Source organism: Enterococcus sp. DIV1083b (assembly GCF_051713705.1).
Classification (GTDB): domain Bacteria; phylum Bacillota; class Bacilli; order Lactobacillales; family Enterococcaceae; genus Enterococcus_D; species Enterococcus_D casseliflavus.
This window is the reverse complement of the sequence record NZ_JBIOQJ010000001.1, coordinates 2,718,356-2,833,698: the sequence shown is the minus strand read 5'-3', so window position 1 is coordinate 2,833,698 and position 115,343 is coordinate 2,718,356. Positions and strand designations below refer to the sequence as shown.

General features: G+C 42.6%; 108 protein-coding genes and 1 pseudogene (2 of these 109 running past the window's edge). 87 read left to right on the top strand and 22 right to left on the bottom strand.

Annotated elements, in window-relative coordinates; translation table 11 throughout:
• The 3 genes from IGI69_RS13215 to IGI69_RS13205 form a co-directional block, all read left to right on the top strand.
• Positions 1–1,040, top strand: the 3' portion of a protein-coding gene (locus IGI69_RS13215) for an ABC transporter substrate-binding protein (protein WP_270266642.1). Its footprint begins 286 nt before the window's first position; 1,040 of the gene's 1,326 nt are visible here — the last part of the coding sequence; its start codon lies off the left edge, out of view; its stop codon occupies positions 1,038–1,040.
• Between the two features lie 128 nt (positions 1,041–1,168).
• On the top strand, positions 1,169–2,080 hold the full coding sequence (locus IGI69_RS13210; protein WP_034858631.1) for a carbohydrate ABC transporter permease: 912 nt from the start codon (positions 1,169–1,171) through the stop codon (positions 2,078–2,080).
• Complete coding sequence (locus IGI69_RS13205) at positions 2,081–2,914, top strand: carbohydrate ABC transporter permease (RefSeq protein ID WP_005228444.1); 834 nt, start codon at positions 2,081–2,083, stop codon at positions 2,912–2,914.
• 55 nt (positions 2,915–2,969) lie between these two features.
• Here the strand turns inward: IGI69_RS13205 and IGI69_RS13200 are convergent, their stop codons facing one another.
• The gene (locus tag IGI69_RS13200) at positions 2,970–4,148 is read right to left on the bottom strand and encodes an ROK family transcriptional regulator (protein ID WP_015510297.1); all 1,179 of its coding nucleotides are present in this window, start codon (positions 4,146–4,148) and stop codon (positions 2,970–2,972) included.
• Positions 4,149–4,398: 250 nt separating this feature from the next.
• Here IGI69_RS13200 and xylB point away from each other — a divergent pair, with 250 nt between their 5' ends.
• From xylB to IGI69_RS13150, 10 genes are all read left to right on the top strand, one after another.
• Positions 4,399–5,895 carry a xylulokinase gene (gene xylB / locus IGI69_RS13195; protein WP_060791444.1) on the top strand — a complete coding sequence of 499 codons (1,497 nt, stop codon included), beginning with the start codon at positions 4,399–4,401 and terminating at the stop codon, positions 5,893–5,895.
• A 117-nt stretch (positions 5,896–6,012) separates the two neighbouring features.
• Positions 6,013–7,320 (top strand): xylose isomerase, encoded by a 1,308-nt coding sequence (xylA, locus tag IGI69_RS13190; protein WP_008380597.1) that lies wholly within the window; start codon positions 6,013–6,015, stop codon positions 7,318–7,320.
• 141 nt (positions 7,321–7,461) lie between these two features.
• Positions 7,462–8,928 (top strand): glycoside hydrolase family 1 protein, encoded by a 1,467-nt coding sequence (locus IGI69_RS13185; RefSeq protein ID WP_438741117.1) that lies wholly within the window; start codon positions 7,462–7,464, stop codon positions 8,926–8,928.
• Positions 8,929–8,964: 36 nt separating this feature from the next.
• Positions 8,965–10,371, top strand: a complete 1,407-nt coding sequence (locus IGI69_RS13180; RefSeq protein ID WP_060791442.1) for a response regulator — start codon at positions 8,965–8,967, stop codon at positions 10,369–10,371.
• A 361-nt stretch (positions 10,372–10,732) separates the two neighbouring features.
• Positions 10,733–11,563, top strand: coding sequence for a BglG family transcription antiterminator LicT (gene licT, locus IGI69_RS13175; protein WP_438741115.1), 831 nt, complete (start codon positions 10,733–10,735; stop codon positions 11,561–11,563).
• Positions 11,564–11,674: 111 nt separating this feature from the next.
• Positions 11,675–13,525 carry a beta-glucoside-specific PTS transporter subunit IIABC gene (locus IGI69_RS13170; RefSeq protein ID WP_016608398.1) on the top strand — a complete coding sequence of 617 codons (1,851 nt, stop codon included), beginning with the start codon at positions 11,675–11,677 and terminating at the stop codon, positions 13,523–13,525.
• A 10-nt stretch (positions 13,526–13,535) separates the two neighbouring features.
• Entirely contained in the window at positions 13,536–14,963 is a 1,428-nt protein-coding gene (locus tag IGI69_RS13165) for a 6-phospho-beta-glucosidase (protein WP_438741113.1), read from the top strand.
• Between the two features lie 144 nt (positions 14,964–15,107).
• A complete protein-coding gene (locus IGI69_RS13160; RefSeq protein WP_213336037.1) occupies positions 15,108–16,007 on the top strand; it encodes an ROK family protein in 900 nt (299 codons plus the stop codon).
• Complete coding sequence (gene yicI, locus IGI69_RS13155; RefSeq protein WP_438741111.1) at positions 16,004–18,274, top strand: alpha-xylosidase; 2,271 nt, start codon at positions 16,004–16,006, stop codon at positions 18,272–18,274. Before IGI69_RS13160 ends, yicI begins: the two co-directional genes overlap by 4 nt.
• Complete coding sequence (locus tag IGI69_RS13150) at positions 18,275–19,738, top strand: family 43 glycosylhydrolase (protein ID WP_422704782.1); 1,464 nt, start codon at positions 18,275–18,277, stop codon at positions 19,736–19,738.
• 58 nt (positions 19,739–19,796) lie between these two features.
• Here IGI69_RS13150 and IGI69_RS13145 read toward each other — a convergent pair whose 3' ends face one another.
• Together IGI69_RS13145 and IGI69_RS13140 are read right to left on the bottom strand one after the other, a co-directional pair.
• Positions 19,797–21,593 carry a sensor histidine kinase gene (locus tag IGI69_RS13145; protein WP_422704783.1) on the bottom strand — a complete coding sequence of 599 codons (1,797 nt, stop codon included), beginning with the start codon at positions 21,591–21,593 and terminating at the stop codon, positions 19,797–19,799.
• The gene (locus IGI69_RS13140) at positions 21,590–22,195 is read right to left on the bottom strand and encodes a YesL family protein (protein WP_005234068.1); all 606 of its coding nucleotides are present in this window, start codon (positions 22,193–22,195) and stop codon (positions 21,590–21,592) included. The genes IGI69_RS13145 and IGI69_RS13140 overlap by 4 nt, the downstream gene beginning before the upstream one ends.
• 235 nt (positions 22,196–22,430) lie before the next feature.
• Between IGI69_RS13140 and IGI69_RS13135 the strand changes: the two genes are divergently transcribed.
• The 6 genes from IGI69_RS13135 to IGI69_RS13110 all read left to right on the top strand — a co-directional run bounded on the left by IGI69_RS13135 (position 22,431) and on the right by IGI69_RS13110 (position 29,172).
• Positions 22,431–23,372: an ABC transporter permease gene (locus IGI69_RS13135; RefSeq protein WP_005228459.1), complete on the top strand. Its 942-nt coding sequence runs from the start codon at positions 22,431–22,433 to the stop codon at positions 23,370–23,372.
• Between the two features lie 15 nt (positions 23,373–23,387).
• The gene (locus IGI69_RS13130) at positions 23,388–24,320 is read left to right on the top strand and encodes a carbohydrate ABC transporter permease (RefSeq protein WP_005234069.1); all 933 of its coding nucleotides are present in this window, start codon (positions 23,388–23,390) and stop codon (positions 24,318–24,320) included.
• A gap of 21 nt (positions 24,321–24,341) precedes the next feature.
• Positions 24,342–26,090, top strand: a complete 1,749-nt coding sequence (locus IGI69_RS13125; protein ID WP_422704784.1) for an ABC transporter substrate-binding protein — start codon at positions 24,342–24,344, stop codon at positions 26,088–26,090.
• A 142-nt stretch (positions 26,091–26,232) separates the two neighbouring features.
• Positions 26,233–26,889 carry an SGNH/GDSL hydrolase family protein gene (locus IGI69_RS13120; RefSeq protein WP_010749930.1) on the top strand — a complete coding sequence of 219 codons (657 nt, stop codon included), beginning with the start codon at positions 26,233–26,235 and terminating at the stop codon, positions 26,887–26,889.
• The gene (locus tag IGI69_RS13115; RefSeq protein WP_016608389.1) at positions 26,886–28,352 is read left to right on the top strand and encodes an alpha-L-fucosidase; all 1,467 of its coding nucleotides are present in this window, start codon (positions 26,886–26,888) and stop codon (positions 28,350–28,352) included. The genes IGI69_RS13120 and IGI69_RS13115 overlap by 4 nt, the downstream gene beginning before the upstream one ends.
• Positions 28,353–28,362: 10 nt before the next feature.
• Positions 28,363–29,172, top strand: a complete 810-nt coding sequence (locus IGI69_RS13110) for an alpha/beta hydrolase (protein WP_010749929.1) — start codon at positions 28,363–28,365, stop codon at positions 29,170–29,172.
• Between the two features lie 82 nt (positions 29,173–29,254).
• On the opposite strand, the gene IGI69_RS13105 is transcribed toward IGI69_RS13110, so the two are convergent.
• A complete protein-coding gene (locus IGI69_RS13105) occupies positions 29,255–30,472 on the bottom strand; it encodes an amidohydrolase family protein (RefSeq protein WP_438741107.1) in 1,218 nt (405 codons plus the stop codon).
• 226 nt (positions 30,473–30,698) lie between these two features.
• Here IGI69_RS13105 and IGI69_RS13100 point away from each other — a divergent pair, with 226 nt between their 5' ends.
• From IGI69_RS13100 to IGI69_RS12985, 24 genes are all read left to right on the top strand, one after another.
• The gene (locus IGI69_RS13100; protein ID WP_213356892.1) at positions 30,699–31,112 is read left to right on the top strand and encodes an RDD family protein; all 414 of its coding nucleotides are present in this window, start codon (positions 30,699–30,701) and stop codon (positions 31,110–31,112) included.
• Positions 31,090–31,383: a hypothetical protein gene (locus tag IGI69_RS13095; protein ID WP_118215072.1), complete on the top strand. Its 294-nt coding sequence runs from the start codon at positions 31,090–31,092 to the stop codon at positions 31,381–31,383. The genes IGI69_RS13100 and IGI69_RS13095 overlap by 23 nt, the downstream gene beginning before the upstream one ends.
• 51 nt (positions 31,384–31,434) lie before the next feature.
• Positions 31,435–33,762, top strand: coding sequence for a glycoside hydrolase family 65 protein (locus IGI69_RS13090; protein ID WP_438741105.1), 2,328 nt, complete (start codon positions 31,435–31,437; stop codon positions 33,760–33,762).
• Between the two features lie 11 nt (positions 33,763–33,773).
• A complete protein-coding gene (locus IGI69_RS13085; protein ID WP_422704787.1) occupies positions 33,774–35,051 on the top strand; it encodes a sugar ABC transporter substrate-binding protein in 1,278 nt (425 codons plus the stop codon).
• Positions 35,052–35,112: 61 nt separating this feature from the next.
• Positions 35,113–36,021, top strand: coding sequence for a carbohydrate ABC transporter permease (locus IGI69_RS13080; protein WP_005228471.1), 909 nt, complete (start codon positions 35,113–35,115; stop codon positions 36,019–36,021).
• 5 nt (positions 36,022–36,026) lie between these two features.
• Positions 36,027–36,863, top strand: a complete 837-nt coding sequence (locus IGI69_RS13075) for a carbohydrate ABC transporter permease (protein WP_005228472.1) — start codon at positions 36,027–36,029, stop codon at positions 36,861–36,863.
• Positions 36,850–38,976, top strand: a complete 2,127-nt coding sequence (locus IGI69_RS13070; RefSeq protein ID WP_422704788.1) for a glycoside hydrolase family 65 protein — start codon at positions 36,850–36,852, stop codon at positions 38,974–38,976. Before IGI69_RS13075 ends, IGI69_RS13070 begins: the two co-directional genes overlap by 14 nt.
• Before the next feature lie 3 nt (positions 38,977–38,979).
• Positions 38,980–40,005 (top strand): LacI family DNA-binding transcriptional regulator, encoded by a 1,026-nt coding sequence (locus IGI69_RS13065; protein ID WP_005234088.1) that lies wholly within the window; start codon positions 38,980–38,982, stop codon positions 40,003–40,005.
• Between the two features lie 82 nt (positions 40,006–40,087).
• Positions 40,088–40,780, top strand: coding sequence for a transposase (locus IGI69_RS13060; protein ID WP_438739694.1), 693 nt, complete (start codon positions 40,088–40,090; stop codon positions 40,778–40,780).
• A gap of 26 nt (positions 40,781–40,806) precedes the next feature.
• Entirely contained in the window at positions 40,807–41,673 is an 867-nt protein-coding gene (locus IGI69_RS13055) for an IS3 family transposase (protein ID WP_311776546.1), read from the top strand.
• Positions 41,674–42,077: 404 nt separating this feature from the next.
• The gene (locus IGI69_RS13050; RefSeq protein ID WP_015510271.1) at positions 42,078–43,958 is read left to right on the top strand and encodes a BglG family transcription antiterminator; all 1,881 of its coding nucleotides are present in this window, start codon (positions 42,078–42,080) and stop codon (positions 43,956–43,958) included.
• 3 nt (positions 43,959–43,961) lie between these two features.
• The gene (locus tag IGI69_RS13045) at positions 43,962–44,747 is read left to right on the top strand and encodes a tyrosine-protein phosphatase (protein ID WP_422704789.1); all 786 of its coding nucleotides are present in this window, start codon (positions 43,962–43,964) and stop codon (positions 44,745–44,747) included.
• Between the two features lie 15 nt (positions 44,748–44,762).
• Positions 44,763–46,028, top strand: coding sequence for a PTS sugar transporter subunit IIC (locus IGI69_RS13040; protein ID WP_438741100.1), 1,266 nt, complete (start codon positions 44,763–44,765; stop codon positions 46,026–46,028).
• A gap of 28 nt (positions 46,029–46,056) precedes the next feature.
• Positions 46,057–46,356, top strand: a complete 300-nt coding sequence (locus tag IGI69_RS13035) for a PTS sugar transporter subunit IIB (protein WP_010749922.1) — start codon at positions 46,057–46,059, stop codon at positions 46,354–46,356.
• 1 nt (position 46,357) lies between these two features.
• Positions 46,358–46,699 (top strand): PTS lactose/cellobiose transporter subunit IIA, encoded by a 342-nt coding sequence (locus IGI69_RS13030; RefSeq protein ID WP_010749921.1) that lies wholly within the window; start codon positions 46,358–46,360, stop codon positions 46,697–46,699.
• 156 nt (positions 46,700–46,855) lie between these two features.
• The gene (locus tag IGI69_RS13025; protein WP_438741098.1) at positions 46,856–48,190 is read left to right on the top strand and encodes a hypothetical protein; all 1,335 of its coding nucleotides are present in this window, start codon (positions 46,856–46,858) and stop codon (positions 48,188–48,190) included.
• Between the two features lie 169 nt (positions 48,191–48,359).
• Positions 48,360–48,728: a type II toxin-antitoxin system RelE/ParE family toxin gene (locus IGI69_RS13020; RefSeq protein ID WP_005228476.1), complete on the top strand. Its 369-nt coding sequence runs from the start codon at positions 48,360–48,362 to the stop codon at positions 48,726–48,728.
• On the top strand, positions 48,715–48,990 hold the full coding sequence (locus tag IGI69_RS13015; RefSeq protein WP_005228477.1) for a helix-turn-helix domain-containing protein: 276 nt from the start codon (positions 48,715–48,717) through the stop codon (positions 48,988–48,990). The genes IGI69_RS13020 and IGI69_RS13015 overlap by 14 nt, the downstream gene beginning before the upstream one ends.
• A gap of 254 nt (positions 48,991–49,244) precedes the next feature.
• Positions 49,245–50,609, top strand: a complete 1,365-nt coding sequence (gene guaD, locus IGI69_RS13010; protein WP_438741095.1) for a guanine deaminase — start codon at positions 49,245–49,247, stop codon at positions 50,607–50,609.
• Between the two features lie 40 nt (positions 50,610–50,649).
• Positions 50,650–51,933 carry a uracil-xanthine permease family protein gene (locus IGI69_RS13005; RefSeq protein ID WP_016612741.1) on the top strand — a complete coding sequence of 428 codons (1,284 nt, stop codon included), beginning with the start codon at positions 50,650–50,652 and terminating at the stop codon, positions 51,931–51,933.
• A gap of 328 nt (positions 51,934–52,261) precedes the next feature.
• Positions 52,262–52,879 (top strand): LysM peptidoglycan-binding domain-containing protein, encoded by a 618-nt coding sequence (locus IGI69_RS13000; protein ID WP_008380639.1) that lies wholly within the window; start codon positions 52,262–52,264, stop codon positions 52,877–52,879.
• Positions 52,880–53,168: 289 nt separating this feature from the next.
• Entirely contained in the window at positions 53,169–53,570 is a 402-nt protein-coding gene (locus tag IGI69_RS12995; protein WP_060791578.1) for an MmcQ/YjbR family DNA-binding protein, read from the top strand.
• Between the two features lie 229 nt (positions 53,571–53,799).
• A complete protein-coding gene (locus IGI69_RS12990; RefSeq protein ID WP_060791424.1) occupies positions 53,800–55,509 on the top strand; it encodes an ABC transporter ATP-binding protein in 1,710 nt (569 codons plus the stop codon).
• A gap of 2 nt (positions 55,510–55,511) precedes the next feature.
• A complete protein-coding gene (locus IGI69_RS12985) occupies positions 55,512–57,281 on the top strand; it encodes an ABC transporter ATP-binding protein (RefSeq protein WP_438741091.1) in 1,770 nt (589 codons plus the stop codon).
• A 206-nt stretch (positions 57,282–57,487) separates the two neighbouring features.
• Here IGI69_RS12985 and IGI69_RS12980 read toward each other — a convergent pair whose 3' ends face one another.
• On the bottom strand, positions 57,488–57,805 hold the full coding sequence (locus IGI69_RS12980) for an RNHCP domain-containing protein (RefSeq protein ID WP_010749914.1): 318 nt from the start codon (positions 57,803–57,805) through the stop codon (positions 57,488–57,490).
• A 517-nt stretch (positions 57,806–58,322) separates the two neighbouring features.
• Here IGI69_RS12980 and IGI69_RS12975 point away from each other — a divergent pair.
• The 3 genes from IGI69_RS12975 to nfsA all read left to right on the top strand — a co-directional run bounded on the left by IGI69_RS12975 (position 58,323) and on the right by nfsA (position 60,235).
• On the top strand, positions 58,323–58,649 hold the full coding sequence (locus IGI69_RS12975; protein ID WP_060791422.1) for a hypothetical protein: 327 nt from the start codon (positions 58,323–58,325) through the stop codon (positions 58,647–58,649).
• 136 nt (positions 58,650–58,785) lie between these two features.
• Positions 58,786–59,367, top strand: coding sequence for a TetR/AcrR family transcriptional regulator (locus tag IGI69_RS12970; protein ID WP_015510260.1), 582 nt, complete (start codon positions 58,786–58,788; stop codon positions 59,365–59,367).
• A 127-nt stretch (positions 59,368–59,494) separates the two neighbouring features.
• Complete coding sequence (nfsA, locus tag IGI69_RS12965; RefSeq protein WP_438741089.1) at positions 59,495–60,235, top strand: oxygen-insensitive NADPH nitroreductase; 741 nt, start codon at positions 59,495–59,497, stop codon at positions 60,233–60,235.
• A gap of 206 nt (positions 60,236–60,441) precedes the next feature.
• On the opposite strand, the gene IGI69_RS12960 is transcribed toward nfsA, so the two are convergent.
• Positions 60,442–61,233, bottom strand: coding sequence for an L-threonylcarbamoyladenylate synthase (locus IGI69_RS12960; protein ID WP_438741086.1), 792 nt, complete (start codon positions 61,231–61,233; stop codon positions 60,442–60,444).
• A gap of 322 nt (positions 61,234–61,555) precedes the next feature.
• Here IGI69_RS12960 and IGI69_RS12955 point away from each other — a divergent pair, with 322 nt between their 5' ends.
• Positions 61,556–62,476: a cation transporter gene (locus IGI69_RS12955; RefSeq protein ID WP_438741084.1), complete on the top strand. Its 921-nt coding sequence runs from the start codon at positions 61,556–61,558 to the stop codon at positions 62,474–62,476.
• Between the two features lie 58 nt (positions 62,477–62,534).
• Entirely contained in the window at positions 62,535–63,371 is an 837-nt protein-coding gene (locus IGI69_RS12950) for a YitT family protein (protein WP_005234105.1), read from the top strand.
• A 97-nt stretch (positions 63,372–63,468) separates the two neighbouring features.
• Here IGI69_RS12950 and IGI69_RS12945 read toward each other — a convergent pair whose 3' ends face one another.
• Positions 63,469–64,137, bottom strand: a complete 669-nt coding sequence (locus IGI69_RS12945; RefSeq protein ID WP_015510256.1) for a GntR family transcriptional regulator — start codon at positions 64,135–64,137, stop codon at positions 63,469–63,471.
• 188 nt (positions 64,138–64,325) lie between these two features.
• Between IGI69_RS12945 and IGI69_RS12940 the strand changes: the two genes are divergently transcribed.
• From IGI69_RS12940 to IGI69_RS12920, 5 genes and pseudogenes are all read left to right on the top strand, one after another.
• Complete coding sequence (locus IGI69_RS12940) at positions 64,326–65,921, top strand: mannitol dehydrogenase family protein (protein ID WP_438741080.1); 1,596 nt, start codon at positions 64,326–64,328, stop codon at positions 65,919–65,921.
• A gap of 3 nt (positions 65,922–65,924) precedes the next feature.
• Positions 65,925–67,001: a mannonate dehydratase gene (gene uxuA / locus IGI69_RS12935; RefSeq protein ID WP_010749907.1), complete on the top strand. Its 1,077-nt coding sequence runs from the start codon at positions 65,925–65,927 to the stop codon at positions 66,999–67,001.
• Positions 67,002–67,017: 16 nt separating this feature from the next.
• Entirely contained in the window at positions 67,018–68,406 is a 1,389-nt protein-coding gene (gene uxaC / locus IGI69_RS12930) for a glucuronate isomerase (protein WP_373192568.1), read from the top strand.
• A 139-nt stretch (positions 68,407–68,545) separates the two neighbouring features.
• Entirely contained in the window at positions 68,546–68,872 is a 327-nt protein-coding gene (locus IGI69_RS12925) for an MGMT family protein (protein WP_074933265.1), read from the top strand.
• Positions 68,869–69,576: pseudogene (locus IGI69_RS12920) on the top strand (GntR family transcriptional regulator). Before IGI69_RS12925 ends, IGI69_RS12920 begins: the two are co-directional and overlap by 4 nt.
• 95 nt (positions 69,577–69,671) lie before the next feature.
• Here the strand turns inward: IGI69_RS12920 and IGI69_RS12915 are convergent.
• A complete protein-coding gene (locus IGI69_RS12915) occupies positions 69,672–70,871 on the bottom strand; it encodes an enolase C-terminal domain-like protein (RefSeq protein WP_413156819.1) in 1,200 nt (399 codons plus the stop codon).
• Between the two features lie 290 nt (positions 70,872–71,161).
• Between IGI69_RS12915 and IGI69_RS12910 the strand changes: the two genes are divergently transcribed.
• Entirely contained in the window at positions 71,162–72,991 is a 1,830-nt protein-coding gene (locus IGI69_RS12910; RefSeq protein WP_438741077.1) for a glucose PTS transporter subunit IIA, read from the top strand.
• 53 nt (positions 72,992–73,044) lie between these two features.
• Here IGI69_RS12910 and IGI69_RS12905 read toward each other — a convergent pair whose 3' ends face one another.
• The 3 genes from IGI69_RS12905 to IGI69_RS12895 all read right to left on the bottom strand — a co-directional run bounded on the left by IGI69_RS12905 (position 73,045) and on the right by IGI69_RS12895 (position 75,168).
• Complete coding sequence (locus tag IGI69_RS12905; RefSeq protein WP_005228499.1) at positions 73,045–73,815, bottom strand: ABC transporter permease; 771 nt, start codon at positions 73,813–73,815, stop codon at positions 73,045–73,047.
• Positions 73,808–74,743 (bottom strand): ABC transporter ATP-binding protein, encoded by a 936-nt coding sequence (locus tag IGI69_RS12900; protein WP_005228500.1) that lies wholly within the window; start codon positions 74,741–74,743, stop codon positions 73,808–73,810. The genes IGI69_RS12905 and IGI69_RS12900 overlap by 8 nt, the downstream gene beginning before the upstream one ends.
• A gap of 176 nt (positions 74,744–74,919) precedes the next feature.
• On the bottom strand, positions 74,920–75,168 hold the full coding sequence (locus IGI69_RS12895) for a helix-turn-helix domain-containing protein (protein ID WP_005234115.1): 249 nt from the start codon (positions 75,166–75,168) through the stop codon (positions 74,920–74,922).
• Positions 75,169–75,361: 193 nt separating this feature from the next.
• On the opposite strand from IGI69_RS12895, the gene IGI69_RS12890 reads away from it, so the two are divergent.
• The gene (locus IGI69_RS12890; RefSeq protein ID WP_005228502.1) at positions 75,362–75,625 is read left to right on the top strand and encodes a hypothetical protein; all 264 of its coding nucleotides are present in this window, start codon (positions 75,362–75,364) and stop codon (positions 75,623–75,625) included.
• A 13-nt stretch (positions 75,626–75,638) separates the two neighbouring features.
• The gene (locus IGI69_RS12885; protein WP_016608890.1) at positions 75,639–76,556 is read left to right on the top strand and encodes a LacI family DNA-binding transcriptional regulator; all 918 of its coding nucleotides are present in this window, start codon (positions 75,639–75,641) and stop codon (positions 76,554–76,556) included.
• A gap of 61 nt (positions 76,557–76,617) precedes the next feature.
• On the opposite strand, the gene IGI69_RS12880 is transcribed toward IGI69_RS12885, so the two are convergent.
• Positions 76,618–77,391, bottom strand: a complete 774-nt coding sequence (locus IGI69_RS12880) for a MerR family transcriptional regulator (protein ID WP_438741075.1) — start codon at positions 77,389–77,391, stop codon at positions 76,618–76,620.
• Positions 77,392–77,505: 114 nt separating this feature from the next.
• Here IGI69_RS12880 and IGI69_RS12875 point away from each other — a divergent pair, with 114 nt between their 5' ends.
• The 5 genes from IGI69_RS12875 (at position 77,506) to IGI69_RS12855 (ending at position 83,341) form a co-directional block, all read left to right on the top strand.
• Positions 77,506–78,387, top strand: a complete 882-nt coding sequence (locus IGI69_RS12875) for an HAD-IIB family hydrolase (RefSeq protein WP_086291835.1) — start codon at positions 77,506–77,508, stop codon at positions 78,385–78,387.
• Positions 78,374–78,727 (top strand): DUF1827 family protein, encoded by a 354-nt coding sequence (locus IGI69_RS12870; protein WP_010749898.1) that lies wholly within the window; start codon positions 78,374–78,376, stop codon positions 78,725–78,727. The genes IGI69_RS12875 and IGI69_RS12870 overlap by 14 nt, the downstream gene beginning before the upstream one ends.
• A 248-nt stretch (positions 78,728–78,975) precedes the next feature.
• On the top strand, positions 78,976–80,442 hold the full coding sequence (locus IGI69_RS12865; RefSeq protein ID WP_005228507.1) for a nicotinate phosphoribosyltransferase: 1,467 nt from the start codon (positions 78,976–78,978) through the stop codon (positions 80,440–80,442).
• Positions 80,443–80,504: 62 nt separating this feature from the next.
• The gene (gene nadE / locus IGI69_RS12860) at positions 80,505–81,329 is read left to right on the top strand and encodes an ammonia-dependent NAD(+) synthetase (protein ID WP_144771352.1); all 825 of its coding nucleotides are present in this window, start codon (positions 80,505–80,507) and stop codon (positions 81,327–81,329) included.
• Positions 81,330–81,520: 191 nt separating this feature from the next.
• Complete coding sequence (locus IGI69_RS12855) at positions 81,521–83,341, top strand: LTA synthase family protein (protein WP_270277024.1); 1,821 nt, start codon at positions 81,521–81,523, stop codon at positions 83,339–83,341.
• 67 nt (positions 83,342–83,408) lie between these two features.
• Here the strand turns inward: IGI69_RS12855 and IGI69_RS12850 are convergent, their stop codons facing one another.
• Both IGI69_RS12850 and nrdI read right to left on the bottom strand, forming a co-directional pair.
• A complete protein-coding gene (locus tag IGI69_RS12850) occupies positions 83,409–85,058 on the bottom strand; it encodes a MutS-related protein (protein ID WP_086337938.1) in 1,650 nt (549 codons plus the stop codon).
• Between the two features lie 41 nt (positions 85,059–85,099).
• Positions 85,100–85,549: a class Ib ribonucleoside-diphosphate reductase assembly flavoprotein NrdI gene (gene nrdI / locus IGI69_RS12845; RefSeq protein ID WP_005228511.1), complete on the bottom strand. Its 450-nt coding sequence runs from the start codon at positions 85,547–85,549 to the stop codon at positions 85,100–85,102.
• Between the two features lie 136 nt (positions 85,550–85,685).
• On the opposite strand from nrdI, the gene gloA2 reads away from it, so the two are divergent.
• Together gloA2 and IGI69_RS12835 are read left to right on the top strand one after the other, a co-directional pair.
• Positions 85,686–86,063, top strand: a complete 378-nt coding sequence (gene gloA2, locus IGI69_RS12840) for an SMU1112c/YaeR family gloxylase I-like metalloprotein (RefSeq protein WP_074535474.1) — start codon at positions 85,686–85,688, stop codon at positions 86,061–86,063.
• Positions 86,064–86,156: 93 nt separating this feature from the next.
• On the top strand, positions 86,157–86,723 hold the full coding sequence (locus IGI69_RS12835; protein WP_005228513.1) for a GNAT family N-acetyltransferase: 567 nt from the start codon (positions 86,157–86,159) through the stop codon (positions 86,721–86,723).
• Between the two features lie 4 nt (positions 86,724–86,727).
• Here the strand turns inward: IGI69_RS12835 and IGI69_RS12830 are convergent, their stop codons facing one another.
• Together IGI69_RS12830 and IGI69_RS12825 are read right to left on the bottom strand one after the other, a co-directional pair.
• Positions 86,728–87,249 carry an LURP-one-related/scramblase family protein gene (locus IGI69_RS12830; RefSeq protein ID WP_005228514.1) on the bottom strand — a complete coding sequence of 174 codons (522 nt, stop codon included), beginning with the start codon at positions 87,247–87,249 and terminating at the stop codon, positions 86,728–86,730.
• Positions 87,250–87,288: 39 nt separating this feature from the next.
• Positions 87,289–88,158, bottom strand: coding sequence for a Cof-type HAD-IIB family hydrolase (locus IGI69_RS12825; protein ID WP_010749892.1), 870 nt, complete (start codon positions 88,156–88,158; stop codon positions 87,289–87,291).
• Positions 88,159–88,290: 132 nt separating this feature from the next.
• On the opposite strand from IGI69_RS12825, the gene IGI69_RS12820 reads away from it, so the two are divergent.
• The 5 genes from IGI69_RS12820 to IGI69_RS12800 all read left to right on the top strand — a co-directional run bounded on the left by IGI69_RS12820 (position 88,291) and on the right by IGI69_RS12800 (position 91,842).
• On the top strand, positions 88,291–88,980 hold the full coding sequence (locus tag IGI69_RS12820) for a uracil-DNA glycosylase (RefSeq protein ID WP_016608882.1): 690 nt from the start codon (positions 88,291–88,293) through the stop codon (positions 88,978–88,980).
• Between the two features lie 141 nt (positions 88,981–89,121).
• Positions 89,122–90,105, top strand: coding sequence for a phosphate acetyltransferase (gene pta / locus IGI69_RS12815; RefSeq protein ID WP_008380699.1), 984 nt, complete (start codon positions 89,122–89,124; stop codon positions 90,103–90,105).
• Positions 90,106–90,319: 214 nt separating this feature from the next.
• On the top strand, positions 90,320–90,793 hold the full coding sequence (gene tsaE, locus IGI69_RS12810) for a tRNA (adenosine(37)-N6)-threonylcarbamoyltransferase complex ATPase subunit type 1 TsaE (protein ID WP_438741068.1): 474 nt from the start codon (positions 90,320–90,322) through the stop codon (positions 90,791–90,793).
• Positions 90,786–91,310 carry a GNAT family N-acetyltransferase gene (locus IGI69_RS12805; protein WP_010749888.1) on the top strand — a complete coding sequence of 175 codons (525 nt, stop codon included), beginning with the start codon at positions 90,786–90,788 and terminating at the stop codon, positions 91,308–91,310. Before tsaE ends, IGI69_RS12805 begins: the two co-directional genes overlap by 8 nt.
• A 16-nt stretch (positions 91,311–91,326) precedes the next feature.
• On the top strand, positions 91,327–91,842 hold the full coding sequence (locus IGI69_RS12800; protein ID WP_438741065.1) for a GNAT family N-acetyltransferase: 516 nt from the start codon (positions 91,327–91,329) through the stop codon (positions 91,840–91,842).
• 75 nt (positions 91,843–91,917) lie between these two features.
• Here IGI69_RS12800 and IGI69_RS12795 read toward each other — a convergent pair whose 3' ends face one another.
• The gene (locus IGI69_RS12795) at positions 91,918–92,451 is read right to left on the bottom strand and encodes a 3'-5' exonuclease (protein WP_438741063.1); all 534 of its coding nucleotides are present in this window, start codon (positions 92,449–92,451) and stop codon (positions 91,918–91,920) included.
• A gap of 84 nt (positions 92,452–92,535) precedes the next feature.
• Positions 92,536–93,288: an exodeoxyribonuclease III gene (locus IGI69_RS12790; protein ID WP_005234144.1), complete on the bottom strand. Its 753-nt coding sequence runs from the start codon at positions 93,286–93,288 to the stop codon at positions 92,536–92,538.
• Between the two features lie 213 nt (positions 93,289–93,501).
• On the opposite strand from IGI69_RS12790, the gene IGI69_RS12785 reads away from it, so the two are divergent.
• The 4 genes from IGI69_RS12785 to IGI69_RS12770 all read left to right on the top strand — a co-directional run bounded on the left by IGI69_RS12785 (position 93,502) and on the right by IGI69_RS12770 (position 96,499).
• Positions 93,502–93,627 carry an AbrB/MazE/SpoVT family DNA-binding domain-containing protein gene (locus IGI69_RS12785; RefSeq protein WP_438741060.1) on the top strand — a complete coding sequence of 42 codons (126 nt, stop codon included), beginning with the start codon at positions 93,502–93,504 and terminating at the stop codon, positions 93,625–93,627.
• 222 nt (positions 93,628–93,849) lie between these two features.
• The gene (locus tag IGI69_RS12780) at positions 93,850–93,981 is read left to right on the top strand and encodes a hypothetical protein (protein ID WP_005228524.1); all 132 of its coding nucleotides are present in this window, start codon (positions 93,850–93,852) and stop codon (positions 93,979–93,981) included.
• Positions 93,982–94,282: 301 nt separating this feature from the next.
• Positions 94,283–95,167: a UDP-N-acetylmuramate dehydrogenase gene (gene murB, locus IGI69_RS12775; protein ID WP_438741537.1), complete on the top strand. Its 885-nt coding sequence runs from the start codon at positions 94,283–94,285 to the stop codon at positions 95,165–95,167.
• Between the two features lie 117 nt (positions 95,168–95,284).
• Entirely contained in the window at positions 95,285–96,499 is a 1,215-nt protein-coding gene (locus IGI69_RS12770) for a hypothetical protein (RefSeq protein ID WP_438741058.1), read from the top strand.
• 81 nt (positions 96,500–96,580) lie between these two features.
• Here the strand turns inward: IGI69_RS12770 and IGI69_RS12765 are convergent, their stop codons facing one another.
• The 4 genes from IGI69_RS12765 to IGI69_RS12750 are packed head-to-tail and all read right to left on the bottom strand — an operon-like array spanning position 96,581 to position 99,553.
• On the bottom strand, positions 96,581–97,225 hold the full coding sequence (locus IGI69_RS12765; RefSeq protein WP_005228527.1) for an ECF transporter S component: 645 nt from the start codon (positions 97,223–97,225) through the stop codon (positions 96,581–96,583).
• A gap of 2 nt (positions 97,226–97,227) precedes the next feature.
• A complete protein-coding gene (coaC, locus tag IGI69_RS12760; protein ID WP_005228528.1) occupies positions 97,228–97,785 on the bottom strand; it encodes a phosphopantothenoylcysteine decarboxylase in 558 nt (185 codons plus the stop codon).
• 32 nt (positions 97,786–97,817) lie between these two features.
• Positions 97,818–98,567, bottom strand: a complete 750-nt coding sequence (gene coaB / locus IGI69_RS12755) for a phosphopantothenate--cysteine ligase (RefSeq protein ID WP_438741056.1) — start codon at positions 98,565–98,567, stop codon at positions 97,818–97,820.
• Positions 98,564–99,553, bottom strand: a complete 990-nt coding sequence (locus tag IGI69_RS12750; RefSeq protein ID WP_074535481.1) for an acrylyl-CoA reductase family protein — start codon at positions 99,551–99,553, stop codon at positions 98,564–98,566. The genes coaB and IGI69_RS12750 overlap by 4 nt, the downstream gene beginning before the upstream one ends.
• Positions 99,554–99,938: 385 nt before the next feature.
• On the opposite strand from IGI69_RS12750, the gene IGI69_RS12745 reads away from it, so the two are divergent.
• From IGI69_RS12745 to IGI69_RS12675, 15 genes are all read left to right on the top strand, one after another.
• Positions 99,939–100,481, top strand: coding sequence for a helix-turn-helix domain-containing protein (locus tag IGI69_RS12745; RefSeq protein WP_015510239.1), 543 nt, complete (start codon positions 99,939–99,941; stop codon positions 100,479–100,481).
• Positions 100,482–100,497: 16 nt separating this feature from the next.
• A complete protein-coding gene (locus IGI69_RS12740) occupies positions 100,498–101,586 on the top strand; it encodes an ABC transporter ATP-binding protein (protein ID WP_438741052.1) in 1,089 nt (362 codons plus the stop codon).
• Between the two features lie 12 nt (positions 101,587–101,598).
• The gene (locus tag IGI69_RS12735) at positions 101,599–102,408 is read left to right on the top strand and encodes an ABC transporter permease (protein WP_010749878.1); all 810 of its coding nucleotides are present in this window, start codon (positions 101,599–101,601) and stop codon (positions 102,406–102,408) included.
• Positions 102,405–103,241 (top strand): ABC transporter permease, encoded by an 837-nt coding sequence (locus IGI69_RS12730; RefSeq protein ID WP_005228535.1) that lies wholly within the window; start codon positions 102,405–102,407, stop codon positions 103,239–103,241. Before IGI69_RS12735 ends, IGI69_RS12730 begins: the two co-directional genes overlap by 4 nt.
• A complete protein-coding gene (locus IGI69_RS12725) occupies positions 103,238–104,311 on the top strand; it encodes an ABC transporter substrate-binding protein (protein WP_074933293.1) in 1,074 nt (357 codons plus the stop codon). Before IGI69_RS12730 ends, IGI69_RS12725 begins: the two co-directional genes overlap by 4 nt.
• Positions 104,312–104,716: 405 nt before the next feature.
• On the top strand, positions 104,717–106,105 hold the full coding sequence (locus IGI69_RS12720; RefSeq protein ID WP_438741050.1) for an MFS transporter: 1,389 nt from the start codon (positions 104,717–104,719) through the stop codon (positions 106,103–106,105).
• 41 nt (positions 106,106–106,146) lie between these two features.
• Positions 106,147–107,229: a zinc-binding dehydrogenase gene (locus IGI69_RS12715; protein ID WP_074933305.1), complete on the top strand. Its 1,083-nt coding sequence runs from the start codon at positions 106,147–106,149 to the stop codon at positions 107,227–107,229.
• An 18-nt stretch (positions 107,230–107,247) separates the two neighbouring features.
• Complete coding sequence (locus IGI69_RS12710; protein WP_074933307.1) at positions 107,248–108,087, top strand: class II fructose-bisphosphate aldolase; 840 nt, start codon at positions 107,248–107,250, stop codon at positions 108,085–108,087.
• Positions 108,088–108,227: 140 nt separating this feature from the next.
• On the top strand, positions 108,228–108,986 hold the full coding sequence (locus IGI69_RS12705) for a DeoR/GlpR family DNA-binding transcription regulator (RefSeq protein WP_074933310.1): 759 nt from the start codon (positions 108,228–108,230) through the stop codon (positions 108,984–108,986).
• A gap of 210 nt (positions 108,987–109,196) precedes the next feature.
• A complete protein-coding gene (locus IGI69_RS12700; RefSeq protein WP_074933313.1) occupies positions 109,197–110,618 on the top strand; it encodes an MFS transporter in 1,422 nt (473 codons plus the stop codon).
• Positions 110,615–111,664 (top strand): NAD(P)-dependent alcohol dehydrogenase, encoded by a 1,050-nt coding sequence (locus IGI69_RS12695; protein WP_074933315.1) that lies wholly within the window; start codon positions 110,615–110,617, stop codon positions 111,662–111,664. The genes IGI69_RS12700 and IGI69_RS12695 overlap by 4 nt, the downstream gene beginning before the upstream one ends.
• Positions 111,665–111,678: 14 nt before the next feature.
• Positions 111,679–112,635: a carbohydrate kinase family protein gene (locus IGI69_RS12690; protein WP_074933317.1), complete on the top strand. Its 957-nt coding sequence runs from the start codon at positions 111,679–111,681 to the stop codon at positions 112,633–112,635.
• The gene (locus IGI69_RS12685; protein WP_276526151.1) at positions 112,613–113,635 is read left to right on the top strand and encodes an aldo/keto reductase; all 1,023 of its coding nucleotides are present in this window, start codon (positions 112,613–112,615) and stop codon (positions 113,633–113,635) included. The genes IGI69_RS12690 and IGI69_RS12685 overlap by 23 nt, the downstream gene beginning before the upstream one ends.
• A 355-nt stretch (positions 113,636–113,990) precedes the next feature.
• Entirely contained in the window at positions 113,991–114,179 is a 189-nt protein-coding gene (locus tag IGI69_RS12680; protein ID WP_074933320.1) for a hypothetical protein, read from the top strand.
• 386 nt (positions 114,180–114,565) lie between these two features.
• A protein-coding gene (locus IGI69_RS12675; protein ID WP_438741045.1) for a 1-deoxy-D-xylulose-5-phosphate synthase crosses the window boundary here: on the top strand, positions 114,566–115,343 show its 5' end (the start). The gene runs 980 nt beyond the window's last position; only the first 778 of its 1,758 coding nucleotides appear in the window; its start codon is at positions 114,566–114,568; the stop codon falls past the right edge of the window.

The window sequence follows — 115,343 nt, the reverse complement described above, 5'->3', positions numbered from 1 at the left end:
ATGCACCAGATGTGATTGCTTTAGAATCTGCCTTTGTCAAAAAATATGTGGAATCAGGCATGATGGCAGACCTTGGTTCACTGGGGCTTGATGAAGCCGCGGCAGATACGTATAAATATGTCAAAGACGTAGGGACTTCAAAAGACGGGGTTCTTCATGCCTTGGCTTGGCAAGCTGCTCCTGGCGGTTTTTATTACCGGGCATCGATGGCAGAAGAGCTGCTAGGGATCGATGATCCAGCGGCTGCGCAAGCGGCATTGTCAGACTACGACAAGTTCTATGAGCAAGCCAAAGCAGTCAAAGAAAAAAGTGGTGGAACCACCTATATGATCTCTAGTGTCCAAGATTTGGCAAAGCCTTTTTATGGTCAACGCGAACATGGCTGGGTTGAAGACGGCAAATTAGTGATCGACGACAGTTTGTATGACTTGTTGGATGTATCACGAAAATTTGTAGAAGAAGGCCTGACACAAGATACAGAAGGACAATCAGAAGCTTGGTTTGCTGGAATGAATGGCGACAATGTATTCGGTTATAGTTTGCCGACATGGGGGCTGCACTATTGGTTAAAACCAAATGCGACAGCTGCCGATAACTCCAGCTCAACAGAAGGGGACTGGCGCATGATCCAAGGACCTTCGTCGTGGTTCTGGGGCGGCACATGGATCGGTGCTACGGCAAATTCTGAGATGCAAGAAGAAGCTGCGCAATTGGTGGCTTACTTGACCACAGATCAAGCATTTTTAAAACAATGGGCCGAAGATACCGGTGATTTTGTATCGAATGAGCGAGTCGTTGAAGAAATTAAAGGCGAATATGAAGAGGAATTTTTAGGCGGTCAGAACCACTATGCAGAATTTGCCGATATGGTTCAAGACATCAACGCGAAAATTCTGACCGAGTATGACCAGACGATTGAAACCCTCTTTACGGATAGTTGTTTGACACCATATTCAAAAGGTGAAGTGGATCAGGAAACGGCGATCCAAAACTTTAAAGATGCGGTCGTCAATGCTTATCCAGATGTTCAAGTAGATTAGGTGTTGGAGAAACCGGCACCGAAGACGGGGTCGGTTTCAACCTTTTCTAGGTACTATGCGCTGCTTAAATAGCTTGTCTTTACATGCAGAAGTTGGCAGTAGAAGAAAAAAATATCAGGGGGATTACGATGCAGAATAAGAGAAGATTTGAACAGTATCATCGCTATGGGCTATTATTTATCGCACCATTTTTTCTAGCATTCTTGGTTTTTCAGCTTTATCCAATTCTCTATACGATTTACCTAAGCTTTACGGATCTAAAAGGGTGGAATCCAGCTGCCAATCTTGTCGGACTGGATAACTATTTTGCGATTTTTCGCAACCCGTTATTTTTAAAATCCATCAGCAATACCTTTATTTTGTGGGGCGTAAACTTTGTCCCTCAAATTGGCTTGGCTCTGTTGCTGGCGGCATGGTTTACCAATATCAAGTTGCGCTTGCGGGGGAAAGGCTTTTTCAAAGTCGTTTTTTACTTACCCAACATCATTACTGCCGCTTCAGTAGCAATCTTATTTTTCGTTTTGTTCAGTTTTCCGTTAGGTCCGATCAACCTAGTCTTGCAGCATTTCGGTGTTTTGGACCAGCCCTATGACTTTTTCCGTAGTGAAACGGGCACTCGGCTGATCGTTTCCTTTATCCAATTTTGGATGTGGTATGGTCAGACAACGATCGTTTTAGTTTCGGGCATTTTGAGCATTGATGATGCTCTTTTTGAATCAGCAATGGTCGATGGAGCCAATGATGGTCAAATTTTCCGCAAGATCACGCTGCCTTTGTTAAAACCAATCTTGCTTTATACATTAGTGACATCCTTGATTGGCGGCTTGCAAATGTTCGACATTCCTTTTTTGCTGACAAACGGCAATCCCAACAATAGTGTCTTAACGATCACGATGTTTATCTACAACCAAGCCTTTACCGGGAGTCGGAATTTCAACGTTGCCGCAACCGCGTCGGTGCTATTATTGGTACTTTCGATCGTATTAAGCACGTTATTGTTTCAATTTTTCAAAGAAAACAGCAAAGTGGGGCGAAAATAAATGGAAAATAGCTATCGAGCAAAACGATTGTTGATCTATGTCTTTTTGGTGTTGCTGACCATCTTAAGTATTCTGCCGTTTTGGGTCGTCTTAGTCAATGCGACCCGTTCAGCAGAACAGATCCAGCAAGGGCTGTCCTTGTGGCCTGGCGGTAATCTCCAATACAACTGGTCCGTCTTAATGGGCAGAGGCTTCAATGTTTTCAATGGATTTAAAAATAGTTTCTTGATTGCGGCTGGCGCTACCGTTCTCAATGTATATTTTTCGGCATTGACAGCTTATGGCGTGATCGCCTATGAGTTTCGTGGCAAGAAAGTCCTGTTTGCTGTCATTCTTGGGCTGATCATGATTCCTCAGCAAATCAGCATGATCGGTTTTTATCAATTTATGAATCGCTTAGGGCTCTTAAATAATTTTCTGCCATTGATTTTACCAGCGATCGCATCACCTGCTACCGTTTTTTTCTTAAAGCAATACTTAGAAACGATCTATCATCCTGATTTGGCAGATTCTGCTCGTTTGGACGGAGCCGGCGAAATCAAAATTTTCCATCGCATCATGTTGCCCTTGATGAAACCGGGCTTAGCCACCATGGCGATTTTCTCGTTCGTGACCTCGTGGAATAATTTCTTGATGCCCTTGATCTTGATCAACGATACGGAAAAGTATACGTTGCCGATGCTGGTCCAATTGCTGAAAACCGATGTTTACCGTACTGAATTTGGCAGTATGTATCTAGGGATCTCATTAAGTATTATTCCTTTACTGCTGATTTACCTGTTTCTATCGAAATACATCGTGGGCGGTGTGACGGCTGGCGGAATCAAAGGATAGCGAGACCTTCTTACCAAAAGAAAACGCTGGACTGAGTCTTCAGTCCAGCATTCATTTAACGGATTACACGGGAGAGATCAAGTGCTGCAAAGCGCAAATCGTTGATATTCAAGAAATGTTTCGCCACTAAAACGTTACCGCCAAACAGCGGGGCCTGATCGCCTAATCGACTGTTTTTGATCTTCGTGTTTTTGGTGAACTGGCTGGTCAATTTTTGTTGCAGCGCCAGTAATAAATCAGGAATTTTGCGATAGACCGAGCTGTTGATATAGACTTCTTCGGGATCAGAAAAAGTGATGACATTGTTTAGCCCAATACTAAGAAACTCAACATTTTGTTGCGCCAATTCGACTGCTGATTTTTCTCCGGCATGATAGGCTTGTGCAAAGGTATCCGAATTAACGAACGCTGTTTTTGTATAGTGACTGTAGGTGTCAAACAAGACTTTGTTCGACGCATATTGCTCTAAGCAGCCTCGATTGCCGCAAGGGCACAAGTTGCCGTGAGGAAAGAGCGTAGAATGGCCAACTTCCCCCGCCATGCCGTGAGTACCGGTTTGTAACTGCCCATCAACGATGATTCCGACACCGATCCCACTATGGACGCTGACGCTCAGTAAATTCGTGGAATCAGAAGAAAAACAGTACTCGCCTAAAGCCGTCAGATTGGCTTCGTTTTCTATATAGACCGCCGTATTGTATTTTTGGCTCAAAGGGGCGATCAAATCAAAGTGTTCCAAGTCGTAGTAGGGGGCAAAGGTGACCGTCTGATTGTGAACGATGCCGTGGATCGCCAAACAGATTCCTACTAATCCATGAGTGGTTTGCGGCATTTGCGGCCAAAACTCTTTCATCATGGAATCGATCGTCGCTAGTACATTTTCTTTGGTGATCAATTCATGGGAATGGTCGGCAGAGGCGATCATCTCGCCATTGATATAAGAGAGCATCCCTCGAACATAGTTATAGCCGATGTCAAAGGTAACAGCTAAGCTGCTACGGTGATTGAATTGCAATTGAATCGGTTTGCGACCACCGATCGAAGTGGAATCACCGATGCCGACTTCGCGCACGAAGTCCGTGTCGATCAGTTTTTTGGTTATTTGAGAAACAGACGCTTTATTGAGATGGGTCAAATTTGACACTTCCGCTCGTGACACATTTTCATTGTCAATGATCGTCTTCAATACAGCCGCTTCATTTTGTTCGCGTATGCCCATTTTATTGATAATCATGTGTACTCCTCTTCGTAGATGTGATTAGTGTTAGTTTACCGTGCAAATTAATATTGTGCAAGCTGAAGAATAAAGAAAAGACGAAGAATGTAGGAGCAGCAGTTTGAGAAGGAAAAACCATGAAAGATTCGTTGAAAGCGCTTGACAGGAATGCGAGAATCGTTTACTATTCGATTAGTTAGTTTTGAATGCTAATTAACCATTTGAGAGTCAATGGTTAACTGCTTCAAACAGAGGAAGGAGAGAAGAGATGGCTTATTTTTTAGGGTTGGATCTGGGAACAAGTGCGTTAAAAGGCTTAGTTTTTGATCAAACCGGGGAACTCCAAGGAACAGCAAGTGCTGACTATCCATTGTCATCCCCTAGACCGGGGTTCAGTGAGCAAGAGCCGGTGCATTGGCAAGAGGCGGCAGATAAGGTGATCAAAACCTTGATCCAGCAGCTTCCAACGCTGCAAAAGGAATTGATCGGCGTCAGCTTTTCTGGGCAAATGCATAGTCTTGTTTTATTGGATGAAGAAAACCGAGTCATTCGTCCGGCAATATTATGGAATGACGTTCGGACCACCAAACAATGCCAAGCGATCATGGCATCCTTTGGAGAGGAAATAAAAGCAATCACCAAGAATGTTGCTTTGGAAGGGTTCACTTTACCAAAAATTTTATGGGTCCAAGAACACGAGCCTGAACATTGGCAACAAGTTCGTCACATGATGCTGCCAAAAGACTACTTGGCTTTTTGGCTGACTGGGAACTATTCGATGGATTATTCCGATGCAGCGGGTACGTTACTGCTGGATATCGAAAAGAAGTGCTGGTCTGAAGCCATTCTAGAAAAATTCGCAATCGCATCGGATTTACTGCCGCCGCTTTTTGAATCAGCAGCGCCTGTGGGGCAAATGCGAAAAGAGCTGCAAGAAGCCTTTGGGTTTGAACAAGAGGTGACGATCTATGCAGGTGGCGCAGACAATGCCTGTGCTGCATTAGGTTCAGGGATCATCGCCGAAGGTGTCGGCATGGTGTCGATTGGCACGAGCGGTGTGTTCTTATCCTTTGAAGAAGCGCAAGAGGTTGATTATCAAGGAGATCTACACCTTTTCCGTCATGCGATCAAAGACAAGTTGTATTCAATGGGGGTCACGTTAGCCGCTGGAAATTCCTTAAGCTGGTATCGTGATACGTTTGCCCCCAACCAATCGTTTCAGGAATTGCTTTCAGCGATCAGTGAGGTAAACCCAGGGGCAGAAGGCCTGCTGTTTACGCCTTATATCGTGGGTGAACGCACCCCGCATACCGACAGCCAAATCAGGGGTAGTTTTATCGGCATCGACACACGGCATCGCGAAAAGCATTTCAGTCGTGCGGTCTTAGAAGGGATCACCTTCTCTTTGAAAGATTCCCAAATGATCATGGAAGAACGGGCACAGCGGAAATTCACCCAGATCGTTTCTGTGGGGGGCGGTGCGAAAAATGCCGAATGGCTGCAAATGCAAGCCGATATTTTTAATGCAGAAATGCTGAGTTTGTCTACTGAGCAAGGTCCAGGTATGGGTGCAGCAATGCTAGCAGCAATCGGCAGCGGCATTTATCCAGATGCAACTGCTTGTGTTAACGCCTTTGTCAAATACGGCAAGGCCATTGCACCAATTCCTGAAAATGTCGCCAAATACCAAGAAATTTATGCGATCTACCGGACCGTCTACCAACAAACCGCACCTATCTGCCATGCATTGGCGCAAATCGAGTAGCGTAATGGCAGCAGGCAATCTACCTGATCAAAGCGAGGAATCGTTTTTGGTTCTAAATGATTGGAAACAAGTAAGTTAGTTTATTACACTAAAAAACATAAAATGGAGGCAACAACAATGACTTATTTCCCAGAGATCGAAAAAATCCGCTACGAAGGTCCTAAAACAGACAATATGTTTGCATTTCGCCACTACGATGCCGAAGAAGTTGTTTTAGGCAAGAAAATGAAAGATCATCTACGTTTTGCAATCGCCTATTGGCATACGATGACGCAAGACGGCTCTGATCCTTTCGGCGCACCCGTCAACAAACGGACGTGGATTGGTGACACCGAAATGGAAACGGCGAAAAATCGAGTAGAAGCCTTCTTCGAGATTTGCGAAAAATTAGGGGCAGAGTTCTTCTGTTTCCATGATGTTGACGTGGCACCTGCAGGAGAAACGTTAGAAGAATTTTTCCAAAACTTAGACGAAATCACCGATTTAATCAAAGAAAAAATGGAACAAACGGGAATCAAACTATTATGGAACACAGCAAATATGTTCTCACATCCTCGTTTCAATAACGGCGCTGCTTCCACCAATAATGCGGAAGTTTATGCGTATGCGGCAGCCCAAGTCAAAAAAGGCTTAGACATCTCGAAAAAATTAGGCGGCGAAAACTATGTCTTCTGGGGTGGTCGTGAAGGCTATGAAACCTTGTTGAACACAGACATGAAATTTGAACAAGACAACATCGCCCGTCTATTCAAAATGGCGATCGCTTATGGCGAAAAAATCGGTCATAAACCGCAGTTCTTATTAGAGCCGAAACCAAAAGAACCATCAAAACATCAATATGATTTTGATGCAGCGACAACGATGGCCTTCATTCAGCACTACGGCTTAGAAGGAGATTTCAAATTAAACCTAGAAGCCAATCATGCAACATTAGCTGGCCATACCTTTGAACATGAAATCGCCGTTGCCCGTAGCTATAACGCATTAGGCTCACTGGATGCCAACCAAGGAGATATGCTGTTAGGGTGGGATACGGATGAATTCCCAACCAACGTCTTTGACTCCACACTCGCTTTATACGAAGTCTTAGAAAACGGCGGCATCGCACCGGGAGGAATCAATTTCGATTCTAAAGTCCGTCGTTCGTCATTTGAAATGGAAGATCTGTTGTTAGCCCACATCGCTGGTATGGATACGTATGCCCGAGCGTTGAAAGCAGCAGCGAAACTAAAAGAAGACCGCTTCTTAGACGAGTTGAAGGAAAAACGGTATGCCTCTTTCCAAGAAGGCATCGGAGCGAAGATCGTTGCTGATGAGGAAAACTTAGAAACACTGACAGATTACGCATTGGCGCATGATCAAATCGAATTAGAATCCAGCCACATTGAATATGTGAAATCTCGTTTGAATGATTACCTGTTTTAATAAGAAACGACTGTCGTTCTGAGGAGCGGCAGTTTTTTCACCTAAAAAATATCTTTTGGCAATTGTTACGAATCAACCAACTTATGATACGATAAAATGTAACCGATTTATTTCGGTTTAGGAAATGAAGGAGGCAACTTGATGTTTCACACAAACTTAGATCCTTTCCCAGAAAACTTCTTATGGGGGGCAGCTTCGGCGGCCTATCAAATTGAAGGAGCATGGGCAGAAGACGGCAAAGGTCCGTCGATTTGGGACACCTATGCCCAAATTCCTGGCAATACTTTTGAGGAAACCAACGGCAAAGTGGCGATCGATCACTACCATCGGTACAAAGAAGATGTTGCCTTGATGAAGCAAATGGGCTTGAAAGCCTATCGCTTCAGCGTGGCGTGGTCGCGAATCTTGCCTGATGGCGAAGGCGCGGTCAATGAAGCGGGTGTGGCGTTTTACGAAAAGCTGGTGGATGAATTGCTTCGGCAAGGAGTAGAGCCGATTTTGACGCTGTATCATTGGGACCTTCCCCAGGCTTTGCAAGACAAATACCAAGGATGGGAAGGCCGAGAAACAGCAGAAGCATTTGAACGGTATTGCCGGATCCTTTTTGAACGCCTAGGAAAGAAAGTCACCTATTGGGTCACCATGAATGAACAAAATGTCTTCACTTCTCTTGGGTACCGTTGGGCGGCACATCCGCCGGGCTTGAAGGACTTAAAACGGATGTATGCAGCCAATCATATCATCAACCTTGCTAATGCTAAGGCGATCAATTTGTTCCATGAGCTGGTTCCTCAGGGCAAGATCGGTCCAAGTTTTGGCTATGGACCGATGTATCCGTTTAGCTGTGACCCAGAAGATGTGCTAGCAGCAGAAAATGGCGAAGCCTTCAACAACGCATGGTTTTTAGATGTCTATTGCAAAGGCGAATACCCGAAATTTGTGTACAAGCAATTAGCCAAAGTTGGCTTGGCTACTGAAGTCACTCCAGAAGATCAAGCACTATTAAAACAGGCAAAACCTGATTTCTTAGGAATCAATTACTATCACGGTGGGACGGCCCAGCAAAACAATTTGCAAAAGCAGTCAGCTGAAAAGAAAGAATTTTCTAAAGTCGATCCGTATTTGATGCAAGCGGCAGCTGGTGAGTTCTCACCCGAAGAAACCATGTTTGCGACAGCAGAAAATCCTCACTTGAAAAAAACAGATTGGGGCTGGGAGATCGATCCCGTTGGTTTCCGTGTAGCCTTGCGGCGCATCCAAGCCAATTATGACTTGCCGATTTTTATTACTGAAAATGGGTTAGGCGCTATCGATCAATTGACAGAAGACAAACAGATCCATGACCCATACCGCATCACCTATTTGCAGGAACATCTGGTGGAACTGCAAAAGGCCATCACGGATGGGGTTGAGCTGATCGGCTATTGTGCTTGGTCCTTTACAGATCTACTGAGTTGGTTGAATGGATACAAAAAACGCTATGGGTTTGTTTATGTCGATCGCGACAATCAAAGCGAACGTCAGTTGGCGCGCATCCCGAAAGATAGTTTTTATTGGTATCAAGAGGTGATTCGCACCAACGGGGCAAGTTTGACAAGTGAAACATGATGTAACGAAGGAGTAGCTGAAAATGGAGGTTGGAAAATGCGTAAAGTGTTGATCGTTGACGATGAAGCATCGATCCGAAATGGACTGCCTCTGATCATCGATTGGGAACGTCTGGGGTATCAAATCGTCGGGTCGGCGGAAAACGGCGAAGCTGGCTTGGCAATGATCCACGAATTGAAGCCAGACGTTGTGATCGCTGATATCCGTATGCCGGGAAAAAATGGTCTTGAGATGGTGCAAGCAGCATCGGAGGAAGGGCTTTTGTTTTTTGCCATTATTTTATCCGGCTACTCAGATTTTGATTATGCCAAACAAGCGTTGCAACTGGGCGCTGTGACCTATTTGCTGAAACCAGTTGACGAAGAAGAGCTGATCGGTATTTTGACGAAAATCGATCAAAAAGCCAAGACCGATCAGCAGAAAAATCAGAAGAGTCAGTTGATGGAGAAATTGTTTGGCGGGGATCAAACGGGAATCAAAGACGCACAAGCCATCAAGCTATTGCGTCTTTCCGAGGAGGCAGATGCCCAAAAGCTGGTTGAGAAATTGCAGGAGCAAGTGGCGCAAGTCGTCACCTTGATCCATCGACATCATCGGTATTTGGTTCTGTTAAACGAGGAGCGCTTTCCCGACGAGGCGATCGATGCGTGGTGCCGTAAAAAAATGGCTCACCAAGAAATCTTGATCTCCCGCTGGTTTGCGGCGCAAGATAACTTGAAGCCATTGATGATCGATATCCAGACATTAAGTAAATTGATTTTCTTATTTCCCAATCAAGTCATTTCTCACCATGTTTTGGATACGACGCAAGAAGCAGAAGAACGAAGTGATTTGCGTGAAGAATTAGTTAAGGCGATTTTGGCAAACGATCCGTTAGAACAGCCGTTATCCCGCTATTATCAAACCTTTTATCATTCATTGGCATTGGAAGAAGAGATCAAATGGCAAATCAATGGTGACATCGAATGGCTGCAGCATCAAATCAGTGAAAAAGTAGCCTTAGCAATCGAATGGTCGACAGACGAAGTGCATCAGCAGATTTTTCTCGCCCAGACGTTTCCAATGCTGCAAGAGGTGATCACCGCAAAACTAACAGACTTGCAAGCAACCGTCGCCAGCAGTTTGAACCAAATCGATATCATTGCAGAATTGATCCAATACACGAAAAAGCATTATCAAGAAGATTTGACCTTGAAAAAAATCGGGGAACGTTTCAATTACAATAGTGCCTATCTAGGCAAGAAGTTTCGCAAAGAAACTGGGAAAAATTATTTGGCGTTCTTGGATGAAGTACGAATGGAAAAAGCGGTGGAAATCTTGCGTCATTCCAATCTAATGGTCTACGAAGTTGCTGAATTGGTGGGCTACAGCAATGTTGATTATTTCTACAAAAAGTTCAAACAATACCATCAGGTTTCACCGAATGAGTTTCGGAAAACATAAGAAAATTCGCTGATACATGAGCAGCTATTTTTCAGGAAAACAGTCCATCGCATAGGCAATGAAAAGAGAAATTTGTGAAAAGAAAAAGCGGCATTACAGGTTCGCATGGCGGCAGCAAGAGACAACACGTCTTTTTTGTCGCCATTTTTTTGAATAATCTCGTCAGAAGCTCATACAAGAAAATGCTTTAAAAAAGCTATTGACGTCGTTTTCATTTTGAAGTATAGTAAGTGCATCGGATCGTTACTGATAATGCAGGCGTGACCACAGGTATGAGATTTTCTCCATTCGTTTATTTTGGAAAAAGATCATAGCTAGTTGGTGACGTTATTTTTTTGTTTTATTTTAGGAGGTGTTGACCATGGAAATCGTCAAAGTATTTAATAATAATGCTTCATTAGTCCTGAACGACAATCACCAAGAAGAAGTTGTGATGGGGAGTGGCATCGGCTTTGGTTTGAAGCCAGGCGACACTGTCGATCAAAAGAAAATAGAAAAGCGATTCATCATTAACGACCAAAAAAGCATTGCAGATTTGGAACAGCTGCTTAAACGGATTGAATATCGTGATCTGCAACTGGCCAGCGATATTTTAAAATTGTTTGAGGAAGCGTTTCAATGCGAAAGCAATCCTGCACTGCTAGTGGCACTTGCAGACCATATCGGTTTTGCTCTGACGAGGGCAAGAGAAGGGATGAAAATTCAAACACCCCTAGAATGGGAATTAAAGCAGGTGTACCCGAAAGAATATGAAATTGGTCTTCAAGCGGTTGAGCTGATGCAAAAGCGAACACATCTAAATATTCCGCAAGATGAGGCTGCTTTTATTACGCTGCATTTCGTGAATTTTTTAGGCGATAACAACGGAATGGAAGAAACAATGCTGATTTCCAAAGTCATGAAAGATATTTTGACGATCATCAATTATCATTATGGGAAAGAATTCAGACAAGACTCTATTTATTTTTCCCGATTCATCACTCACATTCGCTACTTTGTTAAACGACAGATGAGCAATGAGCTACCAGCTCAACCAGCGTCTAGTTTATTAGATGTGATTCAACTGAAATATCCGTTGGATTATGAGTGTGCTATGAAAATCAAGCGATTTCTGGAAAATAGGTATCAGTGGGAAATCACTGAAGATGAAGTGTTGTATTTAACCTTACATTTAAATCGATTGGCATCTTAACGGATCGTTACTGGTAAAGCAGGCGTGACCTAGAGTGAGCACTCAAACGAGTCTTTTGTTTGAGGTGTCTTCTAGATCACGCTTTTTATTATATGCAAAAGGAGAATAACTATGAAATTTGAAAACGAAAGTGCCGCGATCATTCGCTTGATCGGTGGTGAAAAAAATATCGACAGCTTGGTTCATTGTGCAACGAGATTGCGTTTTGGCTTGAAGGATGACACCAAGGCCAATAAAGGGGAACTTCAAAAACTGCCCTATGTGATGTCCGTTGTACAAAGTGGAGGACAATATCAAGTCGTAATCGGCAGCAATGTATCAGATTATTATGCGACGATCTCAGCTATGGCTGGGTTATCAGATCAAGAAACAGGTTCTTCGAAAAAAACAGGTTTTAATTTGAACGCCGTATTTGAAATTATCTCAGGTGCTTTTTCTCCTTTAATTCCTGCTCTAGCAGGTTCGGGGATGCTAAAAGCGCTGCTGACGGTTTTGACCCAATTTAATTGGTTATCAGCAGAATCTTCTACTTATGTCATTTTGAGTGCCGCGAGTAATGCAATATTTTATTTTTTACCGATTTTCTTAGGGATCACGTTGTCGAAAAGATTAGGTGCCAACATGTACGTTGGCGGTGTGATTGGTGCAGCATTGTTGGAACCTCAGTTTACTGGGTTGATTGGCGTGGAAAATACAAATTTCTTAGGGATACCAGTTCAAGCCGTGGACTATGCCACAACCCTATTTCCGATTTTTGCGGCTATTTTTATTTATCAATTTGTAGATAAATTTTTGAAAAAGATTATTTATAAAGACATTCAATTGTTTGCCGTACCAATGCTTAGTTTGATGATCATGATTCCATTGACCGTTATCCTTTTTGGTCCATTCGGCACCTTTTTCGGGGATCTTTTATCAGGAAGTGTAATGTGGTTATTTGAAAAAAGCCGGATCCTTTCAGGCATCGTTTTAGGCGGCGGGATGACCTTCATGGTTATGTTTGGTTTGCACTGGGGCTTTACACCTGTAACGTTAGATAATCTGACAAGATTAGGTGGAGACCCTATTGAAGGAATGGCATTGGCCGCTGTTTTTGCTCAGATCGGGATTGCAGTTGGCTTCTTCTTACGAGCGAAAAAACATTCGAAAATGCGGGCTTTGGCAGGCCCAGTTGCCTTGACTGGCTTCTTTGCCGGCGTGACAGAGCCCATCGTCTATGGGATTATTCTTCGTTACAAAAGACTTTTGCCGATCGTAGCTATTTCCGGTGGTTTAGGCGGAGCAGTGTTAGGCGCTTTTGGTGTGACGATGAATGCGTATGTTTTCCATAATATTTTTTCCTTGCCTGTTTACAGTCCTTTGGTGGGTTATCTGATCGGAATCACCGTTTCATTGTTGTCAGGAGCTTTACTGGCTTATTTCTTCGGCGTGAAGGAAAGTGAACTAACAGAATTTGAAGCAGAGCCTGAATCAGAGGTAGAAAGTATCTTAACCAATGCAGCAACTCCGATTTATTCACCGGTAAAAGGACAAGTGATGCCTTTAGCAGAAGTGGAAGACGATGTCTTCGCCAGCGGAATCGCTGGACAAGGAATTGCGGTCATCCCCGATGAAGGAATCATTCGGGCACCTTTTGCAGGTACTGTTGTTGCTGTTTTCCCTTCTAAGCATGCGATTGGTATCAAATCTGATCAAGGGGTTGAATTATTGATCCACGTCGGATTGAATACCGTGAATCTAAATGGTGAGTTTTTTGATGTTAACGTCGAAAATGGTGCGACAATTGCACGAGGAGATCGTTTGTTGACCTTTGACCGGCAGGCGATTCTGGATAAAGGCTATCAATTATCGACACCCGTGATCGTTACAAATTGTGGACCAGATACAGTAATCGAGTACGAAACAACGGCCGGAACAATTGAAGTAGAAGGGATTCTGTTTACCGTAAACAACGAAGGATAGGAGTTTGAAAATGAAAGAAAACTTTTTATGGGGCGGTGCGATCTCCGCTCATCAAGTGGAAGGTGCTTGGCAAGAAGGCGGGAAAGGGATCAGTATTGCCGATGTGATGACAGCAGGCACGAAAGATCGGCCTCGGAAAATTACCAACACAATCTTGCCTGAGGAACATTACCCGAATCATGAAGGCATTGATTTTTACCATCGTTACCCGGAAGATATCAAACTTTTTGCGGAAATGGGTTTCAAAGCTTTGCGAATCAGTATCGCATGGACACGAATTTTTCCTTTAGGAGATGAACAACTACCGAACGAAGAAGGGCTGTATTTTTACGATCAGGTCTTTGACGAGATGCAAAAATATGGAATAGAACCTGTTGTGACGTTGTCTCATTTCGAGATGCCCTATCATTTAGTTGAAACCTATGGGGCTTGGCGCAACAGAAAGATGATCGGATTTTTTGAACGTTTTGCGCAAACTGTAATGGAACGCTACAAAGAAAAAGTGCGGTATTGGCTAACATTTAACGAGATCAACAATCAGCGGATCATCGATAATCCAATTTACAGTTTTACCAATTCTGGTGTGATCTTTGACGAGGATGAGGAGAAACTAGCAGGCATGTACCAAGCCGCTCACTATCAGTTTGTTGCTTCTGCTCGGGTCGTCACAGCTGCGAAAAAAATCAATCCTGAGTTTCAAATTGGCTGCTGTTTAGCTGCCACGCCTAATTACCCGCTGACTTCTGATCCTCGTGATCAATTGTTAGCACAACAAGAAGATAATAATCAACTCTATTTCACAGATGTACATGTCCGTGGACACTACCCAAAAAGAATTCTCAATGAATGGCAGAAAAAAGGGTACACGATCGATGTGACAGAAGCTGATCTTGATGATTTGGCAAACGGCACCGTTGATTATATCGGTATTACTTATTATTTAAGCAATACAGTATCTACCCGCTCAGATGCAAACTATCTACATGATCCTTTGTTGGGCAGCAGTGTGCTAACAACGAATCCTTATGCAACGATGACGGAATGGGGCTGGACGATTGACCACATGGGATTGCGCTATATGCTGAATTTCTTGCAGGACCGTTATGAACTGCCGATTTTTATTGTGGAAAATGGCTTTGGTTTTAATGACCAAATGACAGAAACCGGCATTCATGATCCCGAACGGATTGACTATTTAGCTGAACACATCAAACAAATGATGCTTGCCATCGAGGAAGACGGCATTGATGTGATTGGGTATACAGCATGGGGCTGTATTGATCTCATCTCATTTACTACAGGTGAAATGCGAAAAAGATATGGGTTCATCTATGTAGACCGTGACAATGAAGGGAATGGTTCGCTTGATCGAATCAAGAAAGATTCTTTTGATTGGTATAAGGAAGTCATTGCTTCAAATGGAGCAATGTTGAAATAAAAAAGAAGTATCCTATTGCCTATCGGAGACAGAAAAAAGCTAATTTTTATAGTAAGAAAGTCTATTCTAAGAAGTAGGCTTTCTTTTTTTTCTTTTATATAATTTAAATGAAACTGTAAGCGCTTTTCGAACGGAGGAGGAGAAATGACAGATGTACGCCTATGCTTTGATGTAGGGGGGACCTATATCAAATTCGGGGTTTTTACCGAGAAGAATCAATGGCTGGACCGAGGCAAAATCAAAACCCCGAGTAATACGCGGGATGAATTTTTTGCTGCCTTAGCTGCCAAAATAAAAGAAGTCGAGCAAGTGCATATCATCGAAGGGATCGGGCTGAGTTTTCCTGGTTTCATTGATTCAGTAAATGGCCGAGCGATCATGGCGGGGGCGTTGGCTCCTTTACACGGCTGTGCTGTTGTACAAGAGCTGCAGCAGCGTTTAAACAAGTCCTATCCGATCTGGATCGAAAATGATGCGAAATGTGCTGCTTTAGCAGAACTTTCTACCGGCAATGCTGCTGACGTACAAGATTTTGTCATGATCACATTAGGCACCGGTATTGGTGGCGCGCTCGTTCATCAGCGCCAGTTGATTCACGGACATGGGTTTCGGGCAGGAGAATTCGGAATGATGATCACTGATTTTCAAGCATCTTCTTTTGCGACCCTCCATGATCTAGCTTCAACGAGAGGACTGATTGCTGCCTATCGGCGGGCAAAAGCGATTCCTGAATCAGAGGAGATTTTAGGCGAAACCATCATGCAACAGCGGTCGAGTGATCCTGAAACGCAGGAGATCCTGAAACAGTGGGCACGTTATGTCGCACTTGCGATTTACAACCTAGCTGTCACGATGAATCCCGAAAAAATACTGATCGGCGGCGGCATCAGCCAACACCCTGATCTATTAGCTATAATCAAACAAGCAATCAATGAGAACCCCCATTGGCCAGATTTCCAAGTGCCGATCGAGACTTGTCGTTACTATAATGATTCTGGTCTGTTAGGGGCGTTGACATTGATCCAACAAGGAGGAAAAAAATGAAATTTTCAGATGGCGGTTGGTTATTTCGTGAAGGATTTGATGTGAAATTTGCGGTGCATGTCTACGATGCCCGTAAAGAAGAAAACAAATTGGTTTTATATCTGCCTTATAGCTATGTCGGACATAAAGGGGCAACGCTGGATGGCGGATTGTTAACGATGGAAGTCACTACCCCTAGAAGCAATATCATTGGGATCACCCTCTATAACTATAAAGGGGTCCAAGCCAAAGCCCCCGATTTTGAATTGATGACAGAAGCGATCACTCCTGATATTTCAGAAGACGAGCAATCCTATGTTTTTCGCTCGGGAGACTTGCAAGTCGTAATCACCAAAGAGGAAAATGTGACAGCTTCGTTTTATTACAAAGAACAGCTGATTACCCAAAGCAAGCCTCGCAGCAAAGCCTTAGTGATCGATCCGCAAGCAAATACCCATATCAGCGAGCAGTTGACTCTGGATGTGGGAGAAACGATCTATGGTTTAGGGGAACGCTTTACTAATTTCGTGAAGAATGGCCAAAGTGTTGATATTTGGAATGCCGACGGGGGGACTGGTACAGAGCAAGCTTATAAAAATATTCCTTTTTATGTAAGTAATAAAGGGTATGGCGTCTTTGTCAATTCACCAGATCGGGTGCAATTCGAAGTGGGGAGTGAAAAAGTTTCGCGTGTTCAATTCAGCAATCCAGGACAATCGCTGCAGTACTTTGTGATTGCCGGCGATGAGTTAAAACAAGTGATTCAGCGCTACACTGATTTGACGGGGAAACCGTCGTTGCCGCCTGCGTGGTCCTTTGGTTTGTGGCTAAGTACCTCGTTCTTGACGGATTATGATGAACAAACCGTGACGTCTTTTGTAGACGGTATGGCAGAACGTGATATCCCTCTTGAGGTCTTTCATTTTGACTGCTTATGGATGAAAGAATATGAGTGGTGCAACTTCACGTGGGACGAACGAACTTTCCCAGAACCTGAAAAAATGCTGCAGCGCTTGAAAGCCAAAGGATTGAAAATCTGTGTCTGGATCAATCCTTACATTGGGCAAAAATCACCCTTGTTTGATGAAGGGATGGCGAATGGCTACTTTTTGAAACGCGCCAATGGAGATGTCTGGCAATGGGACAAATGGCAAGCTGGTTTGGCGGTCGTCGACTTCACCAATCCTGAAGCGATCGCTTGGTACAACAGCAAGCTGCGTGCCTTATTAGACATGGGTGTGGATTGCTTCAAAACGGATTTTGGTGAACGGATTCCCACCGATGCGGTGTACTATGATGGCTCTGATCCAGAAAAAATGCACAATTATTACGCCTATCTTTACAATAAAGTCGTCTTTGACTTGCTGAAAGAAGTCAAGGGAGCAGAAGAAGCCATCGTTTTTGCGCGGGCAGCTTCGGTTGGTTCACAACGCTTGCCTGTACACTGGGGCGGCGACAGTACCTCAGATTATCCATCGATGGCAGAGTCGCTGCGGGCAGGTCTGTCCTTTGGGTTAGGCGGCTTTGGGTATTGGAGCCACGATATCTCAGGGTTTGAAGCTGGCTCAACTCCAGACCTCTACAAGCGCTGGACACAATTTGGTCTGCTGTCTTCCCATAGCCGTTACCATGGCAGCTGGGAATACAAAGTGCCATGGGTCTATGACGACGAAGCCGTGGCGGTAGCTAAAGCCTTTACCAAGTTAAAACTGTCCTTGATGCCTTACTTGCAAGCCCAATCGGTGCTAACCGCTCAAACGGGGATTCCGATGATGCGGGCAATGGTCTTAGAGTTTCCTGAAGACGAGATGACCCATCATTTGGATCGCCAATACATGCTGGGGGAACACCTTTTAGTGGCGCCCATTTTTAATGATCAAGGAACAGTCTCATTTTACGTACCGAAAACGAAGGGGCATTGGATCGACTATTTATCTGGCAAAGCTTACGAGGGCGGACGCTGGTACCAAGAAACCTACGATTATTTCCACTTGCCACTGTTAGTCCGACCAAATCAAGTCATTATCGAAGGCCATGAACAAACCAAAGCAGTCTATGACTATGCCCAACATCCAACGATCCATCTCTTTGATCCGCAAGACAAGACCGCTGCCGTTATCTATGATCACCACGGTGAGTGGCTTGGCGAGGTGGCTGTCGAAAGAGTCGATCAAGAACTGATCGTCAAGCTGACTGGCATCCAGCAAGCATCCTTGCAGATACACACGACTTCTGGAAAAACGAGCCATGAGCTAACGGCTGACCAAACCACGATAAAGGAGTTCTAGATGCCCATGCGAACCATTACGAATCCAATTTTGCCTGGATTTCATCCAGATCCCAGTATTTGCCGTGTCGGTGAAGACTTTTATCTGGTGACGAGTACCTTTGAATATTTTCCTGGATTACCAATCTATCACAGTAAAAACTTGGCAGACTGGCAGCTGATTGGCCATGGACTTTCGCGACCTGAGCAGTTGCAGCTACCGACGAAAAACCCCAATGCTTTTGGTCTGTATGCCCCAACCTTGCGTTTCATCAAGGACCGCTTTTACCTCGTTTGCACCAATGTTGGTGCAAACGAAGGAGGAGAAGGCAATTTTCTGATTTGGACGGATGACATCGCTGGTGAATGGTCTGACCCGATTTGGCTGGACACCCCTGGGATCGACCCAACAATTTTCGCAGATGACGATGGACAGACCTATTACTTAGGCACCCATAAGGAGATCTATCTGCGGACGATCGATTTGGCTTCTGGAGATCTAGGCCCGCGGCAAAATATTTGGACGGGCAGCGGAGCGGCTGATCCAGAAGGCCCCCACTTGTATAAAAAAGACGGTTATTACTACCTGTTGATCTCCGAAGGCGGAACGTCCTATGGGCATATGCTGACCATGGCCCGCAGCCGTTCCTTGACGGGACCCTATGAAGCATGCCCCAACAATCCAGTGATGACCAATCGCAGTACGAATCTGCCACTGCAAGCCGCAGGGCATGCGGATCTCGTGCAAGACACTAAAGGCAACTGGTGGGCAGTCTGTCTAGCAGTACGCCCCATCAGCTATCCTTTGAGGCATTTGTTAGGGCGGGAAACATGCCTACTGCCAGTAGACTGGTCAAACCCATGGCCGGTGTTTGGCGAAGAAGGTCATTTACCAGAAACCATTCAGGTAGACACAATGGCGGCACCAAAGGAAACACAAAAGAAGAGCAGCAAGCCTGATTACGTGACTTTATTCGAATGGGACCCGACGTTGATTGAAGAAGAGCCGCATGGCTTCTTGCTGCATCCTAATCAGACGGGTCTGTCTGATCAAGGCAAACTTGCGGCTGTGTTCCAACGGCAAACCGCCTTTGATCAACAATTTCAAGCAACCTTTGATTGTCGGCAACTAACGGATGGACAAGCGGGATTGACGGTTTTCTTAAATGCCACCCATCACTATGAGGGATACCTGGAAAAAACGGCGTCCAGTCAGCAGCTAGTTTTCCGCCGACAAATCGGCTCCCTATGGAAAGTGGAAAAGAAACTGCCTTATGCAGCAGATACAGTCACCTTGCAGCTGAGCGCAGATAAAGAAACTTATCGTTTTTCTTTTGTTGATGAGCAAGGACAAGCACAACCTTTAGGTAGGGGAGAAACAAAATATCTGACTACTGAAGTTGGCGGTGTCTTTACTGGGATCATGGTAGGCTGCTATGCTAGCGCCTCTTCATCCCAACAAACCCTTCGTGTGCGGGATTTCTAATCAATCAAAAGCCCCCCTTCGATTTCTGAAACAGGAATCGAAGGGGGGCTTTACTGTTTTAGCGTGGAGAAAATGAATCTTGGCTTAGATCGTGGATCCGCAAGGTGACTTGTGTGCCGCTGCCCAGCACACTCTCGATCGACAAGCCGTATTCAGGTCCATAAAACATTTTGACCCGATGATTGACGTTGGCTAGCCCAATGTTCTTTTTGGCATGGGTGGAGGGCGTCTTGATTTTTTGCTGCAAGCGTTCAAGTTTTTCTGGCGGTATCCCGCTGCCGTTGTCTTGTACCACGATCACCAGATCATGGCCGTCTTTGGTAATCGTCAAACGGACAAACCCTGGATAGGTGATGCCTTCCAAGCCATGGGAGATGGCGTTTTCCACCAATGGTTGAATCAGGAGGGGCAATATTTGGACTTCTTTTTGGTCGATCTCATTGGAGACTGAATAGGAAAAGTTGACTCGATCGCCAAAGCGCATCCGCTGGATCTTGACATACACGTGAACCGCGTCTAAGGACTCTTCTAAGCTCGTTCGCTTGGTTCCGTGGGCTTCTAGCGTATAGCGCATCGATTTTGCCAGTAACTTAATGGCATAAACGACGTCAGAATTGCCAGAAGTCAGCGCCATCATACGAATCGTTTCTAATGTATTGAACAAGAAGTGGGGGTTGATTTGCCCCGCTAAGATATTAAATTCCATTTGCTGCTGCTGAGTCAACAGCTCTTGCTGTGCCAAACGTGAACGGTAGATCTCTTCTTCTTTTTTCTTGATTCGTTGAATGATCTTGTGGAAATCAAGAGAGATCTGTGAAATCTCGTCTTCGCCGCTGATATTTTGAAAGAAATCATAATCCTCGATCGAGGCAAAGTAGACCGCCTGCTGCAGTTGAGAGATTCGTTTGGTAAAGAATCGAGCAAAGAGAAAGACGATGATGAAAGTAGTGATCAAAATCACCAAAACGATCGTGCTCCACCGGATCAGATTGGTGCGTAGATTGCTATAGGCATTTGTATCCGCACTATAAATCGTGATGATGTCTTCTTTGTTACTCATGGGTAAGGTGCTTTTGGTGAGCATCACCTTGGTACCATCATTTTTTAAAAAGGCAGCACTCGTTTGCGGCTCAGAAAGAGCTGTCAGCTGTCCCGGTTCCCCAACTTGATTGATTTTGTCGCTATAAAAGATGACATCATCATTTAACTGTAATTCCAATTCATAGGATGAATTACGAAGTCGGTTACTGAGATAATTGTAATCGACTTGGATCTCCAAAACGGCTGTTTCTTTTGATAAAGGCAAAGGCAACGTTTTATAAAGACTCAAACGATTTGCTTTGTAATCCTCTGGCATCGTCATCAAAAAAGCATCGGGTTGCTTGAGCGCTCGTTGGTACCAGGCGGTCGCTTGAATCGTGTCATCTGCCTGTTGAAAATATTTATAGTTCGGAATGGTTTGATTCGTTGTATAGATGGTTAATTTCGCAATCGAGGTTTGAAGATTTCTGATCTCATCTAGCTGATCATAGCTATTGATGTCCACGATCGCTTCTTGATCGTCAAGGTAATTGGCAGTTAAAAGTTGACGTAGATGGGTATCGTTTGATAAGGAACTCGCCGTGTTGGTCAGTGTGTTTGTTGTATCAAAAAGAACAGATTTGACACGCTGCGCATTCAACTCTGCCAAGTGCTGGTAATTGCCTGTCAGCTGTTTGGTTGAATCGTAGACCAATAAGAGACCTATAGTCACTGTGGATAAAAAAACAACAGGTAGATAAAGAATGAACAATTGTCGCCGAATGGAAAACTGACTCAGACGACGAAAAAGTGAGAGATGACTGATTCTTTTCATGCTTGTTGATTACGAAAGATAGAAAGCAACAGGAACGAACTACAATAAATAACAAAAGAAAAGCCAAAAATCAACAAGAGAAATTTAAACAACGGAAATAAAACAACAAAACAAAACGCAGCGATAGGAATAAGTGCGAGAGCTAACGAACGGATAGGGTCCGCGATCGGTAACAGAAACGCATTTTTTAGTGTTTGCCTAAAGCTGTTTTCATAACGTCCAATTAAGGCAAGGCAATAGACTAATACAATAAACAGATAAATAGCTGTAACAATTAGAACGAAAGCAAAAATACTGGCAAGAATGGTTTTTGAGGAAAACCAAAACAAGCTACTATACAGTAGTGCTACCATGGGGAGCCCAAGAAGGAGAAAACTACCGGTGGCTTTCATAAAGTTTGCTCGTAGCGCTCGCACATAGCCTACAATCAATTCACCACGCTCCTCATCCGCATAACGAATCGTCACTTCATAAAGGGCAGCTGTCGCAGCACCAATCGTAATAATTGGCAAACAGCTAATGATATATAGTAAATTTAACAATGTGAATTGTGAAAAAACGGTGGTTATTTTGTACAGTTGACCATCAGGATTGTACTTCATTTTTATCCCTCCAAAATTGATATATTCCTATAGTACTCGCAAAAAACAAATTTTGAAAGCCTTACCATTTGAGCGGTTTCTAGCGAAAACATTGATAGATCAACGTTCTTTATAAATAAAAGAAAAATGAAGTCTAAAATGTACGGATTGACCTCTATTTTTCACAGGTGGCAAATAAGCATTCAGGTGCTAGTATTAAAAATGTAAAAGCGGTTACAAAAAAAGGGGGAGGAAAATGGAAAGTAAACTAAGCAGTGTCCCAAGAAAAAATAAGCGGGTGACACGAGAAGGGAAGATTTTGTTTTTATGTATCGTTCCCTTTCTGATTCTCGTGTTTTTGTTCTCTTATTTTCCTTTGCACGGATGGATTTATTCACTTTATGATTACAAACCAGCATTAGGTTTAGCGCGCAGCGAGTTCGTAGGCTTCAAATGGTTTCGACTTCTTGTCTCTAGTCCAACACAAGTGGATCAGATCGTACAAGTAATGAAAAACACCTTTGCCATGAGTTTTTTAGGGATCGCCACTTCGATCCTACCAGTAGGCTTCGCCATTTTACTGAACGAAATCAAGTGCAAATGGTTTAAAAATTTGGTTCAAACGCTGACCACGCTGCCGAATTTTATCAGTTGGGTTTTGGTGTATACGATTGCCTTTAGCTTATTTTCTTCAACAGGGCTGGTAAACACGTTGCTGCAAGAATGGGGCTTCGTTACCGATCCAGTCAAATTTTTGGATAGCGGCAATCATACGTGGCTGATGATGTGTCTTTGGAATATTTGGAAAGGCTTGGGCTGGGGTGCCATCATGTATCTTGCAGGCATTTCAGGAATTGACCCCGAATTGTATGAATCGGCACGAATCGATGGGGCGAATCGTTTCCACCTGATGCGTCATATCACACTACCTGCCTTGATGCCGACGTTCCTTGTGATGTTGATGCTGTCTATCGCCAACTTGCTGAACAACGGAATGGATCAGTACTTTGTCTTCCAAAATGCATTCAATCGAAATACGATCCAAGTCCTCGATTTGTATGTCTACAATTTAGGGATGGGTGGAAATAGTCTATCGCTAGCGACCGCGATCAGTATGCTAAAAAGTGTCATTTCTGTTGCCTTGTTAGCCATCGTCAATATTGCGTCGAAAAAAATTCGGGGCACTTCCATTATTTAGGAGAGGAGGATATCTATGGAACTATCGATTAGTGAAAAGAAAAAGGCGAAAAAAGTACCCAAACGTGAAAACCTGACGTTTAGTATCCTCAATTATACCTTTTTCTTTCTGATTACGTTGATTTGCGCGTATCCTTTTTATTACTTGATTATTAATTCAATCAGTAATAATGAGTTGAGTGCGTTAGGACAAATTCGCTTTTTTCCACAAGAGATCCATTTTGAAAACTACAGTCAAGTGTTACAACTAAAAGGGTTGCCTCTAGCCGCAACGGTTTCGGTGGCTAGAACGGTGATTGGTACCGCCGCGACTGTCTTAGCTTCAGCCTTCTTAGGCTTCATGTTTACCCAAGAAAAAATGTGGAAACGAAAATTTTGGTATCGCTTTGTCGTGATTACAATGTATTTCAATGCAGGGTTGATTCCATTATTCATCACGATGAAGACATTAGGTTTAACGAATAACTTTTGGGTCTATATTTTGCCGGCTGTCGTTCAGCCCTTTAATATCATCTTGGTGAAAACCTATATTGAGTCGATCCCCAAATCATTGCAAGAAGCGGCTGAAATGGATGGAGCTGGCATCATTCAAGTATTCTTTCGGGTAATTTTACCCAACTGTACGCCGATTTTAGCAACAGTAGCGATTTTCTCGGCAGTGGGTCAATGGAATTCCTTCCAGGATACACTGATTTACATTACGGATCAAAGTCTCTACTCCTTGCAATACCTTCTTTACACGTATATCAATCAAGCCAATTCGTTGGCACAAATGGTCAAAAATACCTCGGGATCACTTTCCAGCATCGCTTCAGCAGCAACAACGCAGACGCCGACGTCGATCCGCATGACCGTTTCAGTCATTGTTGTTTTACCAATCATGTTCATTTATCCGCTATTCCAGAAGTATTTTGTTAAAGGAATTATGTTGGGTGCGGTGAAAGGCTAATAAAAAGAAAGAGGGAAGAAAATGAAAAAAATGTCCAAATATGTAGCAAAAGGTTTGTTAGGCATGACATTGCTAGGTAGTTTAGCCGGCTGTGGAGGAGCAGCTGAATCTGACACAGATGCTGCTTCCAGTGAAAGTGGCTACGATGAAACGATCACGATCGATGTCTATAATGGGCTAGCCAACTATATGGGGATGCAAGAAGGTTGGTTTGCCAAAATCGTGCGGGATAAATTCAATATGGAATTGAACATCATCGCACCAAACGTTGCTGGAAACGGTGATACCCTTTATCAAACGAGAACGGCAGCAGGCGATTTGGGTGATTTGATCATTGTTGATAATGGCCAACAATACAACGAACTGGTTGAAGCTGGTTTATTGACCGATGCGAGCGAGTATTATGAAACTATGGAAAACGTTCAGCGCTTCGATGCGGCTGTTCAAAATCTAAACAAAGATGCCGATGGTCTATATGGCTTTCCAACTTCCGTTTCTACCTTAAAGGCCACCGATCCTTCAGAAGGATTAGACCCTACATTTGGTGCTTACGTGCGTTGGGATCTTTATGGGGAGCAAGGATACCCAGAAATCGGGACATTGGAAGACCTGCTTCCTGTGATTCAAAAAATGCAAGAAGACAATCCAACAACAGATTCTGGTAAAAAAGTTTATGGGTTTTCTTTATTCAGCGATTGGGACGGCAACATGATGAATGCAGGCAAACAGCTTGTCACCTACTATGGGTACGATGAATCAGGATTTGTCTTGGCAAAAGCCGATGGATCTGATTATCAAAGCATTCTCGATAGTGACTCTGAATATATTCGTGCACTTAAGTTTTACTTCGAAGCCAATCAAATGGGCTTAGTTGACCCAGAATCAACGACGCAAAATTACGATACACTTTTTGCAAAATTCCAAGAAGGACAAGTGTTATTCTCATGGTGGCCTTGGTTAGGTCAAGCGGCCTTTAATACGACCACGAACTTGACTGAAGGAAAAGGCTTTATGTTGGCACCGATCCAAGACCAAAAAATCTTCTCTTATGGCGCGGAAGTATACGGTGGCAAACAATTTATCGGGATCGGTTCTAATGCCGAAGACCCAGAACGAATCGCAGCCTTCATTGACTGGCTCTACTCTTCAGAAGGTGTGTTAGCAAATTCTTCTCAAACAAGCGGCAGTAGTGGTCCAGAAGGGTTGACTTGGGAAATGAAAGACGGCGAGCCTGTCTTAACTGAGTTCGGAAAACAAGCATTGCTAGATGGTGATGGGGATGTGCCAGAAGAATATGGTGGCGGAAGTTACAAAGATGGCGTATCTGCACTCAACGTCAATACGGTATTACCAATCGATATCAATCCTGATACAGGCTTCCCTTATGCTTATACGATGTGGGAAAGCTATCAAAATGAAACAACCGATCCTGTAAAAGAAGATTGGTCAAAAAATATGGGTGGTGCAGAATCCACCATTGGCTATTTAGAGGAGAACGACCAATTGTTAGTTGCCCCTGGTGCCAGCTATGTAGCGCCAGAAGATAGTTCAGAGATCTCTACGTTGCGGAACCAAGCCAAAGCGACAATCATCGAGTACTCTTGGCGAATGGTTTTTGCCAAAGATGAAGCAGAATTTGACCAATTGCTAAAAGAAATGCAAGAAACAGCAGATGGTCTTGGCTATCAAACCGTTTTGGAATTTGACATGAACAATGCAAAAGATCAAAACGAAAAACGGATAGAAGTAGCGAAAGAATTTGGGGACTAATCAAAAACAAACAAAGAATCGCTCGAGTGATTTGCCAACGGTTCCTTGGCAAAAGTGAGTATACAGCCTTTGGATAAGCAATCACTTAAGAAGATTGATCCAGCACCAGCGGATCAGTCTTCTTTCTTTAAGGAGGAAAACAATGATAGTGGATAAAAAAGATCGTTTGCTTTTTATGGGGGATTCGATCACAGATAGCAATCGAAATTATCAAGCGATACCCGCAGGTTGGTCTTCATGGGGGGACGGCTATGTTCATCTGATCAACGCCTATACCACAGCATTACTCCCGCAAATGGAATTAATGATCGTCAACCGGGGTGTCAGTGGGGATACGGTTGTCGATTTGAAGAAGCGCTGGAAGGATGATGTGTTGGCATTTCATCCAGATTGGGTAACGATCATGATCGGTGTGAATGATGTGTGGCGGCATTTTGATGGAACCTTTGCTCAAACGGAACTAGTGGGGATCGAGAGATTTGAATCAGAGCTGCGTGATTTGATCGAGCAGACCTTGCCAAATGTCAAAGGGATGATTCTTTTGAGCCCGTTTATGGTTGAAGCCAACAAAGAAGATCCATTAAGAAAAATGCTTGCCAATTACCAACAAGTGCTTGCCAAAGTAGCGCAAGAGTATGGTATCCTTTTAGGGGATACGCAGGAAAAGTTTGATGATTTTTTGCTTTATCAATCATCCTATGTCTTAAGCAGTGATCGCGTGCACCCCTCGACTGCAGGACATGTGTTGATTGCAAAAACATGGCTGGAAACAGTCGGTATTTTGGAGGAAAAACAATGATCACAGTAGAAACGATCCAGCAAGTCGCACATCAAGGCCCCTTTTTTCCAAATTGGCAGTCATTGGGCGCTTTTGTTCTACCGGAATGGTTCCGCAAAGCAAAATTTGGGGTCTTCATTCATTGGGGACTGTACAGTGTTCCAGCCTTTCACAATGAATGGTATTCAAGAAATATGTACATCAAAGGCCATCCAGAATATGATCACCATATTGAAACCTATGGTCCACAAAAAAACTTTGGCTACAAAGACTTTATTCCGATGTTTACCGCAGATAAATTTGATGCAAATGAATGGATTCGCTTGATCAAACAAGCCGGTGCCAATTATCTTTTTCCCGTTGCAGAACATCATGACGGGTTTCAGATGTATAAAAGCGAACTGTCTGAATGGAATGCGTCAGTTATGGGGCCGAAAAAAGATATTCTTGGGGAACTAAAAGAAGCCGCAGAGGAGCAAGGCCTGCATTTTTGTACCTCATCTCATCGTGCCGAACATTGGTTTTTTATGGGACACGGTAAGGATTTTGACAGTGATATCAAGGAGCCGTTGGCAAAAGGCGACTTTTACTGGCCAGCGATGCCAGAGCCAGACCATGAAAGTCTCTTTAGCGAGCCATACCCGTCAAAAGAATTTTTAGATGATTGGCTGCTTAGAACCTGTGAACTCGTCGACAACTATCAACCAGAGCTGCTGTATTTTGATTGGTGGATCCAACATGAAGCCTTCAAGGAGCATTTGCAACTTTTCGCTGCTTACTATTACAATCGTGGGGCTGAATGGGGCAAACAAGTTGGTATTTGCTACAAGCACGATGCCATGATGTTTGGTAGCGGTATCGTGGAGATTGAACGGGGGAAATTTGCCGAACCACAACCTTTTTACTGGCAAACAGACACAGCAATCGCTCGTAATTCATGGTGCTATACCACGACATTGGATTATAAAACAACACGTGAGATTTTACAGGATTTGATCGAAGTCGTCAGTAAAAACGGCAATCTCCTTTTGAATATCGGGCCGAAAGGGGATGGTTCGATCCCAGAAAAAGATCAAGCGATCTTAAAAGAAATCGGTGCGTGGCTGGATGTAAATGGTGAAGCCATTTATGAAGCGAAACCATGGCGCAAAGCAGGGGAAGGGCCCACGACCGTAGTTTCGGGCCAATTTCAAGAAGCACAGGCGACGACATACACGAGCCAGGATTTCCGCTTTACGGTTCAGGGGGATGCGTTGTATGCGATTGGCATGGCAAGTCCTGAGAATGGACACGCAAGGATCCAAGCACTGGCACAATCCAAAGACCAAAATTTGCCAGAATTTCACGGCATCATCAAAACCGTCACGATTCTAGGATACGAAGAACAGCCTGTTGATTGGCAAGTGACCGATGAAGGCTTGCAACTAACTTTTGAACCAATTGAAACCGACCAACCAATTGTCTATAAAATTACAATGAAATGAGGCGCAACCCGTGATACATGAAAAAAGATCTGCACTTTTACCAGAAAGCCAAGCAAGTTTAACTACCTATGTCATCGAAAATTCTCCTGAAATGGAACCAGATCGTGTCCGACCAGCTGTCATCATCTGTCCTGGCGGCGGCTATGAAATGTTGTCGGATCGAGAAGCGGAACCTATCGCCATCAAAATGATGAGCTTTGGTTTCCAAGCCTTTGTGTTGCATTATAGTATCAAACCGGCTGTCTATCCGTTAGCCTTAAAGGAATTGGCTGCTGCCGTTCGTCTTGTCCGCACCAATCATGACACCTGGCACGTCGATCCTGAAAAAATCATCGTTGCTGGTTTTTCAGCTGGTGGCCATTTAGCTGCTAACTTGGGTGTGTCTTGGCAGCAACCTTTTCTAGCAGAGGCTTTACAAGGAGCCAATGAAGAATGGCGGCCTAACGGGTTACTATTGAGCTACCCAGTATTATCTAGTGGAGAACTTGGGCACCAAGATTCCTTCCGTTCATTATTAGCAGATCGTTACGAAACAGAAAAAGCCGCCTTGTCTTTAGAGACTTTAGTCAATGAACAGACACCACCAACGTTTCTTTGGCATACGTTAGAAGATGGATTAGTCTTGGCGGAAAACAGCCTCCTTTTTGCCGAACAGCTGCGCAAATTTAATATACCTTATGAGCTACACATTTTCCCTCGGGGCGGTCACGGGTTAAGTTTAGGAACGCCAGAAACCGCCAACAGCGATCAACATGGGATCGAAGCGTCGGTTGTCCGTTGGCCAGAATTATTTGCTGATTGGGTAAAATGGAATTTTTGAGAAACGTTTAATGATCGAAAGAAATAAGCCATTGTCTGCTGAGTTCAGACAATGGCTTTTCATTTCGTTGTTATCAGATAGTTTATTCAGCTGAAAAGACAACTGTTCCTTGATAAAAACTTTTGCTGACGAAGCCTTTGCGGGCAACGAATTCTGCCGTACAAGCAGCTGGTGTCAGCAAGAAATCAGCCGAATCACCAACCTTAGGCCATTGCTGCGCACCGTTTTTATCTAAGGGCACTTTGCCATCAGTAACCAGACCTAGGGCTTGCGTCAAGTCTTCCTGACTTTTGACGGCAAAAATCTCTAAATAGCGCGCCAGCTTTTCTTGTAAAGAACCGTCACCAAGAGAAGACCAAGAATCATAGACATTGTCGCAACCGATATGAACAGCCACGCCATAGCTTTGCAATTCCTTCAGTGGCGGGATCGTTCTTGGGCTGATGGGAATACTTGAAATGATATGGATCTCTAAGTCTGCTAAGTCTTGAAAGACTTCTTTGCGTTCTTCTCCCTCAAAGTCATTTAGACCAAAGGCGTGACTGATCGCTACTTTTCCTTGCATATTGAATTCCTTCGTCAAACGAATCATTTCTTTGACGGTCGCTCTGCCAGCTTCTTGCCGATCATGAAGATGGAGGTCAATACCGACATGCCCTTTTTGAGCAAGTTCAAAAGTTGTCCGTAAGGAAGTTTTATAATCTTGATCGAGTGTATAAGGATCAACACCGCCAATATAAGAAGCTTTGCCCGTTGCTAAGGCTTCTTCAATCAAAGAAGCTGCATTTGAGCGCAGCAAGCCATGTTGGGGAAATAAGACCAGCTCTGAACCAAAAGGCTGTTCGGCAACGAATTCAGTGATCGCATCAAAATAACGCAGCTGAGTCATTGGTTCAATATCGATATGTGAGCGGAACATCACCGCACCGTGAGGTAGTTCTAAATCAATCAGCGCTTGTCCGCGTTCTTTGATCGATAACGGTAAGGCATCTAATTGGGGAATCTCAGTTTCAAATCGTTCCACCAAGCTAGCTGCTGGCGTTACTGGACGCCAAGGAGTACCTAATTTACTTTTGTCCAAATGACAATGTTTTTCGATCAATCCTGGCAACAATAACTGATTTTCCCCATCAATGATCGTCGCTCCGCTTGCTGCCTGCCATTCGGACATCGGCACGATCTCCGCTATTTTTCCATCATTGATCCCGATTGCTGTATTTTCTGTTTTGGTTCCATAAGACCAGTCGCCTTCTTTTAAATAACTCGTCTCAAGTTGTACATTTGTAAGCCATAAATCCAAGAAATCGCCTTCTTTCGTGTTTGCTTCATGGTATCATAACCGCGGCTGGTTCCCAATCAAATCGCTTGCAAAAAAACAGACAAACTAAAACGTTTTAGCAATATAGCTATTTTTCTCTCTGGTAATAGGAATTTTCTCGGAATTTTTTTGTGAAAACGCTTGAATAGAGAAAAATTGTCTGGTAATATGTGGATGTAACGAAAAGGTTTTCGAAAGGAGGGTACTTATGCTGATCTTAAGATTGCTAGCATTTTTAATTGATGGAATAATTATTTTTCTTCCTAGTACAATGCTTAGCTATCTGCTAATGGTGCCTGCTGGAATAACTATTGTTTTGCCTCAATTGCTCTTTGTGGTCTACAACATGGTTTGCTTGAGTAGTTTTGAAGGAAAAACGATTGGAAAGCATTTTGCGAAACTTGTTGTTTTTACGAATCAGCGTAATCTACTAACGGTGGGGATGAGGGAAGTAGCAAAATTGCTCTACTTTTTGCCAATGATCGGTTGGTTGTTTTTCATTGGTTCTTTCTTAGTCTATTTGGGTACGAAAAAAACTTTACACGATATATTAGGACAGAGTACGGTGGGATTTAATAAGAAAGAGGAGAATGATCACTATGAGCGAAACCTCCTTCGATGAATTGTTAGCTGGAAATCCTTTAGTAGAAATCAATACACAAGCTCTGTTTTTGTTAGTTGTTCTTGCCTGGGCTAGTGCGAGTCTTATTGCTTGGAAGTGGCGAAACGAATACCAAGCCGCAAAAATAATTAGAGATTATGCTTATTATGCGCCACTTCACTTAATCGTAGGATTTGTTTTTCTTAACGCAGCAATTGTTCTAGTAATTGGTAGTTATTTAATGGGCTTGATTGTGCTTTTATTTCGGTCCAATAATTATTTTTATAAATAAAAAAATTTTTGAAAGAAACTAAAACGTTTTCTTAAGATCTAGGAGGAAAAAATGGAAACAGCAATGCAGTATTTAAAAGAAGACCCATGGAAAATTACGGAAAAGGCCTTTGATACAAAATGGTTAGGCAAGGCAGAAGTGATTATGTGCTTGGGCAATGGCTATCTGGGGATGCGCTCTGCCACAGAAGAGAAATATGTTGGTGAAACCCGTAATCTTTTTGTCGCAGGAACCTTTAATAAATTCGACGAAAATGAAGTGACTGAGCTGCCCAATGTACCTGATATGATAGGGATGGAACTCCTTTTTGATGGCAAACGATTAGATTTATCAAAAGGCACTTATTCAAACTATTCACGTTGCTTAAATCTGAAAACAGGGGAACTAACGCGGTCCTTTCAATGGAAGCATGGTCAGATCAATGTCGAACTGACCTTTAAGCGATGTGTTTCCTTTGCACAAAAGCATGTGTTTGCGCAACAAGTGATGATCAAGAATTTAGGAAAAGAAGTCACGTTGGAAATTATTTCTGGTATTGATGGACAGATGACAAATAGTGGTTCGCAGCATTTTACTGAAGGAGACAAATCACTCGTCGATAATCGATTTTTACAAATGATGCCAAAGACCACTCAATCTAACATCGCCTTTGTTCTTTCGACAGCACATAATTTAGAAAAAACAGTAGATTGCTATGATGAAACCAAGAAACGGATCGAGATGGGTAGACGAAAAATCTACAATCGTTATTGGCAAACGTTAGCCGCAAATGAGATGTTAAAGATTGAGAAGTTTTCTTCTGTTTATACCAGTATCGATAAAGAATATTTAGGGAAATCACCACAAGAGTTGAAGAGGATTGCTCTTGAAGAGCTAAAAGAGATTCGTAAAAACGGCTATCAGGAATTAGCAAAAGCTTCAGCCGCGGCATGGGACAAAGAAGTTTGGTCCCTTTTTCCAATCAACATTAAGACAGAGAACCCACTAGATCAACTAGCGATTCATTTTGCGAAATACCACCTGCATGTGATGACACCAGCCCATGACGAACGCATGAACATAGGTGCCAAAGGCCTGTCGGGAGAAGGGTACAAAGGACATACATTTTGGGATACTGAGATTTTTATGTTGCCTTATTTTACCTTCACACACCCAGAAATCGCCAAAAAACTAGTGACTTACCGCTATTTAGGTTTGGCTGGTGCCCACAAAAAAGCTGCTGAAAACGGCTATCAAGGCGCCCAATTTCCGTGGGAAGCTGCTTGGCCTGAAGATGGTGAAACTACGCCAGTTTGGGGCGCTGCGGATATTATCACAGGCTTACCAACAAAAATTTGGTCAGGGTTTATTGAACAGCATATTACCAGTGATGTTACTTATGGCATCAAGCAATTTATCGATGTAACGAATGATCAACAATTCGCGGGGGAAAAAGGTTATGAAGTGATTTTTGATACGGCGATTTTTTGGGCGAGTCGTTTAGAGTGGTCCGAAGAAAACAAACGCTATGAAATTCTAGACGTCGTTGGACCAGATGAATATAAGGAGCATGTCGATAATAATGCATTCACGAATCATACTGCGCACTGGAACATTCAATTGGCAATCTCATTATATGATGAGCTGAAAAAGAACCAGTCGGAACTTTTTGGGAAACTGTCGGAAAAACTGTCGTTAAATGAGGCGTATCAAGAATGGCAAGCGAAAGTAGCTGCAATTTATTTACCACAGCCGAATGAAGTAGGAATCATTCCACAAGACGATACCTATTTGTCGAAAAAAGAAATCGATCTCACCAAGTATAAAAATGATTCGCAAGTAGGCACCTTGTTCCATGAGTATAACTTAGAACAAGTCAATGAAATGCAAGTATCAAAACAAGCCGATGTCCTCTTGCTCTTGTTCTTATTTGAGAACCTTTTTCCAAAAGAAGAGAAACGGTTGAATTGGGATTACTATGAGCCAAAAACGCTCCATGATTCCTCCTTGTCATTATCGACACATGCCATCCTCGCTGCTGATTTAGGGGAAATAGCACTTTCTTATGACCTGTTTCAACAAGCGATCAACATCGATATGGGGGAGAATATGCTGTCTTCCAATGAAGGGATCCATGCAGCATCACTCGGTGGGATTTGGCAAATGACAGTCTTCGGTTATGGGGGCGTGCGTTGTTTAGACGGCCAGTTACGAATTGAACCACATTTACCAAAGGCTTGGGAAGCACTTGATTTTGGTATTATGTGGCACCAACAGCCATTACGGATCGAAGTCACACAGGAAGGTTTTACGGTCACTAACCATGGGGAGCAAGCGATCGAGTTTATCGCTTTTGATAAAGTTTATCAGCTTAAAGAACAAATCAAAATCAATTTTTAGGAGGAAACAAAATGACTGGATGGAAAAAAGTAGTAGGAACAGGGCTTCTATTGTCTGTAGCAGCATTGCTGGCAGCTTGTGGCGGGAACGAAGACACCAGTAGTTCGACAGATCAAACGGATTTCACGGGGGATTCGTTAACGATCGGTGTTTGGGGTGGAAATGAGGCGGAAGAAAAATCGTTGGATGAAATGATCCAATCTTTTGAAGAAGCAACGGGTGCTACAGTTGAAAAGAAAGTATATACCGATTATAACACCCAAATTCAAGCTGATATGGCAGGTCGAACTGCACCTGATGTTTTTTATGTGGATGCCTATATGTTCCCATGGTTCTCGGAGAACGGCACACTTGCAGAATTGGATCCGGCTGATTTTGAAAGTGAACAGTTTTATGATAGCTTGATCGATGCTTTTACAACCTCGGATGGACAACTGCAGGCTGTTCCTAAAGATATGTCAACTTTAGCACTCTATTTCAATACAGCGATTTTTGATGAAGTTGGTGTATCGATCAATGAAGTACCAGACACTCTTGAAGCGTATGTCGAATGGCTGCCATCGTTTCAAGAAAAAATCAATGAAGCTTATGGTGAAGGGAATGTTTTTGCCATGAGTTATAACCAAGATATGGCTCGTAACTACCATCTTGCAACGCGTGAAAATGCTCAACCAATCAATGAAGACGGGACGGCTAATTTGGCTGACCCAGCAGTAGTTGATAATCTTTCAATTTTAAAAGAATTGGTCGATACGAACGCAGCGGTTACCCCGCAAGATATCGGAACAGGTTGGAACGGCGAAGCTTTTGGTTCTGGAAAAATTGCGATCATGGATGAAGGAAACTGGGTGTATGAGACACTGAAGACAGAATTTCCTGATATTCCTTTTGTTGTAAAAGAAATGCCAACGTATAAAGGAACGGAAGGGTCAATGATGTTTTCTGTCGGTTGGGGAAAATATGTTGGGACTGAAAAAAGTGCCTTGGCAGATAAGTGGATTCAACACGCTACTGGACAAAGTGGTATGCAAGCTTGGGTAGAAGGGACAGGAACCTTGCCTAGTCGCCAAGATGTTGCAGATGCAGCGAAAATCACTGAAAATAGTGACTTGAATGTTCACTTAGAGGCATGGAATTATGCAACGATTTGGCAAAATGGAACCACTCTAGATACCATCAACAAAGCGTATCAAAACTTTTTACCTAATGCTTTGAATGGAAACATGACCTTTGAAGAAGCGATGGAAGCTGCCGATGATCAAGCGAATGCGGATATTACAGCAAACTAGTCAGATATTATAAAGAGGGGGGAGACCCTCCCTCTTTTCTTTGGAGAAAGGTGACAACACGATGGAACGAAAAAAACACAACTATACAAAAAGCCAATGGCAAGAAATCCGACAGGCGTGGCTCTTTCTGGCTCCAGCAATTATTGTCGTAGGAATCTTTTTCGTCTTAGCTGTTCTCTTTGCTTTTTATCTATCATTCAACGATGTCAATTTGTTTACCAATACGTTTTCTTTTAAAGGGATAGAGAATTATGTACGTATCTTTACCGATCAAAAAGCACGAATCGCACTTAGAAATACGGCCACTTTCGCGTTGGTCGTCGTTCCATTACAAACGATTTTTGCTTTGATCATTGCGTATATTTTAAGTAGCAGAGGAATCAAAGGGAAAAAATTGTTTCGGATGATTTATTTTTTACCGACTCTAACTTCTAGTTCAGCGTTGACGATCATCTTTATGTTTATTTTTAATATTTACGGTCCAGTCAATGACTTATTTATGAATTTAGGATTTTACTCAGAACCAATCAATTTTTTACAAGAACCGGCCTATGCGTTGAAAGTGATTATGGTGATGAATATTTGGTCGACCGTGCCCTATTATATGACGATCTATTTGGCTTCCTTAGTTGATCTGCCTCATTCGTTGTACGAAGCAGCGGAGATCGATGGCGCGACAACCGTGGATAAATTACGATATATTACGATTCCTTATCTAAGACCAATCACTACCTATGTATTGCTGACGGGCATCATTGGTACCTTTCAGATGTTTGATCAGGCGTATATCTTCTCGAACGGATCAGGAGGACCCAACAATTCGACTCTGACCTTGTCACTAATGATTTACCAATACGCCTTTGGACAAATGAACACGATGGGCTATGCGGCTGCATTAGCGATTGTATTGGCAATCATTATTTTTACTACATCACTTCTAGCAGAAAAATTGAACAAAGAAAGAGGGTAACGTCAATGAAAGGAAAAGAGAAAACAAAACTATTGAAAATCCTTCTCTATATAATCTTGATTCTTTATGCAGTGTTGACGTTTTATCCTTTTATTTGGGCAATCGCTGCATCCTTCAAACCTTATAGAGAAATTGTTTCTGGAGATATGAGCTTGATTCCGAATGAGTTTACTCTAGACAATTTTCGTTATGTCTTAGGGCGCTCCTCCTTGTTTATGCGCTGGTTTTTAAACTCCGTGATCATATCGGTTATTGGAACGACCATCAATATTTTATTAAATACGATGGCTGGTTATGCGTTAGCAAGGTTAAATTTTCCAGGACGTGAACGAATTTACTATGGTTTTTTGGCATTGATGATGGTACCAGCTCAAGTCTTGTTGATTCCCAACTACCTGATCTTGATGAATCTAGGGATGTTAGATAGCTTTTCGGCCTTGATTTTACCGGCTGCCATCAATATCGGGAATATTTTTATGATGCGCCAATTCTTTTTATCGTTTCCTAAAGATGTGGAAGAAGCTGCTGCGATCGATGGTTTGGGAAGGTTTCAAACATTCTTTCGTATCGTGATGCCATTAGCAAAACCATCGATCGCGACACAAGCTGTCTTTATTTTTATGGGCTTTTGGAATGAATTCATGAAACCAATGCTATATTTGACTACGCCAAGTAAATATACTTTGACTCTAGGGTTGCAGACTTTCCAAAGTCGAAATGGTGGTGTACGATGGGATCAGACGATGGCGGCAAGTGTGATCACGATCATTCCCATTGTGATCATTTATTTGCTGTTCAATAAATATTTCTTACAAGGAGTGCGAATGGATGGCGAAAAATGATTCGTTTAAAGTAAGTGCAGAGGAACTTTCTCATCAAACACCTGAGTACCTAGAAACATTGTTTGCAGTTGGTAATGGTCAAATTGGCGTGCGGGCAGGGCATCCTTTAAAAGTTAATGAGCGCTATGCGGGAAATCCGGGCTCCTTTGTTAACGGTTTTTTTGATAGTGAGCCGATTCAATACGGTGAATGGGCGTATGGCTATGCCAAAGAGCATCAGACGATCATCAAACTGCCAAATCTAAGAGGCGTGCGCTTACAGATTGGTGACGAGGACTCTAGTGCTTCAGAATGGCAAATAAAGCCTATAAAAATGACTTTAGATTTGAAAAAAGGCGTGTTGGATGAATCCTATAAAGTAGTAACGCCACTGGGTAAAACTTTTGAATTGGTGATGCAGTCTTTTGCCTCAATGGTACGAAGTGAGCTTTACATCTGTCATTATCAGATTAAAAACACAAATTTCTCAGAGCCAATTTCCATGACACACCCGATGGAACAAAAAGCAGCAATTGTTCAAACAGATGATCCTCGGGTTGCCAGTAAAGCGCATCGCTTACGAAAAGCTGATTATCAGGATTATGCGATTTGGACCGCTGAAACTAGTCAACGAAGCATAGCAATTCGAGTGATCAATGGCGAAAAGCAATTACAAGCAGAAGATACGCTTACGACGGTTTTCCAAATGAAATTACTTGAAGATAATCAAAATCCCGAAACACCTTTTAAACAAGAGTTAGCCGATTTTGAAGTTCTCTTGCAAGAGCAACAACTAAGCTACCAGCATTTTTGGGCAGCCAGTGATATTCAAATCGAAGGAGACCCAATTCTTCAAAAAGGGATTCGATTCAATTTGTTTCATTTGAATCAAGGAGCAGGAAGAGATGGTAGAACAAATTTCGCGGCCAAAGGATTGACGGGGGAAGGCTATGAAGGTCATTACTTCTGGGATACGGAAATGTACCTTTTACCGTTTTTTATTTTTACGAATCCTGAAATTGCCAAAGCATTACTTTCTTATCGGGGGAACATCTTACCACAAGCCAAACAACGGGCGCAGGAGCTAGGGCAAGAGGGAGCATTATTTGCTTGGCGGACAATCGACGGACATGAAACAAGTGCTTACTATCCAGCGGGAACCGCTCAAGTTCATATCAATGCGGATATCGTGTATGCATTCCAATTGTATGAACGGGTGACAGGTGATGAGAGATTCATTGAAACCGTGGGTAGTGATGTTGTTTTTGAAACGGCGAAATTCTGGTTGAGCTATGGCGATCTAGTAGAAAAAGAGGGCAAACTTGCCTTTTGCATCAATGGAGTGACTGGACCTGATGAGTACAGTGCCCTTGTTAATAATAATTTTTATACGAATAAAATGGTTCAAAATAATCTATATTATGCCATTGAGTTAGCACAGCGGTATGGTAAATACCAAGAAACAATTAGTGCTTGGCAGCAAGCAGCCGACTTAATGTACTTTGGTTACGATGAACAGCGAGGGATTACGAAGCAAGACGATGGATTCTTAGAACAAGCAGTCTGGCCATTTGAAACTACACCTGCTGAAAAGTATCCTCTCCTGCTGCATTATCATCCAATGGTCATCTACAAACATCAAGTCTGTAAGCAAGCCGATACGGTTTTAGCCCAAATGCTCTATACAGGAGACTTCAGTCTTGAGCAATTAAAAAAAGATTATGACTATTACGAACAAGTGACGACGCATGATTCCTCCTTGTCTCGTTCTATTTTTAGCGTGATGGCGAGTCGAATTGGGGATTCTGAAAAAGCCTATCGTTATTTTATGGATACGGCTTTGATGGATTTAACGGATCTCCAAAAAAATGTTGTCGATGGCATTCACGCAGCAAATATGGGGGGAAGTTGGCTGAGCTTGATTTACGGTTTTGCAGGGTTGTATTACGATCAAGGCCTGCGATTAGCGAATCATTTGCCACAGAAAATAAAAGAACTAAAATTTACGCTCTTTTATCAAGGAGAACCTGTTAAAATCAGTTTAAAGGATCGCGATATTGACTGTCAGTTAGCGGAGACAACCCAATTGCTCGCTACGAAGACTGATGGTGGTATTTGGATAAAGGAGAGATAGCAAATGCGAACAACGATTCGCGATGTGGCAAAGGCAGCCGGTGTATCAATAGCGACTGTATCCAAAGTTTTTAACGGGTATAGTGATATCAACCAGCAAACCAAGCAAGAAATTTTAAAAATAGCGAAAGAATTAGACTATTCCCCAAACATGGCAGCAAGGACACTGTCTTCCAAGAAACAACAAACCATCGCCTTGATTTTAAATGAGTTGAATTTCAACCGAAAATCAACGATGCCTTTGGAAGTGTTGAATGGGGTCTATCGTTATACGGATCAGTCAGATTTTGAGTTTGTCTTTTATGGGACAAGTACTGAGAAACAAAAGCAAAAGACGTTTAGTCAGTTCTGCAATGAGCACAATATCACTGGTGTAGTGATCCAAGGGTTAAAAACCACCGATCCTTACTACCAGGAAGTACAGCAAACCTCTTTGCCGACAGTTCTGATTGATATGGAAATCGACAATCCTAAGATCGGCTTGGTTTCGATTGACAATGAAAAAGCGGCGCAAGAAGCTGTGGATTTTTTGATTGCCAATAATCATCGACAAATTGGCATGATCAACGGGAGTCGTGATGCCAATGTCAGTGAACTTAGAGAAAAAGGCTACCGCGCTTCTTTGGCAGCGCATGGCTTGTTAGTGAATGAGTCGTATATTCAGTACGCCAACTATGAAGAAGAAATTGCCTATTTGATTTGTAAAAATCTGTTAGAAAATAATCAAGAAATCACTGCACTGTTCTGTGCTAGTGATATTATGGCAATCGGAGCGATACGAGGAATCAAAGACATGGGCTTGCGGGTTCCTGAAGATATTTCGGTCATCGGGTTCGATGATATTATTTTGGCTAGCTACGTAACGCCTGAATTAACAACCGTTGCCCAAGATATGGAACGAATCGGTTATGAAGCAGCTGAATTACTAGCAGACATCATCACCAATCAAGCAGAAACGAGCCATCGAAAAATTAGTCCCCATCAATTAAAAGTGCGACAGTCGGTAGAGAAAATCAGCGAGGTTCGCTAAATAAAAAAGACATGACCTTCATGATATGCTCCCCCTATATAGGACACTGAAATATAAAGTGGCTTATATAGGGGGAGTTTGTATGTCTAGAGGAAAAATGAAATTAAGTTCAGAAGAACGGCTAGCTTTTGTAGAAAGAGCTTTAAAAAATGAAGCTAGCATAAACAGCCTGGCCAAAGAAGCACAAGTAAGTTTCAGTACGATAGAAAGGTGGATCACTCTTTATGAGAATGAAGGACCCACAGGTTTACTCCCTACAAAAAGGAATCAATCATACTCAACAGAGTTGAAACTGAATGCGATCCATGATTATTTAGCTGGAACATATGGTAGCTTAAGAGCTGTCGCCAAGAAATACGGGCTTCGTAACAAAAAACAATTAGAAGACTGGTTAAAGATATATAATACTCATAGAAACTTCAAATCAGAAAGTGGTGGAAGTAGAATGAGTAAATCCAGAAAAACAACATTGAATGAACGAATTAAAATTGTGCATGACTGTATTATCAACGGTCGAGACTATGGGAAAACCGCAATTCAGTACCAAGTCTCTTACCAACAAGTTCGGAACTGGGTGTTGAAATACGACGAGATGGGAGAAAAAGGCTTAGAAGACCGTCGAGGGCAACGAGCGGGAAGTAAACCTGCCAGAACACCCGAAGAAGAAATGCGCGATAAACTGGCTCAACAAGAACGACGGATCAAGTTGCTTGAAATGGAAAATGACCTGTTAAAAAAAGTCAGCGAGTTAGAAAGGAGGCGGGATTTGAATTAGTTCGTCATACGTTTGAATACCAATCGATCAAAGAGCTGCACGAGACAAAAAGCTATCCAATTAACACCATGTGTACCCTGCTCCATGTCACAAGATCGGCCTATTATCGTTGGTTAAAAAATCCCAAACTGCCTGAAGTGGTATTGAATGAACAGTTGGCAGACCTTGTTCGTTATATTTATGAAGCAGACAACGATAAAGGATATCGCAGAATCTGTGAAGATCTCGTGAATGATTATGGCTTTCAAGTGAATGACAAGCGTATTCTTCGAATCTGTCGCAAACTTCAAATCCAATCAACCATCAAGCATTCAGGCAATAGTATCACTAAGGCATCCAAGACTCCGTATCATATTGCGAAAAATTATTTGAATCGAAAGTTCTATGCGGATCAACCGAATCAAAAATGGCTAACAGATGTGAGTGAATTCAAGTATTATGAAGGGGCCGAAGTGAAGAAAATCTATTTGAGCGCTATTCTCGATCTCGCCGATCGTCGCATTGTTTCATTTGTCATCAGCGACAAAAATGACAATAAATTAGTCTTTGATACCTTCGATCAAGCAGTCGCCGCCGAACCAACCGCTCATCCGCTATTTCATAGCGATCGCGGATTTCAATATACAAGTAAAGTTTTTTGCACAAAGCTAAAGAAAGCGAAAATGAAGCAGAGTATGTCTCGTGTCGCCCGTTGTACCGATAATGGTCCAATGGAAGGCTTCTGGGGAATGCTTAAGCGAGAAAAATATTATCGGCGAAAGTTTATCAGTAGAGAAAGTCTCGTTGAAATGATCGAGAAATACATGAACTATTACAACAATGGTCGCTATCAACGATGTTTGAAGAGCAAAACACCGATCCAAGTTCATCAAGAATTATTAATGGCAGCTTAATCACTCCCCCTCTTGGACAAGCGAATAGAATAAATCCGCTTAACCAAGAAGGAGGCCAGTCGAGCAAAGTTGAGGTTAAACAAAGTAAAAAACATAAAAACTGCCTACCGAATTTCGGTAGACAGTCGTCAAAATAATTTTATTCTATTTCATTGTCCACTTGACGGGGAGCCCAGCATCATTGAGTGAAGATCATGTCTTTTTTTGTGGAGAAGAAAACTCAAACAAATTGGTCGGTCATATGTGGCAACAACAAAGTGAAAGTCACGACCATTCGTTTTTTTCATAAGAAGCAAAGCACAAGTCAAGCAACTTCTTGTAGAAATTTCCCTTAATGAAAGGGAAGATATACCTATGGAGGTTGCTTGAGTTTGACTCTAAACTAGTAAGCGAGGGAGAGAGAGATGGAAAAATTAAGCCTATTGTTGTTAAGAACACTTTCGAAGCATGACGGTTTTATGACGAGTAAAGCGGCTGCTGCCGAGTTGGGTGTTAGCAGGAAAACCGTTCGCCGTTATGCAGAAGAAATCAACCAGCATCAAGAACGATACGGTTGTATGATTCAAGCGAAAAAAGGGAGTGGGTTGTATTTACAAATAACGAACGAAGAAGCTTTTCAGCGAAGGAAAGAACAAGCGTCACACAATGACGACTTTGTTTCTAGAATTATTGAATTCTTTATTCAAGAAGAAACGTATATTAAGTCCGAAATGCTTTGCGAACGCTTATTCATTTCTCAGAGTAAGCTATCTCAAGAATTGAAAAAGCTGCGACGGATACTAAGCCATTACCAGCTCTCCATTCAAACGAAGCCGTATTACGGAATGAAACTTAGCGGCAGCGAATTTGACTTGAGACGGTTTATGGCTAGTAATTATTTGCAAAGAACCCATATCAAGCAGTTAGAAGAGGGCACAATCAGCGAAGATACACCGTCGCTTCTTCATCAGCAGATAAAAGCGATCGTTTCGTCGGAGTTTTCGCAAAAAGCCTACCCCATGTCGGAGGCTATTTTGAACAATCTGGTGAATCATTTAGCGATCGCTGTCTTACGCATGCAAAGCGGCCGCTACTTGGATCGAAATCTGCCAATCAGCGGCAGGACCAATGATGAACAGACGTTACTAGGAGAGCGAATCATAGCCAGAATTGAAAAAGAATGTGCTGTACACTTTACCGAATACGAGCGAAATTATGTTTTAGGGCAAATCGTTGGTAAACGAGTAGTCCCTAGAAATGAAAAGATGACTGTTTCAGATGAAGCAGCAGAATTGGTCAGCAAAATTTTAAAAGCGATCAAGGAAAGCCGCCAAATCGATTTCAGCAAAGACTTGGATCTGCAAACGATGTTGATGTTGCACTTTGCTCCGCTGATCGATCGGATCGAATTGGGGATCGAGCTGAAAAATCCTTTGTTGAATGAGGTGAAGGTACACTGTAATGTCGCTTATGATTTAGCCATCATTGCCGGTCAAGTCATTGCAAAGCAATTTGAAAAGACCATCAGTGATCATGAACTCAGCTATTTGGCGATGCACTTTGATGTGGCTTTAAATAAGAAAAATTCGCAAACACAGCGCAAGTATATTTTAGTGGTCAATGACCTAGGCCGAGCGGCCAATACCTTCCTTAAAGAGAAATTTGAGTTTTATTTTCGCAATTATATCAAGAAAGTCACGGTATGCAATCAATATGAATTTTTGCAAATGATCGAAGAGCAGGAGTTCGATTTCATCTTTTCTTCGATTCCGCTTCCTTACGAAGGAACGATTCCTGTTATGAATGTTGATTATTTTATGCAACCGGATATGATCAAAAAGATCGAAGCCGCATTGGCCGCTGTCTTCACAGAAGAAGTGCTTTTGAACTACTTTAAGGAATCATTATTCATCTGTGAACAAGAATTTGAAACAAAAGAAGCGGTATTGCATTTTTTATGTCAACAAATCAAAGAACAGTATTCAATGCCTGAGAATTTTGAAACATTAGTTTTTGAGCGAGAAGCCTTTTTTGGAACCGATTTCTTACCGTCGGTCGCTTTCCCTCATCCCAATGCACTGATTGGTTCAGAAACGGTGATTGCTGTTGCAAACTTGAAAAAGCCAGTGTTTTGGTACAAACAGTCGGTTCGTCTCGTTTTCTTATTAGTGATTGCTGAACAAGATCACTTAAAAGTGAAACCGCTGAATGATCATTTGATCAAACAATGTTCTTCGTTGGATAAAGTAAACAAACTAGCTGCGACAACGGACTTTATGACGTTCATTAATTATTTAAAGGAGTAGTGTATGACAAATGAAAAAGTAACCTTAGAAGGTGCGTATAATTTTCGCGATTTTGGCGGCTATCGGACCAAAGAGGGCAAATACGTAGTGACTGGAAAACTATACCGCTCAGACGAATTGAGCAAATTGACAGAAGCTGATCAGAAAAAATTAGCAGCTCTGGGAATTGAGAAAATTATTGACTACCGCAATGCCCAAGAAAGAGCAGACAATGAAGACAAACCCATTGGGAATGCTCAGATACTCTATTTGACGCCAATTGCTGATATTGCTGCTTTAGCTTCTTCAGAAGAAGGGGAGCCAATGGCGCTTTCTGCAGAAAAAATCACCGCCGAAGTTGCAAAAGAATTGATGATTCGGCAAAATTATGAATTTGTTGAAAACAGTCAATGCAAGACCGTTTTTAAAGAAGTATTGGACATTCATTTGGAAGCTGAAGGTGCAGTGGTTCAGCACTGCCGTGGTGGCAAAGACCGCACCGGTTATGGGGTTGCCCTGATTCAGTTACTGTTGGGTGTCAGTTATGAAGAGGTCATGGAAGATTATCTGCTGACCAACGAGTACAAAAGGGAGAAAAATACCAAGAGTCTCAAGCAGATACAAGAAGAAACGAACAACCCCGATTTTGTGGCAGCAATGCGATACTTCAAAGAAGCTGATCGGTGTTTTTTACAAACCGCTTTGGATTTGATTGAGGCTCATGGGGGGATTGAAACGTATGTAAAAGAAGAACTGGGTTTTTCACAGCAGAAAATCCAGCTGCTTAAAGATAAATACTTGCGGGATTAAGTGAAGGAGGACCTTATGAATACACTGAAAGATAAAATACTAGCTGCAGCCGTTCAAGTACAAAACAATATTTATATGAAAGCCATTGCCAATGCAATGATGGTCTTAATGCCCGTCATGATGATCAGTTCTATTGCTTCCTTGATCAATGCGATCGACATTGGGGCAACGCAACAGATAATGGAACAAATTGGTTTGAAAGCATTATTAACCCAAGTCAACGCGATGACGATCGATGTCGTTTCCGTTTATGTCGCCTTTCTAGTTGGCTATAAATTAGCCGAACATTTAAATGCGGATCAACTAAATGCCGGTATCATGAGTTTGGTCTCATTTTTGATCTTGAGTCCGATTTCGACTTTAGAAGAAACCCGTACGATGGAGTTGTCGACCCTTGGCTCCGGTGGGATGTTTGTCGCCATGTTTGGTGGATTGTTGGGTGCCAGAATTTACATTTTATGTGTACAGAAGAATCTGATGATCAAAATGCCGGATTCGGTACCGCCGATCGTCAACAAATCCTTTGCAGCGATCGTGCCAGCAATTATTGTTTCAGCCATTATGGGCATCATCTACGTGGGCATGGCGGCAACCCCTTATGGCACGCTGACAGATATGATCTATACTTGGGTACAAGCTCCACTGACCTTGCTAGGAGCGAATATTCTTGCCTGCATGATCATTGTGGCTTTTATCGAATTTCTTTGGTTCTTTGGCATTCACGGAGTGTTGGCTGTTTATCCGATCTTGATGCTGGTCTTTTACCAACCAGGACTTGATAATCTGGCGGCGTACAGTGCCGGTCAAGCATTACCACATTTGTTTACGATTGGTTTTATTTTGAACAATCGCGGGGCTCGTTCATTTGCAGTCGCTTTACTGGCTATTTTTGGCTGCAAATCAGAGCAACTAAAAGCTGTTGGTAAAATTGGTTTGATCCCTTCCATGTTTGGTATTTCTGAGCCAATCAAATTTGGGATTCCTCAGGTGATGAATATCAGAATGCTGCTTCCCTTGATGTTAACACCGGCTGTTTCCGTGTTGTCAGCATATCTCTTAACAATTGTGGGCTTTTTGCCTTATCACAATGGAGTCAATATCCCAACTGGATTTCCGATTATTTTCGGTGGCTTCTTAGTGAATGGCTGGCAAGGGATTATTGCACAATTGATTCAATTTGTCTTATGTGTCCTCATCTATATCCCTTTTATGCGTCTGCAAGACAAAGCGGCACTAGCTGAAGAAAAGAATCTGCAAACCCAAGCGACAGTCGTTGAGTAACAAATAACGAGAAAATGGAGGAACAATGATGAAAAAAATAGTATTAGTTTGCGCTGGCGGCATGTCTACTGGTGTCTTAGTAAATAATATGAAAAAAGCAGCGCAAGAAAAAGGAGAAACGGTGGCGATCGATGCGTTCTCCATTGAATCAGTAACGACTGCAGCAAAAGATGCTGATTGCGTACTGTTAGGACCGCAAGTTTCTTACCGATTAAATGAAGTCCAAGGCTTAGTTGCTTGTCCAGCAGCCAGTATCGACATGCGCACCTATGGCATGATGGATGGAAAAAAAGCATTGGAACAAGCACTTGAACTAATAGGAGAGTAGAATGGAAGAAAAAGAACAAATTTGTTTTCAGATTATTTCGCAAGCGGGTATGGCAAGGAGTTGCTTTTTTGAAAGTATTCAAAAAGGAAGAGAAGCCCAAAATCTGGCTGCACTGCAAGCAATCGAAAAAGGAAAAGAACATTATCATGAAGCCCATTTGGCACATCGGAAGTTAGTTCAACAAGAAGCCCAAGGGGAAAAAGTCTGGATGTCCTTACTATTAAGTCATGCGGAAGATCTTTTGATGAGCGCAGATATCATGAGTGAGCTTGCAAAAGAGTTTCAAGGGTTGTATGAAGAAATTCAGGCAATTAAGCAAACGATTCAGTCTACTGGCTCCTAACCGAAAATCGCAATAAGAAAAAGAAACGAAGTGTCAGTCTTTTGACAACACACTTGGTTTCTTTTTGCTTAAATTTGACACGCAAGTTGACAGGATTGCTTGAAAGTGTAGGATAGAAGAAAGATGGAACTTTAAATCAAGGCAAGGAGTCGGACGATGAAAGCTTTCAAATCCCATACCGCACTTTTGATCATCAGCAATACGATCACGATCATCCCGTATCTTTATTTCTTATCTTTGAGCAAAGAGCAGTCGCTAAGTGCAGCATTAGCCTTTGCGCTCTTTTATACCTTTCGCATGACAGGGGTCTTTTTCTTACAGACGCTTACGGCGCTTTTCGCACCATCGCTTTTAGCAGCCAGTGTCTTGATCGGCGGCGCCGGCGCATTGGTAGGTATCTTGAGCACTTGGTGGAGCGCTGCACTCTTGCCAGCTGCTGGTTTGTTGGGGATCAGTGCTTCTTGGTTGCCGCCAGCTGACCTGATGGTACGCCAAAAAGCCAAGCTCACTGAACAGCCGCTGAAAAATGATTGGAAGGAGGCGCTGTTCTTTCTTTTGGTTTTACTGTTTGCCTTACGGTTGCCTGATGACCTTCAAGGCGTTGGCCTATTTGGCAGTTATTTTGCACTCTTTGTGCTGGCGGCTAAGAGTAGTCAAACCTTCAACAACCTCCCAAAAAGACCGTTGATGCAGCGCAACCAGTTATTCAACAAGCAATTTTTGTTGTATTTCTTTTTCTTTCTCTTACTGTTTGGCTTGCGAGCAGCCAGGCTGATCAAGTCGAATGCCCTCTTTGAGTGGGCGATCACTGGTTTCTTGTTTCTCTTTGCTTTGCTACTGATCACTTTAACGAAACGCAGTAAGTCGTGGAGACAGCCGCTTCACTTGAACATCCTCACCTTTATTCGGGGAGTGATCGGTAACTTTCTTTTTCTTTTCGGCTCGGTCTATGTTACCGGTCGATTTGGGGCACAAGCGCTCAGTACTCACGTTTACTTGCCTTATGCACTGGGCCTTTTTGGCGCAATGTTTCTCGGAGGAAAACTCGCACGCTTGCTAGAAAAACAGTTAGTACCGGCGTATTTGCTTGGATTGATGGTTGGTGTTCTTCTATTTAGCAGCGATCTTTTGATCCCAATAAGTTTATTTGTCATTAGTTTCTTTAATGCGGGATTGAATCAATGGCTCACGAAACAGTATCTGGCGGCAAAACCGGAAGCAATTGAACAGCAGAGTTTAGCCAAGTATGCCACACAAAGCAAAGGGAGTCTGGTACATCAATTTCTTTTGATGACACTCCTGTTTGTCATTCTTCGTTTTGAACATCAGCCGTTGGCTTTCTTGTTTCAGCTATCAGGAACGACGGCAACGAATCAGACCTCAAGGATCCAAAGCTTTTTAGAGCCAGCAAAATGGGGCTCGATTGCAGGAGTACTCTGTTTGCTAGTAGGCGGACTGGTGGTATTTCGTAGGAATCGTAAAGAAAAATGATGGAGAAATGATTTGGAGTTGATTCGGTGTAATCGACAAAGAGAATGTTAAGTAGTTTTGTATCAACTAGAAAAAAAGATGAAACCAATTATAGGGAATAAAGTCTAAGAAAGAATAATGAACGGTAACTTGAATCGACAAATGATAGCATATATGCTATCATTTGTGTATGGACAAACCTAAGTTTGAGTTTTATGAGCGACCAAATGGACACAATGAATTTATTGAGTTTTTTGAACAGTTACCTGAGAAAGACCAGAAAAAAATGTTAGCAGTCATTGCGAATGTGGAAGAACATGGAATACTGATCGCTCAAAAAATGAAATGGGTGAAAAAACTGGGAGATAACCTATTCGAGCTGAGATCAGGAATGGGAGGAAACATTCAAAGAGCTTTATATTTTCATTGGCTAGGTTCTAAATTCATTATTACCCATGGTTTCACCAAGAAAACGCAGAAGACACCAATTCAAGAAATAGCAAAAGCGATAGAGATCCGAAAAGAATTTGAGGAGGAGATCAAAGATGCCAACAGTTAAATTCAATGATTTTTTAAAAGAAAAAATGAAAGACACTGAATTCAAAGCTGAATATGAAGCTGAAAAAGCGAAACTTGCTAGTGCTGTAGCATTGATGAAAGCGCGAGAAAGTGCAGGACTCACACAAAGAGAACTTGCAGAGCTCGCCGCTGTTCCTCAGTCAACCATTGCACGTATTGAGAGAGGGGATAATACAAGTTTCGAAACATTATCCAAACTTGCTTCCGCCCTCGGAAAAACCCTGACCGTTAGTCTAGTTTAGGTAACGTCTTAGTTATAGATAAACCAAGCGAATATTCTCAAAAAGCAGACACTGTCTTATTTCTAGACGGTGTCTTTTTTTTTGAAATCGCATAAAAACCGAACGTTCAGCGTTTTATCTTCCTTTATGATAGTGAATTTTATTGCACTATTTTCGAATAGCGTTAAAATAAGAACATCGTGTTAGTGAAAAAGGAACATTAAATGAACGGCTTTTTCCTGACAATGTCTTAGAGAACGGGGGAAATCAAACAAATGGCAACCATTCGCTATTTTAAAGGAGATGTTTTCCATACGCCAAGTGATGGAAAATTGGAGTATATAGAAGAAGCTTTGATTCAAGTCGATGACGCAGGGATCATCACGAAAGTTACTGCCAAAACAGATCAGGGGTATGAGGCAGAGCTGGCAAAAGCATCAGAGAATCTGCTGGCTTTATCTGCAGGCCAGTGCTTTTTACCAGGGTTTGTCGATCTGCATGTCCATGCACCGCAGTGGCCGCAAGCAGGGATCGCGTTAGATGAACCGTTAAATGTCTGGTTAGATGAATGCACGTTTCCACTGGAGGCAAAATATGCCGATCCAGCATTTGCCAAAGCTGTCTATCAAGATTTGGTGGCACAGCTATTGGCAAGAGGAACGACAACGGTTCTTTATTTTGCAACGATCCATCTAGAAGCGAGCCTTCAATTGGCGAAGACTTGTGCCGCTCTTGGTCAACGGGGATTAGTCGGAAAAGTCGTTATGGACGATCCCCAAGCCAATCCTGCTTTTTATCGAGACGCGTCAACAGAAGAGGCATTAGCGGATACAGAACGTTTTATTCAAGAAGTACAAGCAATCGCAAAGACTGCACCTCAAGGCGTTTATCCTGTGGTCACTCCGCGATTTGTCCCCAGCTGTACCGATGAAGGCTTGGCAGGGTTAGGCGCATTGGCTGAAAAATATGATGTCCATGTTCAGACCCACTGCAGTGAAGGGCAATGGGAACATGACTTTGTTCAAGAACGATTTGGCAAAACGGATACCGAAGTGCTGCAAGATTTTGGCTTGTTGCGTGAAAAAGCAGTGATGGCTCATGGCAATTTCATCAGCCCAGCTGACGGCGCTCGTTTTGTTGAAACCGGCGCCGCAGTTGCGCACTGTCCCATTTCAAATGCCTACTTTGCCAATGGCGTGATCCCAATCAAGCGCTTGAAAGAACAAGGGGTCACGATTGGTTTAGGAACGGATATCTCCGGCGGTTTTTCACCGAGTTTGTATGACAACATCAAACAAGCTGTGATGTCTTCGAGAATGTTAGAAGATGGCGTGGATGTCACGCTTCCTCAAAACACACGAGGAGTAGCAGATTCTCGTATATCCGTGATCGATGCGTTCTCATTGGCGACAAAAGGCGGCGGTGAGGCACTGAAATTACCAGTAGGTGTCATCAAAGAAGGGTATGCGTTTGATGTGCAAGTGATCGATACGCGACAAAAAGAAAATCCTTTGCCTGACTTCGGTGTGTTCACCTCACCTGAAGCAAGATTACAAAAAATCCTGTACTTAGCAACGATGCAAAATATTCGCCAAGTCTGGGTCCAAGGAAAAAAAGTACACGAAAAACGAGGAGAATGAGACAGTGGAATCAACGAAAAACAAACATTTAACGATCGGAATGAACGAAGACATTCCCTTTGGTCAAGCAGTACTTTTAGGATTACAGCATGTGTTGGCAATGGACGTGTATGTGCCGCCATTTATTATCGCAACTGCGGTGGCGATGTCCTCTTCAGACGCATCAGGTTTGATCCAATCGACCTTTTTAGGAGCAGGGATCGCTTCTTTGATCCAAGTCCTCTTTTTCTTGAAATTACCCGTATGTCAAGGACCATCCTTTGTACCCGTTGGAGCGATCATCGGTATTTATTTTGGTGCCAACGGTATGGACACGGTGTTAGGTGCCAGCATTGTTGGTGCCGCAGCAGTCATTTTACTAGGTTTTACGGGCATTTATAAGTATATCGTTCGTCATTTTATTCCTACGATCGTCAGTGGAACGATCATTATGATCGTTGGGTTGACATTGCTGCCAACGGCCTTTACCAGCAATATCTATCCTGCCACTGAAACGCTAAGTGCCAATCAAAACATGTTGTTAGCTGCGATTACTGCGGCGATTTTGATTTTGTTTTCCATGCTAGGCGATTATTTTCCGGGAATGGGTAAATATTTCCGAATCAGTTCGGTCATTATTGCTTTGGTTATCGGTACCGTGATTGCTTCCTTTATGGGAGGCGTTGATTTTCAGTCGGTGGCGGATGCTTCTTTCTTTAGTCTGCCAAAACTGGTATTTCTAAACTATGGCCTGCATTTTGATGTTTCAGCGATCTTAACGATGCTAGTGATCTATATGGTGCTCCTAGCAGAAACAACAGGGACTTGGTATGCGGTCAGTTCTGTGACAGAAGAACCTGTTACAGATGAACAGATCAATAAAGGCGTGATCGGCGAAGGATTAGGCTGCTTGGTTGCCGCCTTAGTAGGAACGACCCCTGTGACTGGTTATTCTACCAATGCAGGGATCATTTCGATCACCGGGGTTGCTAGTAAAAAAGTCTTTGTGATGGCATCCGTCTGGTTTATCCTATTGTCCTTCATGGGAAAACTTTCAGCCTTGATTCACGCAGTACCTTCTGCTGTCATCGGTGGCGTGTTCGCGGTCGTCTGCGTCATTATTTTGTTGAGCGGCTTTCGGGTCATTAAGAATGAAGAGTTTTCCGAGCGTGAGTTGTATATTATCGGGGTACCGTTGATTATTGCCATTGGCTTGTTGTTTATGCCAGCAGAAATCAAAGAATCCGCTCCTCAATTCTTACAATATTTATTAGATTCACCGATTGCTTTAAGCGCTATTGCGGCGATCGTCATGAATAAATTGATCCCAGTGAAGAAAAAATAGAAAGTAAATGAGGAATGAGACCTTGTCTCGTTCCTTCTTTTGTTACAATCCTGTGTAAAAAGAGGGTTTTTTGTAATATAGGAAAGGTTTTCTAAGGTTAACTGGTTTACCTGAAAACAAAATAACTGTAATGTTAAAAATTACAGCAGAGTAAAGCTTGATATGATAGGATTCTCAAATTCTTACGAAACGTAAGGCAACTGTCGTTTTCGTAATCATCTGTAATGAATTCTTTACCTATGAAATATTCTTCGATGTTAGACTTGTTTATGCGCTTGAGTCATCTCAAATGACGCAAAATGAGTTTCAAAGAAGGAGATTTAATTATATGAAGTCTTTAAAAACTGTTTTACTTAGTACAGCTGTCCTTGCCGGTTTCGGCCTTTTCTTAGGTGGGAAAGACGCCTTTGCAGACGAACAATACACTGTTCAATCTGGTGATACATTATCAACAATCGCTACTAACTTTTATGGTTATAGCTCTGATGATACGATCAATGCGATCGTTGAAGCAAACGAGATTGCTGATAAAAACTTGATTTTTGTTGGGGAAGCATTGATCATCCCTACAGATGGCACTGCAACTTATACAGAATCTGCAAACACGACTGCTGCAGCAAGTGTACAACAACCAAGTGAACCAGCAGCTTCACAATCAAGCAACACACAATCTGCTGCTGCAAGCACACAAAGCAGCTCAAGCTACAGCTCTTCAGCTAGCGGCTCAGAAGCTTCAGCAAAAGAATGGATCGCAAACAAAGAATCTGGTGGTTCTTACACAGCGACAAACGGACAATACTATGGCCGTTACCAATTAACCAACTCTTACTTAAATGGTGACTATTCAGCTGCTAACCAAGAAAAGGTTGCCGATGAATATGTTGCATCACGTTATGGTTCTTGGTCTGCTGCCAAAGCATTCTGGGAAGCAAATGGTTGGTACTAAGATTCTCAAATGAATCTTGTCCATGACATCTAGTAATCAATTGCCCTTATTGGCGAGTACAACTTACTCGCTGATGAGGGCTTTTTTGTGTCTTCTGAGAAAGGTGAATGAATGTAACGCCGCTTACAGCTGCATGTAACGTCATTATCAGTCGACATGCCACTGATAAAAAATCCCTTTTTCCACGACAACCATGTATAATAGTAGGAAATAGAGCAGCAAGCGATTCAATCTGTCAAAATTGAGGCAGAAAATGGCGATTTTGATAGCAGAAAGTGGGGGACACACAATGAGTACATCGATTGAAGAAAAAATTGCACAAAAAATGCAGCGATTTCAAGCTTTTGGGGAAGGCTTGCCGGGAGCCAAAGTCTATTATCGCAAAGATTGGGATGCAATCTACTTTGATTTAGTAGGAAAGCAGTTTGGGATCATGAGTCCACAACCAGAAGAAACAGCGTTTTTGACTTTGAAAAATCTGCCCGAGGTCAACGAAACGCTGCGAGAGCAATTTCCTGACGTGATCATTCCAGGGTATTATGCCAATAAGACCCATTGGAATACCATCAAGTTGGCATCTGATGCCTTGATGGAAGAAAACATCGAACAAATGATTTTGGTTTCCTACGATTTAGTCAAACAAAAGCTGACAAAAAAACAAAAAAGTGAGCTGGAAAACAGCGAATCGTAAGTCAAAGATTTAGCGACAAAAAATAATCAAACCAGTATCGAGGATCATCATAATCCCTTTACTATTCGTTATTTTCGACAACATTTATGCAATATTTTCAAAGAGCTTTCATGAAAGCTCTTTTTGTTTTATTTGTTCGCTTGTTTCCCGTCGTGATCCATGGTAAATTGTTGTGCAACCGAAATTTTTTGGCAGTCTTTTCTGCTAAACACAAAGGAGTGGTACGTATATGGATCTGGTCTTACGCCATGTCAAAAAGTACAAAGCGGCAACCGGCATTGCCTTATTATCGGTCATTTTAATGGTCGTTGCTGCATTATGGCAGCCGAAGCTCTTGCAGCAAGTGCTAGAATCAATTATTACCGAAAACAATGATGAAATGAAAAAAATTGGTGTGCAGCTGATTGGGCTAGCATTGCTAGGCCTTGTTGCAGGGATTATCAACACGATTTTTTCTGCGAAAGTGGCGCAAGGCGTTAGTGCCGATATTCGGGAAGAGATGTTTCGGAAAATCCAGACATTCTCATTTGGTAATATCGAAACCTTCTCGGCAGGAAACCTAGTGGTGCGCTTGACCAATGACATCACGCAAATTCAAAACTTAGTGATGATCTCGCTGCAATCGTTGTTTCGCATCCCGTTCTTATTTATCGGTGCCTTCATTTTGGCGATGACAACTATGCCGCAACTTTGGTGGATCATCGTCTTACTAATTATCGCTGTCCTAGTGATTACGGCACTCTCCTTTACACGGATGGGCAAACACTTTATGATCATCCAGAACTTGATCGACAAAATCAATGGGATTGCCAAAGAAAATTTGATGGGGATTCGTGTGGTGAAATCTTTTGTTCAAGAAGAAAACCAGCTACAAGGCTTTTCCAAAGTCAGTGAAACGTTAACGAAGCATAATATTATCGTAGGAACCCTGTTCTCTGTAATGATCCCCTCCTTTATGCTGGCAGCCAACTTAGCCGTCGTCGGCGCGATCTTCTTTGTCAGTGATCTAGCGAAAGATGATCCAACCTTGATTGGGGGAATTGCCTCATTCATGAATTATTTGATGCAAATTATGATGGCGATCATTATCGGCGGCATGATGATGATGATGACATCGCGGGCTGCAGTTTCGCTTAAACGGATCAAAGAGATTCTAGATACCGAACCGGATCTGCAATACCAAGATGTCCCAGAACAAGAGTTGTCTGGAAGTGTCGCTTTTGAAAACGTCAGCTTCCGTTACCCTGGGGATGAAAAAAATGCCCTAACGGCTATCAGTTTTACCATCAAACCTGGTGAAATGATTGGGATCGTAGGGGCGACTGGTGCCGGCAAATCAACACTGGCGCAGCTGATTCCTCGTTTGTTTGACCCAACGGAAGGTGTCGTGCGAGTTGGCGGCGTTGACTTGAAAGAAGTCAATGAACAAAGCTTGCGTAAAACGGTCGCTTTTGTCTTGCAAAAAGCGATCCTCTTTTCAGGAACGATTGCCCAAAACTTGCGGCAAGGGAAAAAAGACGCCTCAGAATCTGAGATGTCTCGCGCAACGGAAATCGCCCAAGCCAGTGAATTTATTCAAAAATTGACCGCTGGGTTTGAAGCGCCGGTCTCCGAGCGCAGCAGCAATTTTTCTGGAGGGCAAAAGCAACGCTTATCGATTTCTCGAGGAGTGATCGGTGAACCGAAAATTTTGATTTTGGATGATAGTACGAGTGCATTAGATGCTCGTTCGGAAAAATTGGTTCGCGAAGCGTTTGAAAAACAATTAAAAGACACGACAACGATCATCATCGCGCAAAAGATTGCCTCTGTTGTGAAAGCCGACCGCATCTTCGTTTTAGATAATGGACGTTTGGTTGGTGAAGGAAGCCATGAATTTTTAGCCAATAACAATGCCATCTATCAAGAAATCTTCGCAACACAGAAAGGAGAGGAGTAACCATGACAGATTTGTTCAAAGCGAATAAATTTTTCTACCATTACTTAAAACAATACAAGTGGTCGTTTCTATTCATTTTTGTGACGGTGATTCTGGCAACGTATCTGCAAGTGCAGGCGCCAGTCTTTGTCGGAGAAGCGTTCCAAGAGTTGGCGAATTATGTTGGTGGTTTGATGCAAGGGGTCGATGATAAATCAGCTTTTCTATCGATCATTTGGAAACTGTTGATTTTTTATGTCTTAGCCAGTGCAGCCAATTTTGTTTATAGTATCTTGTTCACGCAAGTGGTGGGAAAATCAACCAACAGAATGCGGATCGGTTTATTTAATAAACTGGAAAAATTGACGATCAAATTCTTTGATTCCCATCAAGACGGTGATATTTTGAGCCGTTTCACCAGTGACTTGGATAACATCCAAAACAGTCTGAACCAAGCATTGTTGCAAGTGCTGACCAATGTAGTCTTAATGGTGGGAATCTTGATCATGATGTTCCGTCAAAACGTTGAATTGGCATGGGCAACGATTGCTTCTACCCCGATTGCGGTATTGATCGCGGTGATCGTGATCCAAAAAGCCCGCAAATATGTCGATCTGCAACAAGATGAAGTCGGAAAATTAAACGGCTATATCGATGAAAAAATCAGTGGTCAACGAATCATCATCACGAATGGATTGCAGGAAGAAACCATTGATGGTTTTCTGGTCCACAACCAACAAGTCCGCGAAGCTACCTACAAAGGGCAAGTCTACTCTGGGCTGCTTTTCCCCTTGATGCAAGGGATGTCCTTGTTGAACACGGCAATCGTGATTTTCTTTGGTGGCTGGTTAGCATTGAACGGTGACTTAGAACGTTCCGTTGCTTTAGGATTAGTTGTGACCTTTGTCCAGTATTCGCAGCAGTATTACCAACCGTTGATGCAGATCTCTTCTGGTTACAGCATGATTCAGTTGGCGATCACCGGTGCGCGCAGAATCAATGAAATGTTTGATGAACCCGATGAGGTCAAACCAAAAGACGGGATCAAAGTGAAGGGCATCAAAGAGGCGGTTGCTTTGAATCATGTGGACTTTGGGTATGACAGTCAAAAATTGGTCCTAAAAGATGTCTCGATCACAGTCAACAAAGGCGAAATGGTCGCATTAGTCGGGCCGACGGGTTCAGGAAAAACGACCATCATGAACCTGTTGAATCGCTTCTATGATGTGAATGGTGGTTCTGTGACCTTTGACGGCATCGACATCCGGGAGCTAGATTTGGATCTGCTGCGTTCTCAAGTGGGAATCGTTTTGCAAGAATCCGTGTTGTTCTCAGGGACGATTCGCGAAAACATTGCTTTTGGGAAACCAGAAGCGACTGAAGCCGAAGTCATTGCAGCAGCGAAACAAGCCAATATCCATGAGTTTGTTATGACGTTGGAAAAAGGCTATGACACGGAGATCACCGAAGAGAACAATCTTTTCAGTACTGGTCAAAAACAATTGATGAGTATTGCCCGAACGATTTTGACCAATCCAGAATTGTTGATTTTGGATGAAGCCACCAGTAACGTTGATACCGTGACCGAAGCGAAAATTCAACGAGCAATGGATGAAGCGATCAAAGGTCGAACCAGTTTTGTGATCGCCCATCGCTTGAAGACGATTTTGAATGCCGACCGCATCGTAGTCTTGAAGGATGGCAAAGTCATTGAAGAAGGCAATCACCATCAATTGGTGGCGGCCGATGGCTTTTATGCGGAACTGTATCACAATCAATTCGTTTTTGAATAAGCGCAAACCAACGTAAAATCATCAAGAAGACACTAGCAGGACAGCCCGCAATTTCGTCAACCAATCGACGAAACAGCGGGCTGTTTTTTTAGGTTAAAGCAAGCGCTTCTTATGACGACAATGTTTATGAGCAGTTAGTGGTATAAGGGGTCCGTTGTTCTGATAAACAAAAAAGACCAGCCTTAAGCATGGTCTTCTTTGGTTTTTTAGTGATACGCAGCGGTTTGAGCCAACCACTCAATAAAATGGTCTGGCTGTTGCGTATCCTGTGCCACGATATTCCACTGCTGGTTTTTGCAGCGAGTGCATTCATGCAGCAGCTGATAGCCTTTTTTGGAATGTTGGCGATAGTCAATCGGTCGCATCAAGCCATGGCAAGTATTTTGACGATCACCCGGGCGAATATCCACGTGTAACGAGTAGAGACACTGGGGACAATGGTTGCGGTAAGAACCATTGGTCAAGGGTGCCACAGGCGTACTGCAGTTTTTACAAACAAAGGTCGTATTTTCATCTTTTCTCATTTTGCTTTCCTCCAAAAGAATGAATTCTTTTGAGAGAAAAGGGTTCCGTTCGTTCTTCATCAGGCTTCTTAGGCTAGGGACACATTCACCGTCCGTAACGATTACTTCTGCTTCCAGCTTCATGCGATTTCGCAATCCGTACCACGCTTAGTTTTTTCGTTTTGTGCTAAGCACTGTGTTGCGGCAGCCCACAACCCAGCAGTAAGTGTAGTCCAAAGTCACTGTCATTGGCGTCGTCCCCTAGAAAGCAATTGAGGAATGCTTCTTCATCGAGTACCTCCTATGTGTTTATGAGAGTATTATAGCAGAAATAGAGTTGGAATTCTAAGACAGATGAAACCTGATCGTAACCCCTTCTTTGTTAAATTTATCTTTAAAAACAATAATTGTAGATAATAACGCTGTTTTATGACAAAATATTCGTATGTAGGTTTCGCTAGATTTTATTTTGGTCACTGAAGAAGAGACATAGAATCACAAAATGGAGGAAGGATCACCTAACGAAAGGAGAACAAAAATGTTTGGTACGAACAAGAAATCCGAAAATACGAATGGTACACAAGGCAAGAAACGAAAAAAGAGTTTGACTGTAGAAGACCTGATCAACCAATATCTTGAAGAAAAAGAGATCCATGAATTGAGTGATGGTCTGTCTGTTCAGATTTTTAATGACTTAGCTGCTCACCGCGGACTGTTCATGGAGATCCCCAAACTCAGTTACAAAGATCTCGGAGCAGCTATCCAAATCGATCAAAACTGGATTAAAATCAAGCAACAAGATACGATCATCAAACAGCAGGCAGAGATCATTCAGCTTTTGAAAGAAACACGAGAAATAAACTAATAAATGAAGCTTAACAATAGCATTTGTGTAAAAGAGAAGGGACAGGCAGGTGAAAACTCAAAATAATATTTGACTGGTTGGTACATAAATGATATTCTGTTTATGTACTGATCGGTAAAGAAAAGGAGCTGGAAAGATGCGAGGACGTCCTAAAAAACACAATAAGGAAGAAGCAGTGAAGATTGCTATGCATGAATTTTGGTCCCATGGCTATGAAGCCTGCTCAACCGAGAATCTATGTCGCGAAACAGGGCTGGGGAAAGGTAGCTTTTATAACACATTTGGTAGTAAGCACGATTTATACGTAGAAACATTGCGTGTATATCATGAGCGCTGGATTCAAGAGCAAAAGCAATTATTGGATCAGGAAAAAGGGCTTTTAGAAAAATTAACAGCATTATTAAATTGGGCAATTGAAGTAGATTTTCAAGAAGACAGCAATGGCTGTTATTTGATCAATGCAGCAATGGAAAGAGGCAGTATTGATCCAGCCGTGGTGTTATGGTCCGAACAACATGCAAAGGAACTTGAGGCAGAAGTTGAAAAGCATATAGAAAAAAGTCTGCTTAGTGGAGAGATCAAAACGACAAAGACAGCCAAAGAACTGTCTCTTTGTTACCTTAATGCCTATTATGGACTGCGAACCTTGAATGCTTCGATGAGAAACAAGGCGATGGCACAACAAATTGCTGAAATTACGATAAAGAATTTATTGTAGTGGTCCAATTTCTAAGCAACAATCTAGTAATTTCACAAGCTTTGCTAATGACAAAGACACACAAGTACGATGTGAAAATAAAGAATAGGTCGAGAGAAAATGTATCTATTGGAGAAAGAAGGGTATTATGAACGAAACAGTAAGCACGATTCTTAATCATGTATCAGTTCGCAAGTTTAGTGAGCAAAAACTTACACAGGAAGAAATCAAGACACTCGTTGCAGCGGCTCAAGCAGCTTCGACCGCAAGCTATCAACAATCTTATTCAATCATCGGTGTTGAAGATCCACGTCTGATGAAAGAGATTGCTGCAGTCGCTGGAAATCAACCTTTTATTGCAGAAGGAGGGCACTTTTTTGTTTTTTGTGCTGATTTGTATCGCATAAAAAAGATGGCAGAGGCAAAAGGAATCGATTTGACAGAAACGTTGTCAGGAATTGATGCCTCAATAGTGGGTGCTGTTGATGCTTCTCTGGCATCCCAAAATTTGGCGATAGCTGCGGAATTAATGGGGTTAGGTATTTGCTATATCGGCGGGGTGCGAGATGCAATCATCGAAATTACTGAGCTACTAGATTTACCTGATTATGTCTATCCTGTATTTGGAATCGCTGTAGGTCATCCTATTGAAACAAATGAAAAAAAACCACGGATACCATTTGAAGGAATTTATCATGAAAATACATATTCTCGCAATAAAGAAGACATCATTCATGCCTATGATGATGAAACAAAGTGCTATTATGCGAAGCGGACAAAAACCAATGCTGAACGCTCCTGGTCTACAACAGCAATAGGCAGCTTTTCCCGCTTGCCTCGACTGTTTATGAAAGAGTATTTAAATCAAAGAGGATTGAGCAAACAATAAGGCTCTTTGTCGCTTGTTACATTGCTCTATTTTTGAACTAGGAAAACAGGAAAGTGATGATGCTGAGCGCATGATCGCTTTTCTTATGAAGTACGATAGAAGAAAAGTATTTTTTTCAATTAAAAAACCGAAGAACGAGCTGAGCGTTTTTTCCTTGAAAAGGAGGCAGCTAGCTCGTTCTTCGGTTCTTTGTTGACGATGAAAGATTAATAGTACTCCCCGTGGCGATAGTCCCATGAGTTGAAGTGATCAGAAAGGTACCTTTGGATTTTTTCAACATCGAGTCCTTTACGGATCAAGACAGGTGCGGGAGTGATGGAGCGTTGGTCTCCTTGCTCTGGAATCAAGTTGCCGTCTTTATCAACGAAAGAAACCATGACTCCTTGCTCATAGCGGGTTTCCAGCGTTTTGTCTGGTTGGATCGATGCAACATAGTCGTTGCCTTCAATGATTAGATCGGCTTCTTGCGCGATTTGTTCGCCGATCCCTTCAACAAGTCCGCGGTTTCCTTTGCCTGAAGGGTTCGCTGAGCTGGCGAAAAGCAATTTCTTTTTCTGATCCCAAAGTTCTTTAGAGATCTGCTCACCAGGGACACCGAATTTGATCACAAAACAGCTGGTTCCCCGAACGTCCGTCATCAATTCTTCTGAACCATCGTTTGGGATATAGGCTTTTCCTGATTCTTTCCAAGGCAAAATCGCACCAAATAACACGTCATTGTTCCAGCAAGTTTCGTAAACGGCGGCGGTTTCCGCATTTAATTCGGCTAATTCATGTAGCTGTTCCAATGAGCTGCAAAGAACGACGCCTGGTTTGTTACGCTTGCGATTCTTTGCTGAAAACTTGCGTTCCAGCCCTTTTTTATCAGAGACGGCAATGATATAGCCGACTTTGGTTGGGCAAACGATCACTTTGCCTTCTTCATTCAAATAGTTGATCGCACGTTGATTTGGTTCTCCTGTCCATGGGACTTGTTTTGTTTCTTTCACTCTCTTCATCCTCCCTGTCTTCCAATGAATCGCCGTCATGAAAAATATAACGGAATATTCTGAAAATTCTGATTGAATATGGTTACCCTTGATGATAAGGGAATCAATCTGTGTAGTCAAGGGGATTTACACCAGAATGTAAAAAGAGAGGAAGAGGAAAACCGTATATACGTCATTAGAGAATAGAGTGAATGATTGACAGCAACACTATTTTTTTCCGCTTTGTATGAAAAAATTGACTGTTTTTCATGTTATTTATATGGGAAGATAGGTTTATAGATAGAAGAACGCAATCAAAAGAATAGTTTTTTTGTGAAAGATGAGGAGTATCATGAGTGAAAAGAAAAAAATACGCAAGCTTTTGCTGGCATCGATTGTCGCTGGGAGTATCTATGGTGGCGGGGCCTTGCTTTTTGGGTTGCTGGTCAGTTATAACGTCCTCTTGTTAGATGGGGTCTATACATTGATTGGTGCAGTGATGTCACTGATTGCTTTGTATGTGGCAAAATATATCCAAGCCCAAGACTTTGAACGTTTCCCATTCGGCAAAGAAGCTTTGATGCCGTTGGTTGTTTTTATTCAATATAGTATCATCCTGCTGATCTCCATTTATGGAATCATTGAATCTGCTTTTAGTTTATTACACGTCAGTGATGGCATGATTGATCCAATCGGTTTGTATTTCTCACTGGTTGGAACGATTTACTGTTTCTCTTTTTACTTGTACTTAAAAAAGAAACCACTGACTCATCCCTTTTACTGGGTAGAACTAGAACAATGGCGTTTCGGCTTTTTCTTTAGTCTGGGTGTCGTCGGTTCGTTTCTTGTGTCCTGGCTGATCCAAGCCAGTCCCTATGGGAATTTTACGATGTATGTCGACCCAATCATCTCCATCGGGATCACCTTGTTCTTTATCCAGCTTTCGATAAAAGAGTTGAAAGCAGCGATTTTAGAATTGACTTCTTCTACCCCAAAAGAAGAACTGCGGGAGACCATCATGACGATCGTTGAAAAAGAATTGCGCGCAGAAGAAGTGGTGGACTTTGTGTTACGTACCGCCAAAGTCGGTAATCAAATCATCGTGGAATTAGATGTAGTGATTTTACCTGCAACTCCTCTCGATACAGTAAGTCAACAAGATCCCATGCGAGAACGGTTGAATCAAGCAATCAGCCGACAGGTTTCCGGTTATTCCCTCTGGCTAAACATAAATTTTGTCGGTGACATCAAATGGGCGTATAGTGAGGAGTAAAAATGGCTGCAAAGCAGCTTGAGTAAACCGTGTAAATGACAGAGAAAAGAGGAAACAAATGACAATTCTGAAAACCTATGGAAAAATCACCGCAGCACTTTTCTTGTTAGCGGCAAGCATCAATTTATTTTTGGGCCCGCATCATGTGGCAGCTGGCGGTGTCAGCGGAATCGGTATTTTATTAGAGTCAGCACTCGGTTGGGATCGAGCGGCTGTGATCATGGTCTTGAATATTCTCATGCTTATTCTTGCCTATGCCTTTTTAGGGAAGGGACCTTTTTTGAAAGTCCTCTATGGTAGTTTTGCTTTTCCAGTAGCAATTGCTTTAGTTCCGGAATATATGGTGGCTGAAGACCGGTTGCTTTCCGTGATTTTTGGCAGTGCGATTTTTGCTTTAGGAGTAGCGATTTTGTACAAAAATCAGTCTTCCAGCGGCGGCACAACGATTCCACCGCTGATTTTCAAGAAATACTTTAATTTGAATCCAGCGATTGGCTTGCTGGCGACCGATGCGATCGTTGTTTCCATGAACTTGTTCGTTTTCGGGTTTGAAGAGTTCTTGTTTGCGATCTTATCGATCGTGATCACCTCTGGTGTGATGACCTACATTGAAACCGGCTTTAACCGAAAGAAATCTATCATGATCTTAAGTGAGAACCACGTGAATGAGATTCGAGAAGCGGTCTTTGATAAAACAGCTCGGGGTGCGACCCTGTTGGCTGCCCAAGGCGGTTACCAGCAAGCCGACAAGCAAGTGCTGCTGATCGTGGCCAGCGACCAAGAGTTTATGCAGATCAGACAAATCATTGAGACCATTGACCCAAAAGCGTTTGTGATCGTCAATAATGTCTCAGAAGTACTGGGCCAAGGCTTTAGTTATCACCCAATCGAATGAGCGTATTCTCGCTTGTTCAGCGTATGAAACCACCCTCGTCAAGTAGGCTATCTACTCGACGAGGGTGGTTTTTAGGGTCCATGATTTTCAAATAGCTTTACTCCGTAAAGTAATCGGGAAAGGCTTTTTCCACAAAAACCAGATCGTTATCAATGACATCAATGTGTTGTCCGACCAAGGGAGCAATTTTGGCTTGGTCTTTTTCTTTTAAGGTTGCTAAGATTTCTTCATGATCTCGCAAAATAATTTCCCAAGACAATTCCTCCACCTCTAAACGTAAGAAGCGGAAGCGATTTAATGGCAGATTGATCGTTTGTAACCAATTCCAGACATTTTCTTTGTCGGCGATTTTATAAATCAACTGATGGAAGGCCTCGTCGAGTTGGAAAAATTCGATTTCATCCTTCAATTGGGCATAGGTCCGCTGCAAAATAACGAGCTTTTCTAGTTCTTTCAGCTGTTCTTCTGTAACGGCTTGGCAGGCCGCTACGAATACTTCTTTTTCAAGCGTCTCTCTGACAAAACGAGCTTCTTCAATTTGTTTGATGCTGATTTTAGAAATATAGGTGCCGCTTTGGGGAACGACATGGATCAGTGCTTCACGGCGCAGACGAATAATTGCTTCACGGATCGGCGTCCTACCGATGGTTAGCCGTTGCTCCAATTCCTTTTCAGATATTTTTTGACCGGGAATCAGCTTGGCGGTTAAGATCAACTCTTTGATTGATTCATAAGCTTGTGATTGAAAATTTGTAGGGTTCAACATAAACGCTTCTTTCTGTATCAGGCATTCAATTCCCTTCGAAAGAAAAACTCTGAAGGAAGGTGCCTAGGGATAGTTTTGAGTAATAAAACTAGTATATAAGTTGAATAACCTTTTGTAAAGGCTTGCAATTCAGTATGGAATGAACTAGAATACTAATATATCAGTTTTAAGAAAAAGGAGGAAGTAGGATGTTTGATTTTGCTGCCTTGAAGCAGGCAGGAGTTACGATACCGGTCGTTCCCAAAGAAGTGAGGGATCAATCAGATACTCAGTTTCAATGGCTACACTTTGGTGGGGGAAATTTGTATCGGGCATTTCACGCAGAAGTAGCCCAAACGTTGATCGATCAACAAGCGTTGTCAAAAGGAATCGTAGTGTGTGAAACCTTTGATGAACAAGTGATCGATCAAGTGTACGCGCCTTACGAGAATGACATTTTAGAAGTGATCATGCACGAAGGGGGACGGTTGGAGAAAAAATTGCTCCAATCAACGGCGGCTAGTTATTATTGCCATCCTTCCCGCACTGCGAGTTATGAGCATATACGCAAAGTATTTCGTGAGCCGTCACTACAATTGGTCACCGTAACAATCACAGAAAAAGGCTATGGCTTAAAAGACAGTCAGGGGAATTTTTTGCCTGTCGTCCAAGCGGATCTCGCTGCGGGTCCTCATCAGGTCAACCATACAATGAGCATTTTGGCTAGCTTTTTATGGGATCGTTTTCAATCAGGGGCTCTTCCGATCGCTATGGTCTCTACCGACAATTTTTCGCAAAATGGGCTCCGTTTCCAAGCGGCGATTGTCACCATCGCAAAAGAGTGGCAAAAGCTGGGGCATGTTTCAGAAGCGTTTGTCCGATACTTAGAAAACAACGCGCAAGTGACGTTTCCGTGGTCAATGATCGATCGGATTACGCCAAATCCTTCAACAGCAGTTGCAGAAGAATTAGCAGCAGCTGGCATTCAGCAGCTGCCAGTCATCCGGACCGATAAAGGAACGACGATCGCTCCGTTTGCTAACACAGAGGCGACTCATTACTTAGTGATTGAAGATGATTTTCCGAACGGTCGCCCGAATTTAGACAAAGCGGGGGTGATCTTGACGAGTCGAGAAATCGTAGACAAAACCGATAGTATGAAAGTCACAACTTGTTTGAATCCACTGCATACGGCAATGAGTTTGTTCGGCTGTTTACTCGGCTATACATCCATTGCTGCGGAAATGACGGATCCAGATATTGTCGCTTTGATCAAAGGAATCGGCTATCGTGAAGGCTTACCGGTAGTGGAAGATCCTGAGATCATTCAGCCAAAGAAATTTATCGATGAGGTGGTGGGTATTCGTTTACCGAATCCGCTGATTCCTGACACTCCACAGCGGATCGCCGCAGATACCTCACAGAAAATCGCCATCCGTTTTGGCGAAACCATCAAAAAGTATGTGGAAAAAGAAGGCTCGGCTTCTGAGCTGACTTTCATTCCCTTAGCGATTGCAGGCTGGTTGCGTTATCTCTTAGCGATCGATGATGAAGGCCATCCATTTGTCCCAAGTCCTGATCCCCTCTTAGCAGAATTACAAGAGATTTTACGTGAGTGTCAATTGGGGACAGCCGCCGATGTTCAAGGGATCATTCGACCAATCTTAGCAAATCCGCAGATTTTTGGTTTGGATCTCTATCAAGCAGGAATCGCTGAAAAGGTGGGTCACTTGTTCGCTAAGATGCTAGCAGGAACCGGCGCAGTCCGTAAAACATTACATGAAACAGTAGAAGGGATCGAATAAAAAATGGAAATGACATTTCGTTGGTATGGAAAAGAATACGATAAAATCAAGTTAGCAGATATCCGTCAAATTCCTGGGATGAAAGGCATCGTCGGTACACTCTTTGATTTGCCTGCTGGAGCAGTTTGGCCCAAAGAACGGATCAAGGCGCTCGTGGAAGAAGTCGAAGCAGCTGGACTTTCTCTGAAGGTGATCGAAAGTGTCAATATTCATGATGACATCAAGATTGGCTTGCCTTCGAGAGACCTGTATATCGAAAACTACAAAGAAACGATTCGTAATTTGGCAGCATACGGGATCGAAGTGATCTGCTATAATTTTATGCCGATTTTTGATTGGATCAAAACGGATCTCGATTATCGCTTAGCCGATGGTTCTTCTACGATGGCATTTGAAAAAGCAGGGATCGACAAAGACCCAGAAGAGATCGTCAAAGAAGTTGAGGAGTCAAGCTCTGGCTATACCTTGCCAGGCTGGGAACCAGAACGTTTGGCTCATGTCAAAGAATTGTTTGCTGCGTATAAGGATGTCGATGATGACAAATTAAGAGAAAACTTTGCTTATTTCCTAAAAGCCATCATTCCCACCTGCGAAGAGGTCGGCATCAAGATGGCTGTTCATCCAGATGATCCTCCCTATTCGATTTTTGGTCTGCCGCGTATCGTTAAAAACCGTGATGATCTGGATTGGGTCTGTAACGTGGTCGACAGTCCGTCAAATGGTATCACACTTTGTACTGGCAGTATCGCCGAAGACCCAGCCAATAATGTCTATGAGATTTTGGCTGAGTTTTGTCGCCGGGATCGAATTCCTTTTGCCCATGTTCGTAACATTCAATACTTGGGCAATGACAAAGACTTTTATGAAGCACCGCATCTCTCCTCTGAAGGCTCGTTAGACATGTATCAGATCCTAGAAGCGATGTACAAAAATGGCTTTGACGGCTATATTCGACCAGATCATGGGCGAATGATCTGGGGAGAAACGGGACGTCCAGGCTATGGCTTATATGATCGGGCGATCGGCGCTTCCTACTTATTAGGGTTGTGGGAAGCCATCGACAAGAGCGTGGGGCGTTAAGAAAAGGAGCGAAGAAATGTTTTTAACTGACGATTTTATTTTGAAAAACAGCTTTGCCAAAGAGTTATACCATGGGTATGCAAAAAAGCAGCCGATCATTGATTACCATTGTCATTTAGATCCGAAAGAGATTTTCGAAGACCAAAACTTCACCAATCTGACCCAAGCGTGGCTGGCGGGAGACCATTACAAATGGCGCTTAATGCGAGCCAATGGTGTTGCAGAATCTTTGATCACTGGCGATGCTGATGACTACGAAAAATTCTGTGCTTGGGCGCAGACCTTGGAGGCTTGCATTGGCAATCCATTATATGTCTGGACCAATTTGGAATTGAAGCGAATCTTTGGTATTGATGAGCGGTTGACACTAGCCAATGCAGCAAGCATTTGGGAAAAAGCCAATCAACAGTTGCAGACGAAGGAATTTTCACCACGAGGGCTGATCAAAAAGATGGCCGTTGAGGTGATCTGTACGACGGATGATCCCATTGATTCGTTGACGTATCATCAAAAGCTGGCAGAAGAATCCTTTGCTGTGTATCCTACCTTTCGTCCTGACAAAGCAATCAATCTGCAGAATTCAGAATTTCCAGCATACCTTAAGCAATTGGCTGCAGCTGCGAACAAAGAAATCACTAGCTATCAAACGCTGGTTGAAGCATTGGCCGTACGTATTTTTTACTTCCAGCAACGGGGCTGTCGTTTAGCAGATCACAGTCTATCACGTCTTGGAGAGGAAGCCTACGATACCGCTGCACTTGAAGCGATTTTTCAGAAGCGTTTGACCACTGGGACACTGACTAATGAAGAAATCAGACAGTTTCAAACCGGCTTGCTGATTGACTTGATGCGCCAATACGCGAAGCAAGGTTGGACCGCGCAATTGCATCTGATGGCGACTCGCAACAACAGTCAAAAACTTTTCCAACAACTAGGACCTGATAGCGGCGGTGATGCGATGGGGGACGATCGTCTAGCGAGCGGCTTAAGTCGGACATTGGCGCAGCTTCAGGCGGAAAGCTTATTGCCGAAGACGATTTTGTATTCACTGAACCCCAAAGATTATCCAGTGTTGACTGCGCTGATGGGGGCGTTCCAAGAAGAGAGCAAAGGCAAGCTGCAATTAGGCTCTGCTTGGTGGTTCAATGATACGTATTCTGGTATGCGATATCAGTTGACGACCCTAGCAGAAGGCGGGATTCTTGGAAACTTCGTCGGCATGCTGACGGATTCTCGCAGCTTTTTGTCTTATCCACGCCACGAGTATTTCCGGCGGATTTTGTGTCAGGTGATCAGTGAATGGGTAGAAGACGGACAACTACCAGCAGATGAAATATATTTAGGGCAGATCGTCGCAGATATCTCTTATCACAATGCGAAAACCTACTTTGATTTTCCAAACTAATGACTACTCGATTCGTTCTTGGCTTGCTAGAGAAGGAATCGAGTGTTTGTATGGCTATTGCTAAAGTTGCGTCTGTTCATTTACTATTGGCAGGGAATCCAGTACTATGATAGAAAGAATCAAAGAAGGAGCGAACAGTATGAATCCATTCTATGAAGAAGTCTATGCGCTGGCGCGGCAGATCCCTTTTGGTAAAGTCGTCTCCTATAGTCAGATTGCGTGGAAATTGGGACAAATCAACGGCGCGCGAGCAGTCGGTCGAGCGATGCGCTTGAGCCCTCAGGATGTCCCTGCCCATCGAGTCGTGCGGGCAGATGGCGTCTTAGTTGGTCCCTCCGCCAATGGGCGAAAAGCAGCCCTCGTCGATGAAGGGGTGGTCTTCAAAGCCAGTGGTCGTATCGATATGAAGGCTTGCAGTTGGTCCATGAGCGAGATCGCTCCCGCTCAAATGAAGGAGCCATTATGAAAAAACGTGAATTTATCGTGCAAGATCTGTTGAGTAAAATCTATCAAGAAGAATTTTCTGCCGGCAAATTACCCAACCAAAGAACCCTTGCGCAAACCTATGGCGTTTCTCGGTTTACGATCCAGCAAGCAATCAAAAACCTTGAAGAGATCGGGATCGTCAAAGTGGTACAAGGTTCAGGGATTTTTATCCATGAAAAATGGGTCAAAAACCCAATGATCTTTAATTCCTTGACCCGCACCCCTTATGACCGCATCCATTCCAAAATGATTTCCTTGAATAAGGCGGCAGCAACGTTGGATGAACAGCAGATTTTCCAAATAGGCCCAGACGAGGAAGTCTGGACCTTTGAACGAGTGCGGATCGTCAATTACAAAATCGAATAGCTGGAAACGTCTAAATTGCCCGTCAGCCTATTTCCCGAATTGACACAAGAAATCGTGGAGCACTCGATCCAACGCTATGTCGAAAGCTGCGGATACCGCATTTCCCACTACATCACAAGCTATACCCCCATCACCACATCGACCGCGCAATCGGGTATTTTATTGTGCAAGCGGGGGACGCCGGCAATGCAGATCAGCAATCGGGCGATTTTAGAAGACGGCCGCGTGTATGAGTTCAGCAATATCGTTGCCATTGATTATGCCGTGACCTACATCCGTCCCTTTGACCGTGAGATCCATCGCTCACGCATCGATTGATTTTTAGGAAAGCAAATGTGCCAGTTGCGTCGTCTTTACCCAGAGAGAACAAAGACATCCCCTGTCGATTGGACAGGGGATGTCTTTTGTTGTGTTTAAGGAGTGATCAAAGTGCCGTCTGGTGTACGGCTCTGGGTCCATTCGTGAGGACGGTAAACCACGGGAAATTCCGCAGCTGCTACTTCATCGAACGTGATCCCAATCCCACTTTTCTCGATGGGATAAAAATAGCCGTTTTCAGGTTGTGGACTACCACCAAAGACCGACTGGGTATTTGCTGGGATCGCAATCGTTTCTTGGATCGCGGCATTGTGGAGATGGATATTTAGATGGGTGTTGACGGCTAAGCCGACAGGGCTGATATCAGACGGCGTATGCCAAGCGATCCGAATGCCCATCGCATCGCAGAAGTGAGCCAATTTCAATGCTGGCGTGATCCCACCGATTTGTGAGACATGGGCACGCATAAAGTCAATCTGTTGATTTTTGACTAGCTCTTGCCATTCCATCGGATTATTGAACAATTCGCCGGTCGCGATCGGGGTCGCCGACTGGCTGCGGAGTTGCTGCAACCACTTGTTTTGATCCGGCGGCAAAATATCTTCTAGGAAAAAGAGATTGAAAGGCTCAGCGGCTTTTGCAAATTGAATCGCTTGGTTTGGATGCAGCCGTTCATGCACGTCATGCAGCATTTGAAATTGATTGCCGTATCGTTCTTGGATCGCAGCAAACATTTTCAGTGTTGTGTCCATGTAGTCTGTTTGATCAAAATAGGAACCAGCGATAGGCTGATCGGGTGTTTGCAGTTGGCTAGGATTTCCACCATAAAAGCCTAATTGGCAACGGATATAGCGATAGCCCTCAGCCAAGAAGCGATCGATTTCTTGATAAAGGTCTTCGAGATTATCTGCCACGGCATGGGTATAGGCGGGAATCGCCGTACGCGCTTTTCCACCTAACAGTTGATACAATGGCATATCGGCTAATTGTCCCTTGATGTCCCATAAAGCCATGTCGACTCCTGAGATGGCATTGTTGGTGATCGGACCATTCCGCCAGTAAGAATTGACATTCATCACTTGCCAAAGATCTTCGATTTGATTGGCATCGCGGCCAAGTAAGAGGGGGCGTAAATACTCGTCAACGACGGTTTTTACGGCTAGTGGGCGAAACTGGAAGGTTGCACAACCTAACCCAGATACGCCTTTGTTCGTTTCTACTTTAACGACAACAAGGTTATGACGATCAGGTTTGATCGCAAAGGCTTTGACGTCGGTGATGATCGTTGGTGTCATTTCATTCACTCCAATTTTTGTCTCTAGTTGCTATAGCCATTGAAACATGCTTGGCAACCGCTGTCAATTTGGTCTAATAAAAACTGGATATACACCATAAAACCAGTCCAATTTTTGCCTATTTTATAATAAAACGTTGATATATAGCGTTTTTATTCTGGTTTTATCAAAAAAGGACTGGTTTTACAAGTCTGTGTGAGCATGCTACTATGTGTGTGAAAACGGAAACACCTGAAAGGGCGCCCGTCAAAAGGATCAGGACCGTTAGCAAACAACAGGGGGAAAAAAAGATGACCAAAGAAGACATCGTAAAACAGATCATTAAAGATGTTGGCGGATCAGACAATATCAACAATGCATGGCACTGTATGACTCGCTTGCGTTTTGATTTAAAGGATGAGAAAAAAGTCGACTATGCGGCGTTAGAAAAAACACCCAAAGTCGTAGGAACAAAATATCAAAGCAATCAGCTGCAAGTAGTGATAGGAACGGATGTTGCTGATTATTATGTACCTTTAGCCAAAGAATTAGGTCTTGATGAAGCGAACCAAGGGGAAACATCAGAGAAAAAAGGAGCCGTTTCCTTATTTATGGATACCGTTTCTGGCGTTTTTGGTCCGATCGTTCCAGCTATCGCTGGCGCAGGAATGATCAAAGGATTGATGGCTGGATTGGTGGCATTGAATGTCATCTCTAATCAAACAGATACCTATTTAGTGATCGACATGATCGCGAGCGGCGTATTCACATTCTTGCCATTTTTTGTTGCTGCTTCTGCCGCTCGGATTTTTAAAACCAATCAATATTTAGCGATCGCAATCGCGGCAACGCTGCAATTTCCAACGATGACCAATGCGGTAGCCGAAGGGAGCATTTCCGCCTTTCGTTTGTTCGGCGTATTGCCAGTACCCGTCTTTAACTATGCAGGGACAGTGATTCCCATTATCTTTGCCGTGCTGGCGCTCAGTTATATTTACCGTTGGGTCGATAAACTCTTACCACAAGTGCTGCGTACCGTGTTTACACCGACGATTTCGTTGTTTGTCGCTGGTATCTTGACATTAACGGTCATTGGCCCAATCAGTATCCATCTAGGAAACTTATTGGCTGCTGGCGTGGCTGGATTATTCACTATCTCGCCTGTCTTAGCAGGAATCGTGGTAGGGGCGATTCGACCAATCGCAATCTTCACGGGACTGCATCATGCCATGACCCCGATCGCTTTGCAAAACTTTGCCAATCAAGGATATGATATGCTGATGCCAATGATGTTTATGGCAAATATGGCAATCACCGGCGCAACAGCAGCTATTTATTTCAAAGTCAAAACCAAAGAAGAAAAATCGATCATTCTATCGTCGGCGGTTTCAGGCTTGTTAGGAATCACAGAACCTGCGTTATTCGGGATTTTGTCGAAGTATAAAAAAGCCTTTATCGCGGCAACAGTTGGTAGTTCTGTAGCTTCTGCCTTCATCAGTTTCTTCGGTGTTCGTATTTATGGGTACATTCTTTCAAGTATCTTTAGTTTGCCAGCCTATATCGGGGAATACTTTATCTACGCCGTTCTAGGGATCATCTTGGCGATCGGCTTATCTTTTGCCATGAGCTGGTTCTTGGTACCAAATCAAGCAGCAGAAGGCGATCGTTACACCAACGAAGTGGATCTGCATGCCGTGACCCATGGTGAATACGTCCCATTAGAAGATGTACCAGATGAAGTTTTTTCAACGAAAATGATGGGAGAAGGCTATGCCATCGAGTCACAAGATGGCCAAATCTTTGCACCAGTCAGTGGCGAAGTCACCACTGTGTTCCCTTCAAAACATGCCGTTGGGATCAAAACTCAAAACGGCGTGGAAGTTCTTGTGCATATGGGGATCGATACAGTTTCCCTTGGCGGTCAAGGCTTTGAAGTCTTTGTCAAAGCTGGGGAGCAAGTCACTCCGCAAACCAAACTGGCACAAATGGATCTGTCGTTTATCAAGCAGCAAGGCAAAGAAACCATGGTGATCGTTTTGATCACCAACATGGATCGCGTGCAGCAATTTTCTGGAAGTACTGATTTAGAAGGCAGACACCAAGCCGGTGCATTGCTGGAAAAAGTCGTTTTGAATGCCTAATAAAAGAAAAAAGATGAGCTTCGTTAACGAAGTTCATCTTTTTTTCTTTGTAATTAACTACGCAGCCCACGGCCTTTTTGGATCAAGTACCAGCATACGCTGTATAAGACGACAATGAACAAGACCAAAATACCGATGGAGAGGAAAATCGGGACATCGATGGTGCCCAAAAAGCCGTAACGGAAACCAGAGATCATATACACGATCGGGTTGACTTTGGAGATCGTTTGCCAAATTGGCGGCAGCATGCTGATGGAGTAAAAGACGCCTCCAAGATAGGTCAATGGTTGTAAAACAAAGGTTGGCACGATGGAAACATCGTCAAAGGATTGGGCGAAGATCCCATTTAGCAACCCTGCTAATGAAAATAAGATGGCAGTCATGACAAGGGTTAAGACAACGATGACCCAAGAATAAACATGTAATGGGACGAAGAAAAGGGAAATGATGGTCACCAATGTGCCCACCAAGATACTACGTCCAAGTCCGCCAAAGACAAAGCCCCAAATGATGACGTGGGTAGGGACCGGCGCCACTAAGAGTTCCTCAATGTTTTTTTGAAACTTCTGTGAAAAGAAGGAAGAAGACACATTAGAGTAAGAACTGGTGATCGTCGACATCATGATCAGCCCGGGAACGATAAATTCCATATAAGAAAAGCCGCCCATTTCGCCGATGCGGCTGCCGATCATTTTCCCAAAGATAATAAAGTATAAGGAAGTAGTGATGACGGGTGGGACGAGGGTCTGCACCCAAATCCGTAAATAGCGGTTGGTCTCTTTGACCGCTAAACTTTTTAAGGCTGTAAAATAAAGACTAAACATGGTTTTCCTCCGCTTCGTGTGATTCTTCGGTGATTTTCAAAAATAGTTCTTCCAAGCGATTGGATTTGTTGCGCATGGAGAGGACATTGATCCCTTGCTGACTGAATTGGGCAAAAAGATCGTTGACGCCTTGATCTCGAGCGACTTCAACAGCGATGGTCTGTTCATCTTCCATTTGGATCGGATACCCAGTGATCGTTGGTGCTTGTTTGATCGGTGCGATATCAAAAAGAAAGGTTTCAAATTGCAGTTTTGCCAATAAGGACTTCATGCTGGTGTTTTCGATCAGTTCACCAGATTGGATGATCCCGATGTTGCGGCAAAGCATTTCCGCCTCTTCTAAATAATGGGTCGTCAAAATGATCGTTGTGCCTTTTTGGTTCAGCTCTCGCAAAAAGCTCCACATTTCCCGCCGCAATTCGATATCGACACCTGCCGTCGGTTCATCCAAAATCAATAGCCGTGGTTCATGCATCAGGGCACGAGCAATCATCAAACGGCGTTTCATCCCGCCTGACAGCATCCGCGCACGAACATTGCGTTTTTCCCACAAATTCGACTGCTTCAAGTATTTTTCGCTGCGCTTGATGGCTTCGTTGCGAGGGACACCATAATACCCAGCTTGATTGACGACGATCTGCTGGACCGTTTCAAAGGGATTGAAATTGAATTCTTGGGGAACCAGACCAATCTGTTGTTTGACTTGGACCAATTCTTTGTCTAAATCGTAGCCGAAGACTTTGACGCTTCCCGAAGATTTATTGACAAGAGAGGTGATAATGCCGATGGTGGTGGACTTTCCAGCGCCGTTTGGGCCTAACAAGGCATAAAAGTCGCCTTCTTCCACCGTCAAATTTATGCCCCGCAACGCTTCAACGCCGGTAGCATAGACTTTGCGTAAATCGGTTAGTTCTAGTGCATAGGTCATGTTTGTTTGAACTCCTTCTATGTATGATGGTTTATTCTATCATTTTTTTTCAAGAAGAACCGCATGATTTGATTTTTTTCATTTGATTAGATAACAATTGTTGCTAATCGATGAAAAGTGGGATAGAGGCAAAAGAAAAAACGACCATTTGATCGTTTTTTCGATAAAGTCGATTGTTAGCATAAATACCGTTCTGGTCGTTCTGTCTGTCCTAATAAGTAATCGACAGAAACATTATAGAGGGAAGCTGCGTGTAGCAGCGTCAATACATCGGGTAAGCGATCGCCTGCTTCGTATAAGGTGTAATCGGGGTAAGACACATCGAGATGCTGGCATACTTCTTTTGGGCTCAATCCGCGTTCTTCTCTTAAAAATTTGAAGCGGCAACGCAAGGTGTCTAATAAAAAAGCTTCTTCTAATGTCACTTTGCGGTCCTCCTTAAAAAATAGCGCTTTTTTTCGCACTGTTCTCTTTTTATTGTACCAACAAAAGCAAAATATGCGAAGTGATTCACATGAAGGGCGATCGGTTTTTGTCAAAAAGTGAAACAAATGACTTGCTCTGAGACGCGTTTCATACAGTATGCTTGTTTTATAAAAAGGAAGGCGGGATGGAAACATGAATACATACATGAAGAAAAATGGTGCGGAATGTTGTTATGTGACGTTGGCATTTGATGGACAACAACTGGTATTGACGAAGCCAAAAGGGTTCTTTCAAGAACGGTTAGTAGAAATTCCTGTGGATGAGATCAGTCACTTGACGTGTGATGAACACTTCGGGTCTCAGCGGATCGGTTTTATCCATCACAATGATTACTATGAATTTTATACATGTGGGTTAAGTGTGATAGACTATATGAAAGAACAATTATTCGTTTAAGGAGCAGTGAGTCATGGCAAACATTCGGGATATTGCACGCTTGACCGGTTATTCGGTCTCAACGGTTTCACGAGTCATTAATAACAATCCTTATGTCAGTGAAGAAAAGCGTCGTAAGATCCTGGCTGTCATGGAAGAGGTCAACTATATTCCGAATTACACGGCGCGGGCATTAAGTGTCGGCAAAACCAAAAATATCGGTGTGATCCTGCCGTTTGTCAATCATCCCTATTTTGATCGATTATTGAGCGGCATCACGACAGCAGCGTTTGCTCGTGGCTATAAGGTGACGCTTTTAGCCACGAGCTATGATCCTCAAGTAGAGGAAGCGTATTTGCAAGAATTTGCGGCGAAAAGTTTTGATGCTTTGATCATTACTTCGCGGGCGAATCCGATCGAAACCTTATTGCCTTATCGTTCATACGGACGCATCGTCTTTTGTGAAAATATCTCGTATTTGACTGACGGCTGCACCTATATCGATCGAGAGGAATCGATCAAGGAGGTCTTCACGTATTTTAAGGAACAAGGCATCCAGAAAATCGGCGTGACATTGGGACGTAGCCGCAAGCTCAGCAGCAATTCAAAAATCACGGTCCGTTTGGCTCATGACTATTTTTCGACCTTTTCCGAAGACTTGATTTTTTGGGATTGTTTGACGGAAGAAGATGGCAAAGAAGCGGCTGCTTATTTTGCAGATAAAGGAGTCGAAGCGATTTTCACCAATGGGGATCATGTTGCTGCTGGGATCCAGTCGCAGGCGCCGGGAGAATGGCTCGTGATTGGACGGGACAATCTATACATCAGCGAGCTGCTGCAGCTTTCAACGATCGATCATCACTTGCAAGCTTGCGGGGAGACTGCCGTCCAATTGGCGGTAATGGAAAAAAGCGGCAACTATCGCATGCCCTATGAGTTCATCAAACGATAGCTACAGACGAAACGATGCGCAAACAGTGCCCCTGAGCGGGCAGTGCTTGCGCATCGTTTTTTTAATGGGATTTGGTGTAATGTTCAATGATCTGTTTCAACAGCTGCGCGCTGCCGACGCCTGCTTTTTGATCGTAATAGGCGGTAAAACGCTCGTCTTGAACGTACATTTCCCCTAAAGATCGGTGATATTCTGCTGAGTAAAAGGGCGCTGCTTGTTTAAGCCATGCTTGATGCGCAGCAAAAGCCTTTTCGGCTTTGTCAGAAGGGATTCGTTTCCCTTCCTTTTCATTCAATAGCTCTTTTATCAGCTGCAATAAGCGGTTTTCGTTGTCGGTCAGTGCTTGATAATCGACTTGGGTCATCTGCTGCCACTTTTGGTTGCTTTGTTCGATGATTTCCTCACCGTAGGCTTCTCGTAATTCGGCACCGTAGTTCGCTTCGTTTTCACGAATTTTTTGTTCCTTAAAATAACGGAATTTCTCTTGATCGGTCATCGTCTTTTCTCCTTCATAATAATCAATTGTTTGCGCTAAGGTGGTCAAAAGACTGTCCAGGGCTGCTCGCTCTTGTAAAAGCTGTTGGTAATGCTGCAACAAGACCGTTTGGATCGATTCTTGTGGCTCATCCAAGATTCCGCGGATCGTTTCTAATGACAGCCCAAAAGACTTAAAATATAAAATCTGCTGTAGGCGATCGACTTCCTGTCTCCCATAGATACGGTAACCAGCTGAGTTGGTGCGTTGCGGTTGTAACAACTTGATCTGATCATAATACCGCAGGGTACGGCTGCTGACTCCTGACAGTTTAGCTAAGGCACTGATCGTATATTCCATCGGCTTTTCCCTCCTTACACCTGTATCCTAAAGGTTGACGTAACGACAAAGTCAAGAAATTTTTTTTGCGTTTTTTAAAATGTGCTATAATTATAACAAAGAAAGGAAGATAAGATGCAAATAGTTTTTTCTGATATTGATGGGACGTTCCAAGAAATGGGGCACCCGATTCATGAGATCAATAAAGAAGCCATCCGTTGTTTGCAAGCCCAAGGGGATCACTTTGTGTTTGTCACAGGGCGAGGATTTGAGCTTGTTCAAGATATGATGGCGGAAGAAGGCCTTTCCTGCGATGTGATTTTTGGAAACGGCGCTGGTCTGATGGTAAAAGGAGAAGCGCCTGTTTTGACGCATACTTTGCCCTATAAGACATTGGCGCAAGTGATTGGTATCTTAGAAACAGAAGAGGTTTTTTATTTCTTACATACTGACCATGGCATCATTTCCCCACAAGCGCATTTGTATGAAGCGCAGTTTCAAGAAAGCCGCAAGCAGTTACTCGCGGAGTTAGGGGAGCGAGGACAAATCATCGCTGACTACAAATATGAGTTCTTTTACAACGAATGTCTTCATAAAGACGACGTGCTGCAGTTTATGAAGGAACATCCAGAGATAAAGGTCATCAAAATCGAACTGATGGAAGCGTCAGACGAAAAAAGAGAACGACTGCGGGCGATGATCCAATCAGAAACGGCTGCGATTTTTCAATCCTTTGTCCAAACACTGGAGATCGTTGATCCATTGGCGACCAAAGGTGCCGCGATCCGTTCCTTTTTAGAAGCTTTTCCCGCTGCCAAAAGCTACGGGATCGGTGATGGTGAAAATGACCTTGCGATGTTTGAAGCGGTGGATGTTTCTTTGGCTGTAGCAAATGCCAGCCCAGCGATCAAAGCAGTTTGTGATCGAACCATTGAGCGCGCGGAAGACGGCGGTGTTGGCCGCTTTATTTTAACAGAATTAGTTTCGAGAGAGGATGTTGTGCATGAAGTTGATTGAAACCCCAGTAAACCAAAATCTAAATATGGAAACTTTTTACCCGAACATCTCCAAGTATCTATTCGACAAAATAGCGATCAAATACTATAAATTGTACTCGCTTGATCGGACGCAGATTCTCTATGTGGATAGTTTTGATACGATTTCTTTAGTATTGATCAACAATAAAAAGAAAATCAGTCGGGAAGAAGTCGACACAGCGATTCATCGTTTGCTGAAGGTCGATCGCAAAGACGTGACCGTCAATGTTAATATTCGTAAAGAAATGGAAGCAAGAGGCATCACCTTTTCTAAACCGAGGAAAGATGTCATTCTTGTTCAATTGCCTGTGAAAGAATAGTAGTTGAAAGAAGTTGGGACATGCACGTTGCAAGAGCAATCAAACGTTGAACAAAGGGGCGACCTTATACGCGCGCAGGAATGATGCGCCAATAAGTAGGAGGCTGACCCATGCTTTTGAGCAATTTGTTCTCAGATGGATTGCCTTGTACGAGCAAAAACCCAACTTTTTTTTGAAAAAACAAGATTTTCTGTCTTTTGTGTTTTTTTTGCTATAATGAGAAGAAGTAAGCTAGAGGGAGTAAGAACATGCAGAAATTATTTAAAGATGACAGCTTGACGCTGCACACCGATCTCTACCAAATCAACATGATGCAAACCTATTGGGAGTTAGGCAGAGCCGATCGTAATGCGGTGTTTGAATGCTATTTCCGTGACATGCCTTTTGAAAACGGCTATGCGATCTTTGCCGGTCTGGAACGATTGATCGACTATTTGAACGATTTATCCTTTTCAGAAACGGATATTGCCTACTTGCGAGAAATCGGCGGCTATCCAGAAGCCTTTTTAGAGTATCTAAAGGAGTTCAAGTTTGCTTGTACCGTTCGTTCTGCGTTAGAAGGCGATTTAGTCTTCAACAATGAACCGATCATTCAAGTAGAAGGGCCGTTGGCACAAGCACAGTTGATCGAAACGGCGTTACTGAATATGGTCAACTTCCAAACACTGATCGCCACGAAAGCGGCCCGCATCAAATCCGTGATCGGCACGGATCCCTTGTTGGAATTTGGTTCACGACGGGCACAAGAATTGGATGCAGCCATTTGGGGGACCCGAGCGGCTTATATTGGCGGAGCAGATGCGACGAGTAATGTGCGGGCAGGGAAGATTTTTGGCATCCCAGCCAGCGGAACCCACGCCCATTCCCTCGTGCAATCCTACGGCAATGACTATGATGCATTTATGGCGTATGCCCAAACCCACAAAGATTGCGTATTCTTAGTCGATACCTATGATACCTTGCGCTTAGGTGTGCCAAATGCGATTCGTGTGGCCAAAGAGATGGGGGATAAGATCAATTTCTTAGGTGTGCGGATCGACAGCGGCGATATGGCGTATATCTCGAAAAAAGTCCGTGAACAGCTGGATGAAGCGGGATTCACGGAAGCCAAAGTCTATGCTTCCAATGATCTAGACGAAAATACGATTCTAAGCTTGAAAATGCAAAAGGCGAAAATCGATGTGTGGGGTGTCGGCACCAAGCTGATCACCGCTTACGATCAACCGGCATTAGGCGCGGTTTATAAACTGGTGGCCATCGAAAATGAGCAGGGAGAAATGATCGACACCATCAAATTATCCAGCAATGCTGAAAAGGTTTCGACCCCTGGAAAAAAACAAGTTTGGCGGATCACCCGTAAATCTGACGGCAAGTCAGAAGGCGATTATGTCACGCTATGGGAAGAAAATCCACAAGCAGAAGACGAACTGTTCATGTTCCATCCTGTTCATACCTTTATCAACAAAACAGTGACGAACTTTGATGCGCGACCATTATTGCAAGACATCTTTGTGGATGGCCAGCAAGTGTATCAAGTGCCTGACTTAGAACACATCAAAGCCTATGCGACGAATTGCTTGGATTCCCTTTGGGACGAGTACAAACGTGACTTGAATCCACAGAAATACCCAGTCGATCTTTCGCAAGAATGCTGGGATCATAAAATGCGCACGATTGAAAAAGTACGCAAACAAACCAATGGCGCGATTTTGTAATCCGCAACTGTGCTGGTCCTAGGATCAGTCAGCTGCTTCAAAAAATAAGAGGAGGCGTTTCTATGACCATGCAACAAGAAATTATCAAAGAATTAGGAGTCTTACCGACCATCGATCCGAAAGAAGAAGTTCGTAAGAGTATTGATTTTTTAAAGGCGTATCTGCAAAAGAATCCGTTCTTGCATACGTTTGTCTTGGGGATCAGTGGTGGACAAGATTCGACGTTAGCTGGACGGCTTGCGCAATTGACGATGGAGGAAATGCGCAGCGAAACTGGGAATCCCAACTATCAGTTCATAGGGGTACGCTTACCTTATGGGGAACAAGCAGATGAAGAAGATGCAAAAAAAGCCATTGAATTTATCAAACCAGATATTGAGCTGCGGGTAAACATCAAAACCGCCGTCGATGCCCAAGTGCAAGCGGTGGAAGAAGCAGGCTTAGCGGTTTCTGACTTTAATAAAGGCAATATCAAAGCCCGTCAACGGATGATTACGCAATATGCCATTGCGGGTGAAAAAGCAGGAGCTGTTCTGGGTACGGATCACGCTGCTGAAAATATCACCGGCTTCTTTACGAAATACGGCGATGGCGGTGCCGATATCTTACCACTGTTTCGTTTAAACAAACGCCAAGGCCGCCAACTCTTGCAATACTTAGGCGCGCCAGAAGCGTTGTATACAAAAGTCCCAACTGCGGACTTGGAAGATGGCAAACCTTTAGTGGCAGATGAAGCAGCTTTAGGAGTGACCTACAACGACATCGATGACTATTTAGAAGGCAAGGAAATTTCGGCTGAAGCCCAACAAACCATTGAAAACTGGTGGAACAAAACGCAACACAAACGCCACTTGCCCGTCACGATTTTTGATGATTTTTGGAAATAAACGAAACCAGTGATTGAGTTCCATTCGGATAGAAAGAAGAGTCTAGGGGCAAGAAACCTTAGACTCTTTTTTTATGAGGCTTGCTTTCTTTAAAAATAACAAAAGCTTCTTGCCTCGGCTTTACTTTCTTGCCTCGAAAGCATAAAATACGAGGGTACCTAGAACGTGTAGAAAAGGAGGAATGTTCCTTCGTGAAAATAAATAGCCATCCTTATCTGAAGATCGCATTAAAAGGCATCGCCATCGTCCTGTTGATCATTTTCAGTAATTTATATTTGCAATGGTGTCAAAACAATCTTTCCGTTGAATTAGCTCTGAAATTTGCCTTTTCGTGGCATACAGCAAAGTTTTTCTTGGCTTGTGGGGTGCTACTGCTGGTGTATGGGGTGTTTGCCAGCTTGGCAGGTTCGGTACTGATCGGAGGCGTCTTTTATAGTGTCGTCATCGGAATCTTAGGATATGCCAACCACACAAAGATGGTCTATCGCCAAGAACCAATCTATCCCGATGATTTAAAGATGGTCACTCAATTCGACCTTCTACGAACCATGATCGGCAATGGCGCCTTTTTCGTAGCCATCCTCTTTGCTCTGGCGGCGATCGGGGCGATCGGCTGGAGTATCTATCGCAGCCGCAAATTAAACCTGCGTTTGCAAGTGATGCGAGGAGCGGTGCTGGTCGTATGCTCGCTGGGCTTAGTCTATGTTTCTCACTTCAATGACAGCAACAACCTTTTACGCAAAGCTTACAATCAGACGGCGCTCTGGATTCCGTATTCACAAAAAATGAACTACTACAATACGGGATTTATCGGTGGGTTTTTGTACAACCTGCGGGTAGATGCCATGACGAAGCCTGAGGGGTATTCAAAAGAAGCGATCCAAGCGATTGCGGACACCTACAATGCACAGGCTGCGGAGAAAAATCAAGACCGTGAAAGTGAAGCACCAAATATCGTCTATGTGATGAGCGAGAGCTTTTCCGACCCGAGCCATTTAAATGGCTTGTCGATCACCGGCGATCCGTTGAAAGACTATTACCACGTCGCCGATCAAACCATCAGTGGAAAAATGCTTTCGCAAAATTATGGGGGCGGTACGGCAAACATCGAGTTTGAAGCGTTGACTGGTTTTGCCATGGGCCTATTGAATCCACAGATGACAACGCCTTACACGATGCTGGTGCCGAAATTGACGCAACTGCCATCCTTGGTTTCTTTCTTGGAACAGTCCGGGTATACGGCAACGGCGATCCATCCTTACGATACATCGATGTACAAACGCAAGGATGTCTATGGCGTGATGGGGTTTGAACAGTTTATCGATCAAGAGACGATGACCTATACCGACAAAATCGAAAATAATCCTTATATTTCTGATGAGGCGGCCTACAAAGAAGTGCTGGCATTGTTGGAAAACGATCAGCAACCGCAATTTGTCCATTTAGTGACGATGCAGACCCATATGCCGTATGCTGGCAAATACGATACCTTGAATTACCAAGCAAGCGGTCCGGGCAATATGGCTTCTTTGGAAAACTACCTGCAGGATATCTCCTACAGCAGTACAGCGTTGAAAAACTTTGTAGCTGAATTAGAGCAGCTGGATCGGCGAACGCTGGTCGTCTTTTGGGGGGATCATTTACCAGGCATTTATGCCGATGAGATCAAGGAGCAAAATGAAACGGCTGCCCTGCATGAAACGGAGTTTTTGATGGTCGATTCGCAAGGAAATTTTGCCCCAGAAGATGTACCTGTAACAAGTCCCTTTTACTTTGCGCCGAACCTATTAGAAGCCAGTGACCAACCAACGAGCGGGTTTTACCAGTTGTTATTGGCCTTGCAAGATGAGCTGCCGGCTTTTGAAATGGGTCAATACTATCAAGGCGGGCAATGGCAGACGACCCTTGCATTGGATCAAGAAGCCCAAGAAATCTATGATGCCTACAATTTGATCCAATACGATGTGTTACAAGGAGAGCAATACAGTTTAACGACTGGTTTGTTTGACTAACTGAAACGTAAAATAGCGCCTTATCCCAGTGTTAGTCACAGGATAAGGCGCTTTTGTTTGTATGAAGTTATAAATCCTGCCATTTACGGTTTTGATCAAAATCATTGGCGGCGGCATAGGCGTCTTGAACGATCGTTTCAGGGTAGCCCATGACTTTTAAGAGGGCGATTGCATTGCGGCTCAAGGCAGGACCGGATTTGACCTTGTAATCAAAGGAGATGCCGTCATCTTCCGTGACTTGTTCAGAAAAATGGATGTTGCAGCAGTCATTTTTCAATATTTCAGTCAGCTCAATATCATGAGTGGCGACAAATGCCAATGATGGGTAGGCTCGCAGCCAATGGATGATGCTGGCAGAAGCAGCGATCCGTTCCACCGTATTGGTTCCTTTTAAAATCTCATCAACAAAACAATAGCAGCGCTGGTTCGTGGCAACGGTGTCTAGCAGGCGTTTGATGGATTTGATCTCCGCCACGAAATAGCTGTCGCCTTCAAATAAATCATCTTCAACAGCCATCGAGGTAATGACGTGACCGGGAACCATCGTAAAAGTTTCGGCAACTGCTGTCTGGATCGTTTGTGCCAAAATGCAATTGATGGCGATGCTTTTGACATACGTCGATTTGCCCGAGGCATTGGAGCCAGTCACGAGGGTATTGTGGGTCCAAGCAACATCATTCATGACTGCTTCACTTAGAAGCGGGTGATACGTACCTGTTGCTTGTACACCTCCGCTTGTTTGGAAGGTCGGTAGGCAAGTGATGGGCATATACGTGCGAAAATTTAAAATGGCGGCTGCGACTTCCAATTTTCCCAGCAAATTCCACAGATCGATGGCTGCTTGTTGGTGCTTTGCCAGGGTAGTAGTGACCGTTTGATAGGAAATAAACGGCAGCATAAAAATGATATTGATGTATTCAAACAACATATCTCCTTCGCTGCCGTTTTTGGCACGAAACGAGAAAGCGAAACGAGTGATCTTTTTTAATGGTGCCAAGGATTGTTTGATCTCATCTTGGAGGGGCGTGTTGATTTTAGCGATCTGACTGCCACAGGCAATCGTTTGAACCAAATAGCGCATGCTGTTCAGTTCTGTTTCCAGCTTGGCTTTTTTGATGGAGTAATAGATCGTATTGAAAACGACACTAACCAACGTCAACAGGATGCCTTGGACAAACCCCAGCAGGAGCAGCAAGATGCCGACTAACGGCAGCACACCTAAAAAGACAAAGAAAGGCAGAGAACCGATCGATTGCGCAGCTTCATTGGCCAAGTAGGCTTTCGAAAAATTATCATCTTGTTTTCCTAAACGAGCAAACGTATATTGGGATTGTTCGCGTGCAGCACTGTCAGCAGCAAAAAAGTCGATCAATTTGGTCAGCTGTTTGTCCGTCCTGAAGCGAAAATTGCGTAACTGCTGGTACAACGCTTCTGAACCAACACTGGAAAACGTCAGATTAATGGACTCAAACAACGAAAAGCCATCCAAGTCATACCAAGTGATGTCATCGACCTCGCTATCAAAATCGTGAAACTTCTTCTCAGTCAGCCAAGCCTTTTTCAAACTCGCTTCTTTATCAAAGCGGGGCTGACGGGGAAGCTTTCCCCAAGCCAGCCGAACGTAACGGCGTACTTTGTATCGATTCCAGATATCTAGTGCGGTCAAGATGAGAATGCTGGCGAGTATGATCAAAATGACCATCGTTTGTGGTTCCATATGCAAAAGTCCTCCTAATGGCTAATGAATGCTGGCTAAAGCTAAGTGTTGCTGTGGGCAGGATCGATTTCTTTCAAACAAGCATAGATCCGTTCAATATCTTGGGTCGTGCCTCGCAGCTCGAAATCCGCTAAGAACGGGATCGAAAATTGCTCCGCATATTGCTTTGCGGTCAAGCAATATTGATAATTGAAGTTTTTGTTGCCACTGCCGATCACGCCTAAGCAAAGAGCTGCGTTGTTTTCATAGTCAATGTATTCCCGCATGGTTTCTGTGAGAATCTCCTGATCGCCGTTATCGACGCCATTTCCACCTTCTAAATAGGTAGGGACAAAAACCACATAAGGTTCGTCTTCTTGTTCAAAGACACTATTGTCATGAATTTCTTTGGCTTCCCAAGTACTCGGAGTGTCTTGCTGATCCGCATAGGCCAACAAGCGGTTGACGAATGCACGGGTATTTCCAGAGATTGAAATATAAAGTAGTTTCATTTTTTTCATCACCTTCCGCTTTCTAGTATAACAGAAACCATTTATGAAAAGAGGAGAACTTCGGCAGTCTTTTCTAGTAAAATGCAGCCAAAGGCTTTAAACTGAGAGAGGAGTCCAATACAAAGGAGTGGCAATAATGTTTTCAAAAATGCATCATGTGGCGATCATCGCCAGTGATTACCAGCAGACCATAGAATTTTATGTAGAGAAATTAGGCTTTGAAGTGATTCGTGAACATGCGCGCCCAGAAAAGAAAGATGTAAAAATCGACTTGCGCTTTGGGGAATCAGAAATAGAACTGTTTGTGGTGGAAAACCCACCAGCAAGACCAAGTTTCCCCGAAGCAGCTGGCTTGCGGCATTTGGCATTTGCGGTGGAAAATATTGAAGCAGTCGTAGCAAAGTTAGCCGCCAAAGGAATTGCGTGTGAACCGATTCGTTTCGATACCTTTACGAATAAGAAAATGACCTTTTTCCAAGATCCAGACGGCTTGCCGTTGGAATTGCATGAATAAATAAGGAAAACTTTGTGTGGATCCTTTGTCGATTCAACTTGGTTTTTCTTGAGAGAATTGTTATTCTATGTATAGAAGTAAGGAGGAGAAAACGTGATAAGATTTGCAAAAAAAGAAGATCGCTTTGTCATGGCTGAACTCGTTTTAGTCATTTTAAAGGATATGGAATTGCCCTTTGTCAAAGAGATCGGAGAAGCCAAGACCTTAGAGATCTTGGCAGATGCCATGCTAGAACCCGATTATCGTTACGGCTTTCGCCGTGCGCTAGTCAATGAGATCGACGGAGAAGTTGCTGGCGTCGCCTTTGGATATCCAGACAAAGAAGAGGCGACGATCGATCAGCCTCTAGATAAAGTGCTGGAACAGTACGGTTTGAGTAAAGACATGAAGCTGTTTATCGATGAAGAGACTTTACCAAATGAATGGTACTTAGATACCATCTGTGTGGCTGAGAAATTTCGGGGCAAAGGCGTCGGCTCAGCCTTGTTAGAAGCATTGCCGAAAATTGCTTCTAGAGATGGTTATGAGGTGATCGGCTTGAGTGTTGACCGAGCAAATCCCCATGCGAAGCGGCTCTATGAAAAGCACGGCTTTGAAGTCGTGGCCCAAAGAGAGATCAGTGGCCATCTTTACGACCATATGCAAAAAAGAACCAGCTGATTTTTCAGCTGGTTCCATTTGTTAGTCGAAGCTCAAGAGGATGGTCTTTTTTGCGGTGCCGATTGTACAGCCAGTAATCCATGACGGCCGCAATACAGATGCAGACCGGCGCATCCCGGTCATCGACAACATCCAGTACATAATAATCCCCCGTCAACAAGGTCGCTTTGTCCATCTCCATAATCTTTTTATTGAAATGATGGATCCCATAGCGATGATTATAGATATCGCCGTGGACCGCCCAGTGAAGCTGCTGGATATAGTAGAAATCACCTGGCCAGTTAAAGATTTTTTGCAGTGTACCGACTTTCTCAAAGTCTTTGTAGATCTCAAAGCGTGTACCAAAAGTAAAGCTGATTTGTTTGATACTAGCGACCATTTGTCCATTCAAGCGGTAAAGGGAAAGAGCATCGCCCTTAGTTCCCCAGCGGCCCACCATTAAAAACAGTGATTTGCCTGTTTCATCTTTGACAATGGTACGTGTGACTCTGCTAAGTTGTCTGTCTTGGATGAAAAATTCTGACATACTTACGCCTCCTCATGTATCCCCAAAAAGCTGCGTGATTTAAAGATTTTCATCAATTGCCCGAACGATCGCTTTGCCGACACCAGACTCAATATTGGTGTCCGTCAAATACTTCGCGGCTTCTTTTACCTCTAACTCGCCATTTCCCATTGCAAAACTAACGCCTGCCAGTTGCAGCATACTTACGTCATTTAAGTTGTCACCGATCGTCATCACTTCCTCCAGTGAGATCATCCGATCCTTAGCGACATGCGCCACTGCGATTCCTTTTTGCGCGTTTCGATGGTTGATCTCAATATTGTTTTGTCCAGAAGAAGTCACCACTAGATCGCCGTACCCATCGATGATTTTCGTGATAGGACCCAATACCCGCGCACCATCTTGATGGAAGCAGATCACTTTCAAAAATTCTAATTCTTCGATCGAAAACAACTCACTGAAATCATCGACATAATTGATCGGTAAAAATTCTAAACGGGCTGCTGTCATAGCAATCGCCATCTTATGGGTTAAATGGGGCATTGCTTCTGCCGTGTGGATCGCAAAATTTTCGATCCGACGTGTTTGGCTTTCCGAATAGATCCCGTTGCTCGTGGAGATCTCAAAATAGATGTCGTTTTCTTTTAGTAGGTCGATCAACGAACGAGTTTGTTCATGGCTGATGGGCACAGTGAATAATGAATTGCCCGCTTCGTCGTAGACTTGGGCACCATTCAAGGTGATCATTGCACAGTCGATCCCGGCTTCTTGCAGCGGCGGCAAAGCCTCTTTGCGGTTACGGCCAGTTGCGACCATAAATTCGATTCCTTTGGATTGGGCATATTTGATTGCTTGGATATTTTCTTCTGAAATCTGCATACTAGCATTTAAAAGCGTACCATCCATATCAGAAGCAATTAATTTGATCATTGTCAGCGTCCTTTCTTAATCGTTTCTACAAATAGTGTACCATAAATCGCGCATTTTTTTTCTTTCGAAGAGTAATTCTTGTTTCTAAGGGGAGGGATTTGTTATCCTAGAAGAAAACAAAGGAGATTCGCCATGAAACGACTATTGGACAATGATTGGCAAGAACAATTGCAGGAATCATTTGAGCAGCCGTACTACCAACAACTACGGGCTTTCTTAAAACAAGAATATGCCCAGCAAACGATCCATCCAGCAATGGATCATATTTATGAAGCCTTAAAACTGACACCATACCATGACGTAAAAGTTGTCATCTTAGGTCAAGATCCTTATCATGGCCCTCACCAAGCCCACGGACTGTCGTTTTCCGTACAGCCGGGGGTCAAAATACCGCCTTCGTTGCGGAATATTTACAAAGAATTAGCTGATGACTTAGGGATTCCACCTGTGTCCCACGGTTATCTCGTACCTTGGGCGCAACAAGGGGTCTTATTGTTGAATACCGTGTTGACAGTACGTGAAGGGCAAGCCTATTCACATCATGGACATGGCTGGGAGCAGCTGACTGATACGATCATCGAAAAATTGAATCAACGAGAAGAACCGGTCATTTTTGTGCTTTGGGGCAAACCCGCCCAAAAGAAAGCCGCTTTGCTAGATACCAGCAAGCATATTATTATAACAGCGCCTCATCCAAGTCCGTTATCAGCGCATCGAGGATTCTTTGGTTCGAAGCCTTTTTCTAAGATCAATCAAGCATTGCTAGCGTTAGGGGAAGAACCGATTTCCTGGGCGTTGCCAGAAAAAATAACACAGTTGTAAAACTGTGTTATTTAGAATGAGTGAATTTGTGAAAAAGGTAACGATATTTAAAATAATCGACTAATACAGGATTTTTATCTGTTCTTTTTTTCGCAATTATTGTACAATGGAAGGGTATAAAAAAACTGGAGGTCTTTACCCGTGGAATTATTCGAAAGTTTAAAATTTAAAATCGTGCGTCGTCATATCAAAATCGTTTTTCCTGAAGCAACAGATCCTCGTATCCTAGGTGCTGCTAGCCGTTTACGTTCAGAAGAATTGATTGAACCTGTTTTGATCGGTAACCCGGTTGAAATCGAAAAAGCAGCGGAAGCTCGCGGAATCAACGTATCAAACTTTGAAATTTTAGATCCTGAAAATTATGATCGTTGGGATGAAATGGTTGAAGCTTTTGTGGAACGCCGCAACGGCAAAGCAACGAAAGAACAAGCAGAAGAAATCTTAAAAGATGTCAACTATTTCGGTACAATGTTGACTTACATGGGCATTACAGAAGGAATGGTTTCAGGAGCGATCCATTCTACGGGTGATACAGTAAGACCCGCTTTACAAATCATCAAAACAAAACCAGGTGTGAGCCGTACAAGTGGTGCTTTCCTAATGGTTCGTGGTCGTGACCAAGAAAAATACTTGTTCTCAGACTGTGCCATCAATGTAAACCCAAATGCACAAGAATTGGCAGAAATCGCTGTTGACTCAGCGAAAACCGCTGAATTATTTGAAATCGATCCAAAAGTTGCTATGTTAAGCTTCTCAACGAAAGGGTCTGCGAAAGCACCAGAAGTAGATAAAGTCGTTGAAGCAACAAAAATCGCCAAAGAATTGGCACCAGAATACCAAATCGATGGAGAATTGCAATTCGATGCTGCGTATATCTCAGCAGTTGCGCAATTGAAAGCTCCTGAATCTGAAGTAGCAGGTAAAGCAACCGTCTTTGTTTTCCCAGATTTACAATCAGGAAACATTGGCTACAAGATCGCCCAACGTTTCGGTAACTTTGAAGCGATTGGACCAATCTTACAAGGATTGAACAAACCAATCTCTGATTTGTCTCGTGGTTCAAATGAAGAAGATGTCTACAAATTATCAATCATTACTGCGGCACAAACACTAATGGAAAAATAAGCAGCCAATTGCTGCACTGATGAAAAACTGATCCCTTGAGGGTCAGTTTTTTGTTTTGCTCTTGGAAAGTTGAGGGCAGCAAAGGAGGAAGGGGACGCAAAAGCAACGATCCAGTGATCGTCGGGAAATTTTCCCTAAGCTCCTTCTTTACAATTCCTTGAAAAACAAGCTATACTAGCAACTAGTAAATTAGATTGATCAAAGGATGGGGACTATGTTTACCATTAACGACTTAGAAGCAACCGCAGCATTTGCAAAAATCATTGGAGAGGCAGCCGAGCCAGGGGATAATCTGGTATTGACGGGCGATTTAGGTGCTGGCAAAACAACCTTGACGAAAGGCATCGCCTTGGGGCTAGGAATCGAGCAACTGATCAAAAGTCCGACCTATACGATCATTCGTGAATATACCAATGGGCGGCTACCGCTGTATCATATGGATGTCTATCGGGTGGAATACGGTGCAGAAGATTTAGGACTGGATGATTATTTCGAAGGGGATGGCTTGTGTGTGATCGAATGGGGCAATCTCTTAGAAGCCTCCCTGCCAGAGGATTATTTAGAACTGATTTTGGAAAAAGATGATACAGATGAACAAAAACGTCTTGTGAAATGTCATGCATATGGCACCAAAGCAATCGCCTTTTTGCAACGGATCACAACAAAATGGCAGGCAGCCCATGAGTGAGATCCAATTACAGATCAAAGAAGCCACGGGTGCTGATGCCAAAGCTGTGTTAGCAGTCAGTCAACAGCTAGGAGAAGAAACGGATTTTCTCTTGATGGACGAAAGCGGCTTGGCGTTGCCAGAAGCCTTATTGGCAGAACAGCTGGACGCTATCTATGAACGGGACGACTATTTGCTGTTGTTGGCATTTGATCAAGAACAATTGATCGCCATGGCATCAGTCAAAGGCCATGAAGAGTGGCAATTAGCCCATGTCGGGGAGATCGGTATCTCGATTTTAAAAGACTATTGGGGCTTGGGCTTAGGTTCGCTCCTGATTGAAGAATTACTGGACTGGGTAGTAGAAGTTGGCGAATTGACCCGCATCGAGTTGACCGTTCAAGCGAGAAATTTACGGGCGATCCATCTGTATCAAAAATTTGGTTTTTTAACAGAAGGCTGTATGAAAGAAGCGGTGCAAACCCGCGAGGGGCAAAAAGTTGACGTCTTGATGATGGCACGTCTTTTTGAATCATAAAAAAGGAGTGAAGGAAATGGAGTTTCGGGAACCGACGATCGCAGACTGCGATCAAATCGAAGCGTATCGGCAAGCGTTCGAGAAGAATCAAGAAGTCATCCACGGTGGGGCAGGACTTGTAGAAAGTCCCACAGCCAAAGACTGGCTAGAGGGATTGGTGGATTTTAAAACAGCAGAAACGGTACCAGAAGGATTCGTTCCCGCCCGTACCTATCTGGCTATCCAAGATCAAAAAGTGGTCGGTCTCTTGAATCTGCGTCTGACACTTAATGCGTATTTGCGCCAAATTGGTGGACACATCGGGTATTCAGTGCACCCAGACCATCGAAAGCAAGGCATCGGCTCGGCAATGCTGGCACAGTCATTGGTAAAGGCCAAACAATTTGGCTTGAACAACGTGTTAGTAACCTGTGAAGAAGCTAATCGCGCCTCCACCAAAGTCATTGAAAACAACGGTGGTAAATTGACAGAAAAAGTCATTGATCCTGAAGATGGCGCTATAATCTGTCATTATTGGATCGATCTGACTTAAAATGAATCCTTCCTTAAATGAAAACGTGCGTCCTAAAGGCTAGCGCAATGCTGACTTTAGGACGCACGTTCTTATTTATTTGACTAAAACCAATTTTTTTAATGGATCGATACCAAATTCTTCTTCTTGACGCAATAAGATTTGGGCACATGCCCGACTATCTTCTAGTGCATCATGGTGGTTTAGTAAAGGAATCTGTAATTGCTCACAAACCGTGTTTAATTTGTGATTCGTAAATTCTGGATACAGCTTGCGGCTCGTTCGCACCGTGCATAAGGAAAGATAATTTGGTTGTGACAACCCATAATAATCAAGACATCCCGCCAAAACTCCAGTATCAAAACCAGCGTTATGCGCAACGATCAAACTGTTCAGTTGATAATATTGTTGGACTTGTTTCCATACGTCAGGAAACTTAGGCGCTTCTTGTACATCTTCTGGACGGATGCCATGAATTTGAATGTTTTTCCAAAAAAATTCCGTTTCCGGTTGGATCAATGTGTAATATTCGCCCACGATTTTGCTATCTTGTACCATGACTAGTGCAAGGGAACAGGCACTATGCTTTTGATAATTTGCTGTTTCAAAGTCCATTGCGATAAAATTCATCAGACTCACCTCATTGCCATTCTAGCACAAAATCAAAGAATGAAAAGCGAACAAACGTTAAGAAAAACTGAAGTTTTCTTACGGTTAGTTGAGATCCAGTTCCACCGGACAATGGTCACTGCCAATGATATCTGTATGGATCTTGGCGTCTAGCAAGCGCTCATTTAAGTCATCCGAAACGACAAAGTAATCGATGCGCCAGCCAGCATTGTTTTTGCGAGCGTTGAAACGGTAGCTCCACCAAGAATAAATACCTTCTGCATCTGGATAGAAATAGCGGAACGTATCGGTAAAGCCAGCAGCCAAAAGAGTCGAAAACTTTTCCCGTTCTTCAGGTGTAAACCCAGCACTTTTTTGATTGGTTTTCCAATTTTTGATGTCGATATTTTTATGGGCAACATTCAAATCACCGCAGAGAATCACTGGCTTTTGTTGTTTCAATTCAGTCAAGTAAGCCAAAAAGGCATCTTCCCAAGTCATGCGATAATCCAAGCGGCGCAATTCATTTTGGGAATTCGGTGTATAGCAAGTAATCAAGAAAAATTCAGGATACTCCAGCGTGATGACGCGACCTTCCGTATCATGTTCTTCGATTCCTAATCCATAACGGACCGATAGTGCAGGTTCTTTTGCGAAAATTGCTGTGCCAGAATAGCCTTTCTTCTCCGCATAATTCCAGTATTGATGATAGCCTGGTAAATCCAATTCGATCTGACCTTCTTGCAGCTTTGTTTCTTGTAAACAAAAGAAATCAGCATCGAGGGCTTCAAACACTTCAGAAAAATTTTTTTTAACGATGGCCCGTAAACCATTCACATTCCAAGAAATAAATTTCATTGAGACTCCTCCTTATTTTCCACTACGCCTCCCATTTTACCTAAAAAAGCCAGAAGCGCAAAGCAAGTGAGCGGAATGAGGAAAACAAGGAGGAAGAATGAGAAATAAATTTGGATGCTAGAGAAAATTCGTTTGTAGTACGGAAAAGGAACGATGGCTCCTTACGCTTACTTCCATTTTATGATACAGTCATTTTGAAAAGGGGGCAGTTTCATGACGATCAAAGCGCAAGTTTCAGCGAAAATGACTTCGAAAAATCAAATAACTATTCCAAAAAGTGTGCGGCAAATACTAGGCCTAAAAGAGAATCACTGGGTAATTTTTGAATTTACCCCATAAGGTGAGATCAAGGTAAGAGGCGAAAATGCAGCACCTTCTTTTGAAGCTTTTTGGAAACAAGAATTAGCGATCATAGAAGAAATGGGAAAATTTGACACAGGTGAGATGTTTTTTGAAAAAGATTTAGGTGAGGAGAACATTGAATGGTAAGGCAAGGAGATATTCTTTTATTGACTTAAATCCCACCAAAGGAAATGAAATGGCAAAAAAAGACCGTGTGTAGTGGTTAGTAATGATTATTATAACAAGAGTTTCAATACCATCTTAGTGATGCCACTCAGTAGCTCAAAAAAATATGTAGAAGAAAAATTTGCTCGATCGAATGCGTTTCAAACAGTTACCGAAACACAATAAAGTAAAGTTCAAGGGACGATTCTTTGTCAGCATATTTGCAGTGTGGACTTCTTGCATCGCAGCAACTTAGAAGTAGTCGATAAAGTCACTACGGAGATGAAAGAACGATTATCTGAAATAACAAAACACTTTTTTTGAAGCTTACTCTTTATTAATCAGGTCATTCGAAAAGAGGCGCTTATGGGTCATTCGACCATTAAGCTTTTCTTTGATTCACCAGAGGTAGCAACTTTTCCTTGAACATGCTAAAATAAGTGAGATGTTTATTGTGAAAGGAAACCTTCTCGTGAATAAAGACTTGATGATTGCGCAATTCCCTGAAATTGCCTTATTAAAAGATGAACCCTTATTGAACTATACGTATACAAAAACTGGTGGACCGGCAGACATTTTGGCTTTTCCCAAAACAGCAGATGAAGCCAAACAGCTGCTTGATTATTGCCGAGAACAAGCGATTCCTTGGATCGTCTTAGGAAATGCCAGCAACTTGATCGTCCGTGACGGTGGTATTCGTGGCGTGGTGATCATGCTATCAGAAATGAACCAAATCGTGGTGGACGGCACTTCTTTGATCGTCGATGCTGGAGCAAAGTTGATCGATACCACCTATGTCGCTTTGCATGAATCGTTGACTGGTTTTGAATTTGCCTGCGGGATTCCTGGCAGTGTCGGCGGTGCCGTCTTTATGAATGCTGGCGCCTATGATGGCGAAATCCAAGATGTCTTTGCGTCCTGCGACGTTTTGCTGGCTAATGGTCAAATCGTGACTTATACCAAGGAAGAAATGGAATTTGCTTATCGTCATAGCAAATTACAAGAGCAAAAGATGATCATTTTAAGCAGTCGCTTTGATTTAGCAAAAGGCGATCAAGAGCAAATTAAAAAGCGGATGGATGAACTGACAGAATTGCGGCAATTGAAGCAACCGCTAGAATACCCCTCTTGTGGGAGTGTCTTTAAACGTCCACTCGGTCATTTTACCGGCAAGCTGATCCAAGATGCAGGCTTACAAGGATTGAAATGGGGCGGAGCCCAAATTTCGGAAAAACATGCGGGCTTTATCGTGAATGTCGATCAAGCCACTGCAACGGATTACGTTGAACTGATCGCTCATATCCAACAAGTCATCAAAGAAACCTTTGATGTCACCTTAGAAACAGAAGTCCGAATCATCGGCGAAGAATAGAATAGCAAAAAGATTGTCCTGAGGGGCAGTCTTTTTTTTATGAGAGCTGATAAAAAAGAGCTTAGGTTTGTAAGCTTTCTAAGTCTTCGGTACAATAAACGAAAAGGAGTGAGCAGGATGAAAAAGTGGGGACGCGTCATTTTGTTTGTTGGGTTCGCCTTTCTTTTCGGCGGTTGTACGAAATTACCGCAAGAACAGTTTGCCGAACAGTTGACGAATCAGCAAGCAGCGAATGCTGGTGAATTCCAAGCGACGATCGATACCTTTGAGATGGGCAGCAGCAGCGAATACGGTCAAGAAGCCGATAGGTATGCCTCTATGTTGATGTCACAGTTAGTCGGCTCGTCATTTAAAGGGGACTTCGTCCAGGACAAAGAAACCAAAGCGATTTTACTCAATCTGGCAGTCGCTTTTGGGGGGCAGGAGCTGCCGATCAAGCTGATCGTCGATCCAGAAAAACAAGAAGCGTATGTGTCAGCTGAAATCTATGAAACACTGCAAGGGTATATCAGCGCATTTGGTAGTGACAGTTATGGGACAAAACCAGACGCTGCGGAATATGAAGGCAAATACCTGCGCATCGATCAAGAAACCTTAGATTCTTACTTTGGCGAAGGAACTTTTGCAGAGGACGGCGAGGGGACAACCGAAGCAGAAAAAGAGCCTGAAAACCTCTTTACCATGAACAGTCTTTTTCATAATGAGACGTTTGCAGACTATTTGAAAACCTTTGAACCAGATGCTTTCAAAAGAGATGGAGATACGATCAGTCACACGTTTACCAAAGAAGAATTGGCAGATTATGCAGATTATGCCCAAGAACACGGCGCCGATCAAAAGCAAGTCGCCGAATTAGAAACGATGTTGGAAGAAGTCGAGCAGTTTGACTTAACCATGACCGTCAATACGAAAACAAATCAGCAGAAAATGGCTTTTCACTTCGTGCAAGCGGATGAGCTGCAAACCACTATCGGAGCCACGGTGACTTTTACAGGGAAGAAAAGTGATACTGCTGTTGCAATCCCTACAGCGGAAGAATTGATTGACCCAGAAGAATTGTTTTCTCCCTATGATTATGGTTGGGATGACAGCTATGACGATGGGTATGAAAATGATGATGAGTACTGGGATAGCTATGATGAAGCCGATGATTGGTCTTCTTATATGCTGACGGATGAGGAGTTTGAAGAACTGCTGCTGCAAATCAAGCAAGAGCTGCCTTATTTGACCCAAGCAGATATCGATGATTATCTGACATTTTATGAAGAGTACTTGACCCAAGAGCAGTATCAAGAGCTTGTCGAAGCACTCCAAGTGACACAAAGTCTATGAGTCACTCAAAAGGGAAGCGACCGCCTAAGTTAGCCAAAAAGCTAACTTTGGGCGGTCGCTATTTTTTTAGATACGATTTTTTTAGATACGATTTTTTTTGCGGTTCATGACTAAGCGCAAAAGGACGGTTCCAACTGCCATCGTGGCGATTCCCGCTACAATGGCTTCAGGTACACCTTGGGCGAAGATTACACCCAAAATCGCTGCATAGACAGCATTGCCAGCTTTCCCCACAACCTCCGCATATTCTTGCTGGAACAAGAAGTAGATCAAGTTCATTACCAGGATCGTATTCGTCAAGCCTCCAGCGACACCAGCAATCAGTAGCGAAAGACTTTGCTGTTTGTTTTTCCAGATTTTTTGACAGCCTTTGTACACAAAGTAAGGAACGACACCAATCAAAATACGAGGAATCAACGCTACGAGGATCGCTTTCCAGCTTCCTTGATCACTCCCATAAATCGGTACGAAAGGGGAGAAGACAAAAGAAAGCGGGGTGATGATCCAGGTCGAACGCACCATACTGATGATCCCAAAGGCGCCGCCTAAAAAGCCGCCGATCCGAGGTCCCAATACAATAGAAGCGATGATCACAGGAATATGCATCGTTGTCGCATTGATTGGTCCTAAGGGAATAAACCCAAGAAAGGGAACCGATGCTAAAAGAATCAAGATTCCTAAAAAGAAAGCTGTTAAGACAAGTTCAAAAGTTGATATTTTTTTCATTGTTAGACACTCCGTACTTCCAAAGCAGTCAATGCTTTTTCAAGAATCGTTTCTGTTGCTGCTAATGCGCCTCTGCCGAAATCACCGCAAGCCAGTAACGCTTCACGGGGTTCAATCTCTTGGAAGCCGACTTCTTTCAAAATCCCCAAATTTCTTTGAACAATCGGGTTTTCGTACATGACGGTATTCATGGCTGGCGCAATCAAGCGGGGAACGGATAACGGCAACGCTAAGGCAACTGTTGAGATCAAATCATCGGCTATCCCATGCGCCAGCTTGCCAATACTGTTGGCACTGGCTGGGGCGAGCAAGAAAAGATCGGCTTGTTTGGCTAGTTCAATATGGTTGATGCGATCTGGTTGACGTTCTTGCATAACATCGACATGGATCGGGCGTTTGGATAATGACTGTAACGTCAAAGGCGTAATAAATTGTGTGCTGTTTTGAGTCATTAAGACATCCACTGCATAGCCCTTTTTGGTTAATTCATTGGTTAGGTCGGCTGCTTTGTATGCAGAGATACTGCCGCTGACGCCAAGCAGAACGTGTTTTTGTTTCATGTTTCTTTCTCCTTTTCTAAAAAAACATCTAGCTAAGCACGCAGGTCATTGCGTAATGTGTCAACGATCAAGGTTGCGATCTCAGCTTTTGTGCGGCCAGTCCCGATTTGTCCTTCTTGTGTCAAAAGGTGTCCGACATGCTGGTTTCCAGAAATTTGCGTCAAGTCGTTGGCCAACACATAATCCGCTTGGCTAGCCAGTAGACTTTTTCGTGCGACCGCAAACAACTCGGCTTCCGCTACGTCTACTAATAATTTGAATCCGACTAATAAGGTTGTCGGCTGTAATGCTTTGATGGTTTGGATCACTTTCGGGGTTTTCTTCAACACTAAAAACAAATGATCAGTATTGGAAGAAACTTTGCCTGCCGTTGTTTCAGATTGTGTGAGCACGTCTGCCATCAATGCCGGAGTGACCTGGTTGTCATAAGCTGGTAGGGCATCGTTGATTGCTTCATAAAACGCTGCTTCTGAAAAATGAGCAGCAGGGGTGAAATCACTGACTGCCATACTGTGGATCACAGCAGCATACGAATGGGTCGTCAATAAATCGGTCAACTGCGTCAACAAGTCCGTGGTCCCTTCAATGAAATGACAGGTAACGCGTGGATCGGTCGGCGGTTGTTTGGCAGTTTTCGTCGTAACGTAATCGATGGCCACCTCAGGGTATTGCAGCCATTCCTTGGCAATGGCTTGACCAAGTGAGCCCGTGGAATGATTCGTGATTGCACGGACATCATCGATTTTTTCGGAAGTACCGCCAGCCGTAATCAAAATTCTCATTGCGCTTGTGACACCTCAACGATCGTCCGTCCTTGGTGCGTACCAGCTAATAAAGCTGCCAATGTTTCTGGCAAGTCTTCCAAAGTGATGGCTTTCGTGTAAAGCTGATCGATCACATTCCACTCACCCGCTAATTTCTCCCATAATGCCGAGCGGATCTCATGGGAAACATTGACCGAATCGATCCCAATTACGCGAATCCCACGCAAAATAAATGGTAAGACAGTCGTTTCGATTTTGATCCCACCAGCATTGCCGCATAAGAAGGCACCGCCCCCATACGCGATTTGCGGAAGCACTGCCGCAAGCAATGGACCGCCAACTGTATCGATGACCGCTGCAAACGTTTGTTTTGCTAATGGTTTGACCTTTTCTGGTACCACGTCATCAGGACTGACGATTTTCGCTGCGCCTAGGTCCAACAACCATTGCGCATCGGTTTTCCGAGATAGCGCCACTATATTTGTATAGCCCAGTTTTTTCAATAAAGCAATGCTGACACTGCCGACGCCACCGCTAGCACCTGTCACCAAAATAGCAGCGTCTTTTGCTAAGTGCAGCTGTTCTAATTCTTGCACCGCTAAAGCTGCTGTGAACCCAGCAGTGCCATAGGTCATACTGTCTTTTGCTGAAAAACCAGCAGAACGTTTCACGAGCCACTCGGCTGGGACCCGTTGAAATTGACTGTAACCGCCTGGGTGAGAAACCCCTAAGCCATAACCTGTCACTAAGACTTGGTCGCCTGGGGCAAAATCAGCAGACTGACTGTCCACGACTTCCCCTGCTAAATCGATTCCCGGCGTCATCGGATACGTGCGGATCACGCCGCCATTTTCTTTTGCTGCCAAGGCATCTTTGTAATTGACATCTGAGTAATCAACACGGACAAGCACATCGCCTGCTGGCAGCTCGTCAAGAGTTGCAGTTGTGAGTGAAGCAGTAAAATTTGGTTCATTCATGACACGAAAGGTAGAGAAATTCGTCATTTCAGACACTCCTTTGATGGTTTGTACTCATAATACCATAAGTTTTATTTTTTTAACCAGTGAAGCAAGAAAAGGCAGGTCTTCTTATCAAAAAATCAGCAAAAACAGATCATTATTAAATCTACCTTTTCTTCGTTAAAATAGAAGTTGTTCTTTTAAACCTTTGAAAAGTGAAAATGACGGGACCGCCACTCCTTTCCTTTATAATACAAGCGTTTAGCGTCACTCCTTTTTTGATCAGAGAGAAAAGATTTCAAAAAAATGAAGAAAAAAGGCTTGTGTTTTTTGCAATTATTTGTATACTAGAAAAAGTGAAATTAAACATGAAGTTTACTTATAGCAAACTTTTTTATTTGAAGTTGTGTCAATCAAAGGGGGAATGAACATGGAGATTGGCGAGAAGCTGCGCAATTTGCGCGTTCAAAAGAATTTGACCCAAGAAGAATTAGGCGAGCGGACCGATTTGACGAAAGGCTATATCTCACAGTTGGAGCGTGATTTGAGTTCGCCTTCTATGGAAACTTTTTTTACGATCTTAGAAGTTTTAGGCGTGACACCAGAGGAATTTTTCCGAGAAGAAAATGCGCAGCATCAAGTGGTTTATCGCGAAGAAGACAGCACGCTTTATTATGATGAAGAAAATGGCTATGAATTGAAGTGGCTGATTCCCGATTCCAATGAAAAAGAAATGGAGCCAGTCTTGCTGACCTTTGATAAAGCGGGCGAATACAAGACCTTTGAACCATCGTTAGCAGAAACATTTATCTATGTCTTAGAGGGCAGTGTGGCCTTGACACTAGGAGAAACGCAGTACAAGGCTCGTAAAGGCCAATCGATTTATTATCAGGCGACTGAGCCGCATCAATTAAAAAATATTGCGGGCAAAAAAAGCCGTGTGCTTGTAGTCGTGACAGATTCTTATTTATAGTACAGGAGGAAAGAGTGTGGGAAAAACAATAATTTCATTCAACAATGTGGTGAAGCGATTTGATGATGATGAAACAGTTTTGAAAAAAGTGAGTTTTGATATTGAAGAAGGTCGCTTTTATACATTGTTAGGTCCTTCAGGTTGTGGAAAAACAACCATCTTACGCATCATTGCGGGTTTTTCGGACGCAACAGAAGGCGACGTTTATTTTGATGGACAAAGAATCAATGACGTTCCTGCCAATCAACGGCAAGTGAATACTGTCTTTCAAGATTACGCCTTATTCCCACATATGAACGTTTTTGAAAATGTGGCATTTGGTCTGCGAATCAAAAAATTACCAAAAGATGAAGTGAATAGAAAAGTCTTAGAAGCGTTGCGGCTAGTACAACTTCCTGGTTATGAGAATCGTGAAATCAGCGAAATGTCTGGAGGTCAACGCCAACGGGTCGCAATCGCACGAGCGATCGTCAATGAACCCAAAGTATTGCTCCTGGATGAACCATTGTCCGCATTGGATTTGAAATTGCGAACCGACATGCAATACGAGCTGCGGGAATTGCAGCAGCGACTAGGCATCACTTTTATTTTTGTCACCCATGACCAAGAAGAAGCGTTGGCGATGAGTGATGAGATTTTCGTTATGAATAAAGGGAAGATCGTCCAAAGCGGCACACCGGTGGATATTTACGATGAACCAATCAACCATTTTGTGGCGGATTTTGTCGGTGAAAGCAACATCGTCACAGGTACGATGATCGAAGACAACTTAGTGGAATTTGTCGGCAAGCAATTTGAATGTGTCGATGGCGGGATGCGGCCGAATGAAGCCGTTGAGATCGTGATCCGTCCAGAAGATTTGAATTTGACGACGGCGGAAAAAGGCAAGCTGGTCGTTGAAGTAGACACGCAATTGTTCCGAGGCGTGCATTACGAAATCATTTGTTACGATGAACAAGGCAACGAATGGATGGTTCACTCTACAAGAAAAGCCACTGAAGGAAGCAAGATCGGTCTTTCCTTTGAACCAGAAGATATCCACGTCATGCGTTTCAATGAGTCCGAAGAAGATTTTGATGCTCGTTTAGAGAGCTACGAAGATTAGGAGGGAAAGCTAATGACGAAAATGCGTCGTTTTTATGCGATACCCTATGTCTTTTGGTTATTGCTATTTGTTATTGCACCAGTCTTATTGATCATCTACCAATCCTTTTTTGATATGAACGGCAACTTTTCGCTGGTCAATTATCAAAGCTACTTAGGTTCTGGCAAATATTTGATCATGACCTTAAACTCGGTTTGGTATGCCTTTTTGATCACCGTGATTACCTTAGTGATCAGCTACCCGACAGCCTATTTCTTAACTAAGCTGCGTCACAAAGATTTGTGGCTGCTGTTGATCATCTTACCAACGTGGGTCAACTTATTGTTAAAAGCCTATGCGTTTATTGGGATCTTCGGCATTCATGGCAGTGTCAACAACTTCCTAGAAATCATGGGTGTTGGACCAAAGCAGATTTTGTTTACCGACTTTAGCTTTTTGACAGTTGCCGTCTATATCGAACTGCCCTTTATGATCATGCCGATTTTTAATGCCTTAGAAGAAATGAATCCCTCTTTGATCAGTGCCAGCCGCGATTTAGGGGCAAACAGCTATGATACTTTCCGACGAGTGATTTTCCCTCTGTCGTTAAACGGTGTGAAAAGCGGCGTCCAAGCCGTCTTCATTCCGTCGCTCTCCCTCTTCATGTTGACCCGTTTGATTGGGGGCAATCGCGTGATCACGCTTGGTACGGCGATCGAGCAGCACTTTCTCGTTACCCAAAACTGGGGCATGGGTTCGACCATCGGCGTCATTTTGATCATCGCTATGTTCCTCGTGATGCTGTTTACGGGAGAAAAGAAAAAAGGAGGGCAACGTAAATGAAAAAATTTCGCTGGTCGAATCTTTATCTGATCGTCGTCTTTATTCTTTTGTACGTGCCGATCTTTTATTTGATTTTCTATTCCTTCAATGAAGGAGGCACCATGAATGCTTTTACGGGTTTCACTTTTGAACATTACCAATCCGTCTTTCAAGATACCCGCTTGATGATCATCGTGTTGAACACCTTTATGCTGGCATTTTTATCAGCATTACTGGCAACGATCATCGGCACATTTGGTGCGATGGGCATCTACTATACCCGCAAACGCCGAACGAGAACGGCATTGTTGAGTTTGAATAATATTTTGTTGGTTTCACCAGATGTCATCATTGGTGCCAGCTTCTTGATTTTCTTTACGATGATCGGCAACTTGTTCCGTGGGTTTAGCTTAGGCTTTTTCAGCGTATTGCTTTCGCATATCGCCTTTAGTATCCCGATCGTGGTGTTGATGGTCTTGCCGAAACTGCAAGAGATGAACGATTCAATGATCGATGCTGCCCGTGATTTAGGCGCGAATAATTTTCAAGTCATTAAAAATATCATTTTGCCTTTCTTGACACCGGGCATCATCGCCGGCTATTTCATGGCCTTTACTTATTCACTCGATGATTTTGCCGTGACATTCTTTGTGACAGGCAATGGCTTTAGTACCTTATCGGTAGAGATCTATTCTAGAGCACGTCAAGGAATCAGTTTAGAAATCAATGCATTAAGTACACTTGTCTTCTTATTCTCCATGATCCTGGTGGTAGGTTATTACTTTATCAGTAAAGAAAACGGCGCGAAGAAATTGCGTAAAAACCGCCGTGTGGAGGTGGCAAATCTGCGATGAAACGACTACAATCTCTGATTATCGGTATTGTTGCGATTGTCCTGATCTTGCTCTTTGGTGTCCGTGAATTGGAACGCTCCTCTGGTATGGCAGGCGCTGAGGTTGTCAACATCTACAACTGGGGCGACTACATTGACCCTGATTTGATCAGTAAGTTTGAAGAAGAGACTGGCTACAAAGTCAATTATGAAACCTTTGACTCAAATGAAGCGATGTTCACGAAGATCCAACAAGGCGGTACGTCCTATGACATCGCCATACCGAGTGAATACATGATTGAGAAAATGATGGAACAAAATCTTTTAAAGCCATTGGATCACAGTAAAATCAAAGGGCTAGACAATATCGACCCTCGCTTTTTGGACTTGAGTTTTGATCCAGGCAATCAATATTCCATCCCTTATTTCTGGGGAACACTGGGGATCGTCTATAACGATAAATTCTTTGATGAAGGTGAGATCACCCAATGGGACGATCTTTGGAAACCCGAATTAGCAAATAGCATCATGCTGATCGATGGCGCGCGTGAAGTGATGGGATTAGGTTTGGACAGCTTAGGCTATTCTCTTAACAGCAAAGACGATGATCAGCTGCAAGAGGCATTCAATAAGCTACGGACCATGACCCCAAACATCAAAGCCATCGTCGCAGATGAAATCAAGATGTACATGGCAAATGAAGAAGCATCGGTTGCGGTCACATTTTCTGGGGAAGCAGCCGACATGATGTACGAAAACGAGCACATTCATTACGTGATCCCTTCGGAAGGCTCCAACCTGTGGTTTGATAATATGGTCATTCCTAAGACCTCACAAAACGAAGCCGGTGCTTACGCCTTCTTGAACTTTATGCTAGAACCCGAGAACGCTGCACAAAACGCAGAATACATCGGCTATTCCACACCTAACCAAGCAGCCATGGCATTACTGCCTGACGAGATCACCGAAGACGAACAATTCTATCCATCCGATGAATTAATGGAACACCTCGAAGTCTATGAAAACTTAGGTGCTGAGTATCTGGGCATCTATAATGATTTGTTCTTGGAATTGAAGATGTATCGGAAATAAGCAAAATGCCATTAAGCAGGGAATGTATCCTGTTTAATGGCAGTTTTTTTCTCTACATAGGAATTATAAAGTTATTACATAAATTATTAAATATAAAGTGGAGGGGAAAATTTCTGAAACTTCTACTTTAAGATGTTAGGTAGAGAGGTTAGCAGGAAGAAAAACTTAAAGAAATATTTTTTTATGGAGAACCAACTGAATCGATGCGCGACGAATAGAAATAGGTATTATTTAAAAGGATCGTGATCTGTGAACCAAACTAAAAATCTTTAAAACAAAGAAAAAATGTTGACATCGGAAAAAAGGTAGTGTAACATACAGAATATAAAAACCTGGTTCATCTAGTTGTAAGCGTTTATCTTTTTTGAATATCTTTTTTACTAAAACTGAAAATTGGAGGAGAAAATGGACAAGAATATTAAGCCGAATACTGGTGCGCGTTTGGATCGTTTACCCACAAGTTCTGCCCAATGGGGGCTTTTTGGAATGGTTGCTTTCGGATTATTAGTTAGTTGGAGCAATGCTATAGGAGGATTGGTTCTCGCTCAGTTAGCTGAGATAGGATGGACGAACAATAACCTTAGTGCGGTATTTTCATCGTTGACAACTGCAGGTATGTTCTTAGGAGCATTTATTGGTGGAATCATTGGCGATAGAATTGGTCGAAGAAATAGTTATCTGCTTTTTGTAGCAGTCCACATTGTATCTATGGTAGTTGGAGCATTCTCACCTAACATGACATTTTTAATCGTATGCCGAGTGGTTATGGGATTTGCCCTAGGAGCATTGCTAGTTACGTTGTTTGCTGGGTTTACTGAATATGTGCCTTCAAGGAACCGTGGAACATGGTCTGCTAGAGCTTCTTTTATTGGTAACTGGTCATATCCGATTTGCTCAACTATTGCAATGTTTATTACACCAGCAGTTGCTCCTGAACTAAATTGGAGAATCCAATTTTTAATACCCGCGGGGTTATCTGCTATTCTTTTTGCAATCGTTTTCCGTAAATTTCCTGAGTCTCCTAGATGGTTAGAATCAAAGGGGAGGTACGTAGAAGCTGACAAAATCATGACAGAAATCGAAAAGCGTGTTGAACGTTCTATTGGAAAGCCGCTGCCACCAATTGAATTAGAAAGAACGGATACAAAAATCAAAGAAGTTCAAATCTCTTATTCAGAATTATTCAAAGGAGAGCTGTTAAAAAGAGTGATATTGGGCTCGTTTGTATTAATTGCTATGAATGTCGTGCAATATACATTAATTAACTGGTTGCCAACTATTTTTTTGACACAAGGAATAGATTTAAAAGATTCCGTCGTTCTGAATACAATGAGCATGTTTGGAGCTCCAATAGGTATTTTTATTGCTACGTTTATCATTGATCGTATCCCAAGAAAAATTATGGGGGCAGGTCTTCTAATCATCATTGCTGTGCTAGGATATTTTTATTCTCTACAGACCACAATTATGATGATCTCAATTCTAGGATTCTTTTTAATTACTTTTGTGTACATGTATGTTTGTTATGCATCAGCTGTATACGTTCCAGAAATTTGGCCCACTGCAGCAAAACTGAGAGGTTCTGGGCTTGCAAATGCTGTTGGACGTGTCAGCGGTATTGCAGCACCTTACGCTGTAGCTTATTTATTAAATAATGCTGGGGTCACAGGGGTGTTTACTTTACTTGGTGGTGTGTCTTTGGCTACTGCAGTAATTATTTTATTTTTGGGAATTGAGACTAGAAGTGCATCAGTTGAAGAGATCGGAAATGTTATACCGGAAACAAAAAGCTGAAAATTGAGTATATAAGAATGTAAATATTTGGAGGGAAAATTATGAAAGCATTAGCAAGATATGGAAAAGAATTTGGTGGTTATCGATTGATAGATGTTCCTGTACCAGAGGTTGGCGATGAAGATATTTTAGTTGAGATTAAGGCAGCTGCTATTTGTGGAGCAGATATGAAACATTTCCGTGTTGAAAACGGATCGGATGAGTTTAACTCTATCCGCGGTCATGAATTCGCTGGAGATATCGTTAAGGTAGGTTCAAAAGTAAAAGACTGGCAAGTTGGTCAACGGATTGTCTCTGATAACTCTGGACATGTATGTGGTACCTGTCCATCATGTGAGAAAGGTGATTTCCTCACCTGCCCCGACAAGGTTAATTTGGGTTTAGATAATAACCGTTGGGGTGGTGGTTTTACAAAGTATTGTTTAATTCCTGGAGAAATCTTACGAATCCATAAGCATGCAATTTGGGAAATTCCAGAAAGTTTAGATTATGAAGATGCATGTGTTTTAGACCCGATCAGCAATGCATACAAAGCGATCGCTCAGCGATCAAGCCTGTTGCCTGGACAAGATGTTGTTGTAATGGGGACTGGCCCGTTGGGATTGTTTTCTGTGCAGATCGCTCGGATTATGGGAGCAGTCAATATTGTAATGGTTGGCTTAGAGGAGGATACAAAAACACGTTTTCCAATCGCTAAAGAATTAGGAGCCACTCACACGGTGAATGGTTCAAAAGAAGATGTAGTAGCTCGTTGTCAGGAAATTTGTGGAAAAGAAAATCTTGGGTTGGTTGTTGAATGTTCAGGTGCAAATATTGCGTTGAAACAAGCTATTGATATGTTAAGACCAAACGGAGAAGTAGTCCGCGTAGGGATGGGATTTCAGCCATTCAATTATCCAATTAATGATATCACAACATGGGCAATCAGTATTATCGGACATATGGCATATGATTCAACCACTTGGCGTAATGCTATTAGGTTACTTGAAAAAGGGGATATTCGAGTGCAGCCAATGATCACTCACAGACTAGGTCTTTCAGAGTGGGAAAAAGGATTTGATTTGATGGCAAAAAAAGAAGCAGTTAAGGTCATCTTCACCTATGACTTTGATGATAAAGATTAGTATCTAAGGAGAGATAATATGTTAGCAAATATTAAGTATTGGGAAGAAACAGCACAAAAAAATGGTTTTGCAATTCCACATTTTAACGTTTGGAATGCAGAAATGTTAATGGGAGTGATTGAAGCTGCTGAGGAAACAAAAGCACCAATTATCATCTCATTTGGAACAGGTTTTATAGGAAATACGATTTTTGAAGAATTTGCGCCGATGATGGTCTCAATGGCGAAGAATGCTTCTGTCCCAGTCATTACTCACTGGGATCATGGTCGTAGCTTAGAGATCGTTCAAAATGCTTATCATCATGGGATGAATTCGGTAATGCGAGATGCCTCTGCTGAACCCTTTGAGGAAAATATCCGTTTGACAAAGGAAGTTGTCGACTATTTCCATCCTTTAGGAATTCCAGTTGAGGCTGAACTCGGTCATGTAGGGAATGAAACCGTTTATGAAGAAGCGTTATCTGCTTATCAGTATACAGATCCAAACCAAGCTGCGGAATTTGTTCAACGTACAGGTTGTGATTCGCTTGCAGTGGCAATTGGTAATGTACATGGAGAATATTCTTCAGATCCCAAAATCGCTTTTGATGTATTAGAAAAAGTGAGAGATGCAATTGATATTCCAATTGTTTTGCATGGTGCATCATGTATTCCGGATAAAGATGTAAAAACATCTATTTCACTTGGAGTTTCCAAAATCAATATCCATACAGAGTTATGCTTAGCAGCAATGAATGCAGTTCGAGAAAAACAAAATTCTTCTTTCTTAGAGTTAGAAAGAGCCGTTCGTCAATCAGTGAAACAAAGAGCAATCGAGAAAATTCAACTATTTGGTACTGAAGGTAAAATGGATAAATAAAAGAAATCTGTAGTTTGGGAAACTAAACTACAGATTTTTACTTTGGAAAAACTTTTTAACGCAGAATAAATGTTTGTTTCAAAATCAAAAATCTTTCTATTGCTTTGTTCCTATGATAGACTTATTAAGGAGGTGGAAATATGGCTGCGAAAGATAGATTATCGTTAATAAAACAGCTTTTGATTAATGAGAAAAAAGTTTCTGTATCAAGTCTTAGTGAAAAATTTTCAGTTACAGAGGAAACGATTCGACGTGATTTAGATAAATTAGAATCAGAAGGAATTCTGACAAGAACGTATGGAGGAGCAGTGTTAAACTCAGAAGAAACTGTTTCAAATATACCATTTTACAAAAGAGCGGAGCACAATATTGAAGCAAAGCAAAGAATTGCCATCAAAGTTAGAGAAGTACTTGATTCTGTTCATACTATTTCTGCCGATGCTAGCTCGACTGTAATGGAAGCATTGAAGCTGTTGAAAGATAGAGATGACATGACGATTGTTACCAATTCAACTGAGGCGTTGAGAGAACTAATCGTATCTGATGTTAACGTTTTATCTACTGGAGGTATTTTTAACAAGCGTACGCTGTCAATGCAAGGTGATTTGACAGAACGAGCAATTGAAAATTACAATGTAGAAATGGCTGTTATCAGTTGTAAAGGTATTGATAAAAGTGCGGGGGCAACAGATACAAATGAGATTGAAGCACGCATCAAAAAACTTATGATTGCCCAGACCACTGAAGTTATGCTTCTGATCGACAGTGAAAAATTTTGTAAAAAAGGATTCGTTCATTTATCTGACATAAGTCAAATCAACCATGTGGTTACAGATCAAAAACCAAGTGATGACTGGATCGAGTTTTTCGCTGATAATAAAATTGAACTGCATTATTAAGCTGACTAGAAGAGGAAAAGATATTTTATATACTATTAATGAAAAGCATTCTAAAAAAGGAATTATCCTTTTTAGAATGCTTTTTTAGGTTTTCAAACTTTAAAATCTTCGAAACAAAGAATTATTGTCCGAAACGTTGGCTTTTTGCTTTGTTTGAAGTAAGATATAGAAAAGATATTGAAAGCGCAAACAAACGACTGGAGGGTTTTTATGAACGGGATACAAGCAGGTAAGAAATTAGATCAGCTGCCAATTTCCAAATGGCATTGGCAGACTTTTTTTCTGATTGGATTCGGACTGCAGATCAATGGTTTTCTCAATTCATCTGGAAGTTCCATCTTGGCAGATTTAGTGGATAGAGGATGGTCTAACAATTATTTTAATGCAATGTTTTCGTCTGCGATGATGGCTGGATTTTTTTTAGGATCATTGTTAGGTGGAATGTTAGGTGATAAGTATGGAAGAAAAAAAGCTTATCAAGCAAGTATACTCTGTTTCTCTCTCTTTTCACTATTAGCTGCATTATCAATCAATATGTGGTTCTTAATCTTCTGTAGAGGAGCGATGGGGGTTGGAATGGGGGCGGGGATAGTAGTTGGATATGCTTCATTCACTGAATTTCTCCCCGCGAAAGTTAGAGGAAGATGGTCAGCAAGGCTGTCCCTTATTGGTAATTTTTCTCCATTGATTGCTGCGATGGTAAGTTTTTTGGTTATTCCGACATTTGGTTGGCGGTGGGTTTTTATTATTGGAGGAGTAGCATCAATAATTAGTCTAATTTTTGTAAGCGTTTATTTGGATGAATCACCTCGATGGTGTTTTGAGAATGGCCAATCTGATCATGGTGAACAAATAATGAATAAGGTGATTTCAAAAATTGAAAAAGAAAAAGATATTTCTTTAAGTTTTGATCAGGGGAGCAAGAATGTATATGAGTATGATCAACAAAAAATACCATTCAAAGCTTTTTTTAAAGGAGATTTAGGAGTTCGGACGATAATTGCTTCAACAGTTTTGATAGCAATGAATATTTCTTTATATACGATTACAGTTTGGATACCTACTATTTTTGTGAATAGTGGAATAGATATTTCAAGATCGCTATTAATGACTACTTTAATTATGATAGGGGCACCATTGGGAGTATTTGCTTCTACATTGCTTATGGATAGATTTCCCAGAAAGTGGTTTGGTGTAGTTTTAATAAGTCTCATTGCTATTCTTGGCTATGTTTATTCTGTTCAAACAGAGGAACCTCGAATTATTGTTTTAGGATCAGTTTTGATTTTTGTTCTTTATATTTTCAACAGTTTTTCATCAGCAGTCTATGCACCAGAAATCTGGCCAACTAAAGTAAAGATGCGTGGTGCAGGTATCTCAAATTCAATAGGACGTATCGTGGCAATCGTTACACCATTTGTTATAGCTTGGTTGTTAACGAACTATGGTGTTCAAGCTGTTTTTATCGTTTTAGGTTGTACATTAGGATTATGTGCCTTGATTCTGGCTCTCTTTGGGATTGAGACGAGGAAAAAATCTATTGAAGAGATTGAGAGTAATTTTTTTAAAGAAGCAAAAGATAAATATTTAACCTTAAATGAAATAAGAGAATCAAAGGAGAAGAATTTATGAAAAATACAGTTGCTATTTTAGAAAAACCAGGAAAAATGGTAATGAAGGAAACGGATCTCCCAACCGTAAAAGATGATGAAGTTTTAATAAAAGTGGGATATGTAGGTATTTGCGGTTCGGATGTACATGGATTCCAATTTGGTCCATATATTCCACCGAAAGATCCTAATCAAACGATTGGATTAGGTCATGAAGTTGCTGGGGTTATCGAAAAAGTCGGGAAGAATGTCATCAATTTAAAAGCTGGTGATAGAGTATGTATTGAACCTGGAGTTCCATGCTATAAATGTGAGTTCTGTATGGAGGGGGTTTATAATGTTTGTCCAGACGTTGATTTTATGGCTACACAACCTAATTATAAAGGGGCATTGACGAACTACTTAGCTCATCCAGCAGATATGACGTATCGCTTACCTGATAATATGTCACTTGTGGAAGGGGCATTGGTTGAACCAGCTGCTGTAGGTATACATGCTGCGGAAATGGCTGGAGATCTACTAGGTAAAAAAGTTGTTATATTGGGATCAGGATGTATAGGCTTGATGACAGTTCAATCAGCAAAACTAATGGGGGCTGCTGAAATTGTTGTAATTGATGTATTACAGAATCGTTTAAACAAAGCGATTGAATTAGGTGCAACGGCTACGTTTGATGGTCGAGATGAAAAAATTGTTGAGAAAGTCAAAGAAATCATTGGTGAGTATGGTGCAGATGTTGTTTTTGAAACAGCCGGAGCAATCCCTACCGCTAAGATGGCTTTACAGTTAGTAAAGCGTCGTGGGAAAGTGATGGTTGTTGGGACAATTCCTGGAGATACACCAATAGATTTTCTGAAAATAAACCGTGAGGTATCAATCCAAACAGTTTTCAGATATGCGAATGATTATAAAAAAACGATAGATCTTATTTCTAAAAAGAAATTTGATGTTTTATCAATGGCTGATAAATACTTTGATTACGATAATACACAACAGGCATTTGAATTTTCTGTTAATAATAAGAGTGAACTGATCAAAGGTGTAATTCAAGTAGCAAATTTGAAATAGAGGATGAATGGAAAATGACAAATGTAGATGTAATTTGTATTGGTGCAGCAATTGTAGATATTCCCCTTTATCCAGTGGGGAAATTCATTTTTGACCATGTATCTTATCCGATAGGTGATATCACAATGAAAATAGGTGGTGATGCGATCAATGAGGCAACCATCATCACACGACTAGGTCATAAAGTTTCGTTGATGAGTGTAGTAGGAAACGATGTGCCAGGGAAGTTTATTCGAGATTTTGCAGATAAAAATAACGTGATTATAAATCATTTAAAAGTTGATGAAAAGCTGACGACGTCTTTAAATATTGGAATGGTACGTGAAGATGGTGAACGAACATTCGTTACGAATCGAAATGGTAGTTTGTGGAAAATGTCATTGAAACACATCGATATAAAAAAAATAAAGAATGCAAAAATATTATCTTTAGCTAGTATTTTTAACAATCCATTACTGGATAATGAAGCTCTGGTAGCAATATTTAAGGCTGCTAAAAAAGAGGAAATGATTGTATGTGCGGATATGGTCAAGGGACGATTGGATGAAACGTTTGATGAAATTAGACAGGCACTTTCATATGTAGACTATTTCTTTCCGAATTACGAAGAAGCGTCTGAACTAACAGGAAAAGAAAATCTTAGTGAAATTGCAGATGTATTTTTAGAAGTTGGTGTAAAAAATGTAGTGATTAAAATAGGAAGTAAAGGCTGCTATCTAAAAAATTCAGATGTTGAAAAGATTGTTCCTGCATTTAAAAAAAGTTCCACAACGAAAATTGATACTATCGGAGCGGGAGACAATTTTGTTTCAGGATTTATTTCTGAATTACTAAATGGAAAAAAATTTGAGGAATGTGCTTATTTTGGAAATGCAACAGCTGCCGTATCCATTGAGTCTTTAGGAGCAACGGAAGGTGTTAAAAGCCGTGAACAGGTCGAAAAAATGATTGAAAATTACAAAAAATATTGATAAAGGTGGAGACAGTGAATTGAGAACAATGAAAATTGGAAAAACAGATATTGAAGTATCGAGAATCGGATTGGGGACATGGGCGATCGGAGGTGGACCAGCTTTTGAAAATAAGGATAATGAATCTGTTTCAATCGCTACTATTCAGCATGCATTAGATTTAAATATCAATTTTTTAGACACAGCACCCGGATATAATTTTGGTAATAGTGAAAAAATAGTTGGTAAAGCGATTAGGGATAAACGTAAAAATTACGTTGTGATCACTAAATTTGGTATTACGTGGGAACGTGAAGGGACATTTTTTAACAAAGTAGGAGAAACATCACTCTACAAAAACTTATCGAAAGAATCTATTCGGCTGGAGATTGAATCGAGTTTAAAAAGACTCAAAACGGATTATATAGATATTTATATGAGTCATTGGCAATCTGTTGAACCATATTTTACTCCAATTAAAGAAACGATGGAAGTGTTAAACGAACTGAAAAACGAAGGGAAAATTCGTGCGATTGGTGCAGCAAATGTTGATGTTGATCATGTAAAAGAATATTTAAAACATGGACAATTAGATATTATTCAAGCAAAGTATAGTATTTTAGATCGACAAATCGAAGAAGAATTAATGCCATTATGCAAACAAAATAATATTACAATTCAAGCTTATTCACCATTAGAAATGGGAATCTTAACAGGTACAATTGATAAAGACTATGTTGCTCCAAAAGGAACAGCACGCTATGGAAAGAAGTGGTTCCAAAAAGAAAATTTAGCTAAGGTTGTAGAAATGATTCAAAAATGGAAGCCGCTTTGCGATAAATATGATTGCAGTATTGCGAACTTAGCAATTGCGTGGATTTTGGCACAGGGTAATAATATTAATGTTTTGAGTGGATCTATGACGCCAGAAGAATTAGATGAAAATAGTAAAGCGTTAGCTATTAAACTTTCAGAAGATGACGTAGCTTACATGCGTAAATTAGCAGAAGAAATTTCATAGCAAAAATTGGAAAAGCAGACTGCATGACAAATGTAGTCTGTTTTTGCTTCTAGTTTACTAACAGTAACCTTTTTTCCATCTTACTTTTCACAATAAATGATTCTTGCTTTCCCACCTAAAAAAAGCTGATCAAAATATTGCGGGATGCTTAAAAAAGAATTATGATGTGCTTATCTATTATATCAATCAAGATATAACTTGATTAAAATGAAGGAATTGTATAAAGAAAATGTGACCGTTAATATTTTTATAAAAGATTTTCAAAATCGCCATTCTCATACGTTGATGGCAGTTGACAATGTATCGTTCGCTTTGCCATTAACATACACAAAGGAAGAATTGGAGGAGAAGCTCAATGACTGAGAAAGAAAAAGTAGAAACAATCATGATAAAATATCATCGAAACTTCTCGATCTTACAGAAAAAGGCAACGCCTAGCGAATTGAAAACAGTTTTAAACTTTGTTGCAGAAGAATCGAGCCGTAAACAGCGAGTGCTTGTTGGCTTAGAGAAAGAAGAACAAGCGGACAATGAAAAAATTTAGGTTTCTTAAGAATGACCATTGAACAAGTAAACCCGAGATAAGAAGCAAGCGCTTCTTATCTTTTTTTGTATCATTATGGTGGGGGTGCCGTAACGTTAGGATCAAAATAGAAAAAATTCACAAAAAGTGCTTGACCTAAAGTCAACTCTAGGTGGTATCTTTTTAGATAGAAGAAATGAGCAGCGATTGTTGAAACTCAGAAAAATCACGATTTCCCTTTAGGATAACTGGCTATTTCTAGGTTTGACAGGAATTCTAAAAAGAGCGTCTAGCTCCGATGGCCACGTTTTTCATTCTAGAAAACGATCTACTCATTTCGACTTCGTGTCTTTTTACTTGTGAGTAAACACACGAACCATTCAAACATTTCTACAGGAGGTACGTACATGTTATTAGAAAAAATCAAAAGCCCCAAAGAGTTAAAAGAATTGACCAGTGGGCAACTTCAAGAACTGGTAGTAGAAGCACGAACTGCTTTATTGGAAAAAATCAGTCACCATGGAGGGCACAATGGCCCCAATCTGGGGATGGTTGAAATGACGATTGCGTTGCATAAAGTCTTTGATTCCCCCACCGATAAGCTGATTTTTGATGTGTCTCATCAGACCTATATCCATAAAATGTTGACGGGACGCGCCCATGCCTTTCTTGATGCTGCTCAGTATGATGCGGTTTCTGGTTACACGAATCCGAAAGAAAGCGAGCACGATCTCTTTACGGTCGGTCATACCTCCACGTCAGTTTCGTTGGCAAATGGTGTGGCGAAAGCCCGTGACCTAAAAAATGAAACGTATAACGTCGTTGCCGTCATTGGCGATGGTTCTCTATCAGGTGGCTTAGCGTTTGAAGGCTTGAACAATATTGTGGAATTAGGCACCAATACCATCGTGATCCTCAACGACAATGACCAATCAATCGCAGAAAACCATGGGGGGATGTATCAGAATTTGCGGGCATTGCGGGAAACCAAAGGGCAAGCAGCAGACAATCTGTTCAAAGCGATTGGTTTTGAGTACCACTGTTTAGATGAAGGAAATGACCTCGCTGCCTTGATCGCTTTATTTGAAAAAGTGAAAGACATTGATCATCCTGTTTTATTACACATTCATACGATCAAAGGCAAAGGCTTCAAGTTTGCGGAAGAAAATCGTGAAAAGTTTCATG

What these genes read in the sequence shown, in the direction of transcription:
- IGI69_RS12890 (WP_005228502.1), top strand. Translation starts at nt 75,362, where the DNA reads ATGAATACATACATGAAGAAAAATGGTGCGGAATGTTGTTATGTGACG.
- IGI69_RS13040 (WP_438741100.1), top strand. Translation starts at nt 44,763, where the DNA reads ATGAATACACTGAAAGATAAAATACTAGCTGCAGCCGTTCAAGTACAA.
- IGI69_RS13060 (WP_438739694.1), top strand. Translation starts at nt 40,088, where the DNA reads ATGTCTAGAGGAAAAATGAAATTAAGTTCAGAAGAACGGCTAGCTTTT.
- guaD (WP_438741095.1), top strand. Translation starts at nt 49,245, where the DNA reads ATGGCAACCATTCGCTATTTTAAAGGAGATGTTTTCCATACGCCAAGT.
- IGI69_RS13065 (WP_005234088.1), top strand. Translation starts at nt 38,980, where the DNA reads ATGCGAACAACGATTCGCGATGTGGCAAAGGCAGCCGGTGTATCAATA.
- IGI69_RS13130 (WP_005234069.1), top strand. Translation starts at nt 23,388, where the DNA reads ATGGAACTATCGATTAGTGAAAAGAAAAAGGCGAAAAAAGTACCCAAA.
- IGI69_RS13210 (WP_034858631.1), top strand. Translation starts at nt 1,169, where the DNA reads ATGCAGAATAAGAGAAGATTTGAACAGTATCATCGCTATGGGCTATTA.
- IGI69_RS12875 (WP_086291835.1), top strand. Translation starts at nt 77,506, where the DNA reads ATGCAAATAGTTTTTTCTGATATTGATGGGACGTTCCAAGAAATGGGG.
- IGI69_RS12880 (WP_438741075.1), bottom strand. Translation starts at nt 77,391, where the DNA reads ATGGAATATACGATCAGTGCCTTAGCTAAACTGTCAGGAGTCAGCAGC.
- IGI69_RS13005 (WP_016612741.1), top strand. Translation starts at nt 50,650, where the DNA reads ATGAACGAAGACATTCCCTTTGGTCAAGCAGTACTTTTAGGATTACAG.
- IGI69_RS13015 (WP_005228477.1), top strand. Translation starts at nt 48,715, where the DNA reads ATGCCAACAGTTAAATTCAATGATTTTTTAAAAGAAAAAATGAAAGAC.
- IGI69_RS13205 (WP_005228444.1), top strand. Translation starts at nt 2,081, where the DNA reads ATGGAAAATAGCTATCGAGCAAAACGATTGTTGATCTATGTCTTTTTG.
- IGI69_RS13020 (WP_005228476.1), top strand. Translation starts at nt 48,360, where the DNA reads ATGGACAAACCTAAGTTTGAGTTTTATGAGCGACCAAATGGACACAAT.
- IGI69_RS13025 (WP_438741098.1), top strand. Translation starts at nt 46,856, where the DNA reads ATGAAAGCTTTCAAATCCCATACCGCACTTTTGATCATCAGCAATACG.
- IGI69_RS12955 (WP_438741084.1), top strand. Translation starts at nt 61,556, where the DNA reads ATGAGTGAAAAGAAAAAAATACGCAAGCTTTTGCTGGCATCGATTGTC.
- murB (WP_438741537.1), top strand. Translation starts at nt 94,283, where the DNA reads ATGATTGCGCAATTCCCTGAAATTGCCTTATTAAAAGATGAACCCTTA.
- IGI69_RS12830 (WP_005228514.1), bottom strand. Translation starts at nt 87,249, where the DNA reads ATGTCAGAATTTTTCATCCAAGACAGACAACTTAGCAGAGTCACACGT.
- IGI69_RS12850 (WP_086337938.1), bottom strand. Translation starts at nt 85,058, where the DNA reads ATGGAACCACAAACGATGGTCATTTTGATCATACTCGCCAGCATTCTC.
- IGI69_RS13150 (WP_422704782.1), top strand. Translation starts at nt 18,275, where the DNA reads ATGCCCATGCGAACCATTACGAATCCAATTTTGCCTGGATTTCATCCA.
- IGI69_RS12940 (WP_438741080.1), top strand. Translation starts at nt 64,326, where the DNA reads ATGTTTGATTTTGCTGCCTTGAAGCAGGCAGGAGTTACGATACCGGTC.
- licT (WP_438741115.1), top strand. Translation starts at nt 10,733, where the DNA reads ATGGAAATCGTCAAAGTATTTAATAATAATGCTTCATTAGTCCTGAAC.
- IGI69_RS12885 (WP_016608890.1), top strand. Translation starts at nt 75,639, where the DNA reads ATGGCAAACATTCGGGATATTGCACGCTTGACCGGTTATTCGGTCTCA.
- IGI69_RS13100 (WP_213356892.1), top strand. Translation starts at nt 30,699, where the DNA reads ATGCTGATCTTAAGATTGCTAGCATTTTTAATTGATGGAATAATTATT.
- IGI69_RS12710 (WP_074933307.1), top strand. Translation starts at nt 107,248, where the DNA reads ATGTTAGCAAATATTAAGTATTGGGAAGAAACAGCACAAAAAAATGGT.
- uxaC (WP_373192568.1), top strand. Translation starts at nt 67,018, where the DNA reads ATGTTTTTAACTGACGATTTTATTTTGAAAAACAGCTTTGCCAAAGAG.
- IGI69_RS12905 (WP_005228499.1), bottom strand. Translation starts at nt 73,815, where the DNA reads ATGTTTAGTCTTTATTTTACAGCCTTAAAAAGTTTAGCGGTCAAAGAG.
- IGI69_RS12910 (WP_438741077.1), top strand. Translation starts at nt 71,162, where the DNA reads ATGACCAAAGAAGACATCGTAAAACAGATCATTAAAGATGTTGGCGGA.
- IGI69_RS13085 (WP_422704787.1), top strand. Translation starts at nt 33,774, where the DNA reads ATGACTGGATGGAAAAAAGTAGTAGGAACAGGGCTTCTATTGTCTGTA.
- IGI69_RS13090 (WP_438741105.1), top strand. Translation starts at nt 31,435, where the DNA reads ATGGAAACAGCAATGCAGTATTTAAAAGAAGACCCATGGAAAATTACG.
- IGI69_RS13050 (WP_015510271.1), top strand. Translation starts at nt 42,078, where the DNA reads ATGGAAAAATTAAGCCTATTGTTGTTAAGAACACTTTCGAAGCATGAC.
- IGI69_RS12870 (WP_010749898.1), top strand. Translation starts at nt 78,374, where the DNA reads ATGAAGTTGATTGAAACCCCAGTAAACCAAAATCTAAATATGGAAACT.
- IGI69_RS12975 (WP_060791422.1), top strand. Translation starts at nt 58,323, where the DNA reads ATGTTTGGTACGAACAAGAAATCCGAAAATACGAATGGTACACAAGGC.
- IGI69_RS12985 (WP_438741091.1), top strand. Translation starts at nt 55,512, where the DNA reads ATGACAGATTTGTTCAAAGCGAATAAATTTTTCTACCATTACTTAAAA.
- IGI69_RS13135 (WP_005228459.1), top strand. Translation starts at nt 22,431, where the DNA reads ATGGAAAGTAAACTAAGCAGTGTCCCAAGAAAAAATAAGCGGGTGACA.
- nrdI (WP_005228511.1), bottom strand. Translation starts at nt 85,549, where the DNA reads ATGAAACTACTTTATATTTCAATCTCTGGAAATACCCGTGCATTCGTC.
- IGI69_RS12915 (WP_413156819.1), bottom strand. Translation starts at nt 70,871, where the DNA reads ATGACACCAACGATCATCACCGACGTCAAAGCCTTTGCGATCAAACCT.
- IGI69_RS12680 (WP_074933320.1), top strand. Translation starts at nt 113,991, where the DNA reads ATGACTGAGAAAGAAAAAGTAGAAACAATCATGATAAAATATCATCGA.
- xylA (WP_008380597.1), top strand. Translation starts at nt 6,013, where the DNA reads ATGACTTATTTCCCAGAGATCGAAAAAATCCGCTACGAAGGTCCTAAA.
- IGI69_RS12925 (WP_074933265.1), top strand. Translation starts at nt 68,546, where the DNA reads ATGAATCCATTCTATGAAGAAGTCTATGCGCTGGCGCGGCAGATCCCT.
- IGI69_RS13140 (WP_005234068.1), bottom strand. Translation starts at nt 22,195, where the DNA reads ATGAAGTACAATCCTGATGGTCAACTGTACAAAATAACCACCGTTTTT.
- IGI69_RS12805 (WP_010749888.1), top strand. Translation starts at nt 90,786, where the DNA reads ATGAGTGAGATCCAATTACAGATCAAAGAAGCCACGGGTGCTGATGCC.
- IGI69_RS12820 (WP_016608882.1), top strand. Translation starts at nt 88,291, where the DNA reads ATGAAACGACTATTGGACAATGATTGGCAAGAACAATTGCAGGAATCA.
- IGI69_RS12800 (WP_438741065.1), top strand. Translation starts at nt 91,327, where the DNA reads ATGGAGTTTCGGGAACCGACGATCGCAGACTGCGATCAAATCGAAGCG.
- IGI69_RS12705 (WP_074933310.1), top strand. Translation starts at nt 108,228, where the DNA reads ATGGCTGCGAAAGATAGATTATCGTTAATAAAACAGCTTTTGATTAAT.
- IGI69_RS12900 (WP_005228500.1), bottom strand. Translation starts at nt 74,743, where the DNA reads ATGACCTATGCACTAGAACTAACCGATTTACGCAAAGTCTATGCTACC.
- IGI69_RS12715 (WP_074933305.1), top strand. Translation starts at nt 106,147, where the DNA reads ATGAAAGCATTAGCAAGATATGGAAAAGAATTTGGTGGTTATCGATTG.
- coaC (WP_005228528.1), bottom strand. Translation starts at nt 97,785, where the DNA reads ATGAAACAAAAACACGTTCTGCTTGGCGTCAGCGGCAGTATCTCTGCA.
- IGI69_RS12750 (WP_074535481.1), bottom strand. Translation starts at nt 99,553, where the DNA reads ATGACGAATTTCTCTACCTTTCGTGTCATGAATGAACCAAATTTTACT.
- IGI69_RS12695 (WP_074933315.1), top strand. Translation starts at nt 110,615, where the DNA reads ATGAAAAATACAGTTGCTATTTTAGAAAAACCAGGAAAAATGGTAATG.
- IGI69_RS13120 (WP_010749930.1), top strand. Translation starts at nt 26,233, where the DNA reads ATGATAGTGGATAAAAAAGATCGTTTGCTTTTTATGGGGGATTCGATC.
- IGI69_RS13160 (WP_213336037.1), top strand. Translation starts at nt 15,108, where the DNA reads ATGACAGATGTACGCCTATGCTTTGATGTAGGGGGGACCTATATCAAA.
- tsaE (WP_438741068.1), top strand. Translation starts at nt 90,320, where the DNA reads ATGTTTACCATTAACGACTTAGAAGCAACCGCAGCATTTGCAAAAATC.
- IGI69_RS12790 (WP_005234144.1), bottom strand. Translation starts at nt 93,288, where the DNA reads ATGAAATTTATTTCTTGGAATGTGAATGGTTTACGGGCCATCGTTAAA.
- IGI69_RS13200 (WP_015510297.1), bottom strand. Translation starts at nt 4,148, where the DNA reads ATGATTATCAATAAAATGGGCATACGCGAACAAAATGAAGCGGCTGTA.
- IGI69_RS13030 (WP_010749921.1), top strand. Translation starts at nt 46,358, where the DNA reads ATGGAAGAAAAAGAACAAATTTGTTTTCAGATTATTTCGCAAGCGGGT.
- IGI69_RS13070 (WP_422704788.1), top strand. Translation starts at nt 36,850, where the DNA reads ATGGCGAAAAATGATTCGTTTAAAGTAAGTGCAGAGGAACTTTCTCAT.
- IGI69_RS12730 (WP_005228535.1), top strand. Translation starts at nt 102,405, where the DNA reads ATGAAAAAATTTCGCTGGTCGAATCTTTATCTGATCGTCGTCTTTATT.
- IGI69_RS13080 (WP_005228471.1), top strand. Translation starts at nt 35,113, where the DNA reads ATGGAACGAAAAAAACACAACTATACAAAAAGCCAATGGCAAGAAATC.
- xylB (WP_060791444.1), top strand. Translation starts at nt 4,399, where the DNA reads ATGGCTTATTTTTTAGGGTTGGATCTGGGAACAAGTGCGTTAAAAGGC.
- IGI69_RS12865 (WP_005228507.1), top strand. Translation starts at nt 78,976, where the DNA reads ATGCAGAAATTATTTAAAGATGACAGCTTGACGCTGCACACCGATCTC.
- IGI69_RS13075 (WP_005228472.1), top strand. Translation starts at nt 36,027, where the DNA reads ATGAAAGGAAAAGAGAAAACAAAACTATTGAAAATCCTTCTCTATATA.
- IGI69_RS12720 (WP_438741050.1), top strand. Translation starts at nt 104,717, where the DNA reads ATGGACAAGAATATTAAGCCGAATACTGGTGCGCGTTTGGATCGTTTA.
- IGI69_RS12765 (WP_005228527.1), bottom strand. Translation starts at nt 97,225, where the DNA reads ATGAAAAAAATATCAACTTTTGAACTTGTCTTAACAGCTTTCTTTTTA.
- nadE (WP_144771352.1), top strand. Translation starts at nt 80,505, where the DNA reads ATGACCATGCAACAAGAAATTATCAAAGAATTAGGAGTCTTACCGACC.
- IGI69_RS13185 (WP_438741117.1), top strand. Translation starts at nt 7,462, where the DNA reads ATGTTTCACACAAACTTAGATCCTTTCCCAGAAAACTTCTTATGGGGG.
- IGI69_RS12825 (WP_010749892.1), bottom strand. Translation starts at nt 88,158, where the DNA reads ATGATCAAATTAATTGCTTCTGATATGGATGGTACGCTTTTAAATGCT.
- uxuA (WP_010749907.1), top strand. Translation starts at nt 65,925, where the DNA reads ATGGAAATGACATTTCGTTGGTATGGAAAAGAATACGATAAAATCAAG.
- IGI69_RS12980 (WP_010749914.1), bottom strand. Translation starts at nt 57,805, where the DNA reads ATGAGAAAAGATGAAAATACGACCTTTGTTTGTAAAAACTGCAGTACG.
- IGI69_RS13095 (WP_118215072.1), top strand. Translation starts at nt 31,090, where the DNA reads ATGAGCGAAACCTCCTTCGATGAATTGTTAGCTGGAAATCCTTTAGTA.
- IGI69_RS12745 (WP_015510239.1), top strand. Translation starts at nt 99,939, where the DNA reads ATGGAGATTGGCGAGAAGCTGCGCAATTTGCGCGTTCAAAAGAATTTG.
- IGI69_RS12700 (WP_074933313.1), top strand. Translation starts at nt 109,197, where the DNA reads ATGAACGGGATACAAGCAGGTAAGAAATTAGATCAGCTGCCAATTTCC.
- IGI69_RS13000 (WP_008380639.1), top strand. Translation starts at nt 52,262, where the DNA reads ATGAAGTCTTTAAAAACTGTTTTACTTAGTACAGCTGTCCTTGCCGGT.
- gloA2 (WP_074535474.1), top strand. Translation starts at nt 85,686, where the DNA reads ATGTTTTCAAAAATGCATCATGTGGCGATCATCGCCAGTGATTACCAG.
- IGI69_RS12990 (WP_060791424.1), top strand. Translation starts at nt 53,800, where the DNA reads ATGGATCTGGTCTTACGCCATGTCAAAAAGTACAAAGCGGCAACCGGC.
- IGI69_RS12795 (WP_438741063.1), bottom strand. Translation starts at nt 92,451, where the DNA reads ATGAATTTTATCGCAATGGACTTTGAAACAGCAAATTATCAAAAGCAT.
- IGI69_RS12960 (WP_438741086.1), bottom strand. Translation starts at nt 61,233, where the DNA reads ATGAAGAGAGTGAAAGAAACAAAACAAGTCCCATGGACAGGAGAACCA.
- IGI69_RS13180 (WP_060791442.1), top strand. Translation starts at nt 8,965, where the DNA reads ATGCGTAAAGTGTTGATCGTTGACGATGAAGCATCGATCCGAAATGGA.
- IGI69_RS13165 (WP_438741113.1), top strand. Translation starts at nt 13,536, where the DNA reads ATGAAAGAAAACTTTTTATGGGGCGGTGCGATCTCCGCTCATCAAGTG.
- IGI69_RS12945 (WP_015510256.1), bottom strand. Translation starts at nt 64,137, where the DNA reads ATGTTGAACCCTACAAATTTTCAATCACAAGCTTATGAATCAATCAAA.
- IGI69_RS12995 (WP_060791578.1), top strand. Translation starts at nt 53,169, where the DNA reads ATGAGTACATCGATTGAAGAAAAAATTGCACAAAAAATGCAGCGATTT.
- IGI69_RS12950 (WP_005234105.1), top strand. Translation starts at nt 62,535, where the DNA reads ATGACAATTCTGAAAACCTATGGAAAAATCACCGCAGCACTTTTCTTG.
- IGI69_RS12725 (WP_074933293.1), top strand. Translation starts at nt 103,238, where the DNA reads ATGAAACGACTACAATCTCTGATTATCGGTATTGTTGCGATTGTCCTG.
- IGI69_RS13145 (WP_422704783.1), bottom strand. Translation starts at nt 21,593, where the DNA reads ATGAAAAGAATCAGTCATCTCTCACTTTTTCGTCGTCTGAGTCAGTTT.
- IGI69_RS12735 (WP_010749878.1), top strand. Translation starts at nt 101,599, where the DNA reads ATGACGAAAATGCGTCGTTTTTATGCGATACCCTATGTCTTTTGGTTA.
- IGI69_RS12770 (WP_438741058.1), top strand. Translation starts at nt 95,285, where the DNA reads ATGAAAAAGTGGGGACGCGTCATTTTGTTTGTTGGGTTCGCCTTTCTT.
- nfsA (WP_438741089.1), top strand. Translation starts at nt 59,495, where the DNA reads ATGAACGAAACAGTAAGCACGATTCTTAATCATGTATCAGTTCGCAAG.
- IGI69_RS12785 (WP_438741060.1), top strand. Translation starts at nt 93,502, where the DNA reads ATGACGATCAAAGCGCAAGTTTCAGCGAAAATGACTTCGAAAAATCAA.
- IGI69_RS13045 (WP_422704789.1), top strand. Translation starts at nt 43,962, where the DNA reads ATGACAAATGAAAAAGTAACCTTAGAAGGTGCGTATAATTTTCGCGAT.
- IGI69_RS13115 (WP_016608389.1), top strand. Translation starts at nt 26,886, where the DNA reads ATGATCACAGTAGAAACGATCCAGCAAGTCGCACATCAAGGCCCCTTT.
- IGI69_RS13125 (WP_422704784.1), top strand. Translation starts at nt 24,342, where the DNA reads ATGAAAAAAATGTCCAAATATGTAGCAAAAGGTTTGTTAGGCATGACA.
- coaB (WP_438741056.1), bottom strand. Translation starts at nt 98,567, where the DNA reads ATGAGAATTTTGATTACGGCTGGCGGTACTTCCGAAAAAATCGATGAT.
- IGI69_RS12970 (WP_015510260.1), top strand. Translation starts at nt 58,786, where the DNA reads ATGCGAGGACGTCCTAAAAAACACAATAAGGAAGAAGCAGTGAAGATT.
- IGI69_RS13035 (WP_010749922.1), top strand. Translation starts at nt 46,057, where the DNA reads ATGAAAAAAATAGTATTAGTTTGCGCTGGCGGCATGTCTACTGGTGTC.
- yicI (WP_438741111.1), top strand. Translation starts at nt 16,004, where the DNA reads ATGAAATTTTCAGATGGCGGTTGGTTATTTCGTGAAGGATTTGATGTG.
- IGI69_RS12690 (WP_074933317.1), top strand. Translation starts at nt 111,679, where the DNA reads ATGACAAATGTAGATGTAATTTGTATTGGTGCAGCAATTGTAGATATT.
- IGI69_RS13170 (WP_016608398.1), top strand. Translation starts at nt 11,675, where the DNA reads ATGAAATTTGAAAACGAAAGTGCCGCGATCATTCGCTTGATCGGTGGT.